This is a genomic window from Halomonas salinarum (assembly GCF_012062845.1).
Classification (GTDB): domain Bacteria; phylum Pseudomonadota; class Gammaproteobacteria; order Pseudomonadales; family Halomonadaceae; genus Onishia; species Onishia salinarum.
This window is the reverse complement of sequence record NZ_WWNB01000002.1, coordinates 1-115,343: the sequence shown is the minus strand read 5'-3', so window position 1 is coordinate 115,343 and position 115,343 is coordinate 1. Positions and strand designations below refer to the sequence as shown.

General features: G+C 62.7%; 90 protein-coding genes and 1 riboswitch (1 of these 91 running past the window's edge). Of the genes, 46 read left to right on the top strand and 44 right to left on the bottom strand.

Annotated features, from left to right (window positions below):
• The 6 genes from ugpC to HF027_RS02010 all read right to left on the bottom strand — a co-directional run.
• On the bottom strand, positions 1-1,002 hold the 5' portion of the coding sequence (ugpC, locus tag HF027_RS02035) for a sn-glycerol-3-phosphate ABC transporter ATP-binding protein UgpC (RefSeq protein ID WP_168012411.1). The gene continues 114 nt to the left of window position 1, outside the view; the window shows 1,002 of its 1,116 coding nt (coding positions 1-1,002); it begins with the start codon at positions 1,000-1,002; its stop codon lies beyond the left edge, outside the window.
• Entirely contained in the window at positions 990-2,666 is a 1,677-nt protein-coding gene (locus HF027_RS02030) for an alpha-amylase family glycosyl hydrolase (protein WP_168012409.1), read from the bottom strand. The genes ugpC and HF027_RS02030 overlap by 13 nt, the downstream gene beginning before the upstream one ends.
• Positions 2,667-2,834: 168 nt before the next feature.
• Entirely contained in the window at positions 2,835-5,546 is a 2,712-nt protein-coding gene (malT, locus tag HF027_RS02025) for an HTH-type transcriptional regulator MalT (protein ID WP_168012407.1), read from the bottom strand.
• Between the two features lie 164 nt (positions 5,547-5,710).
• On the bottom strand, positions 5,711-6,766 hold the full coding sequence (locus HF027_RS02020) for an SPFH domain-containing protein (protein WP_168012406.1): 1,056 nt from the start codon (positions 6,764-6,766) through the stop codon (positions 5,711-5,713).
• 2 nt (positions 6,767-6,768) lie between these two features.
• A complete protein-coding gene (locus tag HF027_RS02015) occupies positions 6,769-7,242 on the bottom strand; it encodes an NfeD family protein (RefSeq protein ID WP_168012404.1) in 474 nt (157 codons plus the stop codon).
• A 115-nt stretch (positions 7,243-7,357) separates the two neighbouring features.
• Positions 7,358-7,567, bottom strand: a complete 210-nt coding sequence (locus tag HF027_RS02010; protein WP_168012275.1) for a hypothetical protein — start codon at positions 7,565-7,567, stop codon at positions 7,358-7,360.
• A gap of 171 nt (positions 7,568-7,738) precedes the next feature.
• On the opposite strand from HF027_RS02010, the gene HF027_RS02005 reads away from it, so the two are divergent.
• Positions 7,739-9,064 (top strand): DUF2252 domain-containing protein, encoded by a 1,326-nt coding sequence (locus tag HF027_RS02005; RefSeq protein WP_168012402.1) that lies wholly within the window; start codon positions 7,739-7,741, stop codon positions 9,062-9,064.
• 46 nt (positions 9,065-9,110) lie between these two features.
• On the top strand, positions 9,111-10,082 hold the full coding sequence (gene cysK, locus HF027_RS02000) for a cysteine synthase A (protein ID WP_168012400.1): 972 nt from the start codon (positions 9,111-9,113) through the stop codon (positions 10,080-10,082).
• Positions 10,083-10,187: 105 nt separating this feature from the next.
• Here cysK and HF027_RS01995 read toward each other — a convergent pair whose 3' ends face one another.
• Positions 10,188-10,700 (bottom strand): hypothetical protein, encoded by a 513-nt coding sequence (locus HF027_RS01995; RefSeq protein ID WP_168012398.1) that lies wholly within the window; start codon positions 10,698-10,700, stop codon positions 10,188-10,190.
• Between the two features lie 183 nt (positions 10,701-10,883).
• Between HF027_RS01995 and HF027_RS01990 the strand changes: the two genes are divergently transcribed.
• From HF027_RS01990 to HF027_RS01960, 7 genes are all read left to right on the top strand, one after another.
• The gene (locus HF027_RS01990; RefSeq protein ID WP_245184439.1) at positions 10,884-12,917 is read left to right on the top strand and encodes a DNA recombination protein RmuC; all 2,034 of its coding nucleotides are present in this window, start codon (positions 10,884-10,886) and stop codon (positions 12,915-12,917) included.
• 109 nt (positions 12,918-13,026) lie between these two features.
• Positions 13,027-15,003 carry a PhoX family protein gene (locus HF027_RS01985; protein WP_168012396.1) on the top strand — a complete coding sequence of 659 codons (1,977 nt, stop codon included), beginning with the start codon at positions 13,027-13,029 and terminating at the stop codon, positions 15,001-15,003.
• A 229-nt stretch (positions 15,004-15,232) separates the two neighbouring features.
• Positions 15,233-16,771 (top strand): glycoside hydrolase family 32 protein, encoded by a 1,539-nt coding sequence (locus tag HF027_RS01980; protein WP_168012394.1) that lies wholly within the window; start codon positions 15,233-15,235, stop codon positions 16,769-16,771.
• Positions 16,772-16,980: 209 nt separating this feature from the next.
• A complete protein-coding gene (locus tag HF027_RS01975) occupies positions 16,981-18,015 on the top strand; it encodes a LacI family DNA-binding transcriptional regulator (protein WP_168012392.1) in 1,035 nt (344 codons plus the stop codon).
• A 176-nt stretch (positions 18,016-18,191) separates the two neighbouring features.
• Complete coding sequence (locus HF027_RS01970) at positions 18,192-19,703, top strand: glycoside hydrolase family 32 protein (protein ID WP_168012390.1); 1,512 nt, start codon at positions 18,192-18,194, stop codon at positions 19,701-19,703.
• A gap of 503 nt (positions 19,704-20,206) precedes the next feature.
• Positions 20,207-20,971, top strand: coding sequence for a trimeric intracellular cation channel family protein (locus HF027_RS01965; protein ID WP_168012388.1), 765 nt, complete (start codon positions 20,207-20,209; stop codon positions 20,969-20,971).
• A gap of 57 nt (positions 20,972-21,028) precedes the next feature.
• Positions 21,029-22,108, top strand: coding sequence for a DUF3541 domain-containing protein (locus HF027_RS01960; RefSeq protein WP_168012386.1), 1,080 nt, complete (start codon positions 21,029-21,031; stop codon positions 22,106-22,108).
• Positions 22,109-22,117: 9 nt separating this feature from the next.
• On the opposite strand, the gene HF027_RS01955 is transcribed toward HF027_RS01960, so the two are convergent.
• The 5 genes from HF027_RS01955 to nhaD all read right to left on the bottom strand — a co-directional run bounded on the left by HF027_RS01955 (position 22,118) and on the right by nhaD (position 29,219).
• Positions 22,118-22,903 carry a PEP-CTERM/exosortase system-associated acyltransferase gene (locus HF027_RS01955; protein ID WP_168012384.1) on the bottom strand — a complete coding sequence of 262 codons (786 nt, stop codon included), beginning with the start codon at positions 22,901-22,903 and terminating at the stop codon, positions 22,118-22,120.
• A 12-nt stretch (positions 22,904-22,915) separates the two neighbouring features.
• The gene (locus HF027_RS01950) at positions 22,916-25,747 is read right to left on the bottom strand and encodes a bifunctional diguanylate cyclase/phosphodiesterase (RefSeq protein WP_168012382.1); all 2,832 of its coding nucleotides are present in this window, start codon (positions 25,745-25,747) and stop codon (positions 22,916-22,918) included.
• Positions 25,748-25,799: 52 nt separating this feature from the next.
• Entirely contained in the window at positions 25,800-27,008 is a 1,209-nt protein-coding gene (locus HF027_RS01945; RefSeq protein ID WP_209316381.1) for a hypothetical protein, read from the bottom strand.
• On the bottom strand, positions 26,977-27,324 hold the full coding sequence (locus tag HF027_RS01940; protein ID WP_245184437.1) for a hypothetical protein: 348 nt from the start codon (positions 27,322-27,324) through the stop codon (positions 26,977-26,979). The genes HF027_RS01945 and HF027_RS01940 overlap by 32 nt, the downstream gene beginning before the upstream one ends.
• A 521-nt stretch (positions 27,325-27,845) precedes the next feature.
• Complete coding sequence (gene nhaD / locus HF027_RS01935) at positions 27,846-29,219, bottom strand: sodium:proton antiporter NhaD (protein WP_245184435.1); 1,374 nt, start codon at positions 29,217-29,219, stop codon at positions 27,846-27,848.
• Positions 29,220-29,830: 611 nt separating this feature from the next.
• Between nhaD and HF027_RS01930 the strand changes: the two genes are divergently transcribed.
• From HF027_RS01930 to HF027_RS01920, 3 genes are all read left to right on the top strand, one after another.
• Positions 29,831-30,544 (top strand): DUF3581 family protein, encoded by a 714-nt coding sequence (locus HF027_RS01930; protein ID WP_168012376.1) that lies wholly within the window; start codon positions 29,831-29,833, stop codon positions 30,542-30,544.
• 185 nt (positions 30,545-30,729) lie between these two features.
• Positions 30,730-31,962 carry a DUF3422 domain-containing protein gene (locus HF027_RS01925; RefSeq protein WP_168012374.1) on the top strand — a complete coding sequence of 411 codons (1,233 nt, stop codon included), beginning with the start codon at positions 30,730-30,732 and terminating at the stop codon, positions 31,960-31,962.
• 86 nt (positions 31,963-32,048) lie between these two features.
• Positions 32,049-33,017, top strand: coding sequence for a magnesium transporter CorA family protein (locus HF027_RS01920; protein ID WP_168012372.1), 969 nt, complete (start codon positions 32,049-32,051; stop codon positions 33,015-33,017).
• Positions 33,018-33,128: 111 nt separating this feature from the next.
• On the opposite strand, the gene HF027_RS01915 is transcribed toward HF027_RS01920, so the two are convergent.
• Both HF027_RS01915 and HF027_RS01910 read right to left on the bottom strand, forming a co-directional pair.
• Positions 33,129-34,028, bottom strand: a complete 900-nt coding sequence (locus HF027_RS01915; RefSeq protein ID WP_168012370.1) for a hypothetical protein — start codon at positions 34,026-34,028, stop codon at positions 33,129-33,131.
• A 251-nt stretch (positions 34,029-34,279) separates the two neighbouring features.
• Positions 34,280-34,831, bottom strand: a complete 552-nt coding sequence (locus tag HF027_RS01910) for an NADPH-dependent FMN reductase (RefSeq protein WP_168012368.1) — start codon at positions 34,829-34,831, stop codon at positions 34,280-34,282.
• Positions 34,832-34,973: 142 nt separating this feature from the next.
• Here HF027_RS01910 and HF027_RS01905 point away from each other — a divergent pair, with 142 nt between their 5' ends.
• Both HF027_RS01905 and HF027_RS01900 read left to right on the top strand, forming a co-directional pair.
• On the top strand, positions 34,974-35,465 hold the full coding sequence (locus HF027_RS01905) for a hypothetical protein (RefSeq protein ID WP_245184433.1): 492 nt from the start codon (positions 34,974-34,976) through the stop codon (positions 35,463-35,465).
• A gap of 159 nt (positions 35,466-35,624) precedes the next feature.
• Positions 35,625-35,942 carry an antibiotic biosynthesis monooxygenase family protein gene (locus tag HF027_RS01900; protein WP_168012366.1) on the top strand — a complete coding sequence of 106 codons (318 nt, stop codon included), beginning with the start codon at positions 35,625-35,627 and terminating at the stop codon, positions 35,940-35,942.
• Between the two features lie 10 nt (positions 35,943-35,952).
• On the opposite strand, the gene HF027_RS01895 is transcribed toward HF027_RS01900, so the two are convergent.
• Together HF027_RS01895 and HF027_RS01890 are read right to left on the bottom strand one after the other, a co-directional pair.
• Positions 35,953-36,168 (bottom strand): DUF3820 family protein, encoded by a 216-nt coding sequence (locus HF027_RS01895; protein WP_168012364.1) that lies wholly within the window; start codon positions 36,166-36,168, stop codon positions 35,953-35,955.
• 79 nt (positions 36,169-36,247) lie between these two features.
• A complete protein-coding gene (locus tag HF027_RS01890; protein ID WP_168012362.1) occupies positions 36,248-37,795 on the bottom strand; it encodes an FAD-dependent oxidoreductase in 1,548 nt (515 codons plus the stop codon).
• A gap of 216 nt (positions 37,796-38,011) precedes the next feature.
• On the opposite strand from HF027_RS01890, the gene nfsA reads away from it, so the two are divergent.
• Positions 38,012-38,743: an oxygen-insensitive NADPH nitroreductase gene (gene nfsA, locus HF027_RS01885; protein WP_168012360.1), complete on the top strand. Its 732-nt coding sequence runs from the start codon at positions 38,012-38,014 to the stop codon at positions 38,741-38,743.
• Between the two features lie 106 nt (positions 38,744-38,849).
• Here the strand turns inward: nfsA and HF027_RS01880 are convergent, their stop codons facing one another.
• The 4 genes from HF027_RS01880 to HF027_RS01865 all read right to left on the bottom strand — a co-directional run bounded on the left by HF027_RS01880 (position 38,850) and on the right by HF027_RS01865 (position 42,969).
• The gene (locus tag HF027_RS01880; protein ID WP_168012358.1) at positions 38,850-39,998 is read right to left on the bottom strand and encodes an ABC transporter substrate-binding protein; all 1,149 of its coding nucleotides are present in this window, start codon (positions 39,996-39,998) and stop codon (positions 38,850-38,852) included.
• A 34-nt stretch (positions 39,999-40,032) separates the two neighbouring features.
• Positions 40,033-41,868, bottom strand: coding sequence for a chloride channel protein (locus HF027_RS01875; RefSeq protein ID WP_245184431.1), 1,836 nt, complete (start codon positions 41,866-41,868; stop codon positions 40,033-40,035).
• Between the two features lie 112 nt (positions 41,869-41,980).
• Positions 41,981-42,508 carry a YgjV family protein gene (locus HF027_RS01870; protein WP_168012356.1) on the bottom strand — a complete coding sequence of 176 codons (528 nt, stop codon included), beginning with the start codon at positions 42,506-42,508 and terminating at the stop codon, positions 41,981-41,983.
• A gap of 254 nt (positions 42,509-42,762) precedes the next feature.
• Positions 42,763-42,969, bottom strand: coding sequence for a hypothetical protein (locus HF027_RS01865; RefSeq protein WP_168012354.1), 207 nt, complete (start codon positions 42,967-42,969; stop codon positions 42,763-42,765).
• Positions 42,970-42,980: 11 nt separating this feature from the next.
• Between HF027_RS01865 and HF027_RS01860 the strand changes: the two genes are divergently transcribed.
• Positions 42,981-44,525 (top strand): MFS transporter, encoded by a 1,545-nt coding sequence (locus HF027_RS01860; protein ID WP_245184429.1) that lies wholly within the window; start codon positions 42,981-42,983, stop codon positions 44,523-44,525.
• A 186-nt stretch (positions 44,526-44,711) separates the two neighbouring features.
• Here HF027_RS01860 and HF027_RS01855 read toward each other — a convergent pair whose 3' ends face one another.
• Positions 44,712-44,999 (bottom strand): sll1863 family stress response protein, encoded by a 288-nt coding sequence (locus tag HF027_RS01855; protein ID WP_168012352.1) that lies wholly within the window; start codon positions 44,997-44,999, stop codon positions 44,712-44,714.
• A gap of 118 nt (positions 45,000-45,117) precedes the next feature.
• Entirely contained in the window at positions 45,118-45,885 is a 768-nt protein-coding gene (locus HF027_RS01850; RefSeq protein WP_168012350.1) for a DUF1499 domain-containing protein, read from the bottom strand.
• A 455-nt stretch (positions 45,886-46,340) separates the two neighbouring features.
• Here HF027_RS01850 and HF027_RS01845 point away from each other — a divergent pair, with 455 nt between their 5' ends.
• The 3 genes from HF027_RS01845 to HF027_RS01835 all read left to right on the top strand — a co-directional run bounded on the left by HF027_RS01845 (position 46,341) and on the right by HF027_RS01835 (position 49,499).
• The gene (locus HF027_RS01845) at positions 46,341-47,015 is read left to right on the top strand and encodes a nucleotidyltransferase family protein (protein WP_245184427.1); all 675 of its coding nucleotides are present in this window, start codon (positions 46,341-46,343) and stop codon (positions 47,013-47,015) included.
• A 95-nt stretch (positions 47,016-47,110) separates the two neighbouring features.
• The gene (locus HF027_RS01840) at positions 47,111-47,455 is read left to right on the top strand and encodes a DUF427 domain-containing protein (protein ID WP_168012346.1); all 345 of its coding nucleotides are present in this window, start codon (positions 47,111-47,113) and stop codon (positions 47,453-47,455) included.
• A 286-nt stretch (positions 47,456-47,741) separates the two neighbouring features.
• Positions 47,742-49,499 (top strand): diguanylate cyclase, encoded by a 1,758-nt coding sequence (locus HF027_RS01835; RefSeq protein WP_168012344.1) that lies wholly within the window; start codon positions 47,742-47,744, stop codon positions 49,497-49,499.
• 161 nt (positions 49,500-49,660) lie between these two features.
• Here the strand turns inward: HF027_RS01835 and HF027_RS01830 are convergent, their stop codons facing one another.
• Positions 49,661-50,677, bottom strand: a complete 1,017-nt coding sequence (locus HF027_RS01830; protein WP_245184426.1) for a TauD/TfdA dioxygenase family protein — start codon at positions 50,675-50,677, stop codon at positions 49,661-49,663.
• A gap of 264 nt (positions 50,678-50,941) precedes the next feature.
• Entirely contained in the window at positions 50,942-51,937 is a 996-nt protein-coding gene (locus HF027_RS01825) for an ion transporter (protein WP_168012341.1), read from the bottom strand.
• Positions 51,938-52,251: 314 nt separating this feature from the next.
• Between HF027_RS01825 and HF027_RS01820 the strand changes: the two genes are divergently transcribed.
• The 3 genes from HF027_RS01820 (at position 52,252) to HF027_RS01810 (ending at position 53,993) form a co-directional block, all read left to right on the top strand.
• On the top strand, positions 52,252-52,695 hold the full coding sequence (locus tag HF027_RS01820; RefSeq protein WP_168012339.1) for a GNAT family N-acetyltransferase: 444 nt from the start codon (positions 52,252-52,254) through the stop codon (positions 52,693-52,695).
• A gap of 286 nt (positions 52,696-52,981) precedes the next feature.
• Positions 52,982-53,254 (top strand): DUF427 domain-containing protein, encoded by a 273-nt coding sequence (locus tag HF027_RS01815; protein ID WP_280730165.1) that lies wholly within the window; start codon positions 52,982-52,984, stop codon positions 53,252-53,254.
• A gap of 247 nt (positions 53,255-53,501) precedes the next feature.
• Positions 53,502-53,993 carry a hypothetical protein gene (locus HF027_RS01810; protein ID WP_168012337.1) on the top strand — a complete coding sequence of 164 codons (492 nt, stop codon included), beginning with the start codon at positions 53,502-53,504 and terminating at the stop codon, positions 53,991-53,993.
• Positions 53,994-54,169: 176 nt separating this feature from the next.
• On the opposite strand, the gene HF027_RS01805 is transcribed toward HF027_RS01810, so the two are convergent.
• From HF027_RS01805 to HF027_RS01780, 6 genes are all read right to left on the bottom strand, one after another.
• Entirely contained in the window at positions 54,170-54,757 is a 588-nt protein-coding gene (locus HF027_RS01805; protein WP_168012335.1) for a primase 1D-like protein, read from the bottom strand.
• Positions 54,754-56,259: a dGTPase gene (gene dgt / locus HF027_RS01800; protein WP_168012333.1), complete on the bottom strand. Its 1,506-nt coding sequence runs from the start codon at positions 56,257-56,259 to the stop codon at positions 54,754-54,756. The genes HF027_RS01805 and dgt overlap by 4 nt, the downstream gene beginning before the upstream one ends.
• Positions 56,260-56,404: 145 nt before the next feature.
• Positions 56,405-58,639, bottom strand: a complete 2,235-nt coding sequence (gene recD / locus HF027_RS01795) for an exodeoxyribonuclease V subunit alpha (protein WP_168012748.1) — start codon at positions 58,637-58,639, stop codon at positions 56,405-56,407.
• Positions 58,639-62,775: a UvrD-helicase domain-containing protein gene (locus HF027_RS01790; RefSeq protein ID WP_168012331.1), complete on the bottom strand. Its 4,137-nt coding sequence runs from the start codon at positions 62,773-62,775 to the stop codon at positions 58,639-58,641. Before HF027_RS01790 ends, recD begins: the two co-directional genes overlap by 1 nt.
• On the bottom strand, positions 62,772-66,422 hold the full coding sequence (gene recC, locus HF027_RS01785) for an exodeoxyribonuclease V subunit gamma (protein ID WP_168012329.1): 3,651 nt from the start codon (positions 66,420-66,422) through the stop codon (positions 62,772-62,774). The genes HF027_RS01790 and recC overlap by 4 nt, the downstream gene beginning before the upstream one ends.
• A gap of 66 nt (positions 66,423-66,488) precedes the next feature.
• Positions 66,489-66,992 carry an HPP family protein gene (locus tag HF027_RS01780; protein ID WP_168012327.1) on the bottom strand — a complete coding sequence of 168 codons (504 nt, stop codon included), beginning with the start codon at positions 66,990-66,992 and terminating at the stop codon, positions 66,489-66,491.
• A 90-nt stretch (positions 66,993-67,082) separates the two neighbouring features.
• Between HF027_RS01780 and HF027_RS01775 the strand changes: the two genes are divergently transcribed.
• From HF027_RS01775 to HF027_RS01765, 3 genes are read left to right on the top strand one after another with little or no spacing between them, the layout of a single operon-like run.
• Positions 67,083-67,673 carry a TetR/AcrR family transcriptional regulator gene (locus tag HF027_RS01775; protein ID WP_168012325.1) on the top strand — a complete coding sequence of 197 codons (591 nt, stop codon included), beginning with the start codon at positions 67,083-67,085 and terminating at the stop codon, positions 67,671-67,673.
• A 41-nt stretch (positions 67,674-67,714) separates the two neighbouring features.
• On the top strand, positions 67,715-68,044 hold the full coding sequence (locus tag HF027_RS01770; RefSeq protein ID WP_168012323.1) for a hypothetical protein: 330 nt from the start codon (positions 67,715-67,717) through the stop codon (positions 68,042-68,044).
• Positions 68,045-68,067: 23 nt separating this feature from the next.
• Entirely contained in the window at positions 68,068-68,568 is a 501-nt protein-coding gene (locus HF027_RS01765; RefSeq protein WP_168012321.1) for a metallophosphoesterase family protein, read from the top strand.
• A gap of 142 nt (positions 68,569-68,710) precedes the next feature.
• Here HF027_RS01765 and HF027_RS01760 read toward each other — a convergent pair whose 3' ends face one another.
• Positions 68,711-69,301 (bottom strand): methylated-DNA--[protein]-cysteine S-methyltransferase, encoded by a 591-nt coding sequence (locus HF027_RS01760; RefSeq protein ID WP_245184423.1) that lies wholly within the window; start codon positions 69,299-69,301, stop codon positions 68,711-68,713.
• A gap of 364 nt (positions 69,302-69,665) precedes the next feature.
• Between HF027_RS01760 and HF027_RS01755 the strand changes: the two genes are divergently transcribed.
• Positions 69,666-71,144 carry a protein adenylyltransferase SelO gene (locus HF027_RS01755; RefSeq protein WP_168012319.1) on the top strand — a complete coding sequence of 493 codons (1,479 nt, stop codon included), beginning with the start codon at positions 69,666-69,668 and terminating at the stop codon, positions 71,142-71,144.
• Between the two features lie 255 nt (positions 71,145-71,399).
• Here the strand turns inward: HF027_RS01755 and HF027_RS01750 are convergent, their stop codons facing one another.
• From HF027_RS01750 to HF027_RS01740, 3 genes are all read right to left on the bottom strand, one after another.
• Positions 71,400-72,062 (bottom strand): DUF1826 domain-containing protein, encoded by a 663-nt coding sequence (locus tag HF027_RS01750; RefSeq protein ID WP_245184421.1) that lies wholly within the window; start codon positions 72,060-72,062, stop codon positions 71,400-71,402.
• Positions 72,063-72,420: 358 nt separating this feature from the next.
• A complete protein-coding gene (locus tag HF027_RS01745) occupies positions 72,421-73,248 on the bottom strand; it encodes a metal ABC transporter permease (protein ID WP_168012317.1) in 828 nt (275 codons plus the stop codon).
• Positions 73,248-74,015: a metal ABC transporter ATP-binding protein gene (locus HF027_RS01740; RefSeq protein ID WP_168012316.1), complete on the bottom strand. Its 768-nt coding sequence runs from the start codon at positions 74,013-74,015 to the stop codon at positions 73,248-73,250. The genes HF027_RS01745 and HF027_RS01740 overlap by 1 nt, the downstream gene beginning before the upstream one ends.
• Positions 74,016-74,120: 105 nt before the next feature.
• Between HF027_RS01740 and HF027_RS01735 the strand changes: the two genes are divergently transcribed.
• The 5 genes from HF027_RS01735 (at position 74,121) to HF027_RS01715 (ending at position 80,204) form a co-directional block, all read left to right on the top strand.
• On the top strand, positions 74,121-75,026 hold the full coding sequence (locus HF027_RS01735) for a zinc ABC transporter substrate-binding protein (RefSeq protein WP_168012315.1): 906 nt from the start codon (positions 74,121-74,123) through the stop codon (positions 75,024-75,026).
• 96 nt (positions 75,027-75,122) lie between these two features.
• Positions 75,123-75,953 (top strand): ATP-binding cassette domain-containing protein, encoded by an 831-nt coding sequence (locus HF027_RS01730; protein ID WP_245184419.1) that lies wholly within the window; start codon positions 75,123-75,125, stop codon positions 75,951-75,953.
• 3 nt (positions 75,954-75,956) lie between these two features.
• A complete protein-coding gene (locus HF027_RS01725; protein WP_168012314.1) occupies positions 75,957-76,844 on the top strand; it encodes an ABC transporter ATP-binding protein in 888 nt (295 codons plus the stop codon).
• Entirely contained in the window at positions 76,841-78,388 is a 1,548-nt protein-coding gene (locus HF027_RS01720) for an ABC transporter substrate-binding protein (protein ID WP_168012313.1), read from the top strand. Before HF027_RS01725 ends, HF027_RS01720 begins: the two co-directional genes overlap by 4 nt.
• Before the next feature lie 10 nt (positions 78,389-78,398).
• Positions 78,399-80,204, top strand: coding sequence for an ABC transporter permease subunit (locus HF027_RS01715; RefSeq protein WP_168012740.1), 1,806 nt, complete (start codon positions 78,399-78,401; stop codon positions 80,202-80,204).
• Positions 80,205-80,396: 192 nt separating this feature from the next.
• On the opposite strand, the gene katG is transcribed toward HF027_RS01715, so the two are convergent.
• Positions 80,397-82,574, bottom strand: coding sequence for a catalase/peroxidase HPI (gene katG / locus HF027_RS01710; RefSeq protein ID WP_168012312.1), 2,178 nt, complete (start codon positions 82,572-82,574; stop codon positions 80,397-80,399).
• 461 nt (positions 82,575-83,035) lie between these two features.
• Here katG and HF027_RS01705 point away from each other — a divergent pair, with 461 nt between their 5' ends.
• Positions 83,036-84,535 carry a CoA-acylating methylmalonate-semialdehyde dehydrogenase gene (locus HF027_RS01705; RefSeq protein ID WP_168012311.1) on the top strand — a complete coding sequence of 500 codons (1,500 nt, stop codon included), beginning with the start codon at positions 83,036-83,038 and terminating at the stop codon, positions 84,533-84,535.
• 65 nt (positions 84,536-84,600) lie between these two features.
• Here the strand turns inward: HF027_RS01705 and HF027_RS01700 are convergent, their stop codons facing one another.
• Positions 84,601-86,310, bottom strand: coding sequence for a hypothetical protein (locus HF027_RS01700; protein ID WP_168012310.1), 1,710 nt, complete (start codon positions 86,308-86,310; stop codon positions 84,601-84,603).
• 404 nt (positions 86,311-86,714) lie between these two features.
• Positions 86,715-86,847: riboswitch (TPP riboswitch) on the top strand.
• On the opposite strand from HF027_RS01700, the gene HF027_RS01695 reads away from it, so the two are divergent.
• The 3 genes from HF027_RS01695 to HF027_RS01685 all read left to right on the top strand — a co-directional run bounded on the left by HF027_RS01695 (position 86,837) and on the right by HF027_RS01685 (position 91,672).
• Positions 86,837-88,249: a sodium:solute symporter family transporter gene (locus HF027_RS01695; protein WP_168012309.1), complete on the top strand. Its 1,413-nt coding sequence runs from the start codon at positions 86,837-86,839 to the stop codon at positions 88,247-88,249. Its footprint overlaps the riboswitch before it by 11 nt.
• Positions 88,250-88,330: 81 nt before the next feature.
• Positions 88,331-90,019 carry a dihydroxy-acid dehydratase gene (gene ilvD, locus HF027_RS01690; protein ID WP_168012308.1) on the top strand — a complete coding sequence of 563 codons (1,689 nt, stop codon included), beginning with the start codon at positions 88,331-88,333 and terminating at the stop codon, positions 90,017-90,019.
• A gap of 33 nt (positions 90,020-90,052) precedes the next feature.
• A complete protein-coding gene (locus HF027_RS01685) occupies positions 90,053-91,672 on the top strand; it encodes a hypothetical protein (RefSeq protein WP_168012307.1) in 1,620 nt (539 codons plus the stop codon).
• Positions 91,673-91,806: 134 nt separating this feature from the next.
• On the opposite strand, the gene HF027_RS01680 is transcribed toward HF027_RS01685, so the two are convergent.
• The 5 genes from HF027_RS01680 to HF027_RS01660 all read right to left on the bottom strand — a co-directional run bounded on the left by HF027_RS01680 (position 91,807) and on the right by HF027_RS01660 (position 97,900).
• The gene (locus tag HF027_RS01680; protein ID WP_168012306.1) at positions 91,807-93,333 is read right to left on the bottom strand and encodes a PhnE/PtxC family ABC transporter permease; all 1,527 of its coding nucleotides are present in this window, start codon (positions 93,331-93,333) and stop codon (positions 91,807-91,809) included.
• Positions 93,334-93,359: 26 nt separating this feature from the next.
• A complete protein-coding gene (locus tag HF027_RS01675; RefSeq protein ID WP_168012304.1) occupies positions 93,360-94,013 on the bottom strand; it encodes an ATP-binding cassette domain-containing protein in 654 nt (217 codons plus the stop codon).
• Positions 94,013-94,867 (bottom strand): putative selenate ABC transporter substrate-binding protein, encoded by an 855-nt coding sequence (locus HF027_RS01670; protein ID WP_168012302.1) that lies wholly within the window; start codon positions 94,865-94,867, stop codon positions 94,013-94,015. Before HF027_RS01670 ends, HF027_RS01675 begins: the two co-directional genes overlap by 1 nt.
• Before the next feature lie 162 nt (positions 94,868-95,029).
• A complete protein-coding gene (selD, locus tag HF027_RS01665; protein ID WP_209316378.1) occupies positions 95,030-97,402 on the bottom strand; it encodes a selenide, water dikinase SelD in 2,373 nt (790 codons plus the stop codon).
• A gap of 210 nt (positions 97,403-97,612) precedes the next feature.
• Positions 97,613-97,900 carry an XRE family transcriptional regulator gene (locus tag HF027_RS01660; RefSeq protein ID WP_168012300.1) on the bottom strand — a complete coding sequence of 96 codons (288 nt, stop codon included), beginning with the start codon at positions 97,898-97,900 and terminating at the stop codon, positions 97,613-97,615.
• Positions 97,901-98,084: 184 nt separating this feature from the next.
• On the opposite strand from HF027_RS01660, the gene HF027_RS01655 reads away from it, so the two are divergent.
• From HF027_RS01655 to HF027_RS01640, 4 genes are all read left to right on the top strand, one after another.
• A complete protein-coding gene (locus HF027_RS01655) occupies positions 98,085-98,627 on the top strand; it encodes a YaeQ family protein (RefSeq protein ID WP_168012298.1) in 543 nt (180 codons plus the stop codon).
• 258 nt (positions 98,628-98,885) lie between these two features.
• A complete protein-coding gene (locus HF027_RS01650) occupies positions 98,886-99,845 on the top strand; it encodes a TAXI family TRAP transporter solute-binding subunit (protein ID WP_168012296.1) in 960 nt (319 codons plus the stop codon).
• A 157-nt stretch (positions 99,846-100,002) separates the two neighbouring features.
• Complete coding sequence (locus HF027_RS01645) at positions 100,003-100,494, top strand: DUF1850 domain-containing protein (RefSeq protein ID WP_425338655.1); 492 nt, start codon at positions 100,003-100,005, stop codon at positions 100,492-100,494.
• A gap of 64 nt (positions 100,495-100,558) precedes the next feature.
• Entirely contained in the window at positions 100,559-102,568 is a 2,010-nt protein-coding gene (locus HF027_RS01640) for a TRAP transporter permease (RefSeq protein WP_168012292.1), read from the top strand.
• Between the two features lie 179 nt (positions 102,569-102,747).
• On the opposite strand, the gene HF027_RS01635 is transcribed toward HF027_RS01640, so the two are convergent.
• A complete protein-coding gene (locus HF027_RS01635) occupies positions 102,748-103,413 on the bottom strand; it encodes a YbaY family lipoprotein (RefSeq protein ID WP_168012290.1) in 666 nt (221 codons plus the stop codon).
• 279 nt (positions 103,414-103,692) lie between these two features.
• Between HF027_RS01635 and purE the strand changes: the two genes are divergently transcribed.
• Entirely contained in the window at positions 103,693-104,199 is a 507-nt protein-coding gene (gene purE, locus HF027_RS01630; RefSeq protein ID WP_168012288.1) for a 5-(carboxyamino)imidazole ribonucleotide mutase, read from the top strand.
• 11 nt (positions 104,200-104,210) lie between these two features.
• Complete coding sequence (locus HF027_RS01625; RefSeq protein WP_168012286.1) at positions 104,211-105,365, top strand: 5-(carboxyamino)imidazole ribonucleotide synthase; 1,155 nt, start codon at positions 104,211-104,213, stop codon at positions 105,363-105,365.
• A gap of 160 nt (positions 105,366-105,525) precedes the next feature.
• Here HF027_RS01625 and HF027_RS01620 read toward each other — a convergent pair whose 3' ends face one another.
• On the bottom strand, positions 105,526-105,837 hold the full coding sequence (locus tag HF027_RS01620) for a YqfO family protein (RefSeq protein ID WP_168012284.1): 312 nt from the start codon (positions 105,835-105,837) through the stop codon (positions 105,526-105,528).
• A gap of 223 nt (positions 105,838-106,060) precedes the next feature.
• Here HF027_RS01620 and HF027_RS01615 point away from each other — a divergent pair, with 223 nt between their 5' ends.
• Together HF027_RS01615 and HF027_RS01610 are read left to right on the top strand one after the other, a co-directional pair.
• The gene (locus tag HF027_RS01615) at positions 106,061-106,570 is read left to right on the top strand and encodes a fasciclin domain-containing protein (protein WP_168012282.1); all 510 of its coding nucleotides are present in this window, start codon (positions 106,061-106,063) and stop codon (positions 106,568-106,570) included.
• Between the two features lie 240 nt (positions 106,571-106,810).
• Positions 106,811-107,665 carry a fructosamine kinase family protein gene (locus tag HF027_RS01610; RefSeq protein WP_168012281.1) on the top strand — a complete coding sequence of 285 codons (855 nt, stop codon included), beginning with the start codon at positions 106,811-106,813 and terminating at the stop codon, positions 107,663-107,665.
• A gap of 27 nt (positions 107,666-107,692) precedes the next feature.
• On the opposite strand, the gene HF027_RS01605 is transcribed toward HF027_RS01610, so the two are convergent.
• Positions 107,693-108,604 (bottom strand): alpha/beta fold hydrolase, encoded by a 912-nt coding sequence (locus HF027_RS01605; RefSeq protein WP_168012279.1) that lies wholly within the window; start codon positions 108,602-108,604, stop codon positions 107,693-107,695.
• Between the two features lie 391 nt (positions 108,605-108,995).
• On the opposite strand from HF027_RS01605, the gene HF027_RS01600 reads away from it, so the two are divergent.
• The 3 genes from HF027_RS01600 to HF027_RS01590 all read left to right on the top strand — a co-directional run bounded on the left by HF027_RS01600 (position 108,996) and on the right by HF027_RS01590 (position 115,073).
• Positions 108,996-110,453 carry a TolC family outer membrane protein gene (locus tag HF027_RS01600; RefSeq protein WP_425338654.1) on the top strand — a complete coding sequence of 486 codons (1,458 nt, stop codon included), beginning with the start codon at positions 108,996-108,998 and terminating at the stop codon, positions 110,451-110,453.
• A 267-nt stretch (positions 110,454-110,720) separates the two neighbouring features.
• Positions 110,721-111,893, top strand: a complete 1,173-nt coding sequence (locus tag HF027_RS01595) for an efflux RND transporter periplasmic adaptor subunit (RefSeq protein ID WP_245184416.1) — start codon at positions 110,721-110,723, stop codon at positions 111,891-111,893.
• Positions 111,894-111,896: 3 nt separating this feature from the next.
• Positions 111,897-115,073, top strand: coding sequence for an efflux RND transporter permease subunit (locus HF027_RS01590; RefSeq protein WP_168012277.1), 3,177 nt, complete (start codon positions 111,897-111,899; stop codon positions 115,071-115,073).
• The last annotated feature ends 270 nt before the right edge of the window (positions 115,074-115,343 follow it).

Genomic DNA, 115,343 nt, shown 5'->3' with positions numbered 1-115,343 from the left:
GTGGGCCAGGCCGTCCAGGCGCTGGGTGATGGTGCCCTCGACGCCATCGACTTGCAGGTGGGCGAGCGTCTCGTAACCGAGCTTCTCGGCCACCATCAGCCGCGCCGTCAGCCGTGCCTCGCCCTGGTCGGGGGCGACGAAGTCCTCGGCGCGAATTCCCAGGGTGGCCGTGTTGCCTTCCTTGAGGCCGTGGCCGTCTACCGCCACGGTCAGGGTCTCACCGGCGGGCAGGCGCACGGTGGTGCGCCGCGGGCCGGGGTCGACCACCGTCACCGGCAGGGTATTGATGCGCGGCGAGCCGATGAACTCGGCTACCTCGAGGGACTTCGGGAAGTGATAGAGCGACAGCGGTTCGCCGACCTGGGCGATGCTCCCGCTCGACAGCAGCACGATGCGGTCGGCCAGCGTCATGGCCTCGACCTGGTCGTGGGTCACGTAGACCATGGTGGCGCCGAGGCGCTTGTGCAGCTCGGCGATCTGCACGCGCATCTCGACCCGCAGCGAAGCATCGAGGTTGGACAACGGCTCGTCGAACAGGAACACCGCCGGCTCCTTGACCAGGGTGCGGCCGATCGCCACCCGCTGGCGCTGGCCGCCGGAGAGATCCTTGGGCTTGCGCTCGAGCAGCGGGGTCAGCTGGAGGATCCCGGCGGCATGCTGGACGCGGCGCTGGATCTCGGCCTTGTCGGTGCGTGCGAGCTTGAGGCCGAAGCCCATGTTCTCGGCCACCGTCATGTGCGGGTAGAGCGCGTAGGACTGGAAGACCATGCCGATGTCGCGCTCCTGGGGCGGGATCTCGTTGATCCGCTTGCCGTCCAGGCACATCTCGCCACTGCTGATGTCCTCGAGCCCGGCGATCATGCGCAACAGGGTCGACTTGCCGCAGCCCGAGGGGCCGACGAAGACCACGAACTCGCCGTCGTTGATGGCCAGGTCGATGTCGCGCGAGATCTCGACGCCGTCGTAGTCCTTGCCGATGCTTTCGAGTGTCAGACGTCCCATTGCGCATCCTCCTCGTCGGGTTGCGGGCAGCGGGCGATGGCGATGCCATACGCCGGGAGAGTGAGAGTGCCGTCCTGCCAGGCGCCGTTGACCATCGACGGGGCCTCTTCGAGGGCGCGCGCGGCGCGTGGCGCCGGTAGCTCGTGGGGTTCGTCGGCGAAGTTCAGCGCCACCAGCAGGCGGCTGCCCTGATGAGTGCGCTCGAGGCACAGCACCTCGTCACGCAGCGGGTGGTAGCGGATCTCGCCCTTGACCAGCGCCGGCTGGGTGCGGCGGAAGGCCAGGAAGGCGCGATAGGCGTTGAGCAGCGAGTCCGGATCGCCGTCCTGCTGGTCCACGGCCAGGCCCAGGTGGTCATCGGGCACCGGCAGCCAGGGCGTGGCCCGGGAGAAGCCGCCCTGGGGCGCATCGGCCTTCCACGGCATCGGGGTGCGGCAGCCGTCGCGGCCCTTGTAGGCCGGCCAGAAGGTGATGCCGGCGGGGTCGACCAGCTGCTCGAAGGAAAGCTCGGCCTCGGTCAGGCCCAGCTCCTCGCCCTGATAGAGGCAGACACTGCCGCGCTGGGTGAGCAGGAAGGCCATATAAAGCCGCAGTGCCGCGGCATTGTCCTCGGCGTCCCAGCGGGTGGCCAGGCGGGTCACGTCGTGGTTGCCCAGCGCCCAGCACGGCCAGCCATCCTCGATGCGTGACTCCATCTCGGTGAGGATGCCGCGCAGGTGCTCGGGGTCATGGCGTTCGCCGAGCAGGTCGAAGGAGTAGGCCATGTGCAGCCGCTTGCCGCCCTGGGTGTATTCGGCCATCACGCCCAGGGAGTCGTCGTCGCCGACCTCGCCGACGCTGGTGGTGCCGGGGTACTCGTCGAACAGGGCGCGCAGCCGCTCGAGGATGGTCAGGTTCCCCGGCTGAGTCTTGTCATGGATATGCAGTTGATAGCCATAGGGGTTGTCGGGGCGCACGCCGATGAAGCCCTCGGCGATATCCTCGCGGGGCGGATTGTCCTTGAGCTCGCCGTGGGTGCAGAAGTTGACCGCATCCAGGCGGAAGCCGTCGACGCCGCGCTCGAGCCAGAAGCGCACCTCGCCGAGGACGGTCTCGACCAGCTCGGGGGTCTGGAAGTTGAGGTCCGGCTGCTCGACCAGGAAGTTGTGCAGGTAGTACTGGCAGCGGCGGGTGTCCCACTGCCAGGCGGAGCCGCCGAAGATTGCCTGCCAGTTGGTGGGCGGGGCGCCGTCGGGCCGGGGATCGGCCCACACGTACCAGTCGGCCTTGGGGTTGTCGCGGCTCGCCCGGCTCTCCTGGAACCAGGGATGTTGATCGGAGCTGTGGGAGAGTACCTGGTCGATGGTGACCTTGAGTCCTCGGGTATGGGCGGCCTCCACCAGGCGGTCGAAGTCGGCGAGGGTGCCGAACATCGGGTCGACGTCGCGGTAGTCGCTGATGTCGTAGCCGAAGTCCTTCATCGGCGAGGTGAAGAAGGGCGACAGCCAGATGGCATCGACATTCAGCGAGGCGATGTAGTCGAGCTTGTCGATCACGCCCTGCAGGTCGCCGATGCCATCGCCGTTGGTGTCCAGGAAACTGCGCGGGTAGATCTGATAGATCACCGCGCCACGCCACCAGTCGGCGTCCTGTTTGCCGAGATATCGCGAAGTCTCTGTGGTCATGGGCCTTGTCCTTAGTCGTCGGGCGCGAGGTCTCGCGCCGGTCCGCGGGGTATCAACCGCATGGGACGGGTGTCGCGCCATGATGCCGGGAGTGCCGACGGGAGAAATCCTCCCGTCGGGGACAAGGCAGGCGTAGGCGGGGGGAGGAGGGGATGAGTAAGCCGGTGGCTACTCCCCCTGGATGCGGGCCAGCAGATCGCCGGCCAGGGCGATGGCCTCCTCGCGGCGGCGAATGTTCTGCTTCTGGTAGAGGCTGCGGATATGCGTCTTGACGGTGGTGGGGGCCACCGAGAGCTGCTCGGCGATCTGCTCGTTGGACAAGCCGGCGTGGATCAGGCTCAGGATCTGCCACTCGCGACGGGTCAAGGGTGAGGTGCGGATCAACTCCGGCACATCGGGGCGGGTGACGATGTCGGCGATCACGGCATCGTCGAGCATCAGGCGTATCGCTTGGCCGAAGTCGCGCTGGCGACCGACCAGATGGATCAAGCGCTCGGCCCGCGCGCGGGACATCGCGTCGAGCCCACCCTGCTCGAGCAGGGCCGCGAGCATCTCGACCAGCGGCTTGCCCAGGCGCAGGAAGCTACCGGTGAGGGAGGTGCGCGAGGCCAGCTCGAGAGCACTCGTCATATGTGTCAGCGCCGCTGCCTCCTGGCCGCACTGCCATTCCAGCGCCGCCAGGCACAACCGGTTGCGATTGGCATCGGTGACCAGCCCGAAGCGCTGGGTCTGTGTCTCCAGGGTCTCCAGCAGCCCTCGGGCCTCGTCGGCCCGGTCGAGCAGCATCAGCGCGCGGGCGTGATTGCGTACGTTGGCCTGGGCGAAGTGGTTGCTGGCGGTGTCGGTGTCGACCGGCGGCGCCTCCTGCAGCCAGCGGGCCACCGCATCGCAGTCGTCGTTGGCCTGCCACCAGGCCAGCAGGGTGGCATGGGCATTGGCGCGCCAGTCGATATGATAGTCGCCCTCGGCCAGTATCTTGCGCAGCCGGCGGATATGGTCGGCGCACTGGGCCTGGTCGCCGCGGGCCAGGGCGACCTTGGCCAGGCCGACGTGACACTGCAGGGTCCAGTGCTCGCCCTGATCGTCGAGCACGGCGATGCCTGCCAGCGCCGCCTGCTCGGCCTCGTCCAGGCGGTGCCATTCCCACAGCAGCTGGCTGCGGATGCGATACAGGAACTCGGCCACCGGCAGGCGATCCAGGCCGCAGTGCTCGATATGCGCGAAGGCGCGCTCCTGGATGTCGAAGGCCGCCTGTAGCCGCCCCTGGGCTACCAGGGTCTCCGAATGGTGGCACAGCGCCCACAGCATCAGCTGGGCATCGCCGATGTGCCTGGCGTGCTGTTCCACCGCCTGGATGCGGGTCAGCGACTCCTCGAGGTGGCCCTGGACGAAGCGTGACTCACAGAGAATGGCGCCGGCCGAGACCGGGGTGGCGGCCAGGTAACGCACCGGCAGAGTGAGGGCCTGTTCGGCCAGCGGGGCGGCTCGCTCGGCATCGCCCTGGTTGATCGCCAGCTGGGCGCGCAGGGTGGCGAGCTCGGCGGCGAGTTCCTGCCAGGCGGGTTCGTCGAGCTGGGCCTCGATCCAGCCGATGGCCTGGGCGGTACGGTCGAACTGGGACTGGGCGTGGGACGCCCAGCCGTGGATCAGCGTGAGGCGCGGCGAGGTGCCGACACGCGGCTCACCGAGCGTTGCCAGGGCCCGTGCCAGCAGCACGAAGTGGCCGTGGGCCAGCAGGTAGGGGCCCTGATCCTCGATCAAGGTCGCCAGGGCGTCGTGGTCGTCGGCCTCGATCGCCTGGGCCAGTGCCAGGGCCGGGTCGCCCAGCGCCAGCCAGGCCTGGCTGGCACGGCCGTGGAGCCGACGCTGGGTGTCGAGGCTCAATTCGTGGCGGCGGTGACGCAGGTACTGGGCGAACAGGGCATGGAAGCGGTACCACTGGTCGTGGGGGTCGGGGCGATGCAGGAACAGTCCGGCCTGCTCCAGGGCCTCAAGGCGCTGGGTGACCCGCTCGCCCTCCAGCAGGCGTGCCACCAGCGCCGGCGAGAATCGCTCCAGCACGCCGAGTTGCAGCAACAGTTGCTGGTCCGGGGCGTCGAGGCTGGCGTTCAGCAGGTCGTCGAACCAGGCCACGAAATCGGGATGCGCCCCGGATAGCCGCTCGAGCAGCGCATCGAAGCCGGCTCGGGTGGTGGTGCGCTCGATCAGCCAGGTCAGGGCCATGGGCCAGCCCTCGGTCAGGCGCAGGGCACGCTCCAGGCTGACCCGGGTCGGCGGGAAGCTGAGCTGCTCGGCGCACAGGGTCTGGGCCTCCTCCAGGTCGAGGGCCAGCTGTTCCACGCCGATTTCCTCCAGCTCGCCGCGCAGCCGCAGGCCGGGGAGTCCCAGGGGCGGTCGGGTGTGCGACACCAGCGTCAGGGTCAGCCAGCGCGGTTGATGGCGCAGCCAGTGGGCGAGCCCCTCGAGGATGGCCGGGTGGCGGATGTGTTCGAAGTCGTCGAGCACCAGCCGGCAGGGGGCGGCCTCGGCGGGCAGGCTGGCCAGCCAGTCGTCGATGCGGTCGTCGAAGGGCAGGTCGTCATCCGTTGCCGGCAGTGAGACCGCCAGATGCTCTTGGCACAGCCGGTCGAGGGCCGCGGCGAAGTAGGCGGCGAAGCGCGCCGGCTGGTCGTCGCGGCGATCCAGGCGAAGCCAGGCGGCCCGCTGCTCGAGGGCTGGAAGCCGCTCGGCGACCAGGGTGCTCTTGCCGTAGCCCGGCGGTGCCTTGACCAGCAGCACCCGCACGCGCTTGTCGAGAACGAAATGGTCATTGAGGCGCGGGCGGGCCACCAGTGACAGGGGTAGGGGGGGCGGCGCGAGTTTTTCCTGGATCAGCGGCATCGGGACTTCCAAGGCGAGCGTGGCTGGCCCGGTATTATGCCCGACAGGCCCGGAGGACCGGGGGGGACTACGACGAAGGTCTGGGGCGCGGGGCTGGCCGGCTCACGAGCCCCGCGTCGATCACAGCGAGGGCGCCACCGTCATGAGCCGGCCTGGTGTCTGCTTCAGCTCCCCGTGCCCGAGCCGGCACCGCCCAGCATGCCGCCGCGCAGGCCGGTCTGGCCGGCATTGGTCTTGAGGTGTTGGCTCACGGCATCTTCCGGGCTGCCGGCCATCTCGCGGAACATGCCCATCGAGCCGAGCAGTGCCGAGGACTCGTAGGGCACGAAGACCCGCTCGCCGTCCTTGGCCATGGTCGGAAGTACCTTGATATAGCTCTGGCCCAGCAGGTAGCCGACCACGGTGCGCTTGTTCTCTTCGCTCTCGCCGATGGCGTTGAGTACCAGCTTGATCGACTCCTGCTCACCCTGGGCACGCAGGATGGCCGATTCCTTGTCGCCCTGGGCGTTGAGGATCGCCGATTCCCGCTGGCCCTGAGCCATGGCGATGGCCGCGGACTTCTCGCCTTCGGCCTCGGTCACGGTGGCGCGACGCTTGCGCTCGGCGGCCATTTGCAGGCGCATCGCGGACTCGACCTCCTCGGGCATGGCGATGTCCTGTACCTCGACCCGGGAGATCTTCACGCCCCACTTCGAGGCCGGCTCCTCCATCGAGGCCTGGATCTCGTTGTTGACCTCGGCGCGGGACTCGAACAGCTTGTCGAGTTCCATCTTGCCGACCACCGAACGCAGGGTGGTCTTGGCCAGCACCTCGACCGCCTGGCTCATGTTCTCGACCTCGTAGACGGCTCGCTTGGGGTCGATGATCTGGTAGTAGAGGGCGCCGTTGATGGTCACGGTGACGTTGTCGGTGGTCACCACCGGCTGGCCGGGGAAATCCATCACCGTTTCGCGGCGGTCGATGCGCACCTCGTCGCTGGTCAGTGGCAGATACTCTTCACCCATCTTCTTGTAGCGGATCATGGTGATGGCGCGGGGCTGCTCGATGAAGGGAATGATGATGTTGATGCCGCTCTCCAGCACCCGACTGAACGAGCCCAGCCGCTCGATCACCATGACCTCTGACTGGCGCACGATCACCAGCCCCTTGGCGATGATCAGAATACCCATGACGACGACGATCAGGCTGAGAATCAGCCCCGGGCTCAACGGAAAGTCCATTTTTACGGCTCCTGTGATGAGGGGGTGGCGGATGCCAACTCGACGATGGCGGTGGTGCCATCGAATTCCTTGAAGATGACGTTGGTCCCCGCCGGCAGGCGGGTGGTGGTGGTGCTATCGACGCGCAGGCGATAGAAGTCGCCATTGATCTTGAGGCCGCTGGCGCCGTCGAAGTCACGCTCGATGGTCACGTAGCGATGACCGCGTTCCACCCCGGTGCCGGTGGTGCCGTAGGCCACGCCCTGGGGCGAGAAACGCGGGCGGATCACCTTGATGGTGAGCGGCACCAATATCCCGGCCAGCACACCCATGACCAGCAGCTGCCCGCTGAAGGGCAGCCCGAGGGCGGCGGTGGTGGCGGCGGTCAGGGCGGCGGCGAAGGCCAGCGCCAGCAGTAGTAGGGCGCCGGAGGTCAACTCGGCAAGGCCCAGTACCAGTGCGGCGGCGAGCCAGAGCATCGCGGGTGTCCATTCCATGGCTATTCCTCGGGTGGCCGGCCGGTCGGTCCAGCGTCTCATGCTGCCTAGAGTCGGGCGCTGGCGATGAGTGCCGTCTAGCTCGCTGTGTTGAGTAATGTGCTTTGTCAGGCTGTCAGCGCGGCGCATCGCTGATCGCGCGGGGCTCACCGTTCTCATCGAGAATCACCCCGGGTGAATAGGGCGTGGGTGTCTCGTCACCGGGCGCGCCGAGCACCGTCTCGCGGTGACCATCCGGGTAGGTGTTGATGGTGCAGCCGGTGAGCAGCAATGCGAGGCTCAAGCAGGCGAGCAGCGTCATGGGGTGTGGCAAGGAGAGCTGCATGGCGGCGTGGACCTTATGCGAATATGTGAGAACAGAATCCAGAACAGTGATCATACCCCCGCACCGCAGCGGTGACATCCTCATCCTCGCTTGTCATATCATCCTTGGGTATCGGCCTCTACTATGGGGTACCGGCCCGATACATTGCCCCCTTTCGAGGAGTCACGTCACATGTCGCAACCCCTGACGCGCCATAATCGCCCCCAGCAGGTGCTGGATGCCATCGATGCCGCCAATGCACGCCTTTCCGATGCCGACAGAAAGGCCAAGTTCGGCAAGCTGGCAGAGTCGCCGTATCGCTTCTTCCGGGGCACCAACCATCTCTACTGGGATGATGTGTGGCATGACTGGCGATTCGCGCTGTTCGGCGGTTTGCCCGAGACCCAGACCTGGCTGCAGGGGGATGCACATGCGTACAACTTCGGTGCCTACGGCCATCATGACGATGCCGTGCGTTACGGCATGGATGACTTCGACGATGCCCTGATCGGCGACTACCAGTACGATCTCTGGCGCCTGGCCATCAGCCTGGTGCTCGACGCCCGCGAGAACGTTGGCCTGTCGCGCAAGGGGACCCGCAAGGCCCTGAAGAAACTGCTCGAGAGCTATCACGATGAGCTGGCCGGACACGTGCGCGGCGAAACGCCCATGGCGGTGACCCTGGAGACCGCCAAGGGACCGCTGGCGCCTTTCCTCGAGAAGGTGGCGCGCAAGGAAAGCCGTGCGAAGATGCTCGACAAGTGGACCACCCTGGATGAGTCGGGGCGGCGCTTCGCCTTCGAGGAGCGGCCCGAGAAGCTGGCTCGCTTGCCCGCCCACCTGGGTAGCCAGCTGCGCAAGGCCATCGAGGATGAGTACCGGGATACCCTCGGCGGACGTCGCGCCGAGGCCGAGGAAGATCACTTCCAGGTCAAGGACATGGCACGGCGTCTCGATGCCGGCACCGGTTCACTGGGGCTCGATCGTTATTACGTACTGATCGAGGGCGGGCGCGACCATGAGCACGACGACGTGATTCTCGATGTGAAGCAACAGACGCCACCGGAAGGCTGGCGCAAGATGAATGCCGCCGAAAAACGTGCCTGGAAAGCGACCTTCCCCCATGAAGGCACTCGGCACGCCGCCGCCTTCAGTGCCATTGCCGAGCACCCTGATCTGTATCTTGGCTGGCTGCATCTGGGCGATACGGTGTTTTCGGTGCGTGAGCGGTCGCCGTTCAAGGAGGACTTTCCCACCCACAAGCTCGATGGAGGCAAACCCTACCGCCAGTTGGTCAAGCAGTGGGGACGAATTCTCGCTCGCGAGCATCTGCGCGGCGCTCGGGCCCTGAATCAGGCGGACCCTGCATGCTTTGCCCGCAATGTCTGTGAGTGTCTCGATGGTCGACAGGAGAAGTTTGTCGACGTGGTGTCCACGCTGGCTCTGACCTATGCCGACTGTGTGGCCCAGGATTACCGGACCTTTGTCGAGGCCCGCGCGCTAAAGCCGACGCAATGATCGGCTTATTCCCTATTTCATACAGACATCAAACAAGGAAGGACTCATGGCCAATATCCACGATGACAACTCGCTCGCGATCGGCAACACCCCACTGGTACGCCTCAACCGGGTCGGCGAAGGCGCGACCATCTGGGCCAAGATCGAGGGCCGCAACCCGGCCTATTCGGTGAAGTGCCGGATCGGCGCGGCGATGATCTGGGACGCCGAGGAGCGCGGCGTGCTCACATCGGGCATGACCATCATCGAGCCGACCAGCGGCAATACCGGCATCGCCCTGGCCTTCGTCGCCGCCGCCCGTGGCTACAAGGTGATGCTGACCATGCCGGCCTCCATGAGCCTCGAGCGGCGTCAGGTACTCAAGGCACTGGGCGCCGAGCTGGTGCTGACCGAGCCCGCCAAGGGCATGCCGGGCGCCATTGCCAAGGCCGAGGAGATCGCCGCCGCCGAGCCCGGTCGCTACTTCATGCCCCAGCAGTTCGATAACCCCGCCAACCCGCGTATCCACGAGACCACCACCGGCCCCGAGATCTGGAACGATACCGACGGCGCGGTGGATATCTTCGTTGCCGGCGTGGGCACCGGCGGCACCCTGACCGGCGTCTCGCGCTACCTGAAGCAGACCCGGGGCAAGGCGATCCACAGCGTCGCCGTCGAGCCTACTGCCTCGCCGATCATCACCCAGGCGCTGGCCGGCGAGACGCTGGCGCCCGCCCCGCACAAGATTCAGGGCATCGGTGCCGGTTTCGTGCCCAAGAACCTTGATCTCGCCCTGATCGACCGGGTCGAGCAGGTCAGCAACGAGGACGCCATGGCCATGGCCCACCGGTTGATGCTGGAGGAGGGCATCCTCTGTGGCATCTCCTGCGGCGCGGCCGTGGTGGCGGCGGTTCGCGTCGGCCAACTGCCCGAGCATCGCGGCAAGAATATCGTCGTGGTACTGCCGGACAGTGCCGAGCGCTATCTGAGTTCCGCGCTCTTCGCCGACCGCTTCGGCGAGCAGGAAACCGTGCAGTAAGGTGCTCAACGCTAACGCGATTGGATTGGCTTACCACAAACGAAGAAAGGCCCCATCAGGGCCTTTCTTGCGAGCATATCGATTGCTTACGCGAGCAAGAAGCGATCAGATCTGGCCGATCGGCTCCATCTTGTCACGCATGTGGGCCGGAACGTCTTGCAGCAGCACTAGGTTGATTTCCTTGTCGCCATTATCGGAGGTAGCGACTTTCTCTCCGAGGCTGGCATCGATGTTATCCGGCGAGAGGTTGTACATGGCGCCGGTCAGCGGATCGACAATCAGCCAGCCGATTAAACCGCCGAATACCAAGTTTCCGCCGATATACCAGCCGTTTGGAGACGAGTCGATCATCAGGGTACGGTTATCGTAGCCGTCCTTCGAGATCTCGACGGTGTAGGTTTTGCCACCGAAGTAGGTGCCGTCGGCCTTCGAGAGCTGCACTGTGGTTGGCGTGGTTCCAGCAAAGACCTGTTTGCTGGATTCGTCGGTGATGACGACATCAGCCTTAGAGGGTGTGCTGTTAATAGTCACGCCCTGATCAGTTTCACCGACAATGGAAGCGCAGCCGGAGAGAGAAAGTGCGCCGATGGCGGCGATAATGGTCTTATTGAGTTTCATGCGGTCCCTTGCGTTTTTAGTGTGTAGTGATTATGGCGACAAGAATGTAAGTTTTTGCTTCATTAAATGTCAATTGTTTAACGAGATGGCCCGACAACTACGGGCAACATGATAGGAATTCGCCATGGTGGGGATCAGATTTAATGATGGTCATCAAGAGCGACCCCGACAAAGGACATAGGCATGACCCTTGATCCGAGACTGATGGCCGCGTTGGCGGCCCTGGTGGCCTTCGCACTGGGAGTCCTGGTGACATCAGTGCTTGCCAAACGCCGAAGCCGGGCGGCGCTCAAGCAGGCGCACGCCGAGGCAGAAACGCAGCTAGATTCACTGCGCGAGGAACTGGCTCGTCAGACGGATACCCTGACGGCCAAGGAGGCCGTCATTGCCGAACGCGAGGCGGCACTGGCCGAGAAGCGCGAGGCGCTCTCCCAGGCCGAGCTTGCCCGGGTGCGGCTCGAGACCGAGCTTTCAAGCCTGCGCGATGCCTTGGCGGCCCGTGAAGAGGAGAGGGCACGGCTTGGCGACGAGCTGACCGCGTCTCGCCAGCGGTCGCAGACGCTGGGTGAAGAGAAGGCCACGCTGACCGAGTCGCTGGCCCGGCTGCGCGAACACCAGTCGGCGCTTTCGGACGGTTTTCACGAGCGCCTGGCAGAGCGTGAGGCACGCCTCGAACGAGTGGAGTCGCAGCGCGCCAAACTCGAGCAGGCCCTGGAAGAAAGCCAGGAGCGGGTCGCGGACCTGCGCGAGAGCCTGCGCTCGGCGAGCACCCAGCGCGACGAGAAGCAGGCGGCGCTGGTCAACTATCAGGCCTGGTGGGAACGCGAGAAAGCGGCCCGCGAGGCGCTGGCCGAGGAGCTCTCGGCGCTGCAGACCACCCACGGCGAACTGACCAGCACGCTCTCCCAGAAGCAGCAGCACTTCGATGAGCAGCTCTCGCTGGTCAAGGAAAGTCGCGATCAGTTGAAACAGGAATTCGAGAACCTCGCCAACGAGATTCTCGAGCGCAAGGGCAAGGCCTTCTCGGACATGTCCCAGCAGCGCCTGACAGGCCTCTTGCAGCCGATCCAGAACGAAATGAAGGGCTTTCGCGAGAAGGTCGAGTCGATCCACCAGCAGGAGAGCGAGCAGCGCGTGCAACTGCGTACCGAGCTCAAGCACCTGCAATCCTTGAATCAGGCGATCACCGACCAGGCCGATAAGCTGACCAACGCCCTGCAGGGTCAGAAGAAGATCCAGGGCAACTGGGGCGAGCTGATGCTCGAGAATGTGCTGGATGGCGCCGGCCTGCGTCGTGGCAAGGACTATGACCGTGAGGTCAGCTTCACGACCGAAGACGGCCGCCGTCGCCCGGATGCCATCGTCTATCTGCCCCAGCAAAAGCATCTGGTGATCGACGCCAAGACCTCGCTTGCCGCCTATACCCGCTACGTCAACGGCGACAGCGACGCCGAGCGGTATCAGGCCCTTTCTGAGCACTGCAAGGCGGTCGGGGATCGCATCACCGAGCTGTCCGATCGCCACTATTACGACCTGCCGGGGCTCAATTCGCCGGAAGTGGTGGTGATGTTCATTCCCGTCGAGTCCGCCTACGTCGAGGCGCTCAAGCACGACGAGAGCCTCTATCAGCGCGCCATCGAGAACAATGTGCTGGTGGCCACGCCGACCACTCTTTTGACCAGCCTCAACATCGTGCGTCAGCTGTGGCGCTTCGAGGACCAGAGCCGTCACTCGGCGGAACTGGCCAGCCGGGCCGAGAAGTTCTACGACAAGCTGCGTGTCTTCCTCGCCAGCATGGAAGACGTCGGCAAGAAACTCGACGGCGCTCGCCTGAGCTATGACAAGGCGATCAACCAGTTAAGCGCCGGCAAGGGCAACCTGATCAAGCAGACCCACGAGTTTCGCGAACTCGGCGTGGCGGTAAAGAAGGAATTGCCGCGGGACCTGGTCGAGCGAGCCCGGCTGGAGCTTGATCCCGGCGGCGAGGCGGATAATAACGAACCGGCTAGCGGCGATGGAAATGACGCTGAGGCGACCGAATCGACACCGGAGGTCGGGCCGGACGGCAAGCATCAGGATGGCAATGATCAGGACGGCAAAGAACCGGGGATAGAAAAGCCGGGTACAGAAGAGCAAGGCGAAGGGGGTTACCGTGAACAGGATGCAGAAGCACCTTCACGTCCAACGCTTGCATGGGAGGCGTCTCGGCGGCCCTGAGATGGGACTGACTTCAGACTGACATCAAGTCATCACGCCGCTGTCATGGGGGAAGCGGCATGCTATCAGCCCGACACGATATACCACTGGCTGATAGAGGATGACCCCCATGGTGTTTAATCGCCGCGCCCATTTCGAAGATGCCGAAGACACGCCCAGCAACCCGGTGATCAGCGAGCCGCTCGGCGACATCATCGCCAGGCGCTATTCACGCCGCGGCTTTCTCAAGGGCATGAGCTATGGTGGCCTGGGGGTCGCCGCGATTGGGTCCATGAACCCGCTGACCGCGGCCATCGCCAATGGGGCTGGTAGTGCCGGCCGCTTCGCTTTTGACGAGATCGCCCACGGTGTCGATACCACCCACCACGTCGCCGAGGGCTATGACGCCGACGTGCTGATCCGCTGGGGCGACCCGCTTTTCACCGATGCCCCGGCGTTCGACCCGCAACGTCAAAGCGCCGATGCTCAGGAGCGTCAGTTCGGCTACAACAATGACTATATCGGCTTCGTGCCGCTCAATGGCAACCCGGACCACGGTCTGCTGGTGGTCAACCACGAGTACACCAACGAGGAACTGATGTTCCCCGGCCTGCCGGGCCCGCTGGATGAGCATGATTTCACCGGTCTGACCCGGGAGCTTGCCGAGATCGAGCAGGCCGCACACGGCCTCTCGGTGGTCGAGATCAAGCGTCAAAACGGCAAGTGGCAGTATCTCACGGACAGCCAGTACAACCGTCGCCTCACGCCGCGCTCCACCGAGATGGCAATCAGCGGCCCGGCGGCTGGCGATGCGCTGATGCAGACCAATGCCGACCCGTCCGGCCGCTCGGTGATCGGCACCCTCAACAATTGCGCCGGCGGCAATACACCCTGGGGCACGGTGCTGACCTGCGAAGAAAATATTCATTACTACTTCATGGGCGACACTAGCGGTCACCCGAACGTTGCGCTGCTCGAGCGCTACGGTATCCCGGCCATGGGTTATGCCTGGGGCCGCTATGACGATCGCTTTGATATCGCCAAGGAGCCCAATGAGTCCAACCGCTTCGGCTGGGTGGTCGAGGTCGATCCGCTGGACCCGACCTCGACCCCGGTCAAGCGTACGGCGATGGGCCGCTTCAAGCACGAAGGTGCGGCGAGCGTGATCTCGAGCGACGGCCGCCTGGTGGTCTACATGGGCGATGACCAGCGCTTCGATTATCTCTACAAGTTCGTGACCCGCGATGCCGTCGATACCGCCAACCCGGCGGCCAATCGCGATCTCCTGGATCATGGCACGCTGTATGTCGCACGCTTCTCGGCCGACGGCCAGGTCGAATGGCTGCCGCTGATCCACGGTGAAGGGCCGCTGACTGCCGATAATGGCTTTGCCAGCCAGGCCGAGGTGCTGATCAAGACGCGCCTCGCCGGTGATGCCCTGGGCGCCACGCCGATGGACCGCCCGGAAGACGTCGAGGCCAACCCCGAGACTGGCCGCGTCTATGTGATGCTGACCAACAACAACAAGCGTGAGCCGGATCAGGTCGATGCCGCCAATCCGCGCCCCGACAACACCTTTGGCCATATCATCGAGATCGCCACCGAGAACGGCGACCATGCTACCACCCGTGACGGCTGGGAAATCCTGGTCAAGTGTGGTGATCCGGACAAGGCCGAGGTGGGTGCTATGTGGAACCCAGCCACCAGCGAGAATGGCTGGTTTGCCGCCCCGGATAACTGTGCCGTCGATCATCGTGGCCGGTTGTGGGTGACCACCGACCAGGGCAGCAACTGGGCCAAGTCCGGCACCGCCGATGGTGTCTGGGCTCTGGAGACGCAAGGCGAGCGCCGCGGCACCGGCAAGATGTTCTTCCGCGTGCCGCTGGGCGCCGAGATGTGCGGTCCCTGCTTCAGCCCGGACGACAGTGCGCTGTTCGTCGCCGTGCAGCACCCGGCCTCCGACGGCACCCAGGCCTTCCCGGGTCGCGAAGAGCGCCGCTCCTCCTTCGAGGACCCGGCGAGTCGCTGGCCGGACTTCAAGGATGGCATGCCGCCGCGCCCCTCGGTGGTGGTGATCACCCGCCAGGGCGGTGGCAGCATCGGCTGAGGTGGTTGCCGGTTAAGCACTCATTCCGGCCATAATGCTGACCTTCCCGTACTGCGGCATGTAAGGCCCTGCGCATTGGCGCGGGGCCTTACTATTTCTTGCCCGTTCGCCTCTGATAGTGGCCCATGAACGAATCGCCTTTACCGAATCGTGTTGGGGCCTATTGACTCTGTGACCCAGGTGGTAGGGTCGTTCTTTTCGTTTCGATGCCACCTGCCGCGAGCCTGACATGAGCGATGCTATTGATCCGACGCCGGCATTCCGCCCGCTCTTGCACTTCACGCCGCCCAAGGGCTGGATGAACGACCCCAACGGGTTGGTGCATCACGCCGGGCAGTACCACCTCTTCTATCAGTGCTACCCGGATGACACCGTCTGGGGGCCAATGCACTGGGGGCATGCCAGCAGCCGCGACCTGGTGCACTGGACCCATCGGCCGGTGGCGCTTGCACCCGACGCACATGGCATGTGCTTCTCGGGCAGTGCAGTGGTCGATTGGCAGCATACCTTTGTCGCGGAATGCGAGATCACGACGGTGCCGCGCAAGGCCGTATGCGGCACCCTGCGTGCTGACATGGTCACGCCGCTGGTGGCCTTTTTCACCCGCCATGTGCCGGGTGAGTCTCCCGAGCTCGATCATCAGTGCCAGGCGATGGCGGCCAGCCGTGATGGCGGCCGCAGCTGGCAGACATGCGATACGGCGATTCTCGACAACCCGGGGCTTCAGGATTTTCGCGATCCCAAGGTGTTCTGGCATGCCGAAAGCGAGCACTGGGTGATGATCCTCACCGAAGGCCAACAGCTCGGCATCTATCGTACCCAGGGCGGGGTTGAGTGGGAGAAGGTGTCGGTGTTCGGCGCCGAGCACGGTGCTCACGACGAGCGGGCCTGGGAGTGCCCCGATCTTTTCCCTTTGCCCATCGAAGGCAGCAGGGGCGAGCAGGAGGGCGATGTCGACCGATGGGTGTTGATGGTTAGCGTGCAGCGCTGCGGCCCAGCCGGCGGTTCTGGCACGCAGGTTTTCATCGGCGACTTTGACGGGGTCCACTTTACGCCGCATCAGCCACCGGAGACCGTTACCTGGTTTGATCTGGGGGCCGACTGCTACGCCGCCCAGAGCTGCTCGGATCACCCCGGCGAGCGACTGGTAATCGGCTGGATGAGCAACTGGTTGTACGCGCACGAGACCCCGACAGGTGACTGGCGTGGCGCGATGACGATTCCCCGGGCGTTGAGCCTGCATCCTGATGAAGGCGGCGAGGGTTATGTGCTGCGTCAGGCGATCCCGGAGCAGGTCCGCCGCAGCGCCGGTGCCCTCGATGCCCTGGTGGTGCCGCGTCGGCCGGCGCCTGGCAGCGTCCTGGAACTCGGTGAAGCGCAGGCCGCGCTTACCGAGTTTCAGCTTCAGCTCGCGACAGGCGCCGCGGTGTCGTTGCGACCCTTCGGTGACGACAGCCTGATCTTTCGCCTTGAGCGCGTTGAGACCGGGCTAGATGTGACGGTCGATCGCAGTGTGCCGGACGATCTTTATGCTGGGGCGGAAGCGGCACTAGCCGAGCACTTTTCCCATCAGACTCACCATCATTTGCCGTCGGGACCGCGTGTCGCCTGCCAGCTGCTGCGTGATAGCTGCTCGGCGGAGCTATTCATCGATGAGGGGCGATGGGTGCTCACCGAGCTTGCCTTCCCCACATCGCCGGAGGCGATGACCCTGAGCGTCGAGCGGGGCGAGGTCGGCCTTTTCGGTGCCAGCGCGCGGCATTGGTAGGAGGCACTGATAGCCTCTGCCTGAAAACTGCCTGCGCTCGACAATGCTGCATTAAGAAAACACTGCAGTTACGTTAGTTCTTAATGCGGCTGGGCACTTCGCATGCCCGCTGTCCCTGCCGCCCTGTGACCAAAGAGCAGCACTATTCCGTTTGACAAGGTTGTCACCTGTTTATAAAGTTCCTGTCAACGTTGTCGCGAGATATAAAAATGGTGTCGATCAAGGATGTGGCCTGGGAGGCGAAGACCTCTTTCAAGACGGTCTCGCGGGTGATCAACGATGATCCCGCCGTCCGTGATGAGACTCGTGCCCGCGTCCAGGCGGCTATCGAAGCCTTGGGCTACCGGCCCAACAGCGCCGCCCGGATCATGCGCAGCCAGCGCTCGGGCGTGATCGGCTTCATTTCCGATCGCGTCACCACCCAGCCCCACGCCGGTGACATCCTGCGCGGTGCCCAGCAGGTCGCCGACCAGCATGGCAAGGTGTTGATGACCGTCAACCTCGACGACGAATCGCGTTACCCCCAGCGGGCCTTGGACATGCTGCTGGAACGGCGCGTGGAGGGCCTGCTGTATGCCAGCGACTACCATCGTGAGGTCGACATCCCCGAGGAGATGCACTCGGTGCCCTCGGTGCTGGCCAACGGCTTCTCGACGCAAGCTTCCTTGCCGACCTTCCTTCCCGATGAGTCACAGGCGGCGCAAGAGATCACCCGCTTGCTGCTCGCTCAGGGCCATCGGCGCATCGTCTATATTGGCCCCAACCGCCGACTGGTGGCGGCACCGTTGCGTCTGTCCGGCTTTCGCCAGGCCATGCGCGAGGCCGGCGTGGCTCTCGACACGACTTGGACCCCGGATGGTGTCGAGGGCCCTTTGGGCGGGGAGGAGCATTCCAGGGTCGAAACCATCATCGATGGCGTGCTGCGTTGGCCCGAGCCTCCGACGGCCATCCTCTGTGGTCAGGACAGCATCGCCATGCAGACCTATCTGGCGCTGGCAAGTCGGGGATGGTGTGTCGGCCATGATGTCGCCGTCGCCAGCTTCGATGACCAGCGCCCGATTTCCACTTTTCTGACCCCCGGGTTGACCACCATGGCCTTACCCCACCTGGAGATGGGACGGCGCGCCATGCGCCGCCTGCTGGGCGACACCGGGGAACAAGGCATCACGCGTCTTCCGTTCGCCTTGATGGAGCGCGAGTCGCACCGGGGCGTCGGGGAGCGGGCGGTTGATACGATCGGCTGACCTTCTCCTGACTTCAGCCCTTTAGAAGTGGCACATCACAACAACAAGGAGTCACCCATGAGATCACGCCAGTTTCTGCTCATCACCAGCGGAATTATGACAACGTTGTCTTTGCTGGCGAGTGAGGACACCCTACCGCATCGTATCGGCGATGCCCCAATGACAAGGACTGACCCATGACGACCCTCGTCGAGACCCCGCTGAGCGTGCGGCGGCCGGAGTGGCACTTCACTCCACCCCAGGGCTGGATGAACGATCCCAATGGCCTCGTCCATTTCGATGACGAGTACCATATCTTCTATCAGTACTATCCCCATGATCGGGTCCACGGACCCATGCACTGGGGCCATGCCGTCAGCCGCGACCTCTGCCACTGGGAGCACCTGCCGCTGGCGCTGGCGCCTGACGAGCAGGGCACATGCTTCTCGGGCAGTGCCATCGTCGATTGGCACGACACCAGCGGCCTGTTCGAGGGCGAGGCGGGCCTGCTGGCCTTCTATACCGTGCATCGCGAGGCGGCCGACGACCCCGAAGACTATGTCCAGGAGCAGTGCCTGGCCTACAGCCGCGACCGCGGGCGCAGCTGGCAGAAGTATGCCGGTAACCCGATCATCGCCGCGCCGGGCTTCAAGGACTTCCGCGATCCCAAGGTGGTGTGGCACGCGCCTTCGCGGCGCTGGGTGATGGCCCTGGCCTGTGGCCAGACGATTCGCTTCTATCTCTCCGAGAACCTGCTGGACTGGCGCCTGGCCAGCGAGTTCGGCGAAGGGCAGGGGCGCCATACCGACGGTCCCTGGGAGTGTCCGGACCTCTTTGAAATTCCTGTCGAGCGCTCATCCGAGGGCGCGACGCAGGGCGAGCTGGCGACCCGCTGGGTGGTGGTGGTAGGTGTGGGGGCCGGCGAACAGGACACCTTCGGCTCCTTCACTCAGTACTTCGTCGGCCATTTCGACGGCGAGCGTTTCCACAACGATCATCCGGACGAGACCGTGCTGTTGATGGACGAGGGACGCGACTTCTACGCCGCACAGAGCTGGTCGGATGTGCCCACCGAGGACGGCCGACGCCTGGCCATCGCCTGGCTGAACAACTGGCTCTATGCCAAACAGGTCCCCGAGGCCGGCTGGCGTGGCGCCATGAGCTTCCCCCGCGAACTCGCGCTGGTCGCCACGCCGGAGGGGGTGCGGCTGCGACAGGCCTTCGCCGCCGAGCTGCTGGCGTCGAGCGAATGCCGGTCAGCGCCGGCCGCGGCCGTCCCAGTCGAGCTTGGCCCCGGGGAACACCGGCTGGTCGAAGCGGGCAGTGCCGCGGCCCATGGGAGCCTCGCCCTCGATCTGCGGGAGGGTTCGGTCATCGAACTGGACCTGCAGCAGGGCCGGCATATGTCGCTGCGGCTGAGCCACGACGGAGCCCGCCTGCATCTCGAGCACCGGCGCGATGGCCACAATGGCGACCCGGGCTTCGATCGCCACTATCCGCATCGCCTCACCCACGATCTACCAACCGGCAGTGCGGTCGAACTGGAGTGGCTGATCGATCACGGCTCCCTCGAACTGCTGATCGACGGCGGCCGCCTGTCGTTGACTCACCTCAGCTTCGCCGATCCTGCCCACCGGCCGGTGGTGCTGCACGTCGAGGCCGGTGCCTGCCGCGTCACGGACTGCCGCTATCGCCGTCTGGACGCCTAGTCGCGACATCGTCGCGGCTTCATCCTCGAGCCCGCCCCGCGGTTTCATGCCATCCCCATCAACAAGGATAACTCATGCAATCATCGATCTTTTCCCCGGCTCCGCTGGCCGCCGCCATCGCCCTGAGCCTGGCGACTCCCGCCATGGCGGGCATGACCTATGAGGGCGAGAACGGCTAGCTGTCCTTCGCCGGCGATGCCGAACTCAACATCAATGCCTATAACAGCCAGGAGGCTTCCAGGGGGGCGATATTCTTCGCCGAAGAGATCGATACCCGGGACGAATACAGCCAGAACGGCCGAGTACTGCTCGACCTGTCCGGCGAGCGTCGTACCGCGGCTCACTATATTAATCTCGCTGGATCTGCCAAAGCCGGTAGATGGTAGCCTTCCTGGCCGAGGCTCGTCATAGGCCTAAGCCGGGTCGACGCCGCTCTCGGCGCAGACGCTGCGCCGCCACAAATCGCGTATCCTTTGCCTTAAACATGAGCGAGGAGCGATGACGTGGAGGCGTTGGTCTATTGGCTGGATATGGCAGGAGTGATCGTCTTTGCACTGTCGGGAGTGATTCTTGCCTGCCGAACGCGCATGGATCCCTTCGGCATGCTGGTGTTGGCGGCAGTGGCCAGTATCGGTGGCGGGACGATAAGAGATCTGGTGCTTGGTGTGCGCCCGGTGTTCTGGATTACCGATCCCACTTATCTGTGGGTCATCCTGGCAACCGTGGGGCTATCGATCCTCGGCTTCCATTACATTCATCGGCTGACACGGACCTTCCTGCCGGTGACGGATGCCTGCGGGCTGGCGCTGTTTACCGTGATTGGCGCCCACAAAGCGCTGATGCTGGGCAGTGCCGGCGTGGTGGCGGTGGTGATGGGGCTGATGACCGGGGTGGCCGGTGGCATGTTGCGCGATGTGCTGGCCCGGCGCGTGCCTATGGTGCTGCGTCAGGAAATCTATGCCACGGCATCGATTATTGGCGGCACGGCCTATGTGTTGCTTCTTGAACTCCAGCTGAATGCCGTCCTGGCGATTGGGTTGGCACTGGGCCTGACGCTTGCTCTGCGCTTGGCCGCCATCTACTGGCAATTGAGCCTGCCAACCTTCGCCTGGGTAGTGACGGGTCCACCAAAACTCCCCGATACAGGGGCACGTGACGCCGACCCCAAACCAGCCCCAGAGGTGAGTCGTGCCGCTGAAACTGTGCGACAGCGGCCCAAGGTCCGAGTCAAGTTGATCAGTCCAGGTAAATCGCGGCACCGACGCTGAGACAGCGTTCGCCGCGCGTCTATACTCTGAACCACCATTATCGGGTAGGGGAGCGGCATGCAACTAAACAGCATCGGACAGGCAACGTGTCCTGCAAAAGGGCTCTGGGCACGCTTTGTTCTATTGTGTCTACTCTACGTTCTGGTGACCGGGTGTGCGTTCTCTCCGCTATCTCAACAGGACATGGTCGCCGAGATACGGACCCATTATGAAACTGCTTTCGATACACTCCCCGTTACCAAGCAGCGCCATTACGCCCAGCGGCTTTATCGTATCACCGGTGATGACTTATACCTGCCGCCCCTGCAGGACTATGGTGCGCGTCTAATAGGCTCACTGCAGGAAGATCTGCATGGATTAGCTCAGCCGGATTATAGCGCTCGACGCGCCGCTGGGATGCTTGATCGTTATCCCGAGCGCACGGCGAAGCAGCGCAGACGCAAGCAGATGCTGGGTGAGTGGGACGAGATGATCTTTGCTAAATACTTGGCCTTCCGACTGAACCAGGCGCGCTTTCATGGTCTCTTGAATGATCATTTGCTGCCGGGAATCGACAGGGCGAAGGAGTATCTAGCTGGTCAGCCACTTCGCGATTTCCTGACGTCACCCGAGGTGATAGACGTCTATGCCGCCCAAGTGGCCAACCTGACCTATGATCTCTACGGATTGGGTGTGACAGATTTACGCCATGAAACTGCGATGGCCTTTCGTAACCACTATCCAGCAGAGCGTGATACAGCGCTATCTCAAGCCTCGTTTCGTAACAAGATCTATGGCATGACGCACTTCGTGATTGCTGCTAGTGATTACTACCAGTATTCGGTAGATCCTGTGGAATTCGCCTGGGTGCTTGAGTATTTCGATACCCATCTAGAGCGCATTATGGCCGAGACAAAAGCGGATATTTATACCGAAGTCGGTATCAGCTTTCTGCTAGCGGGGTTAACCGACCATTCGGCTGTCGCCCGTACCAGGCAGGCATTGACGCGCGCCTATGACCCAGTGGCCAGGATGATCCCTGGTGAGCATGGGGGTACCGACTTGGCTCGGGGGGAGCACCGAAACGTGTTGGCTATCATGCTGCTGGATTGGCCTGAAATGCTGTATGCGGGGCCACAATTGATGATTGAAAGGTGATAATTTTTATTAATATGTCGTAGCATCATATGGCGATTCAATGTCTATCTTTTCTTGTAAGTAGTATTGATTCGCCAAGTCTTCCTTGATGCTAGTGTAGAGTCTTTTTAGCTGAGGTTTCATGCTCCTTTCTGCTTCGTGCTGATCTATGTAGAATGGTGAGCGTTCGCCATGGTAGTGTACTGCTGTACCCGCAAGCTGGAAGCTAATTCCTGACATCCCTAGTAATCTTGCAAACCTTCTCTCCATCATTGCATAAACATGACGTCTTCCTGAAATTCCTACAATAGCAGTAGCTGATAAAAAAAGGCTGATCCCTATGATTTGGAGTAGATGTCCGTGTTGCTGATGAACTCTTAAGGCTTTTTTCCCGTAGCTGGAGTCTGACTCTTCTATATATTTAGCTTTCCTGAATTCTTTGGGTACAGCGAGTCTAGATATTTCACAAACCGAATTTCTACTATGGTTTTTGGGGTGGAGTGATACTATGCTTAAGTTGTCTGCGCAGATTTTCTCAATGGGTAGCATCTGGTTTTTTTTGTCGCCATTTTCGCATATCTTTACTAGGCGTAAGCAGCCGGCAGTAATTCCGGTATCATTATGAATGATTATGCATAGCACTGAGTTGGAGTCGTGGTTGTCGAACTCTAAGTAACTTTCTTTGTCTATGCCGAGTTCATATTTTAGTTCTTCTCTAAAAACTCTGTGCCTTAGGGCATAAGCTCTCCTTTTCTCTAGCTCAGTAAAGGCGATTCTTACGGAGAAATTGTTGTTAAATTCTTCGTATATGTCCAAACCTTTTTCCTTTTACCCGGTTGTGGCATTTGTTGGTATTGTCGAAATTCGTTCAGGCTTACCTAGATAATAGCCTTGTCCAAACCTTACCCCATTCTTGTCTAATATTTTTATGGTTTCTTGACTGTCTACAAACTCGGCTATTATGAGCTTGCCGAAACCTTGGGCAATGTCAGTGATGGCTTTGACAATAAGCTGGTTGTCTTTGCTTTTTTCGAGACCTTTTATAAAGGAGCCATCTATTTTTATGAAATCGACTGGGAGTTGTCCCAGGTAATGGAAGCTGCTAAAGCCAACGCCGAAGTCATCGAGTGCTGTTTTGCACCCAAGGTCACGCATTCCCTGAAGTACTCCTCTGGCGGTAGAGAAATCTGTTATGGCTGCTGTTTCTGTTACTTCCAGAATCAGGTTGCTAGGGTTTGCGCCGCTTCGTTCCAATTCGCTTGCAAGGAAATCGTTCAGCCCTAAATCATGAAGTGAATGTCCAGATAGGTTGACAGATAGGGTTATGCCATCTTCTTGCAAGTTTCTTAATGTGTTCAAGCTATGGTGCAAAACCCAGCGGTCCATTTGCACTATTTGGCCACTTCGCTCGGCAATTGGGATGAAGACTCCAGGGGTGATAAGTTCTCCATTATCCCCAATAAGTCGAAGCAATATTTCGTAATGCTTAATGCTACCATCTGACAAGTCGGCAATAGGCTGTGCCATCAATACGAACTCATCGTTTTGCAATGCGTGTCGAATACGCTCTATCCAGTAGACTCGCTGATGCAGTTCATTTCTTTCCTCATCAAGGGTAGAAAGGATATGCCAACTTCTCAGACTACTTTCCTTTGCCTTGTACATGGCGACATCGGCATTCGCCATCAGTTCATCCGGTGTATGGCCATGAAGCGGATAGCAGGCGATGCCGGTGCTTACGCTGGCACGATGACGCCTACCATCCGGTAACAGCAGGCTAGTATTGTCGAGGTTCTTTTCCAGGGCCTGTGCAATGTCTATGGCCTCGTATTCATCGGCATGTTCCAACAAAACTGCAAACTCATCACCGCCCAGTCGCGCGACAATCCCTCGATCGTTAATTGTATCTTGGATGCTTTGAGCCACGAGTAATAGAAGACTATCGCCGGCAGGATGGCCACTGAGCTCGTTGACATCCTTGAATTGGTCGAGGTCCATGAAAAGCACTGCGCCAGCGCTGTCACTAGCTAGGGCGTCTTCGACCCGCTCCTGGAAGGCACGGCGATTGTACAGGCTGGTCAATGAGTCTCGGTTGGCTAGCCAAGTCAGGCGTGACTCAGCGGCCTTGCGATCCGTGATATCGATACCCACCGAAATCGTGTGCATGGCCCTATCGCCGCTATCAGCGAGGCGAGCGTGATACCAGACAATGGTGCGCTCCTCATCATTTCTGCCGCATAGTAGGCGTTCCTCTGGCTGACGGTTACTGCCATCGGGACTGATGCTGTCAGTTTCATGGAAGAGGGCTTCAAAGCGTTGCCCGAGGATCACCTCGTAGGGCTTATCCAAGGTCTCCTGACAATACTGATTGACCAGACTGATCCTGCCTTGATCATCCTGCGTCAGGATTAGCACATGGGCCGTATCGAGAAGGCTTTCAATGAAATCGCGTTCTCTTGCGAGTTCTTCTACACGGGCATTCAGTAACTCATCGCGTGAGGAAACCTCTGATTGCAGCGTCTCCAGCTGGCTGGCGAGATCCAATGCGGTAGCATCCAGAAGGTCTATCTCGTCCGATAACCGACGTTTCGGCTTCGGAATCACCTGTCTGGTCTTGGCAAAGCCGCCTTCTGCCAATGCCGGCAACACGCCAGCGAGCCGGCGGACCCTCGCCATGGGTTTCCAGAGGATGGCCAGCAGCATAACCTCGGCGGCCAGCCAGCCGAACAGCCCAGTTGCCAGGATGATGCCCGTATCCCGATTGATGGCATCGATTTGTGAGGTTATATCGGACATTAATAAGAAATGACCGTTTGCGCCTTGATCGCTATCGTCGTTTAAAGTGACGGTGCTGATTTCGATATGTTTGTCATCATGCTTGAGTCTGACTGGGGTCTCTTGCAGGTTTTCCAGTGTGCTCTTGTATGCCGCCTGGTGAATGAGCGGCAAGGTCTCTTCCTGATTGGTGAGGGTAGCCAACCTGCCATTCCAGGCACTGACGCGTCGCGTTCCGTCTTGTTTCTGTCGTGTATATTGACCGGTAATCAGAAGAGCGATATCGCTTCCCGAGACCTTTCTTGCCTGCCGGGTCACATCAGCCAGCGAGCGTGATATCAGGACGGCACCAACGCTCTGCCCATCTACCAGCACTGGCACCAAGGCATACTGTCGGCAACTAGCGAGGCAGCGCAAGGTCGTCAAGGGAGTGTCTGAGGCAACCACCTGGTTGCCCCATGCCGTGATGGGAAGTTGATGGCCTGGCTGGCTGGTACCCCATTGGGCAAGCGGTCGGCCGGTGTTATCCAGCACCTGGAACTCGTCGATGCCCGCTTCCAGTTGCATGGTTGGCCATTTGTGCCGGAAAGCGTCAGTGATGACCGCTTGGTCGGCTTGCTTTAAGGCCTTACCGAGCTCGGGGGTGAAGGATGCGTTCAGCGCCGCGAGCTGTCGCAAGCTATCTGTGGATTGACTGAGGGCCTGACGAATCTCCCTGGCTTGACGCTGCAGCTGGATATTTCGAGATTCATCAAATTGTCGCAGCAGGTTGTCCCGCCCTACCATGGTGAAGACGGTGGTCAACCCTAGCAGCAGCAGACTGCTCATGGCGATGACACGCCATGTCAATCCAAGCTTGGGCTTTGTTTGCTGCTGGGTGTGCATAGAGAATCGATATTATCCCGAATGTATATGCCGAATCACCACGAATCGGGCATTAGAAGCGTATTGATAACTGTGTCAGGAACATATTCCAGTAGCGCTGGGTATCATCTGGGTCGGGGTTGTCTTGAGCTGGCAGCCAGCCAGTGCCATTGACGTAATGATATTCTGCAGATAGCAGCACCTGTGGATGAACGCGCCATCTCAGTCCCATTGTCCAATCTCTCGCAAACTGGGAGTGTGCTGGGCCGGCGTTAGAAAGCTCGTATTGACGCCCAGAAGGATCGTCTCGGTTAGTTACAAGGCTATCGTATCGGATGAATCCTTGCCAATTCTCTAAGAATCTTCGTGAATATTGTATATACCAGCTTTCTCCAACTGCGCTCTGGTTGAACAGGGCGTTGGAGAAGTCGCTTGTTTCTAAATCGCGTATTGCATATTCACTGGTCAAACTCCATTTTTCTTTGTTTATCTGGAGAGAGAAGATTAAGGCTTTGAAGGATAGTTTTCCTTCTGCGGTGTTTGTCGATATGTCTGCAGCGACGTCAGCTGCACTGACTGCGCCAACGAACTGCCCTCCAGAGTGTTCGTATAAAATCTGACCGATAAAGGAGGGGTTGCCATCAACTGCAGTAGCATTTGGAACTGTTTGCCTTTCTAAGTCTTCGTCTGTTTGTGGGATTGCTGCTCCTGCCTGAGCCCTTACCGTCCCATAAGGAAGTCGTTCTTCCGTATAAAGGCTGAAGCCGTCTGCTGCCAATCCAAGTGAGCGGGTCCTATCAAAATAAATTGACTGGGGAAGGAGGATGCTTGGACGTGTGAAGGCAACATCACGTGTCTGATTATAGAAACCAAACGGGTTCTTGAAACGGCCTACTTGTATTCCAATACTTCGCTTCTGGTTGGATAAGGGCTGATAGTCTATAACCCCGTGGTCGAGTTTCGGCTGAGCACTATTTCCATCACCACCCGCGCGCCGGCTGAGCACCTGTGCGGCGACCAGGACGTCCTCGTGGGGGCGCACGGAGAAGTTCACGCCGACTTCGGTGAACTTGGTGCTGCCACCGCTTTCGCTGCTGGGGCCGAAGAAATTGTTGTCATCGGTAATCACCAGTGCCTGGCTGAGAAAGCCATGTACCTGCAGCGTATCGCCCATATTCTGAGCGACGGCCGGTGTTGCCGTACCGACAAGACTCAAAAGGCCGATAAGACCAAGGAGTCGTGTCCCTGCTTTACTCCATGGATATGACTTGGACACGATCATCCAGATGCTCCCTGTCTAGATACCCGAGACTTCCCGGGGTGTTGGCGATGCGTTCGTGCATTTCTGATTGCGACCCTACGTTGATAGGGGCCTGGCCGGTTCCCGAGAAGACGACTCGGTCCCATGACAGCTGGAGTTGGTGCGGGTAGACCGACAGATGTTGCTTGACGAAGCGCTCATGTGCCGGATGGTTGTTGGGTAGCACCAAGACTCTAAGGGCCTGACCATCTGGCCAGGTGCGCTGCCGCATGGCGAACATGGCGCGAGCGGTATCCCGGTTCAGCGAGGTCGTACTGACGCCCTGATGCGCGACCATGACGATCTCAGGTTTTCCATCTTCAGCCAGGCATATAGGCGCCAGTACCATGGCTAAGGCTGCAAGCAGCCAAGGCGGTGAGGTAAACAGGAGCCCAACATTCATTCGCGACATGACATACCCGGTCGGTCATATGAGCCCGGACAGACACTTCCCTGTGTGTCGGCCATGGTGACTGTGTGCATCATGCAACCATCAACATGACCAAGGCTTGCCTTAGAAGAGCTATCAGTGAAGCGAGCACTGGTCATCATCCGATTGATAAACCTGCCCCCCACCTGTTCTCCGGATTAACTTGAACGGCTGCTCAATGGTTACAATATGAAACATTATTGTTTTCAGCTATTTATCTTTTTTCGAATACTAAAGCACGGCTGATGGATTAGCCATGACGTGGATCGCCTATTTTTTTGTTTGCTTGTTTAGAGAAACGGTATGGGCGTGGAGCGATACAACAGTGGGATGGTGGAGGAGATCGCCGGTAGACAAGGCTACCGGCGTGTAGTCGTCGTGCTTGGGGTTTATTGAACAGCAAAGCTGCCGGCATTGAGCCACAAGTGCATCAGGATGCTGGCCACATAGCCCAGAAAGATGACGGGTGACCACTTGAGATGCCCCATGAAGGTGTAGGAGCCACGGGCTTGCCCCATCAGGGCGACGCCGGCCGCGGAGCCGACTGAGAGCAGGCTGCCGCCGACCCCCGCTGTCAGCGTGATCAGCAGCCAGTGGCCGTGAGACATTTCCGGCTCCATGGTCAGTACCGCAAACATCACCGGAATGTTATCCACTACCGCGGAGATCAGGCCCAGCGCCACATTGGCCCAGGTGGCATCCCACTGGGTGTAGAGCACCTCGGAAAGCATCCCTAAATAGCCCATGAAGCCCAGACCACCGACGCACATCACCACGCCGTAGAAGAACAGCAGGGTATCCCACTCTGCACGGGCGATGCGGTTGAAGACGTCGAACGGCACGACACTGCCCAGCCGTTCCAGTGCCTGGCGGTCGCCGCGTTGCAGGTAATGATTGCGCTTGCGCTCCAGCGAGCGTGACAGGCTGCGGCGCAGGTAGTAGCCGAAGAACTGCAGGTAGCCGAGCCCCGTCATCATGCCCAGCACCGGCGGTAGGTGCAGAAGGGTGTGGCAGGCTACGGCGGTGGCCACGGTGAGCAGGAACAGGCATACAATGCGCCTGGCGCCGCGCTTCATCTCGATATGCTCGCCCTGGGCCTTGGGACGGTGCTTCTTGACGAAAAAGCTCATCACCACCGCGGGTACCAGGAAGTTGACCAGAGAGGGGCCCAGCAGCTCGAAGAACTCGTAGAATTCCACCAGGCCAGCCTGCCAGACCATCAGAGTGGTGATGTCGCCGAATGGGCTGAAGGCGCCTCCGGCGTTGGCGGCGACGACGATATTCACGCAGCACAGGTTAATGAAGCGATGATCGCCCTCCGCGACCTTGGTGACTACCGCGCACATCAGCAGGGCGGTGGTCAGGTTGTCGGCAACGGGCGAAATCACGAAGGCCAGGCCGCCGGTCAGCCAGAACAGGCTGCGGTAGCTGAAGCCACGTTCCAGCATCCAGCCACGCAGTGCGTCGAAGACTCGCCGCTCGTCCATGGCATTGATGTAGGTCATGGCGACCAGCAGGAATAGCATCAGTTCGGAGAATTCGAGCAGTGTGGCGCGAAACGCATGCTCGGCGGCATCGGGCATGCCGTTGCTGACATAGACCCAACCGATCAGACCCCAGATCAAGCCGGCGGCTACCAGAACCGGCTTCGATTTGCGCATGTGCAGCTTTTCTTCAAGCATCACAAGCACATAGGCGAGAACAAAGATGGCGACAGTGAGTATCCCGACGGCCGAACCCGTCAGGTCAAGTTCGCCGGTCATGGCCCACGCCGAGGGACTGAAGGTTAGAAAGGTCAGGACAAGTGCCAGCCCCAGGAGAGAGCGGTACGAGGGGTAAAGCAATCGATTATGCATGAGTTGTTATATCAGCTTGGGTTATAAAAGGATGATTTTCTGTGATGCTATCATGCCGGCCTGTTGCGCCAATTTGCGACCTTCGGCGTATCGCAGGGATGTGTTGTTGTCATGATACGCGTCATGCATCTGGATGAGGCACTGCTGGGTAAATGCTTCTGTCAATCTCGTGGTGCAGAGAAGCGTCCATCTCGAGACGCGACGAGGGCAGCCCGTTTGGCACCAGAGTGGATATTGGCAAAATTGACATGGCTTCGCCGTCGGTATGGATAGTTTCTCGTAGCGATAGGCGAATTTTTGACAACATGTTACGTTGTGCCCGCAAAGTTAAACCTCGCAGCAGAGCATATCGGCTTTTGCGAGACATGGGGGCAAAGGGAAACAATGTTGTCCGCCGACAAAACGACAGCCAATGGCGTCAGGTGCGTAGCATGTCCGCTATCCTCGGACTGTCGTGACTGCGCTTGTCCTTGGCAGGGCGACGCCTAATATTTCCTTGAGGTGCAATAAGACGACGCATGTTTCTCGACAATTTTCATCAGGTCCAAGACGGCCGTATTAGCATCAGCGCGGAGCAGGCCAGTCGCTTCGCCAAGCAGGTCGCCGGCGATTACAACCCTATCCACAATCCCGATGCGCGGCGCTTCTGCGTACCGGGCGATCTGCTCTTTGCCTTGGTGTTGTCGAAGTTTGGCTTGTCTCAGTGCATGACCTTTCATTTTCGCAGCATGGTCGGGGCAGAGGTCGCACTGGATTTTCAGGAGCATGATGATGGCGTCATTCGGGTCACCGATGATCAGGGCAAGGTCTATCTGGACGTCGAACGTCGCGGTGAAGTGACACATGATGAAGAGGTGATCGCCCCCTTCACGCGTCGGTATGTCGCCTTTTCCGGCAAGAACTTCCCGCATTATCTCAAGCCACTGATGCAGGCCCACGGCGTCATGTTTAACCCCCAGCGCCCGCTGGTGATCTACGACAGTATGGGCTTTTCGTTGGACCGTCTCGATGTCGAGGATCCCGGCCTCAAGCTTGATGACTCGACCTTCGAGGTGCTCGGTAAACGTGGTGAGGCGATGCTGGAGTTCGGTCTTACCGCTTGTGGCCAGAATATCGGACGGGGGTCCAAGAAGCTGGTGGTCAGTGGCCTACGCGACTATGACACCGCCGCCATGGATGAGATCGTCTGCGAGTTCTATCGCCTCAAGGCCGCTTATGAGACCGCACTCTAGTTTGGTGTGATGTCGACAAGCCCTGTCTGGTCCGGAGGCGCCCCTAGTGGGCGCCTTCTTTGTCTGTCACCCAAGAGACGTTCTCAGCTCACTAAGCGACATAAAGGGGGCAGGCACGTTCCAGAGGCTTGACGCTGCCCCGCCAACGGGTAGCCTCAAGCTTTTTCCCCCTATCAGGTCCGGCCATGCATCCCCAACGCGCGACCCTGCACAACGAACTTCATGCCCGCCCCTCGCTGTATTTCGCCGCGCCTGCTCACTTGCATCACTATGCCTTTCTGGACGCCGATGGCGCCTGTGACCGCCTGATCGCTCGTCTTGCCCGTGACCTCGGTGAGACGAGTGACCTGGAGGTGGCCCAGGGGGTCCTCACCCTGGAGGACATGGTGCTGAAGTGGGAGCGGCACACCGAGTTCTTCACCCTGACGCTGCTGGTACCCGTGCAGCCGGACACCGAGACCTGGCCGGCGCCACCGCCGCTGTTTGCCGAGATCATCGAGGCGCACCGTGAGCAGGTCATCAACGCGACCTTGCTGCGGGTCGAGGATGAGGTGAATGTTGATGGCGATCTGACGGGCTTTGGCTTCAGGAATCCGGCCGGTTCGATCATCGGCGGCGGGGATGCCACGGTCTGGAGCGACTTCCGCCTGACCGAGGATGGCGTCAATCATCTGCTGATCGTCAATCACCATCTCAGCGACTACCGGCTGGGGCGGATGACTCGCCGTCTGCTTGAAATCGAAACCTATCGCATGATGGCCTCGCTGGCACTGCCGCTGGCCAAGGAGCTCAGCGGCGAGATGCGTCAGTTCGAGCAGGAGCTGGCAGCACTCTCGGATCGCAATGCCGCTGCCGAGGAGACCGACTCCCGGCCCTTGCTACGGGACATCACAGCACTATCGGCGCGTATGGTGAACTCGAGCGCCGGCGCCAGGGTGCGTTTCAGCGCCACCGATGCCTACTCGAAGATCGTCTTCACCCGCATCGAGGAGCTACGCGAGACCCGCGCCGGCGACAGCCAGCGATTCGGGCTCTTCATCCTGCGCCGCTTCCAGCCCACGGTGCGCTATTGCGCGGCCATCGATCGCCGCCAGTCGAGTCTCGAGCAAAGCGTGGCGCACCTGAGCGACCTGCTGCGGACGCGTGCCCAGGTCGAGATCGAGGAGCAGAACGCGGTGATGCTCAAGAGCCTCAATGAGCGCACCAGCTCTCAGCTCAAGATCCAGAAGGCGGTCGAAGGCCTGTCGATCATCGTGATCAGCTACTACATCCTCAGTCTCTTCAAGCTTTCTCTCGAAGGACTCGATGCCGTTGGCCTGGGCATGGAGCCACGTCAGGCCGCCGCCATCGTCGCGCCGCTGGGTATCCTGATTATCGGCGGGCTCTCCTGGCGTATATGGAAAGTGCGCAAGCACTGATCGGCGTACCCACCATCAGCCAGTGCAAAGCCCAGAGCACTGGCTTATGGTGATGGCCTTTATTCGTCCAGGAAGGATAGCGCCTCATGATTCGCACCCTGTTGCTCAATGCCGATGGCCATTCGCACACCGGTGGCGAAGAGTTCATTTCCCACTGGCGCGAGCAAACGGACAGCCGCATCTGGATCGACATGCAGGGCGAATCGTTGGAAGACCAGCGAGCCCTGCTCGAGGCCTTCGACTGCCACCCCTTGGCGATCATTGACGCCCAGCGCGAGCGTCATCCTCCCAAGATCGAAGATTTCGAGACCCATACCCTGATCCTCTATCGGGGTATCTCATCGTTTGATGCAGAGCTCAATTATGCCCCTCAGCAGGTCGCCTTCTTCATCGGCGAGCGCTACCTGATCAGCCTGCACCCGAGTCTCGCCATGAGCATCGATCGCATGCAGGGGCAGGACGGAAGCAAGCTGCTTGCAAAATCTCCCGGCCAGTTGGCAATGAAGATCATGCACCTCTCGGCGGGGTTCTATCTGGAGAGCCTGTTGGAGTTCGAGACACAGCTCAGCGATCTCGAGGATGGTTTGATCGAGGCCGGAAACGACAGCCTGATGAAGCGGATCATCAGCTACAAGTCGCGGCTGGTGAAGATGCGCCGGGTGTTCAACTATCACCAGGCGATTACCCAGGAACTGATGGCCTACGACTACGATCATCTGCCTCGGGAGGATGCGGATACGTTGCACGCCGTCAACGATGTCCACGAGCGTTTCGAGCGACTGCACAGCCTGACCCAGATGTACTACGACATCTGTGGCGACCTGGTGGATGGCTATATCTCGATCTCGTCCCACCAGCTCAACATCACCATGCGCGTGCTCACCGTGATCACCGCCATCTTCGTGCCGCTTGGCTTCCTGGCGGGTCTCTACGGCATGAACTTCGCCTACATACCGGAACTTGGCTATCGCTACGGCTACTTTGCCCTGCTGGGCGTCATGGGCTTGGTTGCTACCAGTCTGATCTGGCTGTTCCGCCGCAAAGGCTGGATGTAACCAGACAGTCGCCATACACCAGCGCGGGGTGCACACAAAAGCGCCAGGTCGGATGACCTGGCGCAAGACACTTCAGCAGGGTGTCCGGCCATATATCGTGGCCGGCCATGATCACTTGAGGTAGATCTGACCCTGCTCATAGAGGCGTTGGCAGTCGACGGCATCGTGATAGCGGTCCTCGTCGACGTTGAGGTCATGCACACCGGGTCCAGCAAAGCGTGGATCATCGCACTCACCGTCGTTGGACCACTGGCTGGTGTTATCGCCCCACTGAATGTCGCTTGAGCTGCTGACCGTGTCACCGTTAGATGCAAGCGTGATGCGGCCCTGCTCATAGAGGTGCCGGCAATCGACGGCATCGTGATAGCGGTCTTCATCGACGTTGAGAGAGTGTGCGCCTTCGCCCGTGAAGCGCGGATCGTCGCATTCGCCGTCATTAGCCCACTGGCTGGTGTTGTCGCCCCATTCGATACCCTCGCTGTTTTGAACCGGAGCACTGTTCGCAGCGCCACCACTTGCCACATCCGTCCATTCCGGGTCGCGCTCGGAGATCTTGACGACCGCCTGAGGCATTTCGCCCGACGTATAGGAGCCTACCCAGACGTTGTAGTTGCCGGAGGGCGGCGAGCGCCACTGAAGCGCTGGATTCATGCCGCTTGCAGTTGAATAGTCGTCGTTGCAGTGCCAGTTGCCGTTAGGGTCATAGACCACCAGGGTGGTGTCCGCCGCCGACTCGACATAGAGGGTCAATGGATACTGGCTGGCGTCAAAGTTGATATCCAGATCGGGCTGCTCGCCGTTTACAAAGCCGCTGCAGTTAGGCCCCGCTTCAGAAGCCGCCGCGCTGCCACCTGCGCTGAGAGTAATCTGATGAGGGTCGGGCTCGAAGCCGGACTTCAACTCAATCGTCTCGTAGAGCGGCGAGGCCTGCCAGTTCAGGGCCTGGGCAGAGCCCGCCAGGCACAACAGGGGTAAGGCGACGAGGGTGGCACAACGTGAAGCGGGCAACATGGATGCATTTCCTTGCAATGAGAGAGCGATGACGCGACCTATCGCACGCTAATATGGTCAGAAATGCTCAAAATGTCACCCCTTGTAAGGTGATCAAGAATGGCTTTGCCCACATGGAGGTATGAATAATCCTCTAGCACGTTGTTTGGCTAAAGCATAGGTGACTGCCCCGGTGTTATCGCGCTGGCAGACGCGAGCCTCTTACGTCACGAGCAATCGCGGACGACTCTTATGCGGGTCGGCATTGCTTGCTAGGAGGTTCGCTGCAGCCAGGACTCATAGCCGTCCAGAAAGCCTTGAAGATAGTCGCGACAACGCTCGGTAGGCTGGCCGTGCTCATCGAAGAGTTCCTGCACCCGGCTGAGATAGACCTCAGGCTTCGGCATGCAGGCGATATCCAGATTGACCAGCACCTGGCGAAGGTGATGACTGGCCCCAAAGCCGCCCATCATCGAAGGGGACGCGCTGATAACGGCGCCAGGCTTGCCGGCAAAGACATTCTCCTTTGCCGGGCGGGAGCCGATATCCAGCGCGTTCTTCAAGGCAGCGGGGATAGAGCGGTTGTGCTCTGGCGTCACGAATACATAGCCTTCGGCCGCCCGCAGCTGGGCGCGAAACAACTGGTAGGACGCCGGTGAATCCTCATCGAAGTCCTGGTTGTAGAGGGGAAGGTTGCCGATCTCGATGATCGACATATCTAGCGATGCGGGTGAAAGATCGATCAGTGCCTGTGCAGCCTGGCGGTTGAATGATGCCGTGCGCAGGCTGCCGACGATAACGGCGATGGGCGTTGGCTGATTCATGAAGCGTCACTCCTGGCGAGGAATAGGTTTCGTCACTATAGCTGACTCCCTCTCTGCCTTGGTTGGGCAACGGGGCGTGCGAGCCACTATGCTTTATCAAGGCCCGCCTGGGCCTCTCGTCATATCTCAGGAGGTATGCATCATGGACAGGACTTTTATCAACCAACGCTCGCCGCGCCCATTGCTCGCCACAGCATTGTTTTCGACTTCAGGACTTGCCACTGCAGTTCTTTCTACTGCATTGCTTACCACCACGGCGCTTGCAGCCGAGGGACACGACCTCACTTTCCAGGGCGATGCCAGCTTCGGTGGCCCCCATGGCGGCCAGAGCATCCAGGCCGCGCTTGTCGATACCGCGTCCGGTGAGGTATTGGCCGTCGAGTCGGGTACGGTTTCCGCCGCTGGCGACCCCGCTTTCTCGTTTACCTTCCCGGGTGCACTTGAGGCCGGAGGCAGCTACGCGGTCGACTACTGGATCGATTCCAACTTCGGCGGCGGTATGGAAGGCACCTGCGATGGCATGCAGCATGACCACCAGTGGCATATCCCCATCGAAGCCGATGACATGGCAACGACGCATGTGGAAAGTCATGACCCTTCAACTCAGACTGCCGTCTGCGATAGCTTTGAATAGTCGCCGTATGCGACCAGGTGGGGAAGCATCGTAAGCGGCATACCGTCAGCATGTGAAACGCCAAGTCCCGGGAGTGCCCGGGACTTGGCCTGCCTGTATCAATTTGCAGGGATAGCGATGCCACCGCTTTAAAAGAACGCTGATCGAGAGGAGGCCAACATGAAGTATCTGTTCGAGGTGCGCATCAAGGAAGGCCACACCGCCGAGGAGTATGCCGATGCCTGGGTACGGGCCAGTGAACTGATCCAGCAGGCGCCTGGCGCCCGGGGCACCGAATTGCACCGCAAGATCGGCGACCCCGATACCCTGATCGCCATCGCCCGCTGGGACAGCAAGGCCAGTCGCGACGCCATGGAATCCGATCACACGCCGGAGATCGACGCCATCATCAAGAGCGCCGCGCCCGGCTGCGAGGTGCGCGTGATCGGCGAGTTCGAGGAGCCCGAGTGGGTGGTGATGCCCCCGGACTCGCCCTGAGGCGGACGCTTCAGCCGCGGCGGCGCAGTGGGTCGAGCAGCTCGCTCAGGCCGTTGTGGTCGATCTCCTGCATTAGCTGCAAGAGCCTGCCAATCTCGCCGTTGGGAAAGCCTTCCCGAGCGAACCAGTTGAGATAGCCGCCGGGCAGGTCCGCGATCAGGGTGCCCTGGTGCTTGCCGAAGGGCATCTTCAGGGTCACCAGGCGTTCCAGGTCGTCGGGGTTCATGGCATTCTCCTCGCGGCATTGATGATGGCCGGCGAGCTTACGTCAGCGGGCGAATGTTCGCCAGTGCTGGCCCAGGGCGTTATGCATCGCCTAACGGGTGCTGCCAGCCGCGAGTTCGCGCTTCCATCTCGGCCTCGGCCTCGAGGCTTTCCCAGTCGCGGAAGATGGTTGCCACCGCCAGGCAGTGGTCACCGGCGATGAAGCGCGCGGTGAAGTCATGCGCCGCAGGATCGCCGTCGGTCTCGATGCGATCCCAGTGCGTGGCATGGCCCACGACATTGATGCCGATATCGTAGTGCTGGCTCCAGAAGAAGGGCACTGCCGCTTGAGCATCGCCGGCGCCGAGGATGTTGCGAGCGGCGCGCTGCCCCTGGCGCTGAGCCACTGTCCAGTGCTCGATGCGTACGCGCTCGCCACTCAGCGGGTCTGGCCAGCGGGCGATGTCGCCGGCGGCGAAGATCCCCGGCATGCTGGTCTCCAGGGTGTCGCTGACCCATACGCCATCATTCACCGCGAGGCCTGCTGCCTCGGCCAGGGCGACACGCGGGCGCACACCGATGCCGACCACCACCAGGTCGGCATCGAGGTGTTGGCCGCTTTCGAGCTCGACCGCCTCCTCGGTAATGCCTGCCACCTGGTCTTCCAGATGAAACTTCACCCCCTTTGACTCGTGCAGATCACGGATGAAGTGGCTCAGCGTCTCGCCAAGGATGTGCTGAAGCGGCTGTGCTTCAGGCGCGACGACCCGCACCTCGAGCCCGCGTTCGCGCAGCGACGCCGCCGCTTCCAGACCGATGAAGCTGGCGCCGATCACCACGGCGCGGCGCGCTCCGCCCTCGACGGCGGCAATCAGCGACTCGCTGTCGGCCTGGCTGCGCAGGGTGTGGACATGGGGCAATTCGGTACCCGGCACCGACAGGCGGACCGGCTCGGCACCGGTGGCCAGTAGCAGCGCTCCGTAGTCCAGGGTCTCGCCATTGGCGAACTGCAGCCGCGAGGCTTCGGGTTCGATCGCCGCCACCTCGGTGGCGAGTCGCAAGGTAATATCGTGTTGCTGATAGAAGTCATCGTCGCGCAGGGGAATCCATTCGGCCTTCGCCGTGCCGGCCAGGTAGTCCTTTGAAAGATTCGGCCGATCACAGGGTAGGGCCTTGTCCTCGCTCAAGATCGTCACTGGCCCCGTGTAGCCCTCTCGGCGCAGCATTTCCGCGGCCGCCTCGCCGGCAGCACCACCCCCCAGAATCACCACCGAGGACGGCGATTGGGTCGGGTGGCGTGCGGGGGCTGGCTTGGCACGCTCGTGCACTATCACCCGGTCGTCGACGATCTCGGTCTTCCAGCAGGCCACATCGTCCAGGGCCGGAGCGGCCAGCGCTTCGCCGCTGCGCAGGCTGAAGCAGGCGTGGTGCCAGGGGCAGCGCACGGTGTCATCGACAATCAGGCCATCGCCGAGCGGCGCACCATAGTGGGTGCAGTGGGCACCCACGGCGAAGAAATCGCCCCCGCTGCGAGCGAGAAGTACCGCGTCCTCGCCGACATGGCCTGTGAGCATCTCGCCCTCGGCCAGCTCGCTCATCGGGACACCAGCAGTCAGGTCCGGGCCGTTCGGGGTCTTGTCGGCACTCATCGTGATCACTCCTGTGAATGGCGGGATATCATGAATCACTATAGAAGCCACGCTGTCGCTTCACCTTGTGAGTTGCCGACGGCCTCATAACGTTCAGGTACATGGTGAAAGACTGTCACGCCAGCGGCGATCCTGATGGGGCGATGATTTAGAGTGGAAAACTGTAAGCATGCTATGTATCTTGCCCCCTTCCCTTACTGCATTTCGCGAGGTTGCATGAATCCCACCATCGAGCTGCTGAAATCCCACCGATCGATCCGCAAGTTCACCGAGCAGAAGATTCCCCATGAGCTGCTGCGGGAGCTGATCAGTGCCGGCCAGAGTGCCGCCACGTCCAGCCATGTTCAGGCGTATAGCGTCATTCATGTCACTAATCCGGCCAACCGTGAGGCGATTGCCGAACTGGCCGGCGGCCAGAGCTATGTGGCGAATGCCTCGGATTTCCTGGTGTTTTGCGCCGACATGAAACGCCCAACCGATGCCTCCGAACGAACCGGTGCCAACGTCGTGCGTGGCATGACCGAGCAGCTTCTGGTGGCAAGCGTCGACACCGCCTTGATGGCACAGAACGTGGCGGTGGCCGCCGAATCCGAGGGTCTGGGGATCTGCTACATCGGCGGTATCCGCAACGATCCTCAAACTGTCAGCGATCTGCTGCGGTTGCCCGAGCATGTCTATCCGGTGTTTGGCATGTGCATCGGCTACCCGGCTCAGACCCCGGGCATCAAGCCGCGGCTATCGGTGGAGGCGATTCTCAAGGAAGACTATTACGACGACGATCGCGAGCAGGTAGCCGCCTTCGACGACACCATGCAGCGTTACTACAGTGAGCGCAGCGGCGGCACCAAGGACACCAACTGGTCCTTGAATCTCACCCCGCTCTTCGACACCAAGCTGCGCCCGCACATGCGTGACTTCCTGATCGAGCGCGGTTTCAAGATGAAGTGAGATAGGGGCTCAACAGCGCTCTCCACAACGCTCTCAAGCATTGAGTCAGCAATCCTCGCGAATCAACCTCAGCCGATTCGCCACGGGCCCGCGTTTGCGTGGTCTTTCAGGAATCCGGGTCGGGCGTCTCGCCGTCCGCAGGGGGCTCGGCGACGGCGCCGGAAGCCTCGTCGGGTGTGTCGAACAGGGCCGCGCGGAAGTACTCGCCGACCCGCTCTCGGGTCTGGGCATACCAGTCATCGTCGCGGGTTATCGCGCGCTTGGCATTCAGGGGGTGGGTGGGAATGTGCAAGCGCATGTCGAGGCCGGTGCCATGGTGGGTGGAGACCTGGCGTGCCGCCGACTGCCGGGACGGGCCGTAGGGAATGTACCGGGCCAGCTCCGCCTGGCGCTCGGTGGTGGTGGCGAAGCGCACGAAGCGACGGGCCGCTTCGGGATTAGGCGCGTGGCGGGGGATGACCCAGGTCTCGTGCTCCTGCACCTGACCGTCCCAGAGGATCTCGATGGGCAGGCCGCGGTTGACCATGGCGTCGAAGAAGCGTCCGTTGTAACCCGAGGCCATCACCACCTCCCCCTCGGCCAGCAACCGCGACGGCGTGTCGCCGGCCTGCCACCAGCGCAGATCCTCAAGACCGTTCAGGCGCTTCAAGGCGAGGTTCAGGCCGCGCCGGGTACTGAGCAGCCGGTAGAGCTCTTCCCGAGGGACGCCGTAGGCGAGCAGGGCCCACTCCAGGTTCGCTGCCGGGGTGTCTTGCAGGGCGCGAGGCCCGGGAAAACGGCGCTGGTCGAAAAGATCGGCGATGGAGGTGGGGCGGCGTCCCGGGAAGGCGTCGCGGCGATAGGCCACCACGGTGGCGAACACCGAGTGGGTGATCGCGCAGCGGCTGAAGGCGCCGGGGAGGAAATCCTCATCGGGCGGGGTGCCATCGGGGGCCGGGGCCACCAGCGAGGGCGACAGCGGTTCGAGCAGGCCCTCCGCGCAGGCGGCCATGGCCTCGCTGCGGGTCATGTCGATCAGATCCCAGGGTACGTTCTCTTCGGCCACGGCACGCCGTAGGGCCGCAAGGCCGCCATTATAGCGGGCGACGTTCACGGGGATGCCGGTGGTCTCGGTGAAAGGCGCGAACAGGGCGTGCTGCTGCGCACGTTCGTAGGCACCACCCCAGCTCAGCACCGTCAGGGTGGCTGGCGCAGCAACGGCTGGCAGGGGCCAGCACAGCGGCATGCCCATTGCCAGGACTAGGCCCAGGAGCATGGCCGACACCAGGCCGGTTGCGCCACGCCTGCGTTCAGCCCGCACCATATTCTTCCCGACGAAGTGCATCGCTTTGCTGCAGGAAGGCCCGGGCGATGCTGGTCTCGTAGACCACTCCCAGGAAGGCACCGTCTGCGGCCTCGTCTACGACGGCGATGGCCTCGCCAGTGACCTCCTGAAGATGGCGCATCGCCTCCCAGACCGAGGTCTGGGGCCCCAGCACAGGGCGCGGGGTGCTGGGGCAGTCCTTCACCGGCCGCCCGCCGTCGCCGTCCTCGCGCATGGCCTCAAGGTCGGCCAGGGTCACGCTGCTCCGGTAGCAACCCTTGGCGTCGACCAGGTGGGCCTCGCCGTGGCCGGAGCGGCTCAGCCGGGTTACCGCCTCGCTGACGCACTGCTCCGGCGGCAGGGTCACGCAGATGTGGCTCAGCAGGTCGTGGAGCCGGGCATCCTGCAGCAGGGCGCGGCTGCGACCGGCGGAGAGGTCCAGGCCCCGCTTCGCCAGCTGGATGTCGAACAGCGAGCGACCGAATAGCTGGGCGGCGATGGGGCTGGCGAGGATCACGCTGGCAAGTGCCGCGGTGGTCAGCGCGTAGTTACCGGTGAGCTCGAAGACGATCAGCAGGCTGGTCAGGGGAGCGCCGATGACCGGCGCGGTCACCGCCACCATGCCGCAGACGGCATAGAAGACGAAGGTGTCCTGGGCGCCGCCGAGGCCGCCAACCAGAGTGCCGCACAGGGCCCCGAACAGCGTGCCGATCACCAGTGCCGGGCTGAATATCCCGCCGCCAAAGCCCATGCCCAGGCACAGCGCCGTGGCGGCCAGCTTGAGGACCAGCACCACCAGCAGTTCCAGGCCGCCGAAGGCACCTGCAATGGTGGCGAAGCGCAGAGTTTCCTGACCCATGCCGAGAATGTCCGGTACCCACAGGGCGGTTACGCCGAGCAGGGCGCCAGCCAGCGCCGGGCGCAGTGAGGGAGGCAGGGGCAGGCGTTCGGCCAGCCGGCCGACGCCGAGGATCGAACGCATGTAGGCGCCGGCCACCAGGGCGCCCAGGCCGCCGATAAGCACGAAGACGGCGAATTCCCAGGGGCGGGGCAGCACGGTATCGGCGACATGGAAGAGGGCGCCGCGGGAGAGCACATTGGTGGCGATGACGTGCCCAACGATGGCGGCGGCCGCCACCGGGGCGAAGGCGCGCAGCGCGTAGTGGCGCAGAACCACCTCATGGGCGAAGACGATGCCGGCCAGGGGCGCGTTGAAGGCCGTGGCGATGGCCGCCGCCACGCCACAGGCGATGGTGATGTTGTCGTCGGAGCGGCCCAGCCGGAGCAGCCGTGCCCCCAAGGACCCCAGGCTTGCCCCCAGGTGCACCAGGGGGCCGTACTGCCCCACCGAGGCGCCAGCGCCCAGAGAAACCAGGCCACTCAGCGCCGAGAGCGCCCCTTCCCGTATCGGCAGCCGCCCGCGACGCGTCTGCACGGCGGCGATGACATCGGCGGGGGTGTGAGGGCGACGCCCGGGCAGCGCGCGGTGCAGCTGACCCACTACCAGCCCGCCAAGGGTCGGCACCAGCACCGTCGCGATCACCAGCGCCCCGGGGTGGGCGAACATCATGCGCCCCCGGGGTGACACCAGTAGCACGTCGTTAAGCCACAGGACTGCCGCCACGAAGCTCACCGCGGCCAGCGCCGCCAGGCTACCGATCAATGCGCCCAACGCCACCAGTCCCAGGAAGCGCAGCATTCCCTTGGGCCCTTGTGGAACTCCTTCCCCTGCTTCCGGCATGGTCATCTTCAAGGTGTAGGCGGGTCGGTCACCGCTTGCAAGGATGATCGACCCTGGCAGGGCGAGGATAGGCTGTCTCACGCCGCTCTTCGTGACCAAGCTGCGCAGGCACGATGGTCTGGCCCAAGGTGGCTTGAAGGGGCAGTGAGGCAGAGCTTCGGCCTCGCTACACGCACTGGCCGCGTCTTCGGTTTCAGCCGTGGATGTAGCGCAGGCGGGCATCCCGCCGCAGGCGGAAGATGGTGACCACGTTGGTCACGAATATCATGCTTTCGGCGAGGGTGCCGCCAATCGAGCCGGCCAGCAGATTACTGATGACCCAGCACAGCGCGGCCAGTGCCAGGGCGGCGCGCATGGCGATTCCGCTTAGCATGAACATGCCCCAGGTGCCCAGCAGCCCCGCGGTCAGCGCCGGGATATCCCGCGGGCCGCTCCAGGTCAGCGCCGCCACCGCCAGGGTGGCGAGCAGCATCATGATCATCAGCCTGCGGTGACGCGGGAAGCGGCGCACCAGGGCGATGCGCAATACGATCAGCGCCGAGATCCCGGCCGCTACCCAGCTTTCAAATAGCGCGAACTGGGCGGCGAAGGCGACGTTGGCGAAGAGCAGCAGAACGAACAGCTTGTCATCACGCTTGCTGGCGAATCCCACCAGGCACAGCGCCAGCGCCACCAGGCTAACCCCCTGGCCGAGTAGCCATCTTAGTCCGATCTCTTCCATGCCAATATCCGCGTTCCCGTTGAAAGTGGGGAAAGGCTAGCACGCCTCACGCTCGACGTTTGCCGTGCCTTCCGCACCGTTCATGCGCCTCGCCAGGCCTTAGGAGGAATCTTTGGCTAGGATGAAAGGGCTGTTCTCATCGTTATGGCAGTCTTTACGCTTGTTCATGTCTTACGTTGCCTGATGCCAGGGTCAGGCCGGACATGAAGCTGACATGGTCGGGCATGGGACAGTTATCACCATCTCGTAATGTTTTACTTCGACGAGACGAGGTGCGTGCCAGTTTTGACGCTCCCGCCTTGACCTGCTGCCATAAGGTGCTGAAGTTGTTCCATGATTCCACCATGTGATGTTGCATGGTGACCAAAGCCAATAACGATATCGAGCATCAGCGGGCGGATACCGCGCTTCAGGTACAACACCTGGAAGCGCAATGAGCCGGAATCGTCGATGCCTGCCATAAGGAGGCCGAATGAAGCCACTTTCGAGCACAGGGTTTGCGCTCTTTGGTGCCATACTGATCGCGATCAGTTACGGGCTCGCCCGTTTCGCCTTTGGTCTGTTCGTGCCTCCCATACGCGATGAGCTGGAACTCACGCCCTATGTGATCGGTATCATCGGTTCTCTCCCTCTCATCAGTTTTCTGTTGGCTACACTGGTCGCGCCGTTTGCCGCGGACCATCTCGGTGCCCGCAACGCGGCGGTGTTGTCCGGTGCCTTCGGCGTCGGCGGTCTGACGCTGATCAGTCAGGCATCCAGCGCGGTGACACTCGGTGCGGGGGTATTCGCCTGCGGGGTCTGTACTGGCTTGATGATGCCGGCACTGACGGCTGCCATGCAGGCGCTGGTGAGGCGCTCGTTACACGGGCGCGTCAGCTCGGTCATGAACGCGGGCACCAGTATTGGCGTGGTCGTTGCCGTGCCGACGGTGCTATTCATGGCCGGCGCCTGGCGCCTTGCCTATATTTCCTTCGCCGTGTTGGCGGGTATCGCTTTGATCGCCTCCTGGTTTCTCCTGCCCTCGGTATCACGGATCATGCCGGCAAACGCCGCGCCACCCGCGCCGATCAGCGAATTGCCATGGTCACGCCTCATCAGGCTCTCGCTGTTTGCCTTCGTGATGGGCTTCGTCTCGGCCGCTTACTGGATATTCGCGCCTGACCTTATTGTTACCCTGGGTGGCCTGCCCGCCAACGCTACCGGTTGGCTATGGCTTGCGGTGGGTATTGCCGGCCTGGGCGGCGCCGTGGTGGCCGACCTGGCTGATCGCAACAATCCCCCCATTACGCATGCCCTGATGCTGATGATGCTGGCAGCGAGCCTCGCACTGATCGCCGCCAGCCCAGGCCAATCGGTGTTGGCGGCATTTTCGGCGCTGGTCTTTGGCTTGGCGTACATGAGTTTGACGGGACTCTATCTGATGACCGGCATTCGCCTGTTGCCGGGCCGGCTGTCAACGGGGCCAGTGCTGCCCTTCATGGCCGTGTCGCTTGGACAGGCGACCGGCTCGCCCGTCGTCGGTATGTTGGTGGACGCTTACGGCTATGCCAATGCGTTCTCCATGTTCTCTGCTCTCGGCATCCTGGTAGCGATCCTCTCGCCATTTTACCCAGGCTACATTGCCCAGGCGGAAGAGGAGGAAGGTGAGGAAGATACCGGTCTCCAGGCCGCATACGATTACCAGCTGCAGGATGATGAGGGCGAGCCCCTTCATCCCGAAGCGGACATCATTGAGGAAGCCGAAGAAGCAGAAGCTGCCGCCGCTGAAGCCGCCGAAGCTGAAACTGATGCGGCTGAGGCCGCCGCCGCTGAAGCCGGCGAAGCGTCCGAAGAAGCCAAGGGCTCTCAATCAGGCAAGGACTCTGAAGAAGCCAAGGATTCTGAGGAAGCCAAAGACGCTGAAGCCGCCAAGGACTCTGAAGAAACCAAGCGTTCTGAAAACGCCAAGGGCGCCGGAGAATCCCAAGCATCTGACGACACGGACGCAAACAAGCCAAGCAATAAGGGCAATAGCTGAGGTATCGGTCACCGGCCTTTTCCCGGCCCCAGGCCGGTGACCATCTTCTCGATGATGGGCTCACGATGACTCAGTTAAGCGCAGGGTCTATCAACTTCGGCGTGGCGATAAAAATCGAGGGTGGTGATGAAAATCGAGGGCGCCGCTGATGGGCGCCACTCGCGGATGGATAGGCCAAAAGGTGGATTACTTGAAGCGGCTGCGCGCCTTCTCAAGGGATTCACTGAGCGAGGCCCAGGCACGTTCCGCGCCCGCTTTCACATCATCCCAGGCATCGTCGCTTGAGTTGCGCAGCTCGTCGAGCTTCTTACGCATCTCATCGCGTTTGGCCTCGAGCTGATCGACCTCTTTCTCATGCTCGATACGTGCATCGGCTTCAGCGCTTTGGGCACGCGCCTTCATCTTATCGACCTCGGCCTGCAGCTCATCCAGCTTGGCACGCAGCTTCTGTTCGTAGGCATTCCTGTCGCTCATGTGGGTCTCCTTTCCGTCTTCTGACAAGTGGAAGCTTGAAGATAGCCTATCGTCTGGCGACAAGGCATCTATATCTCAGGATGGCATACCCCGCCGGGTGGGTTGCAAGACAGCCATCCTATTGCGCCGCGCGTTCATGCAGGGCCATCAGGAAATCCTGAATGCGTGCAGCATTGGTCCCCAGGTCACTCTGGCCGATCCGTGAGGCCGAGCGCATATCGACGCGAACACCGTCGCCTTTCTCTGTCAGGCGAATCACCACATCGTCCTTGAAGCCGAACCAGCGAGTGGTCGCCGTGGCCTCGAGCTTCGAATCACTGACGGCGGCAATCTCCCAGCCCTGAGCCTCTACCGTAGCCTCTACCGCCGCCATGGCATCCTCCATGGAAAGCGACAGATGGATCGCGCTCAGCCTGCCGTACGCGGCTTGCTGCTGGTCGGCGAAGCCCTGCGGGTAGGCCACTGCATTGGGGGCAGCGTCGCGTGCCTCTGCTAGCGCCTCGAAGGTGGGCGGATTCTCAAGATCGGTGGTGATGTCATGGATCGGTGGCACCGTCTGTGCGCGCTGCATCATATGAGCGGGCAGGGCGAGCATCGCCACCACGGCTGTACTGGTGATAAGCCCTGTCAGCAATGGGCGCGGGCGGCGGCAGAACGCCGCGACGATGACCGCCACCAGCCCAACCGCACCAGCAGCCACCGCAATGTGCGCACCCTGACGCAGCATCGAGAACGACGTCCCAAGCGCTACCCAATCCCATCGATAGGCCGTGCCCGACCCTGCCATCAGCACGCCCGCCACGACCAGCAACACAACCCCCAGCCAGGCGATTACAACCGGCCATGCACCGCCGCGCGAGTGCGGCTTGAATATGGGTGATGCCATCTCAACTCCTTGTTGATCAGTGACCCGCTATTCACTGGCGGTTAAGCGGGCGCTTGGTTTCTATCGAGTTGCCTCTGTATCAGTGGTCCTCAGCATACGTGCTGGGAGGTACTCTTGCCCACGTTGTGCCGGTGTCCCATTGCGCTTGCCTTGGCAGGGCCTCATAAAAACGGGATAGAGGCAGGTAGCCCCGAGCCTGGCGGACAACCTACGCCCGGCGCTATTCTTTACGCCAGCTTCTATGTCCTCAGCCCCTATGTCATCAGCCCCTATGTCATTCGTCCCAATGGCTAAGCCCCTATGTTATCGGCCCCTGCGTTATCAGCCCCGACGTTATCAGCCCTTTTGCCCCCAGCTTTATGGAGCGAACCCCAAGCGCTATGCCTTCCACGCCTTCTGCGCACCCCAATGACGGTCTGGCTGACAAAAGCGCCGACCACAATGCCCGACACAACGTGACAAACCCTGCGTCGACAAGTATCGCCTTGATCATGGCCGCCGGTGCCTCTCGGCGCTTCGGTGTCGACGACAAGCGCCTGGCAACCCTGCCGGATGGTCGTCGCCTGCTTGCCGCCACCGTGGCCTTGGTGGCGACGGCCTTTCCCGCGCTGCGCGTGGTGCTGCGTGAAGACGACGACCCCCTCGCACTCGGGCTTTCATCCGATACCCCGGTCATTCGCGCCGCCCATGCCAGCGCAGGGCTCGCCGCGAGCATCAGCGATGCCTTCCATGCCCTGCAAGCCGATGATGACCTCATCGACGTGCAGGCCGCGGCTATTCTGCTTGGCGACATGCCTGCCTTGCGCCCCGAAACGTTAGAGGCCTTACAGCGCCGGATAACAAGCCAATGCATCGTGCGACCGGTGCAGGCCGGCAGGCCCGGTCACCCCGTGCTGTTCGGTCGCGCCTTTTGGCCTGAACTTGCCGCCTTGGGTGGTGAAAAGGGTGGTGAAGGGAATGGTCAAGAGGGCTTTGAAGAGGAGCGCGAAGAGCAAGGGGAGAATCGCAAGGATGAAGGGGCGCGAAGCGTGATTCGTGCCAATCGGGAACACGCTATTGAGCTTGCCGTCGATGATCCGGGGATTCACCTGGATATCGACCATTCGAGCGATCTCAGGCGCCTATCCTGAACAAATGACGTTGTTGAAAGCCTGTCACAGCCCAGATGGCTCTGGTGTGTGCCTGTTACGCTAGAGGTTTAACAAGCCAGAAGAGGAGCCGTGACATGTCTGCCGCTTCAGCGTCGCCCCGCATCACCTTGCACCCGCATTCCGGCCGGGTGCGCATCCATTCCGGTAACACCCTGATCGCTGATACCGAAAACGCCATCGAACTGCGCGAGCGCGGCTACCCCGATCGCTACTACATCCCCAAGGAAGATGTGGCTATGTCGATGCTATCGGTGTCTTCAACCGTCACCCATTGCCCCTTCAAGGGCGACACCGTGTATTACTCACTCGACACTATCGCCGATGTGGCATGGAGTTACGGACAACCGAATGAAGAGATGAAAGCGATTGCGGGGCACCTGGCGTTCGATGGAAAAAAGGTCACGGAGCAGCTGGAGTGATGGTGGCTTTCGCTGACCTGAACCTGCTCTTGCCCTCAGAGATAACTACCTACATTCAGAGATAACTACCTACATTCGTCAGTCTTAAAAGCATGAATAAGCCACCCAAAGCAGGCTTATACCAATGCTTGAACACATTTGGCTCGACTACAATGATGGCGAAAATGCACGGAAGCATTGAATTCGCCAGCTTGGCACCTTTTTATCAGGTTGAGCTCATTGAGGGTTTGGCTTTTGCCGTCACACCCTCCTGAATACAGGCTCGTAAAAGGCACAAGAGAAAGCAATGACTTCCGCCATATACGATGATGGATTGCTGAAAGCGACGCTAGACGCCGTGCGCGAAGCGATTCTGATCACCGATAATCAGCTTGATCGTCCCGGGCCCACCATCGTCTACGCGAACCCTGCCTTTTGCGAGATGACAGGCTATAGCGCGGATGAAGTGGTAGGAAAGACGCCTCGGCTGCTTCAGGGCCCGGAAACCGATGTCGAGCTGATGCAGACCCTGAGACAGCAGTTGCTGGCGGGGGAGGTGTTCTCTGGTGAAACGGTGAACTATCGCAAGGATGGCAGTCCGTTTCGTATGGAATGGACGGTTCGCCCCTTTCCTGCTGGAGACCGGCCGCGCTATTTCATCGCCAGCCAGCGTGATGTTTCTGCCATGCGCAATCTGGAGCATCAGCGCCAGCAGCTGCAAACCCTTTCTGACATCCAGAGGCTCGTGAGTACCGCCGGGCTAGACTTGCAGACCATTCGCGATCAGGTGGTCGAGAAGGCACGGGCGGTGACCGGCGCCGATGGCGCTGCGATAGAAGAAGCCGAGCAAAGCGACATGGTCTACACCTCCGTCAGCGGCCGGGGTGTGGAGACAATAGGGATGCGGCTGCCCATCGCCAGCAGTCTTTCAGGTACCTGTTATCTCAAGCGCGAGTCGATCCACTGTCGCGATAGCCACGAAGATGCGCGGGTGGCTCGGGCTGCCGCCGACCGGGTCGGCTTCCGTTCTGGCCTGCTGGTGCCGCTGACCCATCAGGGACTCTGCTTTGGCGTGCTCAAGGTCTACTCCGCACGCCCTCACGCCTTTACCGACAGTGATCTGCAACTGCTTAATATGGCGAGCCATGTGCTCGCGTCTTCGCTTGCCGATGCCCAACTCTACATGGGGGAGCGAGAGCGACGAAACCAGCTGGTGGATGCGTTGCCGATTCTGATCGCGTTCATTGATTCGCAGCTGCACTACCGCGAGATCAACGCCGCCTACACTCGCTGGTATCACCGCGTGGCCGAACAGATTGTGGGCAAGCCGGTAGCAGAGTTGATGGGCGAAGAAGTGTTTGAACAAACCCGGCCCTATATGCAGTCGGCGCTGGCAGGCGAACGCGTCGCCTTCGAGCAGTTGCTGCCTAATCCCGATGGCACTATCACGCCGGTAGAAGTTGACTTCACCCCTGAATACAACGCCCAGGGTAGTGTTCAGGGCTTTTACTCGCTAATGCGTGATATAAGCGATCAAAAGCGGGCCGAACTGGACTACTTGACCCAGGCACTCAATCGTCAGGGCTTCGAAGACCGGCTGAAAATGACTTGCGCGACCGCTCGCCGCTATCACCGACCGCTGGCACTGATCTATCTAGACCTGGATCACTTCAAGCCCATTAACGATACCCATGGCCACGCGGTAGGCGACGACGTGCTGCGCGGCGTCGCGAAGACCCTTTTCGATCAGGTCCGCAAGAGTGACATAGTCAGCCGCTGGGGCGGCGAGGAATTTGCGATTCTGGCGCCGGAAACCTCACTTGAAAAGGCCTTGAACCTCGCAGAGCGTCTGCGCCAAGCGTTGGGTAACCAGCATTTCGAGACGGTCGGTCACATAACGGCAAGCTTTGGCGTGGCGAAGTTCGATTATGAAGAGACGGAGAGAGACTTTGTCCGCCGGGGAGACAAAGCGCTTTACGAGGCCAAGCTTGCCGGGCGAAACCGCGTCAAGCAGGCCAGTCAACGAGACGAGGCATCCTTAATAGACGCCACGAGCACCATCTAGAATGGCGGGCTTCAGATAGATGAAGTGCCCGCCATGACCTTGTTCCAGGTATTCATGCCGGTTTCAGGCATGACCTCTTTCAGGCATGACCTGTTCCAGAAATAGCCTGTCTCAGAAATAGCCTAACGCGGTTTTCTCACAGGTTTGCCATTCGTTCGCTATCAGTTCTGCATGGGAATGCCATCTTCCCACCTGAAGCCGATACCGCCGCCTTTCCAGACACCTTCGCCAAATGGGCTTGCCTGATCAATATTCAGGTGCGCCGGCAAATCAAAGCCAGGAGCAAGCGCTTGAACGCCGCGAACGGTACTGCGATGCATGATCCGCAACCCTTGTTCATCGGCGGGCAAGTGGGCGCCAGGGGCGGCGCGATGCGCGACCGCCAGATTGTCGATAAAGACGCAGTCGTTTTCCTGATACTCGAATTCGATGGCGTAGCCATTTTCCAAACCGGCATTGAGTATGTCGTTGTACTCATGGCAAAGCTGCGTCATTTCCTCGGCATTCAACAGCCGAAAGCCATCCTGATTGGGTAGCTTCTCAATGACAGCGCCCGTCATGCCCAGGTGCAGCCAAATGCACTTTTTCTGTGAGATCGGGTGCTCATGCACCACCGGATGCAGGACGCCTGACGCGGAATTGACCGAGGAAAGACGACCCCAGAATGCTTTACGATCTTCCGGCAGCGCATCATAAGCGGCACCCTGATGGGCGAAATAGGTGCCGCCGCCTTTCTCCGCCGGGCGAATGATGTGGTAACCCGAGTGCGAAAAGGTATCCGGGATAAAGCTGCCATCATTGTGCCATTGCGGGCCCACGCCGGGGATGCCGTGGCGGGGATCGTTCGACAGGCGGAAGATATGCTGATTGCCCTTGGGTGTGGCCGGGTGTACGCCGTGGGTGCTGTGCAATTCCTTGCCGCCCCACCAGCAGCTGGCGCGCAGAAAATCCTCAGCCTCCAATGGCATTTCGTTCTTGAACACCAGGAAGCCGCGGTTGGCCATTTCATGCTCAAGTGCCTCGACAACGTCTGCTGGCGGTGTGTCTCGCGAGGACAAGTCGATGCCCCTCACTTCGGCACCTATCGGGTCAAGCGGCGTGATCGTGCCGCCAAACCTTTCAATCGTGGCAACGCGTTCTGGATCGAGGGGCAAGATAGTCGATGGGCTAGTCGTCACGGCTAACCTCCTGTCGATTATTCCCATGCAAGAAGGATGAGTGCGTGGCGATAGCGGCCTGGTGAAAAGGGCGCCAACGGCAGGCCACGCTCATCCCAGCACGGAATGAATGTGCCCCTCAGTCTGGCAGAGACTGCATAGTGCTCCAAACGTCAGCGGGTCGCCGACCGGCTCCTGGTCGGCTTCTGACCGGTTCTTAACCAAGGGCCAACAGCGCCTGCGCGGCCTCATGGCCAGCGCCCAAGGGTAGTCGACGTTGGCTGCTCAATCGTACTTGTGCTGCCAGCCCTTGACCGCGATCTGCTCCTTGAGCAGCTCCAGCATGTCGATCAGCACCTGCTCGGTGATCTGCTCGGTTTTGGGATCGGTGCGTAGCCAGGCATCGAAGCCGCTATCGGCCAGGTGCTCCACCAGAGCGGAGAACTCCGCCGACTTCAGCCCCGTCAGCGCTTCATCGACCAGGTGGCAGGCGAGGTCAGAGAGCGAGCCCTCGAGCCCCCGGGCCAGCTGGCCGCCCAGCGGCAGGCGCCCCAACCGTTGAAGCTCCGGGCTCTCCGAGAGGGTACGGCCGACCAGCCCGCGCACGTAGCGCAGCGTGTCGTCGCGGTTGTGGGTATAGGCGTCACCCGCCATGGTCTCCAGCCGCTGGCTGATTTCGCGAACCAGCGCCTGCTTGCGGGGCTGTATCACCCGTTCCATCAACGAGCTGGAAAGCTTATCGCTATCGCGCAGCTCGCCCTGCACGTTGTCGAGCATGCGGATGGCGATGCGGTCGGTGAGCTCCTCCATGAGGATGTCGTAGTACTTGGCGAACACGGCATAGAGACGCCAGCGGCGCACATCAATAAGGCCCATCCGCTGCAGCCGGTGCAAAAGCGAGATGACGCGCAGGATACGCAGCAACCTAAAGCCGCCCAGCGGAATACAGCCCAGCACGTCGTACCAGTGCACGAACGGGTAGAAGAACCAGCGGTGGTAGTGCCGCTCGGCGATGGCCACCGTCCAGCCCAGCAGCACATCGAACAGAAAGACAGCCACGAACGCCAGGTCGATGGCTATGAAGTTGGCATGGATGTGCTGGTCGTAAGCGCCGTAAAGACCAGGCGCCACCGCCTCGAAGGCCGCGTTCAGCGGTGGCAGCAGGAAGAGGCTATCGAACAGCAGCAGGGCCAGGTTGGCGACTACCAGCATGATGATGAGCAGATCCCACGCTATGTGGAACCGCTCCAGGGTGGGCGAGGTCGTGCGGGTGGCAGGCATGGTGCCTCCTTGAACGCGATGCCGAGGATTCGTTCTCCATCCTATAGCCTCCGCCTGCCGTCGACACCCTGAGCGTGCTCCTCGACGCCGGAACGAAGAGGCACCCAAAAAGGCGGTGTCTGTGATTACCAGAGTATATCGACTCGACGGAGTGGTGCCGCCGCGAAGTCGGTGAAGGCCCTCACTTTGGCGTCAGCGCCGAGCGGATCGGCTTCGAGACCTTCGACAAGCGCCTTCATCATTTGACACCAGCAGGCGGCATGGCGACTTTTATGGGCGCGGTAGCGGTACATGACGCAAGAAGAGTGTGTTTGATGAACGTCGAGAGCGTAGGGAAACCAGACTATCGTGAGCTGCTGGATGTCTGGGAGGCATCGGTCAGGGCAACCCATGATTTCTTGCGCGAACAGGACCTCCTGGAGCTGAAGCCGCTTATTTACGAGCAGTACTTCGGCGCGGTCGATTTAACTTGCGTAAAAAACGGGAACGGTGAAATTCTGGGCTTCTGTGGCGTGCACGACGGCAATATCGAGATGCTGTTCATAGCACCGCAGGCGCGCGGGGAGGGCATCGGCTCCTTGCTGCTGGATGACGCGGTAACGGCTCAAGGCGCCACCAAGGTAGACGTGAACGAACAGAACCCACAGGCGCTGGGCTTTTACCAGCACAAGGGGTTTGCCGTCAGGGATCGCTCACCGCTCGACGGCCTGGATAAACCCTACCCATTGCTGCATATGGAACTCGTGGATACGCCGTGACGCATCGCGTCAGCGGCGCCGCTCCGCTGCTCCTTACTCATCCTGATAGTTTCCCTCAGCCCAATATCGCCACCCTCATGGTGGGCAAGTGGCGTTAGTGCCACGTATCTGATGCCTCGTTGATGTTGCGCGGACTAGTTTCATGATACTGACGTTGATCAAAAGCCTAAGTGAAATTGTCGCCAAACGGTGACATTCTGATTCCCTCGTTCTAGGCTGATGGATCAGCCGATACGCAAGGGAATGCCATGGCCGATCAAACCGCTTTAATCCGCATTCCCGGCCGGTGCGGCCCCTTGCTGGCGACTCCTTAGTTGCTGATTTCCGTAACGGCATTGAAATGCGCGAGCGCGGTTATCCCAGTCGTCACTACATCCCAAAAAAGGATGTGGATATGTCGAAGCTCTCGGTTTCCACTACCGTCAGCCACTACCCTTTTAAGGGCGATATCATCTATTACTCGCCGTCCGATATTGCTGATGTGGCCTGGAGCTATGAATTGCTGCTCGATGATATGCAAGCGATCGATACGGATAAAGCAACAGAGCAAGTGGAGTGAAACGCGAGTAGTGGATAGCCTTGCTGAGCGATGGAGTGCTGGGCGGTAAGCATAGTCCGTATTTGTATTGGCCTGAGCGAACCGTCGCGTTTAAGCCAATAAGTATTAATGAGTATTTTATGATGGGCTAGGCAATTGGTTTGAAGATTTGGGAGTGTTCCCGGTTTTTTCTATTTTCGGGTTAGTCTCACGCTTTCCTCCAATTGGCCGAAAATTCGGTCGTTAAAAAATTTCAGGAGTTGGTGTTTTGGATGAGGAAAAATACCGCCGCTTTGGTGTGCGCTTCAAAGTTTTTAGTCTGGCAGCCATTTTGATTTCAGCTTGTTTTGCGTGGTACCAGTATCATGGAATTCAAGAGCGAGATTCTAAAAGAGCTTTCTATGATAAGCAAATCGAAACGGTGGTAGAAGTGTTTGATGTGCTTCAAGAGATTGATGCTGCCGACTCAGAGGGCGAAAGAGAAATTGCTGTTGAAAAATTTTGGATGCTCTACCATGGTCGTGGCAGAAATTTCTTTGACTCAGAGATGTTCGATGCACTATCGGTCCCCGCTGAATATGTGAAATTCTGTATCATGGTTATGGGAGAGTCAGACTGGATTAATTGTGAAAACTACTCTGCAAGCATGAGCGCTGCGGGCTTTGCTCGTACAGCGAGGCAACAGCTGGCTGTGGGGTGGGAGTTCGATTTCGAAGATATTGGAAATGTGGATCCTTGGATGCCGCCAGATGATGAGTAGTTTGAAAAGTCGCAGTTTTCTTGACGAAACAATCCACGTGATCGCCGACATGCTGAGGAATATAAAATCAAGCGATCTGCGAACACATAAATGAGGTTGAGTGGGATTATGGAATTGATGAAAGTTTGAAAAGCTTAGGGAGGCCGTGTGCAACCCTAAGCTTGACCTTTAACTCGTTATTCAATAATCATTTTTGCTTCAGCTGGTTCTTGAAGGTATTGTTTTGTTTTTTTTGTCCATCTAAGTGCTGAGTATCCAGCTATCAGACGATGCCCGACCCAGCGAAGATCTACAGTTGGAGGAAGACCGGGTTTGTTTGTGAGAAGAAGCTTTCCCATTAGAGAAATCCACTCTTTATGATCAATTAGGAAGCTGCCATAACCATGGTAAGATCTTCCACTTTTATACCATGCTATACTTTTGTACAATTCTTCTCCTATATATGGTTGCAGTTTTTTAAGTTGCACGGAAGATCCTGTTGACATGTCTATCATGGGGATATGTTTATATTCACCATTTTCCAGTTTAATCTTTGAGTGGAAGGCAAGCTCCATATCTAAAGGTGTCTCGGATATTATTTTCTCGATTTTTTCTTCAGTGAGAAAATCTTCCTTTGATATTGTCAGAACTTTCCTGCCGTCGGTGATTGACTGTGGAATGTAGTGGTAATAACTTAGATAAAGCTCTAAGATGTTTTCCGCTGATTCCTCAACTGTTTTTTTTGCATGCCAGTAAGGGTGGTTTGAGTTTATGGGCTTTGTCAAAGTCTCATCCCCGACAAGGTCTGATATGTTTCTGTTGAAAAATTGTCAGTCATTCCTGATATAAAGTCCGTTACCAAATGAGCGCGAAGATTCCATTCTTTGAATTTAAATTCATCGTCTTTCTGGTCAAGCTTTGACCTATCTTCTTTGTAGGTTCTTATGTAGTTCTTTGGGAAAAGTGATAATAGTTTCTTCTCTATTATTATGGGGTTGTTATTCCCATCTTTGTTTTTTGAGTAATCTAGGGCGCAGTAGAAGCGGTTGTAGTCGCAGTCCAGCAGGCAGCGAAAGTGATCCATTAACCCATAGATTGCTGTATATCCGGCAAGCTCAATTTTCTGTACAGACTCATGGCAGTAAACGTTAGAGCGGCAGAAGTACTTTAGTGCTTCTAGGACCTTTCCTGAAGGTGAGTCGCTGGGGATAAGAGATGGAAAACTCCCCTTGATTACTTTGTCATGATTCTCCATGTATTGATTTGCACTATATGTAGCTAACACCCTGTTAAGACTTGTTCTGAAGTCAATGTAAGTGAATTCAGTTTTATCTTCTCTACAACCACGAATTGCATTTTGGAAGATCTCGTGAATCTTGTTTTCTGTTTGTTCTTCTTTGATATGTCCTTCTTGGGCGAGGCGTTCTTTCCAATCGAGATATATTTTTTCCAGGGAAGGTTTTTTCTCGACTAATCCTTTTTCTATTGAGTCTTCAAGATCACTGATGCAATAAGCAATGTCATCAGCTGCTTCCATTATATATGCAAGTGGGAATCTCTGCGGCTTTTCGAATTCGAAATCTTCCCAAATAGATTTAACTAAATCTTCCTCTGTTGAGAAATAGCCACCTTTTTTTGTGAAAGGAGAATCAATGTCCTCAGGTTTTTGTGTGCAGCACCTTACATACTTTATGTATGAAGCTAGTGTGGTCTTTGTTAAGTTTAGGCCGAATTCATCTGAATTTCTTTGAAGTTTTGATGCGACGCGCAAACCTTGGGGGTTTCCATCAAATTGCAAAAAATCGGATGTCGCTTTTATAATTCGTGGGTCTTTTTTTCCCAATCCGCTATTGTGATCCCTGTTGCTACAGGATTTGATTAGGGAATCAGCTCCGTTTTTCCTAAACCACTCCGAAATGGCAGATTCTCCAAAGTGACCAAAAGGCGGATTTCCAATATCATGCATCAAACAAGCTGTTTCTATGAATGTTACAAATGCACTGCTTTGATCTGCAGTTATTATTTTATTTTCTCTAAGACTTTCGGAAACCTGGTCAGCAATATATCGGCCCATTTGCGATACTTCGAATGAGTGTGTGAGCCTGCTTCTGACAGCTGCATTTGGCTCCATTGAAAATACTTGAGCTTTTTGTTGAAGTCTTCTAAATGCAGGGCAGAAAAGGAGTCTTCCCCTGTCGCTTTCAGCTTCTATGTCAAGACTCCTATTGTCTACCCTTGAGTTCCTGAATCTTTCTGAAGAAAGTATTTTTGAGTAGGTTGTTTGCATTTTAGTTTCCTGTTTAATGCTTGAGGTTTATGTGCTTATGTTGTTTTGTTAGTGCTTGCTTTAGGGACGCATATTACAAAATAAGTTTTTATTGATAAACAGCTATTTTTTACGATGAACTGGTGTGAGGGTTTGGATTTTGGTCCTATTGCTCCATCCCACTCACCCGCATCACTCGCCGCTGCGCCGCGTCCATCAGTTGGCCGCGGCCGGTTTCTACCAGCGTCAGCCAGTGGCGGGCGCGGGTGATGCCGGTGTAAACCAGCTCCCGGGTGAGGATGGGGTTCGGCGCGTCGGGCAGCACCAGGGCGGCGTGGGTGAACTCCGAGCCCTGTGATTTGTGCACCGTCATCGCGAACACCGTCTCCACCGCTTGCAGGCGGCTGGGCAGCACCCACTTGATGCGGTCGGTGCCGTCGCCGGCGGGGAATGCCACCCGCAGCAGGCGGCGGTCGTTGCCGGCCACAGAGCCCGGGCGCGGCATATCCAGGGTGATGCCGATATCGCCGTTCATCAGCCCCAGGCCGTAGTCGTTTTTCGTCACGAGCACCGGGCGGCCGGGGTACCAGCGCTGGCGGCCGTCCTGGCTGTCGATCAACTTCTCTCTTTCCAGCGCCTGGCGTACCCGCTCGTTAAGGCCTTCCACGCCCCAGGGGCCTCGGCGCAGTGCGCAAAGCAGTTGGAAGTCGCCGTGGGCTGCCAGCACGGCGCGGGCCCAGTCATCAAACTGTTCCTGTTCCGCATCGTCGGTCGGTCGGCGCCCGGCCATCACGCTGAGAAAGTGGCGATAGCCCACCGGCGGCGGCAGAGTTTCGTCGCCGCTTAGTCGGCCCTGGCCGGCATGGGGAAAACGCTCGGGGCAGCCGGTCACCGCTAGGCGGGCCAGGCCGCGCTCGTCGTCGCTGGGTAGCTTTAGGTGCGATAGATCGTCGAAACCGTGGTTGAGGGCATCACCGATAGCGCGGCGCTTGGCGGTGGGCTCGGCTTCCAGGTTGATCGCCGCGGCCAGTTGGCCGATGCCGCTGTCGGCGGTGAAGCGGTGGCTGACGCGCAGCATAGCGATGGCCTGATCCAGCGGCTGGCCGTCGGCGTCCAAGGTATCGCTTGGCAGCGGTTGGCCGGTGGCCTTGGCCAGCCACTCGGCGGTGGCCGGGGTGTAGTGGCCGCCCTCGGCCCGGGCGCACAGGTCACCCAGCACGGAGCCGGCCTCCACCGAGGCGAGCTGATCCTTATCGCCCAGCAGCACCAGCCGCGCCCGCGGCGGCAGCGCCTCGAGCATCGCGGCCATCATGCCCACGTCCACCATCGAGGCCTCGTCCACCACCAGCACGTCCAGCGGCAGCGGGTTGTGGCGGTCGTGGCGGAAGCGGCGGGTGTCGGGGCGCGAGCCGAGCAGCCGGTGCAGGGTGGAAACCTCCTTGGGAATTACCTCGCGCAGCCGCTCGGGGTCGTCGGCCAAGCCGTTGAGGTCGAGCCTGGCTACCTGGCCGGCGATGGATTCGTTGAGCCGGGCGGCGGCCTTGCCGGTGGGTGCGGCCAGGCGAATACGCAGGGCCTGTTCTCCTCCACTCTCGCCTTCCCCCTGGCCTTCACCGAGCGCCATTGCCTGGAGCAGGGCAAGCAGGCGCACCACGGTGGTGGTCTTGCCGGTGCCGGGGCCGCCGGTGATGACCGCGAAGCGCGAGCGGCCGGCCAGGGCGCAGGCCGCCTTCTGCCAATCGAGGGGCGCGGGCTGTGTCGGCTCGGGAAACAGCGCGTCGAGAATCGGGCGCAGCCGGGCCGCGTCCGGGGCGTCGTCGCTATCCGTTTCACCGAGCCTTGCGACGATCCGGCTGTGAATATCCTGCTCGTGCTGCCAGTAGCGGCGCAGGTAGAGACGTGGGCGTGCTTTGGTGCCGGCGAGCACCAGCGGGGTGCTGCCGGGGCCTTCGGCCACTAGCTCGGGCTGAGAAAGCGCCGCGCGCCAGGCGTCGAGATCTAGCGTAGCCATTACCCGGCTGGGCAGCGGCGGTGGGTCTTCCAGGCTGTCGCCCTCCGGCGGCAGCGAGAGCGCCAGGTCCGGAGTGGCCAGCGTTTGCGCCAGGTCGAGACACACATGGCCGCGGCCGAGCTGATGGCTGGCCAGTGCCGCCGCCAACAGCAGCAGAGGTGAGGCCTCACTTACTCCGCTTTCCTTATCCTTCCCGCTTTCACGGCTCGCCTCGCGATGCAGGAAGGCGGCGAAGGCGCGGTCCAGCGAGCGCAGCCAGCCGCGCTCCACCCAGCGGTCGAGCAGGGCGAACAGCACCGCGTGATCGGCTAGCGCGTTTTCGGGCGCTCGAATCAGCGCGGTCTCCGGGGCATCGGTATTGACCGGGGAGGTGTTGGAAGATGTCGGCATCATGCGGCGGCCTCCTCGGCACTGAATAGGGCATCGAGCGCGAGGATCAGCTCGCTTGGCGGGCGTTCGGCATGCACGCCACGGGAGGGCGCGCGGGTGCCGCGCAGGAAGACGTAAAGCGCTCCGCCCAGGTGGCGTTCGATATCGTAGTCCGGCAGCCGGGCCTTGAGTAGCCGGTGCAGGGCCAGCAGGTAGAGGCAGTACTGCACGTCGTAGCGCTTCTCGAGCACGGCATCGGCCATCGCCGCCTCGGTGTAGGCGGCGTCGTCCGCGCCCAGGTGGTTGGACTTCCAGTCGAGCACGTAGAAGCGCCCTTCGTGTTCCACCACCAGGTCGATAAAGCCCTTGAGCATGCCGTTCAGCGTATCTGGCTCCAGTGCCGGCCGTGGGCGCCCTCCGAGTGTGTGAGCGCTTACGAGGGCGTCCAGCTTGCGCGTATTCACCTTGTGGGCGGCGAACCAGAATTCCAGCTCGACGCGGTAGTCGGTGGCGCTGTTCAGAGCATCCAGGCGCAGCGGTGCGGTCGCTTCATCGCCCGAATCCGGCACTGGCAGCGGGGTGGTCAAGAGCTCCGGCAGCCACTGCTCGAGGGCGGCGATCTGGCCTTCCCAGCCGCGACGGTTGGCGCGCCGGGCCAGGGTGTCGGCGCGCAGCTCGGCATCCTCGGCGACCTTGGCGAAGCCTTCCTCGCCAGCCCATTCCAGCAGGCCGTGCAGGAAGGTGCCCGCCGAGGGCCCGCGGGGGAAGCGGTGAAGCGAGCCCTCGCTTACCGTGGCGGCGTTGGCATCGAAGGGCTCGTGGATCACCTCCATGGCCGTGGCCTCATCGGCGGTGGTGGGCTCGGGCGATGGCTCGGCCTCGTCGCTGGCTTCTGCGTTGTCCTCATCCGGGGTGGCGCCGGTACGCAGCGCCGAGTAGCTGGCGATCCACCAGTGTTCGCGGATCGCCCGGGTGGGCACGCGGGCCTCACCCAGCGGCGTTTCGTCGCTGGCGAGCTCCACCGGCATGGCATCGGCCTTGGGGGCATCCTGCACCGTGACTTTTTGGGCGCCATCGCCAGGGTTCTCGTCGGCCAGCGCTTCTAGCGCCGGGCGCAGGTTATCCGGCGAGAGCGCCTCGCCGCCGGCAATCAGATGGCCGACGGCGCTGCGTTCCATGGCTTCCAGCGGTGCCAGACCGAGCCAGGTGGCGTGGCGGGCGCGGGTCAGGGCGACGTAGAGCTTGCGCAGATCCTCGCCCAGGCGCTCATGGTCGGCGCGGGCGAGGATGGCCTCGTCGGCGGAGAGCGTCAGGCGCAGGTGACCGTCATCGTCGTGCCAACGCAGCGGCAGGTCGCCGGCCTTTACTGGGCGGAAGGCGGCGATAAAGGGCAGGAATACCAGCGGATACTCCAGGCCCTTGGACTTGTGGATGGTCACCACCTGCACCAGGTCGGCGTCGCTCTCCAGGCGCAGGCGGTGGGTGTCGGACTGCGCCTGCGGATGAGCGCGAGACTCGGCCAAGAAGCGCAGCAGGGCGTGCTCGCCGTCGATCTCGGTGCTGGCCTCCTGGAGTAATTCGCCGAGGTGCAGCAGGTCAGTGAGCCGTCGTTCACCCTCGGGCACTGCCAGTAGCCGGCCGGGAACGGCGAAGTCCGCCAGCAGCCGGTGCAGCATGGGCAGCACGCCTCGGCGCTGCCACTGGCGGTGGTAGTCGCGGAACTGCATCACCCGCGACTCCCAGGCCAGCTCGTCCTGCTGCGGGCCGCCGTTCAGGGCATCGAGTTCGGAAAGCGACAGCCCGAGGCTGGGTGTGGCCAGTGCGGCGCGCAGGCTGCGCTCGTCGTCCGGTGCGGCACAGGCGGCCAGCCACACCTCCAGTTCGGCGGCGGCCTCGGTCTCGAACACGCCTTCCTTGTCGGAGAGGTAGACGCTGCGGATGCCCCGGGCCAGCAGGGCGGCCCGGATGGCGCGGGCCTCGCCGGCATTGTTGACCAGCACGGCCAGGTCCGACGGCGCCAGCGGCTTAAGCGCTCCGTCTTGCTGGGTATTCGTCTGGATAAAGCCCGTCTGGCCGGCCTGGCCCTCGCGCAGGAGGCTGGCCATCTCGGTGGCGCAGCGCCCGGCCAGCTCGTGGAGATAGGCTGATTTTGACAGGGCGTCTTCAGCGTCCAGGTGCCAGAGCGTCAGCGCGGGTTGGGGCGCGCCGAGGCGAACTAGGGCATCCTTGCGACCGTTCGCGTCCACTGGTGCAAAAGGCACCGGATTGTCATCGCCGCGGCGGAAGAGGAAGGCGCCGGCTTCGCTCTGTTCGGCGTGTTCGAACACCCGGTTGACCGCCTCGACCATTGGCGTGGCGGAGCGGAAGTTGGTGCCGAGGGTGACGTGGCGGCCGGCGGTGTCACGCCTAGCTTGAAGGTAGGTGTGAATATCGGCGCCGCGGAAGGCGTAGATCGCCTGCTTGGGGTCGCCGATCAACAGCACCGCGCTTTTTTCAGCGCCCGCAGCCGCGCTCTCTTCAGCGCCCGAAGCCGCACTCTTTTCAGCGCCCGTAGCCGCGCTCTCTTCAGCGCCCGTAGCCGCGCTCTCTTCAGCGCCCGAAGCCGCGCTGCCACTCTTTTCACTGTCATCAGCGGCGCCGCGATTCTCGGCTAGCCGGTAGACGCGATCGAACAGCCGGTACTGCACCGGGTCGGTGTCCTGGAACTCGTCGACCAGCGCCACCGGGAACTGCTCGCGGATGCGCGCGGCAAGGGTCTTGCCGGCCTCGCCCGCGAAGGCGGCGTCTAGCCGGTGCAGCAGGTCGTCGGGGCCGAGCTCGGCGCGGCGGCGCTGCACGGTCTCGCGTCGCGCGGCCATCCAGTGCACGGCGTGGGCAAGCAGGTCAGCGAAGGGGTCGGGGAGTGATTCCAGTTGAGTGGGCAGTGCTGCGAAGGCCTCAAAAGCAGGGTGGGCTGGTGGGGCCCCCTTCCATATCTCTTCGATGCCTTCTGGTGTCAGCCGGTGCCAGACGGCTGCTTTTCTGTCGAGGTCCGGCCAGATAAGGTCGCTGGTAGCCCACTCAAGGATCTTCTGAAGCCAATTGCTGCGATGGTCCTTACGCATTCGGTTGCCGGCAAAGGCCTTTGTCTTTTGGCCTTCGTCGAAAAGCTGGGCAAGCTCCTGGACCCAGTCGATCCACGGCGCCTTGAGCTCGGCCAGCGCCGCGGCGCGCTGCTCACGGTAGTTGGCCAGCGCCTCGAAGGGCGGCGGTGCAGGGGGCAGGGCGGCGGCGTGGGTGCGCAGCCGGCCGGCGGTGTCGTTGAGGGTGTCCGGCGTGGTCCAGTAGCGGGCGATGATCTGCAGCGCCTCGGGGTCGAGGTCGTAATAGAAGCTGCGCCAGTAGTCCCGGGCGATCTCCAGGTCCATCTCCGACTGGTCCAGCGACATCTCCAGGGCGAACAGGCTGCCGCTGTCGAAGGCGTGCTCGCGCAGCATGCGGTGGCACCAGGCGTGGATGGTGGAGACCGCGGCTTCGTCCATCCACTCGGCGGCCAGTCGCAGCCGGCGGGCGCAGGTCGGCCAGCTCTCGCGGGGGTAGCTGTCGCGCAGGGTGAGTAGCGGGTCACTGCTCGGCTTCTCAGCGCCCGACGGAACGCCGTCCGACACTTCGTCTTCGGACGCTGAGTTATCCACAGCCGGTTCGTCGAAGAGGTCGCCTGTCAGTCCTTCGTTCGACGAAGCTGATTCGCCGGCAGACCAGCGCGGAGGCGCTGTAAACCCGTCCCTGGGCGCTACCGGTGCCATCCCTGGCATCGGACCTCCGTCATGGTCTGCCTTCGGCGCTTCGTCTTCTGGGTTGGCCGCTTGTTGAAACGCTTCGGCGGCCTCCACCAGCCGGGCGCGGATGCGGTCGCGCAGCTCCTGGGTGGCGGCGTTGGTGAAGGTGACCACCAGGATCTCCGGTGGCGTCAGCGGCCGGGGAAAGCTGGCCGCGTCGTCTTCATGTTCTTCGTTTGAGCCCCGGGGCCCAAGCACCAGGCGCAGGTAGAGCAGGGCGATGGTAAAGGTCTTGCCGGTGCCGGCGCTGGCCTCGATCAGCCGGCTGCCGGTCAGCGGCAGGGCAACCGGGTCGAGGCGTGGCGTCTCGGCGACTTTCGTGTCTTCCGTCATCGTCATGCCTTGCCTCCCTGGCCCTTGCTGTCGTTCTTTGCGTTCTTTTTATCGCCGCCGCCCTTGGCCTTCACGGCATCGTGTAGCGGGGCGTAGAGCGCATTCGTCAGCTCGGTGAAGTGCCGCCCGGCGGCCTGATGGCGCACGAGACTTTCGAGGTCGCGCCACTGGCGGGCTAGATACGGATCGCGGTCGCGCTCACCGGGCGTGTAGTCGTTGCCCTCGAATACCTGAACGGCCGCCTTCCAGGCCTTGAGGTCGGCTTCTTCTGCCTTCTCTTCATCACCGAAGACGCGGGCCAGGGCATTCTCGTCGCCGCCCTTCTCGTGCCAGGCGAAGGCGGTGTCGCGGGCCAGCGGCAGCGGTGTGGTCATGCCGGCGCGCCATGCGCAGGCGATGGCCTCCAGATGCTTGCGGGCGGTGCTGGCGTCCAGCGGCGCCAGAGTGCCGCCGCCGGCGCGGGAGAGCAGCACCGTGGTCATGGGGCCGAGGGCGAGCTGGCCGGCCAGGTGCGCGACCCAGGGGGCGAGCCAGTGCTTCCAGTTGTATTTGCCCTTGTTGATCAGGCTGCTGGTCATCAGCACCAGCCGGCAGCGTTCGCCGTCGTCGTTCTCGCGCAGGCCGTCCAGCCAGTCCTCAATGTGCAGGGGGCCGGTATCGGTGGCAAGCTCCAACGACACTGCCGCCGGCGTCTCCCAGGCGTGGGGCCAGGCTTCGAGTTGGTCGGCGTAGTCGCCAAGCACCTTGTCCAGCGGCTCGACGAGTTGCTCGCGCATCAGCTCGGCGAAACCGCCCATGGCCAGGCGGCCCTCGCGCTCCAGGCGCTCCAGGGTGTCGTGGATGGCGGGCGTTGGCGGCTCGGCTGCGTCCACGGCGCGGCGCCCGGACTCGATCAGCGCCTGCTGGAGCTGCCAGTGGTCCAGACCGTCCAGGGCGAAGGGCTCGTGGTCGGGGCTTTCCAGCGCCTCGCGCTCGAGGTAGACGCCGAGCCGGGTGGTGAAGAAGGCCTTGACTGGGTCCTTGAGAAAGCCACTGAGACGCGCCAGTGGCAGTGCTGTGTCGATCTCCATCGGCGGCAGCTCGCCGTCCACCGCCGTGTCCGATGCAGGCTGGCCGGTGTGGATTGCCCGCCATTCATGGGCATAGGTGTACAGGCCTCGCTCCCCCGAGAAATAGTGGCGACTAAACGGCTGTAGTGGATGCTCGGTGGTCAGGGCCTCGACCAGCGCCTGGCCGGCATCGTCTCCGTGTTCATGGTTTGGCTCTTCGCTACGGGTCAGCTTCCAACCGGCGGCGAGGTGGTCGCGCAGCTGGCCGAGCAGCACCGAGGGCGGGCGTGGCTCGTTGTCGTGGATGCTGCGGCCGACCCAACTGATCATCAGGCTGTCGCGGGCCGAGAGCAGCGCCTCGAGGAACAGGTAGCGGTCGTCCTCGCGGCGCGAGCGGTCGCCGGGGCGGTAGTCGCTGCCCATCAGGTCGATGTCCAGCGGGCGCTGCACTCGCGGGTACTCGCCGTCGTTCATGCCCAGCAGGCAGACGTGGCGGAACGGGATGGCCCGCATCGGCATCAGGGTGGCGACGTTCACCGCGCCGGCCAGGAAGCGCTGGGAGAGGTTGGCTTCGTCGAGCTGCCCAAGCCAGTGTTCGCGCACCACCGAGAGCGGCAGTGCCTCGGTGAGGCCGGCATCCTCGGTGGTTTCCTGCCAGTCTTCCAGCAGTTCGCCCAGGCGGTTGAGGGTGGCGAGGTCGGCCTCGTCCTCGGCGGTGAAGCAATCGCTCAGCAGATCGCGCAGGCGGCGGCACCAGGTGGTCACGTCGGCGGGCTCGCTGAGCGCGCGCCACTGGGTCTCGAGGGTGTCGAGCAGGTCCATCAGCGGGCCGGCAAGCGCGGCTTCCAGGCCGCCGATGTCACCAAACGGCTCGATATCGTGCCAGGGGCCGTCTGATGTGTCGCCGACGGCATAACCCAATAGCAGCCGGCGCAGGCCAAAGGCCCAGGTGTTGGCGGTGAGCCCACCGGGGAGGTCGAGCCGGGCGCGCTGCTCGGCGTCGAGCCCCCAGCGGATGCCGGCGCCCTCGATCCAGCGGCGCAGCACCGGCAGGTCGTCGGCGGTCAGTCCGAAGCGCCCGCGCAGGGCGGGGACTTCCAGCAGGTCGAGCAGGTCGCTGACCGTGAGCCGCGATTCCGGCAGGTGCAGCAGCGCCTCCAGCGCCACCAGCAGCGGCTGGCGGTGGCGGCTGGTCTGGTCGGAGAGCGTGAAGGGGATGTGGCGCGGGTCGTCCTGGGGCAGCCGGCCGAATACCGCCTGCACGGCGGCGGCGTAAGTGTCGATGTCCGGCACCATCACCAGCACGTCTCGCGGGCGCAGCGTGGGGTCGGCGTCGAAGGCGGCCAGTAGCTGATCATGAAGGATCTCGACTTCGCGCAGGGCGCTGTGAGCGACGTGGAAGCGCAGGCTGCGATCCTGGACCGGGTTCACCGCTGGCCAGGTGTCGCGGGTCTCCTGGGGCGGGCGAAGCTCGAGGATGTCATCCTGCAGTTGCTGCAGCAGCCCCGGGGCTTCGCCTTCGGCGGGCGAGTCGAACAGGTCGATGCGTAGCGACTCGGCATCGAACAGCGCCCGGTAGGCGTCCTGGTCGTCGAATTCGTCGAGCAGGCGAAGATAGTCGCGGCCCTGCTTGCCCCAGGCGGCCAGCAGCGGCTGGGCGTGCAGGTGCAGCTGGGTGTCATCGAGTTCGAGCGGCATCCCGGGGCGATGGCGCTGGCGCCGACGGGCGGCCCGCAACAGATCCTTGTGCTCGATGATATCTGCCCAGTAGTGGCGGCAGGGGTTGTGCACGCAGAGCAGCACCTGGGTGACCTTCGACACCGCGGCCAGTGCCTCCAGCGTCTGGCGGGGCAGTGAGGAAATGCCGAATACCACTACCCGGCGCGGCAAGCCAGCTGGTCGCGTCTCTTTGTTCAGGGCGTCGGGCGTCAGTTCGCGGCAGGCTTCGAGGAAGCGGGTATGCACCCAGGCACGGCTGGTGGTGAGTCCACCTTCTCCGATGTCGTCGCGCAGCCGCCGCCATAGCGCCGGCTGCCAGCACTGGTCCTCGGCCAGCGGCCTGGCCTGGCCGCTGGCATCGATCAGCTCGTCGCGGCCCTCGGCCCAGGCGGCAAGCCAGTCAGCACGGTAGACCTGGTACTGGTCGAACAGGTCGGCCAGGCGCTCGGCGAGCTGGTGGCGCTTGCGCAGGTCATCGTCGTCGGCCAGGAAGCGGGCGAGGGGGGCGAAGGTCTCGTCGTCCGTAAGCTCTGGGAGCAGGCGCATCAGCCGCCAGATAAGGCGCGGCTTATCCAGGGGCGAGGCCGGCGGCACGGCCTCGTTTCCCAGCACTGCACGATAGGCTTGCCACAGATAGCGCGCCGGCAGGGTGACGTCCATCGCCGCGGCGATGCCGGCGCCGGCGGGCGGATCGGCGGCCAGCGCCAGTTTCAGCCACTGGCTGATGCCGTTGCTCTGCACCAGAATCACTTCGTCTTCCAGCGGCCCCAGTGGATGGGTCCGCAGCCATTCCACTGCCAGGTCGCGTAGCGTTTCCAGGCGATTGCCGTGGATCACCATGAAGCCGGGGCTAAGCTCGGTTCCCTGGGAGAGACGGAGGGGCATGGCGATTCCTTCGCGACGATGAGACGAGGGTCAATGGTGCCGCAAATCGTCGGGGGTATGAAGGCGTTACAGCCAGTACGTTGGCCAGCGGCGCTCGCTACCCAGGTTGTTGATCAACAGCGCTACTAGCACCAGGCTCACCGAGCCCGCCAGCACCGGCATCAACAGGAAGTCGTAGCCCACCGCGCCGGACATCATCACCACCAGCGGATTGGCGCCCGCTGGCGGATGCACCACGCGCAGCGCCTGCATCAGGGCGATGGCGAGCCCAACGCCGACCGCCATGGCCAGGATGCCGGTACCCATCAACTGCATGACCACCAGCCCAACCAATGCGGCGACAAAGTGGCCGCCTATCACGTTGCGTGGCTGGGCTAGTGGTACGTTTGGGGCGGCGAACAGCAGCACGCAGGTGGCGCCGAAGGGCGCCATCAGCAGCGGTACCTCGGTGATTCGGGTCAGCCAAGCAACAAAACCGATGCCGCTGATGCCACCGATCAGGCCGGTGAAGATTTGCAGGTTGTCGGGGCGTGCCGGCAGGGTGCCGCCGCCTTTGATCTTGTGGAGCATGGATCGTCTCGCTTATGTGTACAGACAGGTCTGTACAGTATTATTATGTAGGCATTGAGGCAAGCCATCTGATCAAGAGGAGGTATGGCCATGGCCAAGCGCGACGACATCCTGGCGACGGCGACACGGCTGTTCAGCGAGTACGGTTATCACGCCGTCGGCGTTGACCGGATACGCGACGAGGCGGGTGTCTCGAAAATGACGCTCTATCACTACTTCCCAGGCAAGGAGGCGCTGGTGGAGGCGGTGCTGGCAGAGCGCCATGAGCGCTTTATGGCCTCTCTGAAGGCGGCCGTGAGTGCAGGGCCGACGTATAAAGCGCGCCTACGCGCGGTCTTCGATTGGCATGCCAGCTGGTTCGCCTCTGAGCACTTCCATGGCTGCATGTTCATCAAGGCGACCGAGGAGTATGCCCGCGAGCCCGAGGCACTGCTGACGCTGTCGCGGTGCCACAAGTCTGAAGTGGCAGCGCTGGTTAAGGGGATTATCGACGAGAGCGATGCCGATGCCGTACCAGGGCTGGCGCACCTCGTGCAGGTGACGCTGGATGGCATGATCGTCAACGCCTATCTGTTCGGGCCCGAGGCCGTGGACGATGCCTGGGCGGCTCTGGCGCCGCTGCTGGGGTTGGACGATCGGCCGCTGGAGCGTGAGGGTGAAGCAGGCTGGACGAAGCCCTGAGCGCGCATGGCATCGCTATCTCATCAACCGGGCGTCCCCTCATGAGCTCATCGACACCGCTGACCACGCCGGATGGCCGCTATATCGTGGTGCGCAGCCGCCTTTGGAGGTGCACGAACCCCGAGCTTCCCGAGGCGGAACGTCAGCACTGGGTGCAGCGCCTTATGCAAGCCCGGCGTGGGGTGGCCCAGGCGAAGCATTCGCAAGACCCGCAGGGCGAACGCGAGGCTCGCGATCAGATCGACGAGGCCAAGCGGGCATTGGGCGAACGCGGGCCGGTGTGGTGGCAAGACGGAGCGCCGGACTATACCCAGTACAAGGTGGAGAATACGCCCTACGCTGATTGGCACGCGGCGCTGACGCGCACTTGAAGAGGCTGTCGGGAAGCGGATGCATGAATAACGATCATGTTGATTTCGACGCCCCTATCGACGCTCCGGTCGGGGTGATCGCCGACACTCACGGCACGCTGCGCGACGAGGCACTGGCGATGCTCGAGGGCTGCGGGTTGATCCTGCATCTCGGCGACGTAGGCAGCCGCGACCGTGACGCAGAGATCCTCGCGCGGCTGGGCGAGCTGGCGCCAGTGCTCGCCGTGCGCGGCAACGTCGACACCGCAGACTGGGCCGAGCGGCTGCCCTGGCATCTTGATCTCACAATCAACGGCTGGCGTTTGCATTTGGTGCACGACATCGCTGATTTCGATGCCGAGGCGCCATGCGATGCCGTGCTCCACGGCCATTCCCACAAGGCGCGCAACGAGTGGCGCGACGGCCGGCTGCTGTTCAATCCCGGTGGCGCCGGTCGGCGCCGCTTCTCGCTGCCACTGACGCTTGGCAAGCTGTGGGCCGACGCCTCGGCCCTGCGCGGCGCCATCCTGCATTTGCCTGTATAGCCTTTATCTCGCGAGGCGATGCCTGACCTTCTCGTCGACAGGTGCCTATTGGGGCGGCAGTTGCGACAGCCTGAAGGCCGGAGCCGTAAATCTCTCACGGCATAAATCAGCTGCGGCTCATTTCATGTCGGTGGGTGGACCCTCACCCCAGGTCGAAGGGGATTTCGCCGGCCTCGTGGGCGAGCAGCCACTGCTTGCGACCGATGCCGCCGGCATAGCCGGTCAGGCGGCCGTCGCTGCCGATCACCCGGTGGCAGGGCACGACAATGGCCAGCGGGTTCTGGCCGTTGGCGCGGCCCACCGCGCGCTGGCCGCCACGGCGGTTGAGCTGTTCGGCGATTTCGGCATAGCAGCGGGTCTCGCCGAAGGGAATGGTGGCAAGCGCCTGCCAGACCCGTTGCTGGAAATCTGTTCCCTGGGGGGAAAGTGGTAGACTGAAGGTCTGACGCAGGCCGTCGAAGTATTCCTCTAGTTGGGCACGGGCTTGATCGGTCAAGGCGTTGGGGCGCGTCGGCTCGGTTGCCTCCTCCTTGGTGACGAAGACGATCTCGGTGAGGCCTTCGTTATTGGCGCGCAGCCGAATCAGGCCCAGGGCCTCGCTCTCCGGCGGGCGGTAGTAGTCGATAGCGACGGCGAGGTCGTCGGCGAGCGGGGCAGCGGATGAGTCGCCGTCCCGCTCGGCGGGATCATCATCGCGCCGATCGATGTGAGAGGCAGCGGGGGCAGAGGACATGGCGGTGGCTCCTGGAGCGGTTGTGCCGGCGCGGCGCTGAAGGGCGCAGCGATAGGCACAGGAAACAGCACTACCGAGACCATAGCGGAAAGTGACGCCTCTTGCCGGGGAGACCCCGACTTTCTTGCCCCTGACCCTTGCCGGTCGTATAACACACGGGACCACTTGGCGAGGTAGCCTCGCGGGCTTCCCCTGGTCGGCGGGCTGTAGTTCAGTCGCTGGCATTGGGCGAAGATGTCGAAGAGGGTGTGGTTTATTTGGTAAGCGCGCCGTGCTGGATTGATATTGAGACCTGACCGAAGGGAATCTTGGCCGCGCTGGCGTGTCCCTGTAGGGTAGGCGAGCCCGTTTTTGAGGAGGCGTCATGTTCCCGAGTTTTTCCCTTCGCTATGCGCACCTGCCGGCGCGCATGAGTGCTGAATGCGCCCCGACCCCGGTGACCAAACCGCAGTTGGTGGCCTTCAACCATACGCTCGCCGAGGAGCTCGGCTTCGATGCGTCTGCCTTCGACGCCGGGCAAGCCGCCGATGCGCTCTCAGGCAATGCGCCGCCTGAAGGTAGTGCACCGCTGGCGATGGCCTATGCCGGTCATCAGTTCGGTAATTTCGTGCCGCGGCTCGGCGATGGCCGGGCGCTGCTGCTGGGTGAGGTCGTTGACCGCGAGGGGCAGCTTCGTGAACTGCAGCTCAAGGGCGCCGGGCGCACGCCTTTCTCACGAGGCGGCGATGGTCGTGCCCCCTTGGGGCCCGTACTGCGCGAGTACCTGGTCAGCGAAGCCATGCATGCACTGGGTATTCCGACGACCCGCGCGCTGGCAGCGGTGACCACCGGTGAGCGCATCGTGCGAAGCCTCGCCGAGCCTGGCGCGGTGCTGACACGGGTGGCGTCAAGCCATCTTAGAGTGGGTACCTTCCAGTACTTCGCCGTGCGCCGCGACGTGGAGGCGATCCAGATCCTGGCCGACATGGCCATCGAGCGTCACTATCCGCACCTCGAGTCGCTCAGCAGTAGCGAGCGCTACCTTTCGCTACTCGAGGCCGTGATCGCCCGTCAGGCTGAGCTTGTAGCGCGCTGGATGGGGGTGGGCTTCATTCATGGGGTCATGAATACCGATAACACCGCGATCTCCGGCGAGACGCTGGACTATGGCCCCTGCGCCTTCATGGACACCTTCGACCCGGACACCGTGTTCAGCTCCATCGACCAGCGTGGCCGCTATGCCTTCTCCAACCAGCCGCATAGCGCCCAGTGGAACCTGGCACGTTTCGCCGAGACGCTTTTGTCGTTGCTCGACGACGATCGCGAACACGCCATCAAGTTGGCGACCGATGCCATCGAGACCTTCCCCGAGCATTTCGAGGCCAGCTTCGGCGCGGTCAAGCGCGCCAAGCTGGGCCTTCAGGGCGTCGAGGCCAACGACGAGCTTCTGGCTCAACAGTTGCTGGATGCCATGCAGGAAGGCCATGCCGATTACACCCTGACGTTCCGTCGCCTGGCGGATGTGCTCGAGAGCGGAGAAGGCGAGTCGCGCTTGATCGAGCTCTTCGATACCCCCGATGCCATCACCGCCTGGCTGGGGCATTGGCGCGAGCGTGTGGCCCGTGAGGATGCCGATACCGAGACCATTGTTGCGCGTCTGCGCGCCACCAATCCTGCGGTGATTCCCCGTAACCATCAGGTCGCGCATGCCTTGAAGGCGGCCGATGAGCAAAATGACTACGGTCCCTTCGAATCGCTGCTGGCGGCCGTGACGAGCCCCTTCGAAGACCCTGACGGTGAGGTCGACTATCGCCAGCCGCCGCAGTCCAATGAACAAGTGTTGCGTACCTTCTGCGGCACCTGAGGCAACCAGACTGAAAAGAGAGCTGAAAAGGGGCTGAAGAGGGGCTAAAAAGAGTACCTGCGCTACCGAAACGGCCGCCATGTGATGCATGGCGGCCGTTCTTTGTTGTGCCGGATAAGCAAGTTGTTGTGGATATAAAGGTGTGCCGGACGTCGCGGTGTGGCGTTTCGGGCTGGGAGACCCTGAGGGGCTCGCCACCCGCCAGGAGGCGTCCACATGGGCCTTGACGTTAATCCAGGGCGGCAGCCGCCATGATCAGGCGGGATCTATCGTCAGCAACAGTCGCTCATGGCTTGCCGGCAAGTCGGGGCTCCGGTGTACCAGGCCGTTTTCCTCGTTGCCGATCCACCCGCTGCCCTTGAGAAGCGCCAGGTCACCGGTCCCGAGCCGTCGAATGGCGGATGGGGCGGCGACGATCTCGGGTTTGTCCGGCCGCGGTGCCCCCAGACCCTGACGGTTCACGGCCCATTCGGGGAGCCATTCGCAACCGGGGCCATGATAGGTCGTGACCAGTCGCACCGGCAGATGGTCGCAGTGAAAGCGTGGACACATGGCGGATGCCAGGCGGCGCAGGCGCAGTCCCACGGCCTCGGTGTCGAACAGGCAGGCCATGGCCTCGGCCAGTGTCACGATATCCTCGATGAGGGCACCGCAGGCATCAGGGTCATGCAGTCGTTGCGCAAGCTCGTTGCGCAGGGCATCGCCAGGTGGACCCAGCCAGGAGAGGGAGAGCGCGCTGTTCGCCTGGAGCTGGGTGTTGACGCCGGCCTGCACCTCCTTGGGGAGCTGCCGGCGCAGGATGGCGATGCTGATGTCATCCTCGAAGATACGGGGCAGGATGCTGATATCCTCGCCCTCGGCATGGCGGGGTGTCACGGGGACGTCGGGTGAGTCACGGCGTTGTGTGGTCGTCATCATGACATGGCCTCCGAAGTTATGGGGTTTTATGTTATGTTATAACGTATCTTTTATTGTGTTTGAAGCAAAGCCCACTTCGTCCGACCGGGAGATACGTTGTCGCGCTCCCCATCACGCCTTCTCACACCGCTGGCTGATATTCTGTTGCTGAGTATCACGGCCCAAGGGCAAGACCTCAGTCCCCGTCAGCATGGCCATGGTGGTGCCCATGACGATGACCAAGACCGTGGCTTCGATGAGGCTTTAATCTTGGCCATTCGCAACAGATGCTGCGGAGGAGACCTTCCTGGTGACTCGGCACTGCCGCACGGTCATGCCTGCCGCTCGGGCAGGACCCACTGCTTCTACAACGACGTGTTCAAGGACGCACCTCAGCGGACGATGTGGCGCCTACTATCCGACGCTTGAACAGTCCGGCCAGGCTGGACAGGGCAAACAGGATGGCGGCCAGGCTGACGATGGTGGGCCCCGTGGGGGTATCGAGCCAGTAGGCGGCCTGCAGGCCACCGGTGGTTGAGCCGGCCCCGATCAAGGCGGTCAGCAGCGCCATGGCTTCCGGTGTGCGACAAAAGGGCCGCGCGGCAGCGGCAGGGATGATCAGTAGAGCGGTGATCAGCAGCGCCCCCACCACCTTCAGTGCCACGGCCACGACGATTGCCAGAGAAAGCGTCAGCACCCACTGCTCGCGTCTGGGGTCGATGCCGCTCGCCCGGGCGAGGTCGGCGTCCAGGGTGGCGGTGAGCAGTGCCGACCAGCGCCATCCTACCAGGCTTGTAACCAGCAGCGCGCCGGTCCCAATGAGTGCCAAGTCGTCCTTGCCCACGGCCAGGATGTCGCCGAACAGGTAGGCCGTCAGGTCGATGCGCACCCCGGATGAGAAGGATACCGCCACCAGGCCGAAGGCGAGCGCCGAGTGCGCCATGACCCCAAGCAGCGTGTCCATGGCATAGCCCCGGCCGCTGAGCAGTGAGACAAGCGTGGCCATCAGCAGTGACACCACCAGCACCCCGACGAAGAGGGAGGTTGAGAGCAGTAGCGACAGCGCCACGCCGAGGATGGCGGCATGGGCGGTGGCATCGCCGAAGTAAGCCATTCGCCGCCACACGACAAAGCAGCCCAGGGGGGCGGCGGCGAATGCTACGCCGAGCCCGGCCAGGGCGGCGCGAACCATGAAGTCATCGAACATCAGGGGCTGGCCTCCAGGTGGCGTGTGTCGACGGCCGGCGGTGCGGCCATGCCGGCAGGAGGGGCATGGCGGTCGTGGTCATGATGGTAGAGCGCCAGGGCATCATCGGTATCAGGGCCAAACAGCGCCTGATAGGCCGGCGAGCTGGCGACCCGCTCGGGCGTGCCCTGGCAGCAGATGTGGCGGTTCAGGCAGATCACGCGATCTGCGGCGCGCATTACCACATGCAGCTCGTGGCTAACCATCAGCACCGCACAGCCCAACTCGCGACGCACGCTTGCGATCTGGCGATAGAAGTCGGCCGTGCCGCGGTGGTCGAGGCCCTGAGTCGCCTCGTCGAGCAGCAGCAGGTCGGGCTTGTCCAGTAGCGCCCGGGCGAGCAGGACGCGCTGGAACTGGCCGCCCGAGAGGCCTGCTACCTGTTGCCGACCCAGTCCGGGAATGCCGGCCTGCTCAAGGGCCTGGCGTATCGCCGGTGATGGGTGGCGACGCGGCAGGTTCAGGAAACGGGTGACCGTCATCGGCAGGGTGGCATCGATAGCCAGCCGCTGGGGGACATAGCCGATGGTGAGGCTGGTCTGGCGCACGAGCCGGCCCCGTACCGGTCGTACGGCGCCGATGATGGTGCGCAGCAGGGTCGACTTGCCGGAGCCGTTGGGTCCGACCAGGGTGACGATCTCGCCGCGGTCGAGGTGCAGGTCGATGCCGTTGAGGACGGACCGTCCCCCGAGGGCGACGTGCAGGTCATCGATTGACAGCAGCGGCATGGTGGTTCTCCGGTGTGGGCTTGATGCTAAAAGATATGTTATATCATAACTAATAGTGTCACAATCGCAGTCCGCTGACTCCCCCTCCTGAAGAGATCGATGATGATGAACACGTTGCTACGCTCGCTTTGCCTGCCTTGGCTGCTGGTGCCCGCGCTCGCTGCCGCCGAGGTGCCTGCGGTGGCTGTGGATATTCCGCCGGTCCACTCTCTGGTCGACCGAGTGATGGGAGAGCTTGGCTCGCCCGATCTGGTGATTCAGCCGGGTGCCTCGCCGCATGGTTACGCCATGCGCCCCTCGGAGGCCGAGGCGCTAGCGCATGCCGATGCCGTGTTCTGGGTCAGCGATGCGCTGACGCCCTGGCTGGCCGGGGCTCGTGAGTCGCTTGCCGACGAGGCGCTGCAAGTGGCGCTGATGGAGACCGCCGGCACACGTCAACTCGCGTATCGCCATGGAGCGACGTTCGAGGCCCATGCCCACGACCACGAGGGAGTGGACCCACACGGCTGGCTCGACCCGGTGAATGCCCAGGCCTGGCTCGAGGCCATCGCCAAGTCGCTTGGTGACCTCGACCCCGCTAATGCGGATGCCTATCGTCGCAACGCATCGCAGGGACAGGCCGAGCTGGAGACCCTGATCGATGAGCTCAATGAGCGCCTTGCCGACGCTCGCGATGCGCGTTTCATCGTGTTCCACGATGCCTACCAGTATTTCGAGAACCGCTTCGATGTGCCGGCGGTGGGGGCGATCTCTCTGGGTGATGCCTCGGATCCGAGCCCGGCACGCATCCGCGCCATCCAGGACCGCGTTGCCGAATTCGGCGTTAAGTGCGTCTTCCGTGAGCCGCAGTTCAGTCCGGCGCTGGTGGAGAGCGTGTTCGAGGGCACAGGGGGCGAAACATCGCTTGTCATCGATCCGCTGGGCGTCGACTTGCCACTCGATGCTGAGCTCTATCCACAGTTGCTGCGCCGGCTGGCCGATGGCGTCGTGCGCTGTGCCTCTGGGGCCTGATGGCCGCGGCGGGCAGGCCAAGTGCGACATTGCCTTTACCGTTTTTGTTATGATATAACCTCTCTTTTTTCGACACCGCCAAGGCAGGCACCTCACATGACATCAAAAGCGAGTGACCCCGTCCTGAGGGTGGAAAACCTGCGCATGCGTCTTGGCGGACGGTTCGCGGTCGATGACCTGTCTTTCCAGGTGACGAAGGGCGAGCGCGTCTGCCTGATTGGCCCGTCCGGTTCGGGCAAGTCTCTTACCGCCGGGGCAATCCTCGGCATCCCGCCGCCCGGTGCCACCCTGAGTGGCCGCATACATATCAATGGCCTGGAGGTCGGTGGCGTGCGTGCGACACGGCGTCCAGCGGCGGCTCGGGCCGGTATGGTCTTCCAGAACACGCATGCCGCGCTGAATCCGCTGGTCAGTGTCGGCGCGCAGCTGAGAGAGCCATTCATGCGCTTTCATGGGCTCTCTCGCCGGGAGGCGCAGCGCGCGGTCGTCAAGCTCCTGGGGCGGATGATGATCGCCGCCCCGGAGGAGGTTGCCCGGCGGTCCTCGGCGGCGCTTTCCGGTGGCCAGCGCCAGCGCGTCTGCCTGGCGCTGGCACTGGCTTGCAAACCGGCGCTGATCGTCGCCGACGAACCGACCACGGCCCTCGACGTCCTGACCCAGGCCGAGGTGTTGTCGCTGCTACGTGAGAGCACGGGAACGGCGGAGACGCCAGCGCTGCTGTTCATCTCCCATGACATGAATGCCGCAGCACAGCTTTGCGAGCGGGCGCTGATCATCGATGACGGCAGGCTCATGGAGAGCGGCCCCCTGGCCCAGCTCATGGCCGACCCGCAGCACGCGTTTTCCCGGGAGTTGGTTTCAGCGATCCAGCAGGATGCGGTTGCCTCCACGGCCATGGCGGCGCCACGGCATGAGATGACGAGGTAGCCCATGTGGGACGACATATTCAATGACGACACTCTCAACGACGATGGTTCACTGCTCAGGGTCGCCGGTCTGAACAAGTCCAGGCCCGGGCCGTGGCGGCTCTGGCAGGGACGGGAGCGACACCACACACTCAAGCACATCGATTTTGGCATCCGTCCGGGGGAGCTCATTGGCCTGGCCGGTGTGTCCGGTGCCGGCAAGACGACGCTGCTGAGCCTGATGCTTGGTCTTGAACGGGCCGACAGTGGCGAGATCGTCTGCCAGGGGCGGCGCATCGTGCCCGGCTCGGTGCGCGCGCTGCGCTGGTATCGGCGCGCCGTGCAGTACATCCCTCAGGATCCGGCCGCCTCGCTGGACCCGAATATGAGCGTTCGCGAGCTAATTCGCGAGCCGCTGGCGCGGCTGGCAATCGACTGTGTCCACGAGACACGGGTGAGGGAGACGCTTGAGCAGGTTGGCCTGGACGAGCGTTACCTGACGCGCCGTCCCGCCGAGCTCTCCGGTGGACAGGCCCAGCGCGTGGCCATCGCCCGGGCGGTCGCCGTGCGTCCGCGGCTGCTACTGGCCGATGAGCCGCTCAGCGGCCTCGATCTACCGGTTCAGGCAAGGATCACCCAGCTACTGAAATCGCTCCATCATGATGCCGGCATTGGCCTGCTGGTGATCTCGCATGACCTCTCGGTGGTCTGCCGGCTGTGTCAGCGCACCATCGTGCTGGATGATGGCGCGATCATCGAGGATCGCCCCACCGAGGCACTCTTTCGCTCGCCCGCGCATGCGCGCACGGCGGCGCTGATCCAGGCGGCGTCGGCCTTGTCGGGCCAGGATTTCACCTTATCTTCCCCTCACGCCGCTACGCCGGCCTTTCGTTCCCAGGAGTTAGTCCCTTGACCCTTCGCCATGCCTTGCCGCTTCCGCTCACGCTTCTTTCTCTGGTCCTGCTGGCCGGCTGCCAGCAGGAAGAACCGGCATCCGCCGAGCGTTCTTCCAGCGAGAGCGCTTCCGCCAAGACCGCCGAGGTCGGCGATCGGCGCCTGAAGGTCGCGATGCTGCAGCCGCCGCGCTCCGGACTGAACCCGCTGACCGACGACGCCTTCAAGCTGTCGCGCTGGAGCACCGCCGAGACGCTGATCCGCCTCGATGACGACGGCAGTCCGCAGCCCTTCCTGGCAACCGAATGGGAGCAGCTCGATCCGCGTACCTGGCGCTTCGCGATCCGCGACGGGGTCACTTTCCACGACGGTAGCCCGTTGACCGCCGAGCGCGTGGTCGCCTCGCTGACCGCCGCGACTCAGGCGGCGCCCAAGCCGCGAATCCTGGATGGCGTGTCGATGGAGATCGAGGCCGATGGCGATGACGCGGTGATCGTGCGTACCGCCGAGGCCGACCCGTTGGTGCCCAACCGGCTGTCCAGCCCGCAGCTTGCTATCATGTCGGCGAGGGCCTACCGCGACAACGGTACCGTCAACCCGATCGAGGCCGGCACCGGTCCCTTCGTGCTCGAGACGATCAACGGCACCCAGAGCGCCCATCTCGACCGGTATGAGGACTACTGGGGTGAGCGGGCCGAGCTTGCCGGCATCGACGCCGACTACGTGCCGGATGGCACGGCACGGGGGGCGGCGCTGCGCACCGGCGAGGCCGATGTGGTCGAGGCCGTGCCGGTCTCTCAGGTCGCGCTGATCGACCCCGAACGGATCCACGAGGTGCCGATGCCACGCACCAACACCCTCTACCTGAATACCGAGTCCGGGCCCCTCGCGGACCCCGCATTGCGGGCAGCGGCGCGCGAGGCGGTTGATCGCGAAGCCATCGTGCGCACCGTCTACGAGGGCCGTGCCGATGTTGCCAACGGCCTGCTGGGGCCGGCGCTGCGGTGGGCCGACGGGCTGCGCTCGCCGGTGGACGGTCGGCCCACGCCGGCGGCTCCCGATGGCGCCAGCATCACGCTCGGTACCTTCACCGACCGGGCCGAGCTGCCCGAGGTCGCGGTGCTGGTGGAGCAGCAGCTCGAGGCCGCGGGCTTCGATGTTCAGCAGGAAGTGCGCCAGTACGCGCATATCGAGGCCGACATGCTGGCCGGCGAGTTCGATGCCTTCATCCTGTCCAGGGCGACCATGCTCGATTCCGGCGATCCGGTGGCCTACATGGTCAGCGATTTCGCCTGCGAGGGCTCCTTCAACATCGCCCAGCTCTGTGACCCCGAGGTCGAGGCGGCGCTCGAGAAGGCTGCTGAGCTGGCGCCGGGGCCGGAGCGCCGCCAGGCGATCATCGACGCCGAGGCTGCGATCCTGAGTACCGATGCCGCCGTACCGATGCTCCACGAGCGGGTCATCCAGGGGGAATCCGTGCGTGTCGCCGGCGCCATTCGCGACCCGCGCGAGCGCGAGCTGATCGACGAGCACACCCGGTTCATCGATGATGGCGGCGAGTAACCTCGTGGATATGCCCGCGGCAGAATCTCGGCCGTCGCGATGGCGCGTCATCGAGTGGGGGGCGCTGTTGCCGGCGTTGTCGCGACTGGTCACGCTCGTTGTCGTCGTCGTGCTGGTCGGCCTGCTGCCCTGGCTCTCGGGACGCGACCCGGCGCTCAGCATCCTGCGCGCGCGGGCCGGCGACCAGAACCCGACCCAGGAAGCACTTGAGGCCATTCGCACGCAGCTGGGCCTCAACATGGGGCCGCTAGAGAAGTTGCAGCATTGGCTCACCAGGCTGATGCACGGCGATGCCGGTACCTCCTGGATCTCCGGCACGCCAGTGTTGCCGGGCATGCTGCAGGCGAGTCAGGTGTCGCTGACGCTGATGGCGGCGGCGCTTGGCGTCGCGCTTTTTACCACCCTGCTGATCTGCCTGCCGGCGCTGTGCCGTGGCCTTGCGGGACGCCCGGCGCCGACCTCGGGGGCGGTCGGGGCCGCGATCACGGCGCTCCCGGAGTTCCTGCTCGCCGCGCTGCTGCTGGTAGTGTTCGCCGCTTGGCTGCGTTGGCTGCCGCCCTACGGCTGGGGTGAGTGGCAGCATGTGATCCTGCCTGCGCTATCGCTGGGGCTGCCAGCCGGCGGCCTACTGGGTCGGCTATTCAGCGACGCGATGACGTCGGCCTTCGCCGAACGTTGGGTCGCGACCTGGCACATGGCGGGTTTCTCGCGGCGCCGCATCGTGCTGGCGGTGTTGCAACGCACCCTGCCGAGCCTGATGCCGCAGGTAGGGCTGGTGATGGTGGGGCTGACCGGTGGTGCGATCGCCGTCGAGCAGGTCTTCTCTATCCCCGGGCTCGGCCGGGCCACGCTCGGGGCGGCCTCCGCCCAGGATCTGCCGGCGCTGCAGACGGGCATCCTGATTCTGCTTGCCATCGCCATCGTGTTGGGCGGCCTCGCCAACCTTGGCCGTTCCTTGCTGCTGGGTGGAGCGATGCGGGCGGGGGCGGTGCCGGTCGCCGCCTGCGTGAATCGTGGCGGCCGCGGTCGCTGGGTCGTGCCGGCGATGGCGGGGCTGCTGCTGCTCTTGATCATCGTTGCCGGGCTTGGGCGCGACCCGATGAGCTCGGCCTACCTGCGCCTGCAGCCACCCAGCCTGGCACTCCCTCTGGGCGCCGATGGCGTCGGGCGGGATATCCTGGCGCGCGTGAGTCATGGTGCGCTTTCTACCATGGGGATGGCGCTGGTCACGGTGCTGGTCAGCTTCGTGCTGGGGATACTGATCGGCCTGATGCCGCGGCTGGCGGCCGGTCCTATCGAGATCACCAATGCCACGCCGCCCGTCATCGCTGGGCTGGTCGTCGCCGGGCTCATGGGGCCCAGTGCCGCCGGCGCGGTGATCGCCGTCACGGCCGTGAGCTGGGCGCCGCTGGCTGCACACACATCTGCTCTGGTGACCGAGACGATGGGGCAGGCGCACATCCGCATCACGCCGATGCTCGGCGTGGGGCGTTGGCGCCTGCTTTGGCGCTACGTGCTTCCTCCGGTCATCGGGCCGGTGTTTCGCCACGCCATGCTGCGCCTTCCCGGCACGGCGTTGGCGCTGGCAGCGCTCGGCTTTCTGGGGCTTGGTCCGCGTCCGCCGGCGCCGGAGTGGGGGCTGCTGCTGGCGGAGAGCATGCCTTATCTCGAGCGGGCGCCCTGGGCCGTGCTGGTGCCGTCGCTGGCGCTGGTATTGATGTCGATCCTTGCGGTCTCGCTTGCAAGCCTATGGCGTAGTCCCGTTGGCCGCGCGTCGCTGCCCTCACGGGTGCCGTCTGTTGGGAGAGGCGAGTGATTGGCGTGCTTTCCCTGCGCCATAAGGGTTAACAGGACAACTGCCCAGGCTAACTAGATAGGGTCATTGGATAAGGTAACAATCAGAGGAACTGCACATGAGAGCTAACCAACTGCGCCGGCCCAAGGGCCGGCGCAGTTCGTTTAGTGAATGGGGCAAGGACCGCCGCCGGGGCGGCGGGAGAGTGCTGGATCAGGCCAGATCGAAGCGGTCGGCGTTCATCACCTTGGTCCAGGCTGCCACGAAATCCTTGACGAACTTCGCCTCGTTATCGTCCTGGGCATAGACCTCGGCATAGGAGCGTAGAATCGAGTTGGAGCCGAACACCAGATCGATCCGGGTCGCGGTGAACTTGGTGTTGCCGCTCTTACGATCCACGATCCCGTAGGCGTTCTCTCCCTGGGGCTCCCAGCGGTTTCGCATGTCGGTCAGGTTGACGAAGAAGTCGTTGGTCAGCTGGCCCACGCGGTCGGTAAGCACGCCGTGTGAGGTGCCGCCATGGTTGGTGCCCAACACCCGCATGCCGCCGAGCAGAACGGTCATTTCCGGCGCGGTCAGGCCCAACAGTTGGGCGCGGTCGAGCAGCATCTCCTCGGGCTTGACCACATACTCCTTCTTCTGCCAGTTGCGGAAACCATCCGCCAGCGGTTCCAGCGGCTCGAAGGAATCGGCATCCGTCATCGCCTCGTCGGCGTCGCCACGGCCTTTCTGGAACGGCACGTGAATCTCGTGGCCCGCGGCCTTGGCGGCCTGCTCGATGCCCAGATTACCCCCCAGCACGATGACGTCCGCGATGCTGGCGCCAGTGTCGGCGGAGATCGTCTCGTAGACCTTGAGCACCTTGGCCAGGCGATCGGGTTCGTTGCCTTCCCAGTCCTTCTGTGGTGCCAGGCGGATCCGGGCACCGTTGGCGCCGCCGCGCATATCGGAGCCGCGGAAGGTGCGCGCGCTGTCCCAGGCGGTGCAGACAAGCTCGTTGAGGCTCAGGCCCGCCTCCGCGATTTTCGTCTTGACCACTTCTTCGATGTAGTTGGTCTCGCCCTGCGGGACCGGGTCCTGCCAGATCAGGTCCTCGGCCGGCACTTCCGGGCCGATGTAGCGGGCCTTCGGCCCCATGTCGCGGTGGGTCAGCTTGAACCAGGCACGGGCGAAGGCATCCTTGAAGTATTCCGGATCCTTCATGAACTTCTCGCAGATGGCCCGGTAGGTCGGGTCCATCTTCATCGCCATGTCCGCATCGGTCATCATCGGGTTGTGCCGAATAGACGGATCAGTGGGGTCGACCGGCTTGTCCTCTTCCTTGATGTCGACGGGTTCCCACTGGTTGGCGCCAGCGGGACTCTTCTTGAGTTCCCACTCATGGCCGAACAGCATGTCGAAGTAGCCCATGTCGAACTGGGTCGGGTGGGTGGTCCAGGCCCCTTCCAGACCTGAGGTGATGGCGTTGGAAGCCTTGCCCTGCAGGTTGGGGTTGAGCCAGCCGAAGCCCTGTGCGTCGACATCGGCGGCCTCCGGCTCCGGCCCGAGCGCCTCGGCGTCGCCATTGCCGTGGGTCTTGCCGACCGTGTGGCCGCCGGCGGTCAGGGCAGCGGTTTCCTCATCGTCCATCGCCATGCGCGCAAAGGTCTCGCGAACCTGCTCGGCGCTCTTGAGCGGGTCGGGTTGGCCGTTCACGCCCTCCGGGTTCACGTAGATCAGGCCCATCTGCACCGCGGCCAGCGGGTTTTCCATGGTATCGGGCTTGTCGACGTTGCCGTAGCGCTCGTCGGAAGGCGCCAGCCATTCCTTTTCGGCCCCCCAATAGGTGTCCTTCTCCGGGTGCCAGATGTCCTCACGACCGAAGGAGAAGCCGAAGGTCTTGAAGCCCATGGATTCATAGGCGACGTTACCGGCCAGGATGAACAAATCGGCCCAGCTGATCTTGTTGCCGTACTTCTTCTTGAGCGGCCACAGCAGGCGCCGTGCCTTGTCGAGGTTGCCGTTGTCCGGCCAGGAATTGATGGGCGCAAAGCGCTGGTTGCCGGTGCCACCGCCGCCACGGCCATCAGCCAAGCGATAGGTGCCCGCCGCGTGCCAGGCCATGCGGATCATCAGGCCGCCGTAGTGGCCCCAGTCGGCCGGCCACCAGTCCTGGCCGTCGGTCATCAGGGCGTGCATGTCCTTCTTGAGCGCATCGAAGTCGAGCTTCCTCACTTCGTCGCGATAGTCGAAGTCCTCGCCCATCGGGTCGGTCTTGCGATCGTGTTGATGCAGGATGTCCAGGTTCAGGGATTCCGGCCACCAGTCGGTGTTGGAATGGCCGCTGGCGGTCTGACCACCGTGCATCACCGGACATTTGCCTGCGTTGTTGCCGTGTTGTCCGTTGCCCATTGCGATATCTCCCGTCGTTTCGTTATCAGCGGCCGCCCCACTGGTCCTTGGATGTCGCCTCTTTGCGTTCCAGCGCCTTGGAGGTGGTGCGGATCGATCAGCTGTACAGAGGACTACTTTGCGTTGCCGTTGCTTTCCTAATCAGCATAGTGCCGGGCTTCAGGGCTTCAATTTTTCTTTACTCAAGAAGCTGATAGCGATTTTTCATCGAGGGCGGAGCCGCTGGCGATGCCGGTATCGCTCAGGACTCGAGCATCGTCAGGCCGCTGCCCGGCTCGCCCATCTACACTCAAACTAGCCGTTTTGCGCCGCTCGGCCGTGTCGCTATGCACAGAAAGTCGACGCCCGGCTCGCCACGGCGGGAAACATTCGCTCCCACTCGTTTACCCACAATCACAAGGGGCGGGTCCTTGCGTGGCGCAGTAGCGCCATGCTCGGAGGCCTGCCCAGGAGCCGCCATCATGTCAGTGCGTGAGATGTCCCTTTATATCGACGGTCAGCCGGTGACCTCCAACAGTCAGGAATGGCGCGATGTGCTCAATCCGGCGACCCAGGACGTGGTCGCGCGGGTGCCGTTCTGCACCCGCGAGGAAGTCGAGCGCGCCGTGGCCAGCGCCAAGGCGGCCTTCACGACCTGGCGCAAGGTACCGCTGGCCAAGCGCATGCGTATCATGCTCGCCTTCCAGGCACTGATTCGCGAGCACACCGAGGAGCTCGCCGCGCTGATCAGCGAGGAACACGGCAAGACCCTGCCGGATGCCGAAGGCGAGGTCGGCCGCGGCCTGGAAGTGGTCGAGCACGCCTGCTCGATCCCCAGCCTGCAGCTCGGCGAGCTCGCCGAGAATGCCGCCAGCGAGGTGGACGTCTATACCCTCAATCAGCCGCTGGGCGTGGGCGCCGGCATCACCGCCTTCAACTTCCCGGTCATGCTGCCCTGCTTCATGTTCCCGCTGGCCATCGCCACCGGTAACACCTTCGTCTTGAAGCCCTCCGAGCAGGACCCGTCCTCGACCATGCGCCTGGTCGAGCTGGCCCACGAGGCCGGCGTGCCCGCCGGGGTACTCAACGTGGTGCACGGCGGCCCGGACGTGGCCAACCAGATCGCCGACCACCCTGACATCAAGGCGCTGTCCTTCATCGGCTCGACCCACGTCGGCACGCACCTCTATCGCCGGGGTTCCGAGGCCGGCAAGCGGGTGCAGGCGATGATGGGCGCCAAGAACCACTGCGTGGTGATGCCGGACGCCAACCGCAGCCAGGCCATCAACAACCTGCTGGGCTCGGCCTTCGGGGCCGCGGGCCAGCGCTGCATGGCCAACTCGGTGGTGGTGCTGGTGGGCGAGGCGCGGGCCTGGCTTAACGACATCGTCGACGGCGCCCGCCACATGAAGGTCGGCCCCGGCACCCAGCGCGACGCCGACCTGGGCCCGCTGGTATCGCCCGCCGCCAAGGAGCGCGTCATCCGCCTGATCGACGCCGGCGAGCAGGAGGGCGCCAGCCTGCTGGTCGACGGTCGCCGTTGCGAGGTGGAAGGCTATCCCCACGGCAACTTCGTCGGGCCCACCGTGTTCAGCGACGTCACCGCCGAGATGACCATCTACCGCGAGGAGATCTTCGGGCCGGTGCTCTGCGTGGTCGGCGTCGAGACCCTGGACGAGGCGATCGAGTTCATCAACGCCAACCCCAACGGCAACGGCACTTCGATCTTCACCAATTCCGGCTGGGTGGCGCGTCGCTTCGAGAGCGACATCGATGTCGGCCAGGTGGGCATCAACGTGCCGATCCCGGTGCCGGTGGCTTACTTCAGCTTCACCGGTTCGCGGGGCTCCAAGCTCGGTGACCTGGGCCCCAACGGCAAGCAGGCGATCGCCTTCTGGACCCAGACCAAGACCGTGACCGCGCGCTGGTTCGAGCCGGAGAACGTCTCCGGCGGCATCAACAGCACCATCTCGCTGCATTGATTCCTGGCGCGCGACGACGAAGACGGTCCCGTCTCGACACAGGCGGGGCCGATTTGCCCGGCCTGCTAGCGCTCGGGCACCCCGAGGGTAGCGAACAGCTCCGCGAGTTCCGGGTGCTCCCGCTTAGCCTGCAGGAGGGTGGGGTCGACGACCGAGAAGCGGCCTGCCGCGGTTTTCAGGTACACCCGGTCGGTCGCCGCGTCGACGAAGCGGACCTCCGGTACCTTGGCCAGGAACTGCCTGAGGAAGGCACAGTTCCTGCTGACCGCCAGGCTGTCAGCGTCGGGATAGACCTCCGCCGGGCAGGTCGCCCGGGTGTTGATCCGCTTGTAGCGGTCGATGTTGACCAGGCCCAGGGGCGCCAGGATGTGCAGGACCTCGCGATTGCCATAGGCGATGGTCGTCGGCGGGGTGTGCTTGGGGACGCTGTTGTCGAGGAAGAAGTACTCGAGCCGGGGGTGTCGGCTGTCCAGCCACTTGAACAGCAGCCTGGGCATGCCGTCATAGGCCTCCACGCAGTGCCCCAGGAAGTCCTCCACCGCCTTGTAGCGTCCCCGCGTCAGGCCGCGCTCCCAGCCCCGCTCCACCGTCGCCTCCGGGGGCGTGACGATGAAATAGAAGTACATGGTGGTGACATACTTCGCATAGGTGGCATCCAGCAGCCGCGATACCCTGTCCAGGGAGAAGCTGTCGAAACGGAACCGGTCGATCAGCAGGTTGGGGATGGAGCGGTCCCGCTGGGCCTTGTCGCGGATGTAGCGGTCCAGCTTGGCATCGATGAGCTTGACCTCCTTGCCGGACAGGCGGCCGGCATACTTGTAGGCCTCGCCCAGGGCGTCATAGTCGAGCAGGAGGCGGCGCCAGATGTCGGGGGAGACGGTACCGTAGTGATCTGGCTGGATACCCAGGTCGCGCAGGGTGTTCTTCAGCAGCGGGCGCAGGGAGCTCTTGCCGGCCGCCGAGGCCCCCTTGAGGCTGATCAGGATCGGCTCGCTGGCACAGGGGAGCCGGCTGTAGCCCTCGATGTCGATGGCGCGCGCGACATGGGGGGCGATCTGCTCGCCGAGGTGGCGGCTGCCGAAGTCGTTGCACACCTGCTGGGTGATCAACCTCGCCAACAGCGCCCGGTCCACGCCGATATGGCCCTGGTTGCTGGCGATCGCGCTCAGGACACGGTAGGTGCTCTTGTAGATGGTCCGCTCCAGGTCGCCTCGGGCGGCGAGCCCCGTTTCCTTGATGCCCCGGATCACGTCATGGTGCCGTTCCTCGATGGAGCGGTGGTCCGCCTGCTGTCGCGGGGTAGGGCGTTTGCCTAACAAGCGGGATAGCCAGGAGCCAGGCTCGGGCTCGACCGCCGTCGGTTCGGGCGCGAAGGCCGCGGCGAGGATGTCGCCGACCCGGCCGTGGATATCGTCATACAGCCGAGCATGTGCCTGGCAAAGCGTCGGCAGATGGGGGGCCAGGTAGTCGGACAGGATCTTGCGAGCGATGTCGCGGAAGTGCTGCCCCAGGAGTTCTTCTTCTTCCCCTTCCAGGACCACGATATCGGCCGTCACCTGCACGATCACTTCGTGCAGCACCAGGCGTTCCGCCTTGAAGGCGACCAGTTCCTCCTCCGCGAGCCCGGTGAGGGCTCTCAGCTCAGGGAGATCGGCGAGGCGGGAGTCGACATTGGCGCTGTGATGAATCGTCTCCAGGGCCTGGTAACGGCTGGGCAGGTCGGCCTCCAGGCCGGGGTGCCACGCTGAAAACTCGGGACCAGCTCGATCGGGCATATCGGGAGTCCATGCATGCTGTGTCGGGGCGGGGCTTGACGAAGGGCTCGTCGGGCACCACTTGGTGATCCTTGCGCGCCTCGGGGCTGTGGGAAGGACGCGAGGCCCGTCAGGAACGGGCCTGACACCCCCGGCCGGGAAAGGCCCACGGAAAAATAATGACCGAGCCGGCCTCGTGGGGCAATCCTCGTGGGGCTGAGGTAAGAAGTCGGGCCATTTCGAGACCGATATCGTCGTCAGCCATCCAGGCTCTACCTGGTTGACGTGCAGGATGAGTGGCACGTTGCCTTGGGCGTCTTCGGGAGTTTGCGGTGGCGAAGGCGTTGGCCAGGGGGGCGGCGAGCTGCATGGGGTGACGACACCGCCCTGACGCGCGATAATCGTACTGCCATACACAATTCATTCACTGTCGCCAGGGGAGTCCCCGGCCGCACTGTCGCTGTAGGCAGAGGCGAGTCGGACTGAGAGTGCACTGCGTGCTGACCCTGGAACCTGATCCGGTTGATACCGGCGGAGGAAGTGCGACATGCCCTACCTGACGTTTGCCGCGCTGGTCGCGGCGCTTTTGCTGTTTACCTGGCTTGGCCTGCGCGCCCGGCGTACCCATGGGGCGCTTGCCGGCGATGTGGTTGATGACTACGTCACTGCCCGCAACTCCCAGACCGCCTCGACGCTGGGGCTATCCTTTCTGGCCTCCGGCATGGGGGCATGGATTCTCTTTGCGCCACCCGAGGTGGGTGCCTTCGTGGGGCCGATTGCGCTTGCCGGGTATGCCATCGGCGCGGCGTTGCCTTTCGTGGTGCTCGCCGCCTGCGGGCCGGCGATTCGTCGCTATCTGCCCGAGGGGCGCAGCATCGGCGAGTTCGCCGAGCGCCGCTACGGGGCCGGCGTGCGTCGCTATGTGTCGCTGATCTCGGTGCTCTACATGGCCTGTTTCCTGGCGGCGGAGCTGACGGCCATCGGCGGCATCACGGCGCTGCTGTCTGATGTGCCACCGGCGCTGGTGGTCATCGGCGTGGCTGTCTCGACCCTTCTCTACACGGCGCTTGGCGGGCTGCGGGCGAGTCTTGCCACTGACCGCTGGCAGGCGTTGCTCTTGATCGCCTTGCTGGTGATTGTTGGCTGGCTGGGCCTGTCGCGGCTGCCGGATTTGCCGGAAGGCGCCACACTGCCAAGCATCCCCACCGGCAGTGCGCTGTCCGTGGCGCTGACGCTTGTGATCGCGGTGACCGCGGCGAACCTTTTCCATCAGGGCTACTGGCAGCGGGTCTGGGCGGCGAAGAGCGGTCAGGCGCTTGGCCGTGGTGCGCTGCTTGGTGGGTTGGTGACCGTTGCCGTGGTCGCGGTGGTCGGGGGGCTTGGCATTCTCGCTGCCATGTCGGGCGTCGCGCTTGGTGAGCCCCCGATGCCGTTCTTCGCGCTGCTGATCGATGCACCGGCCGGCCTCAAGCTGCTGGGCCTGGTGTTGGCGGTGACCCTGGTGGCCTCAAGCGTCGATACGCTGCAGAACGGCATCGCCTCGCTGTCGGTGGGCGATGGCCGTGTCAGTGGCCGCACGGGGCTTGGCCTGCCGATGGCCCGCTGGCTGACGGTGGCGCTGATGGTGCCGGTGGTGGTGCTGGCGCTGCAGAATCTCTCGGTGCTGCGGCTGTTTCTGATCGCCGATCTACTATGCGCCTCGGCGGTGGTGCCGGTGCTGCTCGGCCTGTGGTCGCGCATGACCACGGCGGCTGCGGTGGCGGGTGGTCTTGCGGGACTTCTCGGCGCGGTCATTCCCGGCTGGGTGGCTCAGGGCAGCCTCATGGCAGGGCTTATGGCGGCAAGCTTTCCCGGGGGCGTGCCGACCCTTGCCCCCTTCCTCGGTGCCCTGATCGCCTCGACGGTGCTGAGCATTGTCATCGCATCGCTGCGTCCGTCATTTGCCACCCGTGCCGGCTAGCAGGCCATCAAGTGTTTGCAAGGCTATAACATGGCGGCCACTATTCGGGTCTTGACGATCAATCCACTGATAGGAGGCACCATGTCCGATACGCCCAAGGATCCACGCCGGCGCTATTCCGCCCCGGTAGTCGATGGCCTCGGGAAGTCCGCCAGCCGCGCCATGCTGCGTGCGGTGGGCTTTACCGATGAAGATTTCACCAAGCCGCAGGTGGGCATCGCCTCGACCTGGAGCCAGGTCACGCCTTGCAACAGCCATATCGACGGCCTCGCCGATGAGGCCAAAGCCGGGGCCGACGACGCCGGTGGCAAGGGCGTTATCTTCAACACCATCACCATTTCCGATGGCATCGCCAACGGCACCGAGGGCATGAAGTACTCGTTGGTGTCGCGGGAAGTCATCGCCGATTCCATCGAGACCGTGGCTGGCTGTGAGGGCTTCGATGGCCTGGTGGCCATCGGTGGTTGTGACAAGAACATGCCCGGCTGTTTGATCGGGCTTGCGCGGCTCGATCGTCCCGGCGTGTTCGTCTATGGCGGTACCATCCTGCCCGGCGAGAAACATACCGATATCGTCTCGGTGTTCGAGGCAGTGGGCGCCCACGCCAAGGGGGATCTTGACCTGATCGACGTCAAGCGCATCGAGGAGACGGCGATTCCTGGCCCCGGCGCCTGCGGTGGCATGTACACCGCCAACACCATGGCCTCGGCCATCGAGGCACTGGGCATGAGCCTGCCAGGCAGCTCGGCACAGAACGCCATCTCCCAGGCCAAGCGTGACGATTGCGCCGCTGCCGGCGCTGCGGTGCTCGAGCTGCTCGAGCACGATATTCGTCCCTCGCACATCATGACCCGTGAGGCCTTCGAGAACGCCATCACGATCGTGATTGCACTGGGCGGCTCCACCAACGCGGTGCTTCACCTGATCGCGATGGCGAACAGCATCGGCGTCGAATTGGGACTCGATGACTTCACCCGGCTCGGCAAGAAAGTCCCGGTGCTTGCCGACCTGCGCCCCAGCGGCCACTACATGATGAGTGAGCTGGTCGAGATCGGTGGCATCCAGCCGCTGATGAAGATGCTGCTCGAGGGAGGCCTGCTGCACGGCGATTGCCTGACCGTGACCGGCCAGACGCTTGCCGAGAATCTCGCCGGTGTGGCGCCGTATCCTGACGACCAGCGCATCATTGCCCCGCTCGATGCGCCGCTGAAGGCAGAGAGCCATCTGCGTATCCTGCATGGCAACCTGGCACCAGAAGGGGCGGTGGCCAAGATCACTGGCAAGGAGGGCGTGCGCTTCACCGGCACCGCGCGGGTGTTTGGTTCCGAGGAAGAGGCTCAGGCCCGCATCAACGATGGCACCGTGGTGGCCGGCGACGTGGTGGTGATTCGCTACGAAGGCCCGCGTGGCGGCCCCGGCATGCGCGAGATGCTGACCCCGACCTCGGCGATCATGGGGCGCGGGCTCGGTGACTCGGTGGCCCTGATCACCGATGGACGCTTCTCCGGCGGCAGCCACGGCTTCGTGGTCGGCCATATCACGCCGGAGGCCTTCGACGGCGGTCCGCTGGCGCTGCTCGAGGATGGCGACCAGATCACCATCGATGCCGAGGCCGACACCATCACGGTGGCGCTGCACGAAGCGGAGCTCGAACGTCGACGTGCCGCCTGGCAACAGCCGGCACCGCGCTACCGCCGCGGCGTGCTCGCCAAGTATGCCAAGACCGTGAGCTCCGCCTCCACGGGCGCCGTCACCGACCTGCCCGACTAGGCCGCGATGCACGGTCGCCGGAGGAGGGAGCGGGTGGTAGCGCCGTCGCTGCTGCTGGCGACTGCCCTGTTGGCGACTGTGCTGCTGGCCGGTTGTGCCACTTCGCCCGCCTGGCGTCAGGCGGGCGAGGATTCCCCGGCACGCCTTGCCGACCGCCGCTGTCTCGCCTTGCTCGATGCCTTCGATGATCGCGTGCGGACGGCCGGGGTCGCCGATGCCGGCAGTACCCGCATCGAGGGCTTCGCCTACCTGCGCACCGACCGCCTGTTGGCGAGCTTTCGCGATGCACTGGCGGATGGGCGCCTCGACGAGGCCGCCTTCAACGACTGGCTCGCCCGCCAACGGGCGCTCGATCGCCAGGCGCGCCGCATCGAGGCCGCCAACCTGCCCATGGCAGCCCGCCAGGCCCTCGCCATGACCCTCGGCGACGCCGACCCGGCGGCGGCCGCCAATGCCTGCGGCGATCGGCTGCTGGCCCACGAACTGTCCCCTGCTGACCCTGACCCATACGCCTGGCCTGGCTCATCGGCGCATGCCGCGCGTCAGGCGCTGCTGGCGCGGGTCGAGGTGCCCAGCGAGTATCGGGTCTGGCAGCGTGCGCTGGGACTCTACCCGCTGACCCGTATCGGGCTCGCCCTGGGCTATGAGGGTTGGAAGGCGGATTACCTGACCAGCTTCACGCGGCCGTCGGCGGCCATCCCCCTGCGCGGCAGGTTGCACCGCTATGTGCCGGCTCGTTCTGGGTCGGGGCGCGAGGCCGCTGCCCGAGCGTTGCGTGAGGCACCGCGCAGCCCGCTTGGACTGGTGGAGCTCGATGCCGCGACCCTGCGGACCCTGGCCGTCGCGCATGCGCCGGTATTTACGGTCGACACCCGCGGCAACGACGACCGGCTGGGGGCGCCTGTCTGGTGGCGCTCACCCGATGGCGTCCGGCCGGCCGTGGATACCGGGCGTCCGCTGGTCGACGTGCGCCTGAGCCACACCCGCTTCAACGGCGCGGTGCTGCCGCAGCTGGTCTATACGGCCTGGTTTCCGGCGCGCACTCGGGTGGGGGCGCTGGATATCCTCGCTGGGCGTCTCGATGGCCTGGTCTGGCGGGTGACCCTGGGAGAGGATGGCAGGCCGCTGATCTACGACAGCATCCACCCCTGCGGCTGCTACCACCTTTTCTTCCCGGTGCCACCGCTCGAGCGGGTGGCGGTGGCGGCGGATCGCGACCTGCGCGAGGCGCCGCTGACGCCGATCGCGGCGCCACGTCTGGGCGCCGGAGAACGGATCGAGCTGCGCCTGGCGGCGGTGAGCCATTACCTGCTGAAGCTTGGCGTGAGCGGCGAGAAGAAGGGCGTGTCACCCGCAGCGACGCGGGCCCCGCCGTCTGGCGTGGCCGCCGATGTCACGTCCTATCGGCTGAATCCGGTGAACGAGGCGCCCCGCTTCGGGCAGCGCTCGCTGCCGTTGCCCGGCGGTGGGCGGCGCAGCCTGTTTGGCCCGGACGGCCTGGTCGGAGGCAGCGAGCGTCTGGAACGCTTCCTGTTGTGGCCGTCGGGCATCAGTAGCCCGGGTGCGATGCGCCAATGGGGGCGACATGCCACGGTCTTCGTCGGCGAGCGCCACTTCGATGAGCCCTATCTGTTCGAGGGCGCCTTCGAGTGACTGTCGCGAGAGGTGTCTGACGTGGCATCCTGCGACGAGATCGTCGCCGCATCGGTTGCCTGGCGCTCTCGTCAACCGGGACCGGCCATCTACCCGGTACCGGCGATGGCCGCCGAGGGCAGCCGGAGGACGGTTCAGGGCTCGCAGTTGGCGGTATGGCGCAGGCGCAGCTTGGCACGCAGATGCCGAGCGAAGACGTCGACGCCGATATTGAGCAGGGCGGTGATCAGGATCAGCACCATGGCGCGATCGAAGCGGATCTCCTGAATGGCGCTGTCGACATAGAACCCCAGGGTCGTGATGCCGAGAATGCCGAGGATGGCGGTCTCGCGCATGATGATCTCCCAGCGGTAGAACAGCAGCGCCAGGAAGGGGCCGTAGAGGCGTGGGGTGAGCTCATAGGCATAGCGTTCGAGGCCTTGAGGCGCATCCGGGCGCAGATTGACCTCGTTGCTGCGCCGGCCGACCAGATGGGCGATGATGCCACCGTTGTGAATCGCAAGCGCCACGACCGCCGGCAGCATCGACGGCCCCCACAGCTGCAGCAGGATGAAGGCCAGCAGGTACTCCGGGGTCGAGCGCATGACCACCAGGAGCCCATGGCCCAGTAGATGGGCCCAGCGGTTGCCTGGCTTAGCGTTACCAGAGCGATGCGTTCTGTTCTGCTGAAAACGACGCTGAAAGAAATGGCGCGACACCAGCGGATAGAGTGCCAGCGCCAGCATGCCGGTCAGTACCAGGGCGATCTGGGTCAGCACCAGGGTATGCCAGATACCGGGCAGCGCCTCATGGGCCATGATGTCGCCAAACCAGCTGGCAAGGCCGGATACCCCCTCCCCATGGCGCAGTGGCGCGGGCACGATGTCCTCGGTGAAAAAGCGCGAGACGTTGCTCCACACGATCGGCAGCCCGCTTCCCAGGCAGAAGGGCGCCACCACCAGATACACCGGCACCAGCAGCGGACGCACCCAGAGCCGCAGGGTGGCTATTAACACGTAGAAGAGCAGCAGCAGGGCACCCACGGTGTTGTAGTGGCCCTGGGCAAAGGCCGATTCCAGGTAGAAGCCGATCGTCGGCATGCCGACGAAGCCAAGCACGGCGCTTGAGCGCAGCCCACACTCGAGACGGTAACTGGTATAGCTGACCAGGTGTGGCCAGGCATCGCGCAGCCGCGTGAAGGCCAGGGCCGAGAGCCGCCCACTGCCGGCAGGCAGCACCTGTTCGGGCAGGGGGTCGGTCTCTTCGAGAATTTCGGCAAAAACCTTGGCGAATACCCCCGCATACGGCAGGGCGATGGCCAGCACCCCGGTCAGCGGGTGCAGGCCGAAGAACTGCAGGAAGATCAGTGCCCAGAACAGTTCATGGATGGCGCGCACGAAGGCGCAGACGCTGCGCACCAGGCGGGAGCGGAAGACCAGTGCCAGCACGAAGCCCACCGCGGCGCCGAGCCCCACGCCGACGAAGGCGAAGGCCAGGGTTCGCAGCAGCGCGAGGCCCAGATCATCGACGGCGCTGATGTCCGGCTGCACCAGGCCCTGCAAGAGTCGCAGCAGCTCATGCCAGGGTTCATGAGCGGTAATCGATAAGTCGGCGATGCCCAGGCAGAAGATGGACAGGGCCACGAAGCCAAGACTTAAACGTACCGTTGCGGAATGCCACATGGGGGAAGGCCTTGCGGGTGGATGCCTCAATAGAGCGGCAGCAGGTCCTGAGCGGTGAGCCGCACGCTGGGCGCATCCAGTGCGATACCGCCTTCGGCGATGCCGATGACGCGATCGGTATAGCGCAGTGCCAGCTCGACATCGTGCATGGCAAGCACGGCGGAGGGGTAGGCACGGGTCAGCTCGATCATCAGCGTCTCCGACTGGGGGCCATCCAGCGCCGAGACCGGCTCGTCGGCCAGTAGCACCTCGCCGCCCTGGTGAATCGCCCGCGCCGCCGCGACCCGCTGGCGCTGGCCACCGGAAAGCTCGCCGGCCTTCGCCCAGCACTTGTCGTCGATCGATAGCCGCTCAAGCAGTGGCCGGATGGCCGCCACGTCACGGCGGAAGGGCTTCGCCAAGGTCACTAGGTTGTACCAGGTGGGATGCGCCGCCAGGGCGCCCATGTAGACGTTATGAAAGACGCTCAGCGACGCGACCAGCCCCAGCTCCTGAGGCATCAGGGCGGCGCCTCGGCCCCGCCAGTGCTGATGCATCACCGAGAGCAGGCTCGACTTGCCGGCGCCACTCTTGCCGACCAGCGCGACCCGCTCGCCGCGCTTGAGGGTGAGGCTTAGCGGCCCCAGCACACGGTTTGCTCCGTAGTCGGCGACCGCATCAATCAGGGCCAGCGTGCTCATCAGTCGATCAGGCCCAGTTCCTGGCCGACGGATTCAATGATTGCGTAGTCATCGTTGCTGGCCGGGATGAAGCCGGAGCGGGGAAAGCTTTCCAGCAGTTCCGGGTCTTCCATATTGAGCAGGGCTTGCTGGACGCGGTCGGCGAAGCCGTCGCCGAAGCGCTCATCGACGTCGCCGCGAATGGTCCACTGATAGTCAGGGTAGTGCGGCGTCTTCCACACCACCTCGACCTGGTCGGTATCGATGTTGCCGGCCTCGACTTCGTTTTCCCATACCGTGTAGTTGACCGCACCCAGGTCATAGGCACCCGAGGCCACCAGCGAGATGGTGCGGCTGTGGTTGCCGCTGAAGCCGACCCGCGAGAAGACGTCTTCCGGCGGCTGGCCGAAGGTCTCACGCAGATAGTACTCGGGCATCAGGCGACCCGAAGTGGACCCCTTGGAGCCGAAGGTGAAGGTCATGTCGCGCATCTCGTCGGTAAGGCCCTCGCCTTCCTCAAGCCCGGTGCTCTGGTGGGCGATGAAGTAGGTCATGAACTCGGCATCTTCGACGCCCTGGGCAAGCGCGCGGGAATCCTCCACCCGGGCGCGGGCCTGAACGCCGGAGAGCCCGCCGAACCAGGCCAGCTGGACCTGGTTGTTACGAAAGGCGGTCACGGCGGCAGCATAGGACTTCACGGGCACGAAGCGCACATCGACATCGAGCCTTTCTTCCAGATAGTCGGCCACATTCTGGAAGCGCTGCTGCAGGCGGGTCTCGTCCTCATCAGGGATGGCGGTGAAGACGAAGGTTTCGGCACTGGCCACCGGGGCGGCCAGCAGCACGGTCAGGGCGAGCGTCAGGCGCTTGAGCATCGACATTATCCTTGTGAAGCGAAGGTGAGACCGCCGCGGCGGGGGTGATCAGGCGTTATGGTACGCAAAAAAAGGCTGACTTGTCCTGTGCGAGCGGCAGGCAGGGCGGTGAGCACCGCCCTGCGACGCGCCTATCGCTGGCACTTTTCGTAGCGTCTTAGGTCATTCGCGCAGCCGGATCGGCGCCGGGTCGTCAGATGCATCCTCGGACGGTGAGATGACCCGGCCGATGATCGCGGCCTCGTGATAGCCCATTGCCCGGAGTTTGGCGACGCAGGCCTCGGCGTTGTCTGCCGGTATGCCGGCCAGCAGGCCGCCGGCGGTCTGGGGGTCGAATAGCAGCCCATAGCGAGGGTGTTCGCGCCAGGGAACCGGGTCCCGAATGGCCCGGCGCACCCGCGCGTTGGCCGGTTGCAGCGAGCTCAGGCTGCCAGCGGCGAGGGTCGCCTCGGCGCCTTCTAGCACCGGCAGGGCCGATAGCGATAGCTCGGCATCGACGCCCGACGGGCGGGTCATCTCGATCAGGTGGCCAAGCAGGCCAAAGCCTGTGACATCGGTACAGGCGCGGGCGCCGTGAGTCTGCAGGCAGGTCGCACCGGCCTGGTTCGACTGGCACATGCTGTCAAGCGCCGCATCGATCCAGCGGCCCCGGGCGGCAAGCTGTGCCTGGGCGGCAAAGAGAGTGCCGGTGCCCAGCGGCTTGGTCAGGATCAAGGCGTCTCCCGGGTGCAGGCCGTCCTTGCGCAGGGCGCGTTCGGGCGCCTCATCGATCAGGCCGTTGACGGAGAACCCCAGCGCCAGCTCCTGGCCCTCACCGGTATGGCCGCCGACCAGCTGACAGCCCGCGGCGTCGAGCACCTCGACGGCGCCGGTCATCATCTGACGCAGGGTATCCTCGACCTTGGCTTCAAGCCCCGGCGGTACCGTGGCCACGGCCATTGCCGTCTGGGCCTCGGCGCCCATGGCGAAGATATCGCCAAGCGCATGGTGGGCGGCGACCTGACCGAACACATAGGGGTCGTCGATGAAGGCCCGGAAGAAGTCGATGCTGTGCACCATGGCCTTGCCCGGCGGCACCCTGACCACGGCGGCATCATCGGGTGAGGCGAGCCCCACCAGCACGTCGTCATGTTCGATGGGTGAGAGACCCGCGAGCGCGCGGGACAGCACCGAGGCGCCGACCTTGGCTCCGCAGCCGCCGCAGCGCATGGCCAGTGCCGAGAGGGCCTGGGTGTGTTCGGCGTTGTCCAGCGTCACGCGGCTCTCGCTATGGGGAGTCGCCTGATCGGTCATGGCCGGCAGGTCGTTGAAGCGCGCCATGAAGCGCCGGTCGATCCGATCCTTCCAGCGCCACAGCCAGGCCCCGGACCAGGAGAAGGGGCCTCGGGAGGCCACGGCGTAGCGATCACCGCTGCTGATCAGGGCCAACCACTGGCGCTGTGGGCAGTAGGCGGCCAGCGACTTGTCGATCAGGCTGGCGCGCAGGTTGTCGGCCAGTGGTCGCCCCTGGCGCACCGCGAAGACGCCGGCCTTCTCCCGGGGGCGGCCGTCCTGGCTGGCGATATCGCCAGCGGCGAAGATATCGGGGTCACTTATGCTCTGCAGGTAGTCGTTGACCCGGATGAAGCCCTGCTCGTCGAGTGCGAGGTCGGTGCCCTCGAGCCAGGCGGCACCGCCGGCCTGGGTCACCCAGACGGTCTCGTCGGCGCTGAAGGCCTCGCCTTCGGCATCGATCAGCCGGCCGGCCTCGACCCGAGTGATCTGTCGATTGAGGTGAACGGCGACGCCGCGGTTTTTCAGTAACGCCCTGAAACGTGCCCGCACCCAGCGATTATGGGTGGGCAGGATCTCGGCGCTCTGGGTGAAAAGCGCACACTCGAGGATATCCGGGTCGCGGCCCTGTGCTTCTAGCTCATGGCGCAGCCGGTACTGCATGGCCAGCAGTAACTCGACGCCACCCGCGCCGCCGCCCACGACGGCGAGCTGCAGGGGGCCTTGATGTTCGCCTGAGCGCTCGGCGAGGCGAGTGAGCAGTTCGCGCCAACGTTCACGAAACTGGTGGATCGGTTTGACCGCCACCGCATGGTCCTGTGCGCCGCTGACCTCGCCAATTCGGGGTGTCGAACCGATGTTGATCGACAGCTTGTCATAGGGCAGCGGCGGGCGATGGGCGAAGGTAACCGTCTGCTCGGTGCGCGCGATGCCGACGGCCTCGTCGCGTATGAAGCGAGCGCCGGCGGCCTGGGCCAGGCGGCGCAGGTCGATGTGCACTTCGTCGAAGTCATAATGGCCGGCAACATAGCCCGGTAGCATGCCGGAGTAGGGCGTGTGGGTATCTCGGCAGACCAGGGTCAGGCGGATCCCGGGCTCGGGGTGCATGGCGAAGCGTCGCAGCACCGCGACGTGGCTGTGGCCGCCACCGATGAGCACGATATCTCGCCTGACGGGGGTCTCTGCTGGCTGCATCCGCATGGTCTCTGAGGCTAGGTAAGTGAAGGTGGCGAGCCGGCGTTTGCCGACCGGAGGCGTAAGCATCACCCTCATGGGCGGCGATTCGCCAGCAACAAAAAATCCAGCCTCGTGACAAGGCTGGATTTTCATCGTCTATTGACCGGACGTGGCTTGGAGCCGTGGCATTGTCGATGGGGCGCTCTTTTTGGCACCGCAACGGTGCTCGGGCGCAGGCAACAATTCGCGCGTGGCGTCAGGTCAATTTATCAATTCAATATCAAAAGGGGCCGTGTTCTAGGGCGGCAGGGGACTGCCATCATCGACGCAGACGCAGTTGCGCAGCGATAGAAGCTCATCGACCGAGAAATGCTCGATCTTGCCGGCCAGCAGGTCGCTGAGCCGTTTGGAGGGAATGCCCGCGCGCTGGGCAATCTCGCGATTGGGGAGCTCGGAAAGAGCGATCTTGCGGGAAACGATGCGCATCAAGCGCGAGCGCTTTTCCAGTTCCCTGACGTCCAGATCAGGTGCCATTCGCGAGGATTCGAGGGCATCCCAACCGGTCGATAATCGTGCCGTACTCATGACGCTCCGTAGACTTGGCTTTCGATGGGTTCAGCATGCAAGGTTTTGGCGACTTGTGCCAGAGGAATTATCACGATTTTTGCGATCTTTTTTCCTTGTGGTCAAGACCCGCATTCGGCGTCATCGTGCTGAGGCGGCAAGGGGAGTAAACTGCTGCCCCGACACCCCTGACTGGACGTTTTGCATGGCGCTCTCCGCGACCCCTTACAAGGTGGATCTTAACCTCACCGATCTTGATCGTAACGTCTATCAGACGCTGCGCTTTACTGTGGCTCGTCATCCGTCCGAGACGGAGCCGCGCATGGCGGCCCGTCTGCTGGCGCATGCGCTTTGGTATGACGAGTCGCTGGCCTTTGGCCGGGGGCTATCCGATGTTGATGAGCCAGCCCTGTGGGTGAAGAGCCTGGACGGGCGCGTGTTGCACTGGATCGAGGTCGGTCAGCCGGATGCCGAACGCCTGATCTGGTGCTCAAGGCGCACGGAGCAGTTGTCGTTGCTCGCCTACGGAAGCTTGCGGGTCTGGGAAACCAAGGTGTTGCCCTCGGTTGCACCCCTCAAGAATCTGTCCATCGCGGCCCTGCCTCAGGAGGCGCTGGAGACTCTGGCCCAGGATCTGCCGCGCAGCATCAATTGGGCCATCATGATTTCTGAAGACACGCTTTTCGTGACGGATGAACGTGGTCAGCACGAGTTGGCGCTCGAGTGGCTTCAGGGTGGGCGCGATTGATCACCAGGCGGTGTCCATGGCCAAGGTGGTGGCGAAGCAGATAACGACGGGAATAAAAAGCGATGTAGCCTATCCATTGGTCGCATGAGCATGGTGAGGTCGCGCGACCCCGTGCTAGCTTTTTAGCGAATATGCATAAAACTGGTAGGGCAACCGGCGAGAGCCGGTTGCCGAGTCGCTGCAGATAACCAACAACATCGGGGATCTGGTCCTGTGACACCAAGTGCGGTGCCACAAGCCCTGTCACAAGGAGTTTCCATGCGCGTTCTCAAGTATGCTCTCGCTGCGTCACTGATCGCGGCCTCATCATCGGCCATGGCCCAACAGATTTCGATTGCCACGGGTGGTACCGGCGGCACCTATTATCCTTATGGCGGCGGCCTTGCCGAGCTGATCAACACCCAGCTTGAAGGCTACGAAGCCGTTGCTGAGGTGACGGGCGCCTCGGTCGAAAACATGGCGCTGATCTTCCGCGAGGACTCGGATCTGGCCATTGCCCTGGCCGACACGGTTTATCAGGCCTACACCGGTACCGGTGACTTCGAAGGCCGCCAGGTAGAAGACGTGCGCGCCATCGCCTCGCTCTACCCGAACGCCGTCCAGATCGTGACCCTGGCAGACTCGGGGATCGAGAATCTTGCCGATCTCAAAGGCAAGGTGGTGTCGGTGGGCGCACCAGGCAGTGGTACCGAGCTCAATGCCCGCGCCGTTCTCGAGTCCAACGGCATCACCTATGATGACTTCGACCCGCGCCGCTTGAACTTCAACGAGACCGCCGATGCGCTGCGTGATGGCGATATCGCGGCCGGTTTCTGGAGCGTTGGTCCGCCGACCAGCTCGATCCTCAACCTGGCCACCACCCGTGACATCCACCTGATTGGGCTGTCCGATGAGGAAGTCGCCAACGCCCGTCAGGAGTCCGAGGTGTTCGCGCCCTACCAGCTGCGCGCCGGCATCTATGAGGGCATCGAAGGCCCGGTGCAGACCATCGGCATTCCCAACGTGCTGACCGTCAACGCCTCGATGGATGACCAACTCGCCTACGATGTCACCAAGCTGTTGTTTGAGCAGACCGAAAAGCTGATCGACATTCACCCGGCGGCCAACGATACCACGGTAGAGTTCAGCACAGACGCCACGCCGATTCCTTTCCACCCGGGTGCCCTGCGTTATTACGAGGAAGTGGGGGCCGAGATAGCAGACTCCCAGCGTCCGTAATGACATGACGTCTTCGAAGCATGACGATCCAAAGGGGCGGGCCAGTAGGCTCGCCCCCTTGTGTTGTGGCTCACGCTTTCTAATGGCCTGTCATCCTGTTTTCCGGTCGGGAATCGCCTCGCTGTGGTTCGCTTTGGCGTCGATACTGATATTGGCCGTGACTGACAGCACGGTAGTCCGTGCTGCATCACAGCGTCACGACGGTACGGCAACCGCCAAGGTCAGTGCTGGCCCGTCGGAGGATCGCGTGCTCGAGGTGAGGGGGCGTCGCGATACGCTGCTGGTGAGCCTATCGGTGCCAGAGGGCGAGGGCTGGTGCCTCGAGTGGAACCACTCGGTTGAAGGCTTCCCGGTCCTTGATTGCTACCGCAACGACCAGGGACGGATGGTGCTGGAACGCAGCCATCAGCCGGATTTTGCCGCCGGGCTCGGCCATGTGCCGGGACGCGGGCGCCAGGTGAGTGACGGCCATGGCGGTTACTGGATCGAAGATATCCACGAGCCGGTGCTCGGCAATCGCTATCTGCTGAGAGTCGGGTCGCTGCGGGTCAACCATCGCTTGATCCATGATGGCAAGACAGTAAGTTTGAGTGAGCTGGCGGCGGGGCAGCGGGTGAGTATCGGGCTGCGTCCAATGCCTGCGCCCTGATCGTTTTTCTTAAGCCCGTCGGCTAGTGGCCAGTCGGGCGATATCATCGTAATGAAGGGACTCTATGAGCGATTCGGAAAATTCCCCCGTTGTGCCTGGCAGTCAGGCCAATCATACGCGCCCCCTTCTTTGGCTGATCGCTTTCGTGGCGGTGGGCCTGTCGCTTTTTCAGCTCTATTCAGCCGGCATCCAGCCGCTGGGCCTTTTCTATCAGCGAAGCATTCACCTGGCGCTGATCATGATGTTGGCCTTCCTGATGTTTCCTGTCTTCGGCCCGAAGCGTCGCCGGGGCATCGTGGGAGGCGTGATCGACCTGGCCTTCTTCGCCGGGGCGGTCGTCACCGGCGGTTACCTGGTGCTGTATCTGGATGACATCTTCAACCGTGCCGGCTTCTGGAATGATACCGATATCATCATCGGCTGCATCGCGACGGTCACGGTACTCGAGGCCAGCCGCCGGGCGGTGGGGCTCGGCATGACGGTGATCGGCATTCTGGCATTGCTTTATGCCTTCGCTGGCCCGCGGGGTGAACTGCCCTGGCTTGGCCAGTTCCTGCCCGGCATCATGGAGCATCGCGGCTATGGCCTGGATCGAGTCGTGGGCCAACTGTACCTGGGCCAGGAGGGCATCTTCGGCCTGCCGATGGGGGTGGCCGCCACCTACATCTTCATCTTCGTGCTGTTTGGCGCCTTCCTCGAGATCACCGGCGCCGGCAAGTTCTTCATCGATCTGGCCTATGCGGCCACCGGTCGCCAGCGTGGTGGCCCGGCCAAGGCGGCGGTGCTCGCCTCGGCGGGCATGGGCTCGATCTCGGGCAGCGCCATTGCCAACGTGGTGACCACCGGGGCCTTCACTATCCCGCTGATGAAGCGACTCGGCTTCAAGCCGGCCCAGGCCGGCGGCATCGAGGCAGCGGCGTCCACCGGGGGGCAGATCATGCCGCCGCTGATGGGCGCAGGCGCCTTCCTGATCGCCGAATATACTCAGATGCCTTACCTCGAGGTGGTCAAGGTCAGCGTGCTGCCGGCGGTGCTTTACTTTGCGACTGTCTACCTGTTCGTACACATCATTGCCCTCAAGCAGGGGATGCAAGGCATGCCGCGCGCTGAACTGCCACAGATGCGCGAGGTGATGCGTTCGGGTTGGCATTTCCTGCTGCCGCTGGGGGTGCTGGTGTGGCTGCTGGTGATGAACATGTCGCCAATGCGGGTGGGCTACTTTGCGGTGATCACCATGCTGGTAGTGGCGGCGCTGCGCTTCTCGGTGTGGTTTCTGTTCATGGCGCCAGCCGAAGGCAAACCGGTGACAGGGCCGCGCATCGTTGAGGCGCTGTGGTCGGGCATCGTCAAGGTGACGCAGGGCCTGGAACTCGGCGCGCGCAACGCCGTGGCGGTGTCGATGGCCTGTGCGGTGGCCGGGATCATCGTCGGTGTGGTCGGTCTGACCGGCCTGGGGCTCAAGTTCTCGGCGATGATGCTGGCCTTCTCGGATGGCAACCTGCTGCTGGCGCTGCTCATGGTGCTGCTGGCGAGCCTGGTGCTGGGGATGGGCCTGCCGGTCACGGCGAGCTATATCGTGCTGATCGTGCTGGTTGGGCCGGCACTTTCCAATGAGTTCGGCGTGCCGCTGTTGATCGCCCACCTGGTGGTGTTCTGGTATTCCCAGGACTCCAACGTCACACCGCCGATTGCGCTGGCGGGATTCGCCGGGGCGGCGATTGCCGGCAGCAAACCGATGGAGACAGGCTTTCAGGCCTGGAAGTTTGCCAAGGGGCTCTACCTGATCCCGTTGTTTATGGTCTACAACCCGGAGATCATCACCGGCGGCCCGGTGCCGGTGGTGATCTGGAATGGCGTGATTGCCATCCTGGCACTGGGGGCTTTCGCCGCGGCTTTGGAGGGCTACCTGTTCACCCACATGTCGTGGCCGGTGCGCCTGGCCATCGTGCCGGCGATCGTCGGGGTCTTCTATCCTGACCTGCGCGCCGAGATGGCAGGCGCGGCGGTGATGGCATTGGCCATTGCCGGTAACTGGTTTGCCTGTCGCCGTGAGACCTCACCGACGGTGAGCTGATGGCGCCAGTCATCTGGCGTAAGGCGATGACCTTGGCAGGTCGCATAAAAAGGGCTGTTAAAAAGACAGGCTGTCAGACAAGAAAGGCCCCGCCGGGATGATCCCGGCGGGACTTCTTAGCCGCTATATGGGTAACGGCTAGGGTGATACAGCACTCATTGCATCATGGCTGTCTCGCCTCAGGCGTTTTCAGGCGCTTTGTCTTCTTTCTTGTCAGTCGTTGTCTCTTGATCTGACGGGCTGACGGCCTCTTCGCCTGCTTCCAGTTCCTCGTTCGGTGCGGTTTCCACCGGTTCCAGCATCAGGGCCATGGGGTCCGGCTCGCTGTTGGCGCTCAGGGCCAGGGGCTGCGGTTCGGCGGTCGACCACAGCACCCGATCATCGGCGTCAATGACTTCGGCCTGGAGTACCTGGCGATGGTCTTCGTTCAGGTCTTGGCTCGGCATGGTCAGGCTGAAGGGCAGGGGCAGGGCGATCTTCTCGGCGTCGAAGACTTCCTCGGACAGCAGCTTGGCGTTGCCATTCTCGAGGGTGACGTCGATCAGCTGCACGTGGATGTCGGCTTTGGGCGGCAGGCTGATGTTATCGGGACCGCTGAGCGTGCCGCTCAACGTCAGTGTGGTGGCGTTTTCAAGGGCTTCGCCCTGCGGGTCGCCATTTTTGCCGTCAGCGTTCTGCTGGCTTAGGCTCTTCTCGGTCGAGCCCTGTTCCTTGCCATGCTCGGTGTCTTGATTGGTGCTTGAGCCTGCCTGGCTGTTGGCGGCGGTTTCTTCGTTGCCAGCATCGCAGGCGGCCAGGGTAAGGGCGCTGGTCAGGGCGGCGATCAGGGTCAGGTAGCGTGTCATTTGGGCGTCTCCTTCTGGTGTTGTCGAGGGCGGGCCCCGGTATGGCCGGCAATCCTGCCGACGTCGATGGGACGACCCTAACAACCAAGTGCGCACTCAGGGTGCAAGTTGCTGTCTCCGCCGGGCGACGCCCAGTCATCAAGAGACTTCCCCCAGCGCGTGCGAGGCGGTATGCTGCGCGGTTTTCAGGCGGCTGGACCTTGGTTGTGTCGGGCCGTTTCCTCGCCCCGCTGTGCGCCACCCAAAGGCTGTGCAGCCCCAACTATCAGGAGCAAGGCGATGCAGCCGTCGAACGAGCCACCCCGCGTTGGCGTGATCATGGGATCCAAGTCGGACTGGCCGGTGATGGAGCATGCTGTGACGATGCTCGAGACACTCGGCGTGACCTACGAGACCAAGGTGGTGTCCGCCCACCGGACGCCCGATCTGCTCTTCGACTACGCCAAGAGTGCCGCCGAGCGCGGTCTCTCGGTGATCATCGCGGGTGCCGGCGGCGCCGCCCATCTGCCCGGTATGGTGGCCTCTCAGACGCCGCTGCCGGTGCTCGGCGTGCCGGTGGAGTCGAAGTCGCTCAAGGGGCTGGACTCGCTGCTGTCGATCGCCCAGATGCCCGGCGGTATCGCGGTTGGCACCCTGGCCATCGGCAAGCCTGGCGCCACCAACGCGGGCTTGTTGGCGGCACAGATCGTCGGCCTGCAGGATGCCAAGGTCCGTGAATCCGTCGAAGCCTTCCGGGCCGAGCAGACGCAGAAGGTACTGGATAACCCTGATCCCCGGGCTGAGTAGGAGAAGCTGTCATGAGTGATGCTGCGAATAACGCGACTGGAACCACCATCGGCGTGTTGGGTGCCGGCCAACTGGGTCGCATGCTGGCCCTTGCTGGTTACCCGCTGGCCAACCGCTTCGTGTTCCTGGATACCACGGGCAACCCGAGCGCCGGCATCGGCGAGGTGATGATCCTCGACCCGAAGGACCAGCAGCGCCAGCTCGAGGATTTCCTCTCCAAGGTTGATCTGGTCACCTACGAATTCGAGCATCTGCCGGTATCGCTGGTGCAGGCCATCGAGGCACAGAAGCCGGTGTACCCCGGCAGTGAAGCCATTCGCGTCTGCCAGAACCGCGCCGAGGAAAAGGCGCTGTTCGATCGCCTGAGTATTCCCACTCCGGCCTACCGCCTGGTCGAAAGCGCCGAGGAACTCGAGGCCGCGGCGCGCGAACTTGGCACGCCGGTGGTCGCCAAATCGGTCACCGAGGGCTATGACGGCAAGGGGCAGGCGGTGCTCAAGTCGCCTGAGCAAGCGAGCGATGCCTGGGCCTCGATCAAGCATTCGCGGCTGATCGTCGAAACTTTCGTCGACTTCGTACGGGAAGTATCGATCATCGCCGTGCGTGGCCGCGACGGTGAGGTGGTCTTCTACCCGATGGCCGAGAACCAGCATGTCGACGGCATCCTGCGTTACTCGGTGGCACCGCTACCGGACCTTGATGACAGCGTTCAGCAGACCGCCGACGATTATATTCGTGCGCTGCTCGATGAGCTCGATTACGTCGGGGTGCTGACGCTTGAGCTGTTCCAGACCCGCGACGGCGGATTGATGGCCAACGAAATGGCGCCACGAGTGCACAATTCCGGCCACTGGAGCCAGGATGGCGCAGCGACCAGCCAGTTCGAGAACCATCTGCGCGCCATCCAGGGACTGCCGCTTGGCGATACCGCGGCCCGTGCGCCGACCTGCATGGTCAACGTGATTGGCCGCGAGGGCGACCCGGCCGAGCTACTCGCCATCGAGGACAGCCACCTGCATCGTTACGGCAAGACCGAACGGGCCGGACGCAAGCTGGGTCACGTCAACCTGGTGGCGCCGACTCATGAGGCACTGATGGAGAAGGTGCGCGCCTGCACGGCCCTGCTCCCCGAGGCCCCGGCCCCCAGGATGAGTTTCGAGACGTGATTTCAGGGGGTATTCAAGGACACAAGTCCTCTCACAAGCCCCTATCTAAGCCCCTGCCATAAGCCCTACTAAAAGGCGCTATCCGCGGCGCCATCCACGGCGCCGCTATTCTACCTTCCCAGGCGAAGGCTCCTTTGCCACCGGCTGGCACCCCAGCGCGTTAAAAATCTTCTAGTCTCCAGACCTCATAGGCCGGCTCCTCATAGGGGTGGGCCTTCTTGAGTGCGGCCACGGCATCGTGAATCAGCGTTTCATGGCAGACCAGCTCGATCTTCAGTTCCTGGACATATTCCAGCTCGCCGACCCGGCCGATATGGGGGTCGGCGCCGTTTGTCGGTCGGAACTGGCCGGTGCCGGCGGTCTGAAAGCAGCAGGCTTCGTAGTCACCGATGCGGCCGGCACCGCTTGCGAAGACGGCCTCCTTGACGGTGTCGGCCTGCTCGGCGGGAACGAAAAAGGCGAGCTTGTACATGGGATTATTCCTTTTGAATGAGGAAGCGCAAAAAAAACGTGTGCAGAAGGAACTTATTGTCCAGTATTTGTACAAAGTTACTGTGTTGTACAGGGCTGGCGCACCTATCTTCGCGTCTCATGGCCACTTTGAGTGGTGACTCGAGCCTTAATGTTTGGGCCCGAGGGCAACATCTTCAACAGGCAGTTCCTATTACCAGGCAAGTCCTAACGGAGTATGTTCAATGAAAGCCATCACAGTCGCAGCACCTAAATGGATGGGCGCGGGTCTTCTCGGTTTGATGCTCGCAAGCACGGCACAGGCAGATCACCATGGCATGGCCAAGGCCGATATCGTCGATACCGCCGTCGAAGCCGGTCAGTTCTCTACCCTCGTTGCGGCAGTTAAGGCCGCTGATCTGGTCGACACCCTCAAGGGTGAGGGACCGTTCACCGTCTTTGCCCCCACCGATGAAGCCTTTGCTGCCTTGCCGGAGGGCACCGTCGACACCCTGTTGATGCCGGAAAACCAGGATCAGCTACAAGCAGTACTGACCTATCACGTAGTGCCCGGCAAGATCATGGCAGAAGATGCCATGTCGGCAAGTTCGGCCACCACCGTACAAGGACAGGACCTCACCATCACCACCATGGACGGTAAGGTGATGATCAACGATGCGACCGTGACCGCGGCCGATGTGATGGCCAGTAACGGTGTCATCCATGTGATCGATACGGTTCTGATGCCTGAGTAAGGCCTCAATGCCTGAGCTGATGCCAGTATCAGTGACCGGTATCAGTGAAAGGCGTGCGAGATAGCCTTTCTCCTAGCCGACGCCATCCCGTCGCGCCCCTATACCGCCTCCCTCGGGAGGCGGTATTTTTGTGGTGTCACGCTGTGTCCCCCGCCTGGAAGCGGCCATGGTGGTGCTTGCTGTGTGAGGGGGCATTGTTGCTTATTCAAAGAAGACGACATTACCTGGCGGGAGATGAGCATGGACGATCAACTTGCGGCATTGCTGGAACGCCTGGATCTAGCGCCCAACGGCTCGCTTGCGCCTCTGGGGGGTGGTGATATCGCTGACGTCGCGCGTCTTGAAACTCGACAGGGGCCGGTGGTGATAAAGCATGACGACCCGGCCCGCCTGGACGGTGAGGCCGAGGGACTCAACGCATTGCATGATGCCCTGTCGGGTAGTGCACTGCGGGTGCCCAGGGTGCTCGGCCAGGAAGGGTCTTGGCTGGTCATGGAGGCGCTGAATGTGGCAACGCGCAAGGCCAAGCGAGCCACAAGCGATATGGCGCTGGGCGAAGGCTTGCGCACGCTTCACGGTGTAACCCATGAGTCCCACGGCTGGCCGCGCGATAATGCCTGTGGCCAGACGCCTCAGCCCAATGCGCGGCTCGATGATGGTCGCGCCTTCCAGCGTGAGCGCCGCTTGAAGACACTGGCGGCGGCCTGCCATGACAAAGGGCTGCTGGATCAGCGGTTGAAAGCGCGGCTCGATACTCTGGCCCAGGGTCTTGAGCGCTGGTTGCCCCATGTGCCGGCAAGCCTGGTGCACGGCGATCTGTGGTCGGGCAATGTGCTGCATACCGATAGTGGGCCGGCGATTATCGATCCGGCGGTATATGCCCACTACCCGGAGGTGGATCTGGCCATGCTGACGCTGTTTGGCAGCCCTTCGGATGCGTTTTTCGAGGCCTACTGGAACGGCAATGGTCCCGATGATTGGCCGCGGCGGGAAGCCCTGTTCCAGCTCTATCCGCTGCTGAATCATCTGCTGATGTTTGGCAGTAGCTATCGGGGGGCGGTAGAGCAGGCGTTGGCACGCGTCGAAATGGGCTAGATCCGGGTGGCGGATGTGTTGATTTTGTTAGTGGCCTGCGACCTTCCTTAACCAGTCGTATCCTCGCTGCCACCAGGGTCGCGCCGGTGTATCGGCAGCCGTGTCAGTGTGATTCAAGAAGTCGGCCAGGGGAGTGACCTGGCTGGGACGGTCGAGCATCGGCGCATGACCGCAGCCAGGTACCTCGAGACTGACGAGATTGGGTTGTTCCTGTCGCATGCGCTCGATGCTTTCTTGGGCCAGCAAGGGCGAGGAGGCGCCGCGAATCACCATCAAGGGGCATTGGATGGCTCGCCAGTCAGCCCAGGTATCACGCGGTGTGTCATGGATGAATTGCTCGGCGATGCGTGGGTCGTAGTGGTAGGTCCAGCTGCCGTCGGGTAGGCGGCGGGCGCTGTCCAGCGCCAGTTGCCGCCAGGCATCGTCGCTGTCGATGCCAAAGCCCGTGTAATGGTTGCGCAGTTCGGCCTCGAGATCGCCGAAGTTGACGAAGCGATGCATGCTGCTGAAATAGGAGGCGAGGCTTGCCAGGCCGTCCGGATCGAGCTCCGGGCCGACGTCATTGAGCACCAGACGCTCGATGCGTGAGGCGGTCGTCGGTTCGGCGGCGAGCAGCAACCCCAGTAGCCCACCCATCGAGGTGCCGACCCAGGGCACTCGCTCGAGCTCGAAGTGGTCGAGAAGCGCCACCGCGACTTCCAGGTAATGCGCATATAAATAGTCATGGGCGGGGTGGAGTGACCAGCTGGACAGGCCGCGGCCTGGCGTATCAGGGGCCAGGATCCGCCATTCAGGCCCTAACTCGCGCGCCAGGGCCGCGAAATCGCCACCATGACGGGCCAGGCCATGCCAGGCCACCAAGGTGCGGGGAGCCTCGGGGTTCCAGATGCGCACGGCGATCTGCAGTGCTCTGACCTTGACCAGTTCCAGGCGATCCATGGCTTGCTCCCTCTGATGGCGTGACATGCGCTGATGGCGGCGATGGAGTCGCCATGCCGTGATGTATGCTGCATGGCAGCATAACCCAGGATGACGCACGACAACCATGGCTATACTCAAGTGCGCTTGTTGGCGATCATGACAAGAAGGTGGTCGGTAGCGTCGGCATGATAGCGATGCCGGGCATGCCATAGCCAAGCTCAATCGTGATCGGAAAGAGGAATAATCGTTAGCCTGCTAGTATACATACACGCATGTAGCTATAATATGTTGCCTCTGACATCAGCGTGATCCGCCGTTGCGTCTGGCAATGGGGGCGGGGGAGTAGGTAGTAACACCTTCCCCTGTGCTATACCTGTCTCTCTCATCTTCCTATGATCAAGGAACGTTCATGCCGCTCATCACTGACTTTTCTGCTTCCGGCAGGCGCCTGACACGGCGGGCCATCATGCTGCCTCTGGCGATGTCCATCGCGCTGACAAGCCAGGCGCATGGCGCTGATTTGTTGAATATTGCCAACGATGCGCTGGAAAACGATGCCAGTCTGGCCTCTGCGCGAGCCAGCCTGCAAAGCACCCAGGAAAGCCGCGATGTGGCGAGCGGAGACTTGCTGCCCCAACTCAATGCCACAGGCCAGGTCGCGCATAATCGCTCCTATGACCGCCAGGAAACGGCGCTGACAGGTGCTAACCAGGGGGGCGATGATGCCTACAATAGTGGCAGCTTGGCGCTCGAGGCCAGCCAGGCGCTCTATGATGCAGCCAATGCCCGGCAAGTGGATCAGGCCGAAAGCCAGATCGATCAGGAGGCGCTGTCGCTGGTGGCAAGCGAACAGCAACTGTTGTTCGATGTCTCGAGCGCGTACTTCGAGATTCTGCGTGCCAACGACATTCTCGCCGCGCGCAAGGCTCAGGAACGCGCTATCTCGCGTCAGCTGGAACAGGCAAGCGAGCAGTTCGAGGTCGGCTTGATTGCCATCACCGATGTCGAAGAAGCCCGCGCAAGCTACGATCAGGCGCGCGCCGAGCGTATCACGGCGCAGAGTGATCTGGAGGTCAGCTTCGAGGCGCTGGAGCGCCTGACCGGCAAGCGCTATCAGAGCATTGAAAGCCTCTCTGAAGATCTGCCGGTCGAGTTACCGACACCGTCGGATCGTGATGAATGGGTCGACATGGCCCTCGAGAAGAGTCCGCTGCTCAAGAGCGCCATGGCGGGTGTCGAGGTCTCTCGCTCAGGCGTTGAGGTATCCAAGGCCGGACGCCTACCGGTGGTCGAGGCCTTCGCCAATTACAATTATGGCGAAAGCGACCAGGATCAGGTCGAAGGCCACGATTCGTCCAGTCAGGTCGGCGTGCGCGCCAGCCTGCCGCTGTATACCGGTGGTTCGACCAGTGCCCAGATTCGCCAGAGCACCTATACCCTGGCGGCCAGCCAGTACGATGCCGAGGCGCAGCGTCGTTTGACCATTCAACAGGTACGTTCGCTTTATACGCAGGTACGTAACGATGTGGCGACCGTGGAAGCGCGCCGTCAGGCGGTGGTCTCCAACCGCAGCGCCCTGGATGCGACCCGGTCGGGCTACGAGGTCGGCACGCGCAACATCGTCGACGTTCTGGCGGCCGAACAGAACCTCTACGACGCCATCTCCAACCTGGCCGTAGCGCGCTACGACTATGTGCTCGACAAGCTCGAGCTGCATCAGCAAGCCGGTACCCTGGATGTCGACGTGCTTCGTGAGCTCAATGCTCAGCTCAGTGAGGACCAGTCGGTGATGCTCGAAGTCAGTGAGGGCAGCAGCGGCTACGATGCCATGATGGAGATCGGTGAGCGCCCGCAGCCGGATGCCTGAACCATTGCCGCCGCCCACCTCGGGCGGCGGTCCTTGAGCAAGTTTTTATCAGCGTCTGTTCATCATGGCTTTCAAAAACGCCAGTGAACGACGATCTGATCATTGATACGCAAGCTACCCACCGCTAAATCCCCTTGAGCCTGACGGCCTGAGTTCGCCGTTGGGACGGGTTCGCACTGCTAATATCCATACGTGTATGGATGTTTTTAGAGGGTATGTCGGCGGTAGTGGCCTTGCATTGATTTCATCATTCAGCAGGAGAAGGACATGCACGATAACGCGACCCCCATGCGACGTTGGCGACTGACGTTGCTGGGCCTGGCCCTTGCCGGCCTGGTGGCCGGGTGTAACAGCGAGTCAGATGGCCAGGCGCAGGCCGCGGGCAGTGACCAGAAGGCGCCTGCGACGCCGGGTGAGGTGATGGCGATCGAACGGCGTGATATCGCCCTCGACAAGTCCTATCCCTCCCTTCTCAGTAGCGAAAACGAGGTCACCGTGGTGGCCCGGGTCAGTGGCCTTCTCGAGGCGCGTCGGTTCGAGCCCGGTGATCGGGTCGAGAAGGGCGAAAGTCTCTATACCATCGAGCCTGCCACCTATCAGGCGGCGATGCGCAGTGCTGAGGCCGACCTGCAGAGCGCCAAGGCCGAGCGGGATCGCGCCCAGCGAGACGCCAACCGTTATGAGCGCCTGCTGAGCCAGAACTCGGTCAGCCGCCAGGATTACGATGAGGCCCTGGCGGATTTGCAGGTGGCGCGGGCTACCGTTGCGCAGAACCAAGCGGCGCTGGATAGCGCGCATATCGATCTCGATTACACCGATGTCGAGGCGCCGGTGAGCGGTGCCATCAGTCTGAGCGAGGTCAATGTAGGCAACCTGGTGGATCCGGGGACCGCCCTTGCCATCATCACCCCGTTGGACCCTCTCGAGGTGCGCTTCCAGCTGCCCCAGGACGATGCCCTGGCGCTGCGCCGTCAGCGTAATGACAAGGAGGCATCGATCGAGGCGACCCTGTCACGCCCCGCCGAAGGAGGCAATGCCGCCCAGCGCCTTCAGGGCGAGCTCGATTACCTGGGTAGCCGGGTTAGCGAGAGCACCAGCACCGTCGAGGCGCGGGCGATGTTCGATAACCCCGAAGGCCGCTTCTTGCCGGGGCAGTTCGTGCGTATCTCGCTTGCCGGCCTCAAGCGCTTCGACGTGCTGGCGGTGCCAGAAATGGCGGTGACCGAGGGACTGATGGGGCCGCAGGTGTTTGTGCTGGACGATGACAACAAGGCACGGGCACGCACCGTGGAGCTGGGCGAGACCGCTGGCCACTGGCTGATCATCAAGGACGGCCTGGAGGCTGGGGATCGCGTGCTCGCAAGCGACCCCGGCAGTGTTCAGCCGGGAACCTTGATCGAACCTCAGCCTTTCGATGGCAATGCAGCAAGCGGGAGCTGATCCATGACCTTTTCCGATTTCTTCATCCGACGGCCGGTGTTTGCCACCGTGCTCTCGGTGATCATTGCCCTGGTGGGCATCATGGCGCTTCGTGTGCTGCCCATCGAGCAGTACCCGAGCGTGGTGCCGCCGACGGTCTCGGTGAAGGCCAGCTATCCGGGGGCGGATGCCGAGACGGTGTCGCAGACCGTGGCCGCGCCGCTTGCCGAAGCGATCAATGGCGTCGAGGACATGCTCTACATGAACTCGACCACCGCCGACAACGGCTCGCTGTCCATGAGCATCGCCTTTGCGATCGGTTCGGACGGTGATACCAACACCATCAACGTCAACAATCGCGTGCAACAGACGTTGTCGCAGCTGCCTGAGTCGGTGCAGGCGCAAGGGGTGACGGTCGAGCTGAGTTCCAGCAGCATCCTGATGGTGCTGGGTCTGACCTCGCCGCAGAATGACTACAGCAATATCTTCATGCAGAACTACGCGACCCTCAATATCCTCGACGAGCTGCGCCAGGTGCCTGGTGTGGGCAGTGCCGAGGTACTGGGGGGCGGCGAGTTCGCCATGCGTATCTGGTTGAACCCGGACAAGCTGGCCGAGTACGACATGACACCGGCCGAGGTGGCCGATGCGGTCAGCTCCCAGAATACCGAGGTGGCGGCCGGTGGCCTTTCGAAGACACCGCAGGGCGAGTCGCGGGCCTATAGCTACACCATTACCGCGCCCGGGCGCATGCAGAATGCCGATCAATTCCGCGACATCATCCTGCGCACCAACCCGGACGGTTCGGCGCTGCGACTGGATGACGTGGCGCGTATCGAACTGGGAGCCTCTTCCTACAATATCGATGCGCGACTGAACGGCGGCACCATGACGCCGATCATGATCAATCAGCAGCCGGGCGCCAATGCGCTGGAAACGGCCAAGCAGGTGGTCGCCACCATGGAGCGTCTCAAGGAGCGCTTCCCGCCCGGGCTTGATTACGAGGTACCCTACGACACCACGCTGTTCATCGATGCGTCGGTGCAAACCGTGGAGCATACCTTCATCGAGGCCTTCCTGATCGTCGCCGCGATTGTGCTGATCTTCCTGCAGAATTGGCGGACCACGGCCATCGCCCTGTCGGTGGTGCCGGTCTCGGTCATCGGTACCTTTGCGGGACTCTATCTGTTTGGTTTCTCGATCAACCTCTTGTCGCTGTTTGCGCTGGTGCTGGCCATCGGCATCGTGGTCGATGACGCCATTCTGGTAGTGGAAAACGTCGAGCGGATCCTCGAGGAAGACCCCAATATCAAGATCCTGGCGGCTACGAGCCGGGCCATGAAGGAGGTGGGTGGCCCGGTCATCGCGACCTCGCTGATCATGTCAGCGGTCTTCGTGCCGGTGGCCTTCCTCGGCGGCTTCACCGGGCAGATCTATCAGCAGTTCGCCTTGACCATCGCGGTATCGGTGGCGATCTCGGCGGTGGTGGCGCTGACGTTCACACCTGCGATGTGCGCGATTTTCGTGCGCCACAAGTCGCGTCATCCGCAGTCCCGGCTGGTCACGCTGCTTACCGCGCCGTTGCGCGGCTTCGATCGCGGCTTTGCCGCCATCACCCGTGGCTATCTATGGCTGGTGGACCTGCTGGTCAAACGCTGGGTTCTGGCCCTGGCGTTAGGGGTCGCGACCTGCGTGGGCTCCTATGCGCTTTACGAGCGTACGCCGACCTCGCTGGTGCCGGAGACCGATCAGGGCATGGTACTGGCAAGCGTCACGCTGCCCGAAGCGGCCTCGCTCGGGCGCACCCAGGACTACATGGCAACGCTCAGCGACAAGATCGAGCAGGTGCCCGCGGTACGCTACGTGGCCGCCGTGGCGGGGTATGACATGCTGTCCAGTGCGGTCAATAGCGCCCGTGGCATCATGTTCATCGCCATGGAACCCTGGGCCGAGCGTGACATGAGCGCCACCCAGCTGATCGGCCAGATCATGCAGTTCGGTGCCAGCATCGACGGGGGCAAGGCGATGGCCTTCAACCTGCCGCCGATCATCGGCCTGTCGACCACCGGCGGCTTCACCGGCTACCTGCAGTCTTACGAAGGGGCCAACGCGCAGGAGCTCTATCAGGCCTCGATGAAGGTGATGCAGGCGGCGAATCAGCGTCCTGAGCTCAACCGGGTGTTCACCACCTACAACGCCAATGTGCCGTCCTATCGAGCCGATATCGATCGCGAGAAAGCGCTGAGCTATGGCGTGTCACTGGATGATCTGTACACCACCCTGTCGAACACGCTGGGCAGTGGTTTCGTTAACTACTTCTCGTATCGAAGCCGTAACTTCCAGGTCTACATGCAGAACGAGGCGGAGTTCCGTCAGACCCCGGATGCGCTGGATCAGATCTTCGTGCGTGGCGGCGATGGCAATCGCATCCCGCTCTCCGAGTTCGTGACCCTCGAGCGCCAGTCCACGGCCTCGGTGATGACGCGCTTCAACGTCTACCCGGCGGCGCAGTTTCAGGGCGGACCGGCCGAGGGCTACAGCTCCGGCCAGGCGGTCGCGGCCATGCAGGACGTGGTCCAGAATACCCTCGGCGACGGCTGGGGCATGGGCTGGACCGGCACCGCCTATCAGGAAACCAGCGCCGGCAATGCGGCCACGCTGGCGGTGGTGTTCGGCATCGTCATGATCCTGCTGATCCTGGCGGCCCAGTACGAGAGCTGGTCGCTGCCGCTGGCGGTGATCACCGCCGTGCCCTTCGCCTTCCTGGGCGCCATCGGCGGCATCGTGCTGCGCGGGCTGGATATCAGCGTCTATGTCGAGATCGGCATGCTGGTGGTGGTGGGCCTTGCGGCCAAGAATGCCATCATGATCGTCGAGTTCGCCGAGCTGCAGCGCAAGGAGCATGGCAAGTCGATCCGCGAGGCGGCCATGATTGCCTCCGAGCTGCGTTTCCGTCCGATCGTCATGACCTCGCTGGCGTTTATCTTCGGCACCCTGCCGCTTGCCACCGCCACGGGGGCCAGCGACACCAGCAGTCAGCATATCGGGACCACCGTTGCGGTGGGCATGGCCTCGGTGGCCGTGCTGGCAAGTCTGTTCGTGCCGACCTACTACGCGATGATCGCCCATGTGCAGCAGTGGCTGGCCGAGAAGCGTGGTAAACATCATGACGAGCGGTCGCTGGAACAGCAGCACGACTGATCTCGTTCACGTGATGGCATGACAAGGCCGCTTCCTTCGGGAAGCGGCCTTTTTCTTGGTGCGCCAGGCATGGCGCGCAGCGCCGGACAGGTGCTGTTCCCGAGGGTGGTGCCTCGGGATGACTCGGGGGTGAGAGTCCCCTACGGACCCTGATAGCGGGAACCGTTAGCTGAACAGCAAGGGTGTCCGTCGCGAGGCGGAATCTGGAGGAAGCTGTAGGCAAACTCCTGGCCCGACGAACAGGAACCGCATACGAGGCTGTCGCACCTG

What these genes read in the sequence shown, in the direction of transcription:
- HF027_RS01615 (WP_168012282.1), top strand. Translation starts at nt 106,061, where the DNA reads ATGAAAGCCATCACAGTCGCAGCACCTAAATGGATGGGCGCGGGTCTT.
- recC (WP_168012329.1), bottom strand. Translation starts at nt 66,422, where the DNA reads ATGCCCCTCCGTCTCTCCCAGGGAACCGAGCTTAGCCCCGGCTTCATG.
- HF027_RS01880 (WP_168012358.1), bottom strand. Translation starts at nt 39,998, where the DNA reads ATGCTCCTGGGCCTAGTCCTGGCAATGGGCATGCCGCTGTGCTGGCCC.
- HF027_RS01755 (WP_168012319.1), top strand. Translation starts at nt 69,666, where the DNA reads ATGTTCCCGAGTTTTTCCCTTCGCTATGCGCACCTGCCGGCGCGCATG.
- HF027_RS01745 (WP_168012317.1), bottom strand. Translation starts at nt 73,248, where the DNA reads ATGTTCGATGACTTCATGGTTCGCGCCGCCCTGGCCGGGCTCGGCGTA.
- recD (WP_168012748.1), bottom strand. Translation starts at nt 58,639, where the DNA reads ATGCCGACATCTTCCAACACCTCCCCGGTCAATACCGATGCCCCGGAG.
- HF027_RS01860 (WP_245184429.1), top strand. Translation starts at nt 42,981, where the DNA reads ATGAAGCCACTTTCGAGCACAGGGTTTGCGCTCTTTGGTGCCATACTG.
- HF027_RS01950 (WP_168012382.1), bottom strand. Translation starts at nt 25,747, where the DNA reads ATGCACACCCAGCAGCAAACAAAGCCCAAGCTTGGATTGACATGGCGT.
- HF027_RS02010 (WP_168012275.1), bottom strand. Translation starts at nt 7,567, where the DNA reads ATGCAGCTCTCCTTGCCACACCCCATGACGCTGCTCGCCTGCTTGAGC.
- HF027_RS01905 (WP_245184433.1), top strand. Translation starts at nt 34,974, where the DNA reads ATGGACAGGACTTTTATCAACCAACGCTCGCCGCGCCCATTGCTCGCC.
- HF027_RS01620 (WP_168012284.1), bottom strand. Translation starts at nt 105,837, where the DNA reads ATGTACAAGCTCGCCTTTTTCGTTCCCGCCGAGCAGGCCGACACCGTC.
- HF027_RS01660 (WP_168012300.1), bottom strand. Translation starts at nt 97,900, where the DNA reads ATGAGTACGGCACGATTATCGACCGGTTGGGATGCCCTCGAATCCTCG.
- HF027_RS01895 (WP_168012364.1), bottom strand. Translation starts at nt 36,168, where the DNA reads ATGAACCCCGACGACCTGGAACGCCTGGTGACCCTGAAGATGCCCTTC.
- HF027_RS02030 (WP_168012409.1), bottom strand. Translation starts at nt 2,666, where the DNA reads ATGACCACAGAGACTTCGCGATATCTCGGCAAACAGGACGCCGACTGG.
- selD (WP_209316378.1), bottom strand. Translation starts at nt 97,402, where the DNA reads ATGCTTACGCCTCCGGTCGGCAAACGCCGGCTCGCCACCTTCACTTAC.
- katG (WP_168012312.1), bottom strand. Translation starts at nt 82,574, where the DNA reads ATGGGCAACGGACAACACGGCAACAACGCAGGCAAATGTCCGGTGATG.
- HF027_RS01770 (WP_168012323.1), top strand. Translation starts at nt 67,715, where the DNA reads ATGAGCTCATCGACACCGCTGACCACGCCGGATGGCCGCTATATCGTG.
- HF027_RS01635 (WP_168012290.1), bottom strand. Translation starts at nt 103,413, where the DNA reads ATGACACGCTACCTGACCCTGATCGCCGCCCTGACCAGCGCCCTTACC.
- purE (WP_168012288.1), top strand. Translation starts at nt 103,693, where the DNA reads ATGCAGCCGTCGAACGAGCCACCCCGCGTTGGCGTGATCATGGGATCC.
- HF027_RS01850 (WP_168012350.1), bottom strand. Translation starts at nt 45,885, where the DNA reads ATGGCATCACCCATATTCAAGCCGCACTCGCGCGGCGGTGCATGGCCG.
- HF027_RS01735 (WP_168012315.1), top strand. Translation starts at nt 74,121, where the DNA reads ATGAACACGTTGCTACGCTCGCTTTGCCTGCCTTGGCTGCTGGTGCCC.
- HF027_RS01840 (WP_168012346.1), top strand. Translation starts at nt 47,111, where the DNA reads ATGTCTGCCGCTTCAGCGTCGCCCCGCATCACCTTGCACCCGCATTCC.
- HF027_RS01670 (WP_168012302.1), bottom strand. Translation starts at nt 94,867, where the DNA reads ATGCTCAAGCGCCTGACGCTCGCCCTGACCGTGCTGCTGGCCGCCCCG.
- HF027_RS01975 (WP_168012392.1), top strand. Translation starts at nt 16,981, where the DNA reads ATGGTGTCGATCAAGGATGTGGCCTGGGAGGCGAAGACCTCTTTCAAG.
- HF027_RS01655 (WP_168012298.1), top strand. Translation starts at nt 98,085, where the DNA reads ATGGCGCTCTCCGCGACCCCTTACAAGGTGGATCTTAACCTCACCGAT.
- HF027_RS01945 (WP_209316381.1), bottom strand. Translation starts at nt 27,008, where the DNA reads ATGATCGTGTCCAAGTCATATCCATGGAGTAAAGCAGGGACACGACTC.
- HF027_RS01700 (WP_168012310.1), bottom strand. Translation starts at nt 86,310, where the DNA reads ATGCCCGATCGAGCTGGTCCCGAGTTTTCAGCGTGGCACCCCGGCCTG.
- ilvD (WP_168012308.1), top strand. Translation starts at nt 88,331, where the DNA reads ATGTCCGATACGCCCAAGGATCCACGCCGGCGCTATTCCGCCCCGGTA.
- HF027_RS01595 (WP_245184416.1), top strand. Translation starts at nt 110,721, where the DNA reads ATGCACGATAACGCGACCCCCATGCGACGTTGGCGACTGACGTTGCTG.
- HF027_RS01915 (WP_168012370.1), bottom strand. Translation starts at nt 34,028, where the DNA reads ATGTTGCCCGCTTCACGTTGTGCCACCCTCGTCGCCTTACCCCTGTTG.
- HF027_RS01600 (WP_425338654.1), top strand. Translation starts at nt 108,996, where the DNA reads ATGCCGCTCATCACTGACTTTTCTGCTTCCGGCAGGCGCCTGACACGG.
- HF027_RS01995 (WP_168012398.1), bottom strand. Translation starts at nt 10,700, where the DNA reads ATGAAACTCAATAAGACCATTATCGCCGCCATCGGCGCACTTTCTCTC.
- HF027_RS01960 (WP_168012386.1), top strand. Translation starts at nt 21,029, where the DNA reads ATGCAACTAAACAGCATCGGACAGGCAACGTGTCCTGCAAAAGGGCTC.
- nfsA (WP_168012360.1), top strand. Translation starts at nt 38,012, where the DNA reads ATGAATCCCACCATCGAGCTGCTGAAATCCCACCGATCGATCCGCAAG.
- HF027_RS02015 (WP_168012404.1), bottom strand. Translation starts at nt 7,242, where the DNA reads ATGGAATGGACACCCGCGATGCTCTGGCTCGCCGCCGCACTGGTACTG.
- HF027_RS01825 (WP_168012341.1), bottom strand. Translation starts at nt 51,937, where the DNA reads ATGCCTGCCACCCGCACGACCTCGCCCACCCTGGAGCGGTTCCACATA.
- HF027_RS01925 (WP_168012374.1), top strand. Translation starts at nt 30,730, where the DNA reads ATGCATCCCCAACGCGCGACCCTGCACAACGAACTTCATGCCCGCCCC.
- HF027_RS01680 (WP_168012306.1), bottom strand. Translation starts at nt 93,333, where the DNA reads ATGTGGCATTCCGCAACGGTACGTTTAAGTCTTGGCTTCGTGGCCCTG.
- malT (WP_168012407.1), bottom strand. Translation starts at nt 5,546, where the DNA reads ATGCCGCTGATCCAGGAAAAACTCGCGCCGCCCCCCCTACCCCTGTCA.
- HF027_RS01820 (WP_168012339.1), top strand. Translation starts at nt 52,252, where the DNA reads ATGAACGTCGAGAGCGTAGGGAAACCAGACTATCGTGAGCTGCTGGAT.
- HF027_RS01990 (WP_245184439.1), top strand. Translation starts at nt 10,884, where the DNA reads ATGACCCTTGATCCGAGACTGATGGCCGCGTTGGCGGCCCTGGTGGCC.
- dgt (WP_168012333.1), bottom strand. Translation starts at nt 56,259, where the DNA reads ATGCAAACAACCTACTCAAAAATACTTTCTTCAGAAAGATTCAGGAAC.
- HF027_RS01900 (WP_168012366.1), top strand. Translation starts at nt 35,625, where the DNA reads ATGAAGTATCTGTTCGAGGTGCGCATCAAGGAAGGCCACACCGCCGAG.
- HF027_RS01730 (WP_245184419.1), top strand. Translation starts at nt 75,123, where the DNA reads ATGACATCAAAAGCGAGTGACCCCGTCCTGAGGGTGGAAAACCTGCGC.
- HF027_RS01855 (WP_168012352.1), bottom strand. Translation starts at nt 44,999, where the DNA reads ATGAGCGACAGGAATGCCTACGAACAGAAGCTGCGTGCCAAGCTGGAT.
- HF027_RS01985 (WP_168012396.1), top strand. Translation starts at nt 13,027, where the DNA reads ATGGTGTTTAATCGCCGCGCCCATTTCGAAGATGCCGAAGACACGCCC.
- HF027_RS01610 (WP_168012281.1), top strand. Translation starts at nt 106,811, where the DNA reads ATGGACGATCAACTTGCGGCATTGCTGGAACGCCTGGATCTAGCGCCC.
- HF027_RS01590 (WP_168012277.1), top strand. Translation starts at nt 111,897, where the DNA reads ATGACCTTTTCCGATTTCTTCATCCGACGGCCGGTGTTTGCCACCGTG.
- HF027_RS01865 (WP_168012354.1), bottom strand. Translation starts at nt 42,969, where the DNA reads ATGGCAGGCATCGACGATTCCGGCTCATTGCGCTTCCAGGTGTTGTAC.
- HF027_RS01930 (WP_168012376.1), top strand. Translation starts at nt 29,831, where the DNA reads ATGTTTCTCGACAATTTTCATCAGGTCCAAGACGGCCGTATTAGCATC.
- HF027_RS01650 (WP_168012296.1), top strand. Translation starts at nt 98,886, where the DNA reads ATGCGCGTTCTCAAGTATGCTCTCGCTGCGTCACTGATCGCGGCCTCA.
- HF027_RS01695 (WP_168012309.1), top strand. Translation starts at nt 86,837, where the DNA reads ATGCCCTACCTGACGTTTGCCGCGCTGGTCGCGGCGCTTTTGCTGTTT.
- HF027_RS02020 (WP_168012406.1), bottom strand. Translation starts at nt 6,766, where the DNA reads ATGGACTTTCCGTTGAGCCCGGGGCTGATTCTCAGCCTGATCGTCGTC.
- HF027_RS02005 (WP_168012402.1), top strand. Translation starts at nt 7,739, where the DNA reads ATGTCGCAACCCCTGACGCGCCATAATCGCCCCCAGCAGGTGCTGGAT.
- HF027_RS01940 (WP_245184437.1), bottom strand. Translation starts at nt 27,324, where the DNA reads ATGGTCGCGCATCAGGGCGTCAGTACGACCTCGCTGAACCGGGATACC.
- HF027_RS01780 (WP_168012327.1), bottom strand. Translation starts at nt 66,992, where the DNA reads ATGCTCCACAAGATCAAAGGCGGCGGCACCCTGCCGGCACGCCCCGAC.
- HF027_RS01675 (WP_168012304.1), bottom strand. Translation starts at nt 94,013, where the DNA reads ATGAGCACGCTGGCCCTGATTGATGCGGTCGCCGACTACGGAGCAAAC.
- HF027_RS01920 (WP_168012372.1), top strand. Translation starts at nt 32,049, where the DNA reads ATGATTCGCACCCTGTTGCTCAATGCCGATGGCCATTCGCACACCGGT.
- HF027_RS01910 (WP_168012368.1), bottom strand. Translation starts at nt 34,831, where the DNA reads ATGAATCAGCCAACGCCCATCGCCGTTATCGTCGGCAGCCTGCGCACG.
- HF027_RS01790 (WP_168012331.1), bottom strand. Translation starts at nt 62,775, where the DNA reads ATGACGATGACGGAAGACACGAAAGTCGCCGAGACGCCACGCCTCGAC.
- HF027_RS01705 (WP_168012311.1), top strand. Translation starts at nt 83,036, where the DNA reads ATGTCAGTGCGTGAGATGTCCCTTTATATCGACGGTCAGCCGGTGACC.
- HF027_RS01890 (WP_168012362.1), bottom strand. Translation starts at nt 37,795, where the DNA reads ATGAGTGCCGACAAGACCCCGAACGGCCCGGACCTGACTGCTGGTGTC.
- HF027_RS01870 (WP_168012356.1), bottom strand. Translation starts at nt 42,508, where the DNA reads ATGGAAGAGATCGGACTAAGATGGCTACTCGGCCAGGGGGTTAGCCTG.
- HF027_RS01765 (WP_168012321.1), top strand. Translation starts at nt 68,068, where the DNA reads ATGAATAACGATCATGTTGATTTCGACGCCCCTATCGACGCTCCGGTC.
- cysK (WP_168012400.1), top strand. Translation starts at nt 9,111, where the DNA reads ATGGCCAATATCCACGATGACAACTCGCTCGCGATCGGCAACACCCCA.
- HF027_RS01715 (WP_168012740.1), top strand. Translation starts at nt 78,399, where the DNA reads ATGCCCGCGGCAGAATCTCGGCCGTCGCGATGGCGCGTCATCGAGTGG.
- HF027_RS01740 (WP_168012316.1), bottom strand. Translation starts at nt 74,015, where the DNA reads ATGCCGCTGCTGTCAATCGATGACCTGCACGTCGCCCTCGGGGGACGG.
- HF027_RS01760 (WP_245184423.1), bottom strand. Translation starts at nt 69,301, where the DNA reads ATGTCCTCTGCCCCCGCTGCCTCTCACATCGATCGGCGCGATGATGAT.
- HF027_RS01605 (WP_168012279.1), bottom strand. Translation starts at nt 108,604, where the DNA reads ATGGATCGCCTGGAACTGGTCAAGGTCAGAGCACTGCAGATCGCCGTG.
- HF027_RS01835 (WP_168012344.1), top strand. Translation starts at nt 47,742, where the DNA reads ATGACTTCCGCCATATACGATGATGGATTGCTGAAAGCGACGCTAGAC.
- nhaD (WP_245184435.1), bottom strand. Translation starts at nt 29,219, where the DNA reads ATGACCGGCGAACTTGACCTGACGGGTTCGGCCGTCGGGATACTCACT.
- HF027_RS01640 (WP_168012292.1), top strand. Translation starts at nt 100,559, where the DNA reads ATGAGCGATTCGGAAAATTCCCCCGTTGTGCCTGGCAGTCAGGCCAAT.
- HF027_RS01750 (WP_245184421.1), bottom strand. Translation starts at nt 72,062, where the DNA reads ATGATGACGACCACACAACGCCGTGACTCACCCGACGTCCCCGTGACA.
- HF027_RS01725 (WP_168012314.1), top strand. Translation starts at nt 75,957, where the DNA reads ATGTGGGACGACATATTCAATGACGACACTCTCAACGACGATGGTTCA.
- HF027_RS01775 (WP_168012325.1), top strand. Translation starts at nt 67,083, where the DNA reads ATGGCCAAGCGCGACGACATCCTGGCGACGGCGACACGGCTGTTCAGC.
- HF027_RS01970 (WP_168012390.1), top strand. Translation starts at nt 18,192, where the DNA reads ATGACGACCCTCGTCGAGACCCCGCTGAGCGTGCGGCGGCCGGAGTGG.
- HF027_RS01625 (WP_168012286.1), top strand. Translation starts at nt 104,211, where the DNA reads ATGAGTGATGCTGCGAATAACGCGACTGGAACCACCATCGGCGTGTTG.
- HF027_RS01980 (WP_168012394.1), top strand. Translation starts at nt 15,233, where the DNA reads ATGAGCGATGCTATTGATCCGACGCCGGCATTCCGCCCGCTCTTGCAC.